The sequence below is a fragment of the Agrobacterium genomosp. 13 str. CFBP 6927 genome (assembly GCA_900012615.1).
Taxonomy (GTDB): domain Bacteria; phylum Pseudomonadota; class Alphaproteobacteria; order Rhizobiales; family Rhizobiaceae; genus Agrobacterium.
In genome coordinates, this window is sequence record LT009757.1 from 1272508 (window position 1) to 1386594 (window position 114087).

The following is a 114087-nucleotide window of genomic DNA, read 5'->3' on the forward strand; positions in this document are numbered from 1 at the left end:
ACTTTCTCGGTCAGAAAAGATGTCTGGGTTTAGAGAGTCTGCACATAGCCGACGCCGGCCTCCAGCGCGTCCTTGAACGCCAGGCGTTGATGATAACTGGCTAGAAAACCCGCTTTTACGGCATTACCGCGCTCGTCCGGTGTGCCGTGATGCCCTGGATGGTCAACCGCGTGATCTCCCACGCTGAATTGTGCCAGGGCGATCGTCGCCGCAGGGAAATTTTCGTTATCTAGCTTGCGGCGGCCTGCGAAATATCCTGCGAGATAGTCCGCATGCAGCTCTATTCTTTTGACCGTCGGTTGTCCGCCCAGCCGGTCATCTATCCCATATTTATATTGTGCTATATGGCCGAATTCATGGGCGCAAACCGCGGCGATATAGGCGGCCGGATAGGCTGGCTGGTTCAGAAACTCCTGGAGAAAACGCAGGCCGAAAAGAACCGTGCCGTCCGAGCGACCCATATAGTTGGCCGGGCTGGCATAGGCATTCTTTCCCTTCGCATCATCGAGATAGGTGAAGCCGGGGAGGACATCAAACAGGTTACTCAGATAGTTCAACGTCTGGGCCAGTGCATAGTCGAAGTCCTTGTCCCCGGAAGTGGAGACCGGGGACTGGCCATCAACATATGAGAATTCCATCGTCTGGTTATTCGTTTCGGATGCAATCTCTGCGGCCGTCAGCGTGCAGCCGCTATAGGTTTGACACCAGCATCTACCAGGTAATGCGAGGCTGGCGCCACATCCGACAAGAAGGCCGCGTCTTGTAATCATGGCGTTCACCTCAGGGGCAAAGTTCGGGAAATTTTTGGCATGCCTGGTTGTCTGGGGGTGGCTTGGGGACCGGATTGGGATTTGGGTTTGGATTTGGGTTTGGGTTTGGGTTTGGGGTAGGGGGAGTGGGGTTCGCGATTCCGCCAGGCACCGAATTAAACTGAAAATTCTCAAACCGCTGCGTCATTTGAGAAAATGCGAGTTGCCAATCCGCATATCCATTCTGGTGAACGGTCCTGCAAGTCAAAAAACTACCCAGCGGCAGTACATTTTCCCCGCCGATCATAACGTTATGAACAGGTCCAAGTTGAACCAGCGGAGGATAACGACCTGTTCCACCTGTCTGTTGAAAAATAGCAAATAATGCCTGCTGTCCAAAAGCGGACTGTAGTTGCGGGCCCCCCATTTGAAGCAGGGTGGCAATGGTTGCGCAGGCATTCATGGCGGCCTGTGACCCCATTTGCTGCTGCGCAGCTGCCGGATCTGCAACCAAGGTGAAAAGTGCAAGTATATTTATGAGTTTCGGGGCTTTGATACGCAATTAAAATCCCCCTCTAGATAAGGTCTCATGAAGAGGAGCACGGTTGTATTTCTTTTACAAGTACTAGTTGGATCTTTGGCGGGCGCTTCGCTTAGAATCTCTGCTTTTCCGCTTCCCACCCCCGCCATTCCACCCAGCGTCCATGGAAATCGGCACGGCCGATTTCCTGTTTCTCGCCGGTCGGCCAGATTTGCAGGGTAATAGCGGCGCTTCCCGGTGTCGCATCCGCTTCCATCTGCAGGCGGGCAAGCGGCGCATCCGGCGTTGCGCGGGCGCCGGCTTCGACAATCAGTGCCTCGCCGGCCTGTTTCAAAATCTCCGGGAAATATTGCCAGGCAACCGAATGATAGACGACATGGGTAGCGCCCGGATGGTCCGTGGCAAGGCGGCGTTTCAGCCAGTCGATTGCGTCGGCTTTTTCGACGTGCAGGCCGTTCTCCTCTGCAATGCGAAGGGCCGCTGCCGTCCGCTCCAGCCTGTCGGTCTGGTCGGCCCAGAGATAGGATATCAGCCGCGAGCGATCCTCGGCGGACGAAGGATCGAGGGGGTTGAGATCGCAGCCGGCCCGCTCGATGATATCGATCTGCGCATCGGGTGGGGTATTTCCGCGCCATTCGGGTGACATGAAAACTGCGGATTGCCGACCCCAGGCGAGATCACCAAGGCGATACTGGTAACGGTCGAATTGCAGGTTGAGCCCGGCGCTTGCGCCGACCTCGGAAAGGGCCAGCGGCTTGCCGGTAAGTCCTGCTATGGAAAGGAAAGCTGGCAGCAGCACGGCGGAACGACGGACTTCGTTGGTCTGCGGCGGTGATTTCAGTCTTTCGAGGATGAAGGCCGAATGGAAACGCAGCGCATCTGCACAAGCCCGCCAGAGGGCATCCTCGTTTTCGGGTGCGATATCGACAAGCGGTCCGATCTTATCCTCAAGAACAAGTGCATGCAGGGCACCTGCCAGCCGCAGGGGTACGGAATCGCCCGAGGGGCCGACATCGCCGGGCCAGGATAAAATCTTCTCGCCGACTTCCGTCTGGCGGTCCAGTCGCGCCGCCACCGCGCGGCAAAGCCGTGCGGTAAAGGGCGAACCAAGGTTGTCGCAGGCCCTTGCCTGCACGAGAAACGCATTCCTTACGGCTTCGTCATGCATGGGGCCGTCTCCTTTGCGCAATCTGGCGTTAACTGGCTCGATCAGCCTTACCATTGGCGATGGCTTGATCATCGAAACCAAAATTTCGCATCAGTGCGTGATGCTCGTCCGATCCAATATAACGACGCAGCGCCGCATCGACCGCGCTCTGGAGCTTCCGGTCTGATTGGCGGAAAGCAAATGCGCCTGAGGCCGCCGGTCGTTCCTCTGGTGATACGGCGACAATTTCGAGATCCAGCTGGGGATTTTGCTGTAGAAAGCCGAGATGCGCCATGGCCACGCTCGCATAGGCGTCGGCGCGCCCATCGACGACGGCCTGAGCGGCGTCGTCGTAGGTCTCGCAGATGAGGATGCGGTCATCGGGCATGCCCGCTTCCATCATTACGCGATGCTGGATCTGATCACGGATCGCGACCAGCGTACATTCCGGATCTCTCGTTGCCGAGGCGTATCCGTCCAGATTTCTAGGGTTGCCCTTCATCACCAGGAGGCCGTCGGGCAATGCCCAGATCGGATGGCTGAATGCAACGATCCTTCTGCGTTCAGCCGTATTGAAGAGGCCCGTGGTCATGTCCCAGAGGTTTTCGTTCAGGCCAGGCAATAATTGCGAGAATTCGGCTTCGATGAATTCAATGTCGTGAATGCCGATCATGGCCAGAATGACGCGCGCCAATTCCACATCGCAACCGGTGACATCACCGGTTTCGTTCCTGTAGTTGAACGGAGGTTCTATCAAATAGGCGAATCTCACAGACACTCCGATCTCCCCATCAGACGTCCTGTGGCCTGTCCTCGGGGTTGAACTGGGTGATGGTGGTCCAGCGGGCGGTGAGCGCCGGTTTCTGCTCGTTTTCGATCTCCACCGTCACATCATAGGTCGTCACCAGCATGGCGGCGCCACGAAACCGCGCCTCGGCCAAGATGAAACGTCCGCGCACGCGCGCGCCGCTTTTGACCGGCGCGACGAAGCGGACGGCGTCAAAGCCGTAATTGATGCCCATGGTCGTTTCGCGAATGCGGGGCAGGGCATCGTAATTCAGCGCCGAAAGCAGCGAGAGCGTCAGGAACCCATGCGCGATGGTGCCGCCGAAAGGGCTTTCCGCCTTGGCGCGTTCGGGGTCGGTATGGATGAACTGCTCGTCCAGCGTTGCTTTTGCGAAGGCGTTTATCATCGACTGGTCGACGGTGATCCAGTCGGAAACGCCCATTTCCGTACCGACGAAATTTTTCATTTCCGCCAGCGCTATGTCCTTTGCCATGTTACCTCTTCTGGGTTGTCTCGCGGCACTTATAAAGGTGCCGGGGCCAGGCGATCAACCGCGTCGATAAAACACCACAGAGCGGGCGGGAAGGAAGGCGGGATTGCCGAAATCCGTACCGATCGCCCGCCAGCCATCGCCGGGCAGGGTGAAGGGAACGATCTTGCGGCCGCGGTTGATGAGAACGGCAAGCTCGGCGTCGTCCCCGGTTTCATGATCCGGGGTGGAGAGCACCATGGTGAATGCCGGCCCGTCCGGTCTTTCCCATTCTTCCACCGTCATCGGTTTGCCGCCCGGCGCAAGCCATTCCACGTCGCCATTGCCGGAGAAAAAGCCGGTTTGCGAAAAAACGCCGAACCTTTTGCGAAGTGTGGAAAGGAACGCCGTGTGATCGATCAGTTCGGGTGAGAGCGACGACCAGTCGACCCAAGTGATGTCGTTATCCTGGCAATAGGCATTGTTGTTGCCATGCTGGCTGCGGCCGCCCTCATCGCCGGCGGTCAGCATCAATGTGCCGCGACTGACGAAAAGCGTGGAAAGCAGCGCTTTCACATCGGCAATGCGCGCGGCGACAATGGCAGGATCATCGGTCAGACCCTCGATACCATTGTTCCAGGAGTGATTTTCATTGTGGCCATCGCGATTGTTCTCGCCGTTTTTCTCATTGTGCTTGTGTTCGTGGCTGACAAGATCGAACAGGGTAAAACCGTCATGGGCGGCAAGGAAATTGACGCTGCGGGTGCTGGAGCGGCCATGGCGGGAAAAGATCGGCGAAGAGCCGGAGAGCGCATTGGCCAGGGCGCCGGTCGTTCCCGCATCACCGCGCCAGAACCGGCGCATATCGTCACGGGCGCGGTCGTTCCATTCCAGAAAGCTTTCGGGAAAATTGCCGAGCTGATAACCGCCGGGTCCGATATCCCATGGTTCGGCAATCAGCACACGGTCATAAAGCACGGGGTCCGAATGCATGGCCGCCAGCGTTTCGCTTGCCATGTCAAAGCCGCTCGCGGTTCTTCCGAGAATGGGGGCGAGATCGAAACGGAAGCCGTCTATGCCCGCATTTAAAACGAAATGCCGAAGTGAATCGATGATGAGCTGGCGAATATAGGGATGATCGCAGGCAACCGTATTACCGGTGCCGGTATCGTTGACCAGCACGCCGGGCTTATCCTGCGGGTGGCGAAAGGCAGTGAGATTGTCCAGCCCACGCAATGACAGGATGGAGCCGGCGCTGTCGCTTTCACCGGTATGGTTGAAGACCAGATCGAGAATGACGCCGATGCCTTGCGCATGCAGTGCGGTGACCGTGTCGCGCAACTCGCGCACACCGCCGGGGCAGAGGCGCGGATCGAGCGCCATGAAGCCGACCGGATTGTAGCCCCATGCATTGGAAAGGCCGAGCGGCGGCAGGTGGCGCTCATCGATCCAGGCGGTGATCGGCATCAGCTCCACCGCATCGACGCCGATTTTTTTCAGGTGTGCAATAATGGCGGGGTGGGCCAGCGCCGCCACGGTGCCTCTCAACTCTTCCGGCACTTGCGGGTGTAATTTGGTGAAGGATTTGACTGAAAGTTCGTAAATCAGCCCGCCCTCGGTAAAAAGCGGCGGCTGGCGCTTGAGCGGTTCGTATTCTGAAAGGATTGCCTTTGGCATGACCGCGCCTGTTTCCTCGCCAAAGGCATAAAGCGCCGGATCATGCCGGAACGGCCGGTCTATCTGTGTCGCGTAGGGGTCGAGCAGCAGTTTGGCAGGATCGAACCACAGACCATGTTCGGAAGCGTAAATTCCGTGGGCACGGAAGCCGTATCGCGTGCCGGGTGTGGCCTCCGTGACCGTCAATCGGTGAATGTCGTCCTCACCGCGCTTCATCGGCAAGCGGGCTATCTCTTTTTCGCCCGTTGCATCGAAAAGGCAAAGGTCGATTGCAGAGGCGTGCCGGGAATAGACCGTGAATTCCGTGCCGTTTTCCGTCTGGATCGCACCTTTGGGGAAAACGGATGGTGTCTGCATGGTCTATGTCTCCGGGGGATGGTTTTTCTCCTCCGCAAAGGGAGAAGGCGGTCCGCGGGCGTCACGAGATGGCCTTCCGGCCATCTCAGAGTTTTAGAGGTGTTAGAACCTCTCTTCCGTCATCCTCGGGCTTGACTCGAGGATCCATAACCCGCTGAAATCGTGGATCCTCGGGTCAAGCCCGAGGATGACGTTCAGTGTGGTGAGAGGTTCACTACCCCTCCAAGTGGCCTTTTGGCCACCTCTCGCTTTTTGTATGCCGCGCCACGTCCAGGGGCCAGAAACGCGGCGCCAAGCCTTCAGGTAATCACGCTCGGTTCGTTGCGGCCGGTATGGGCCTTGATGCCGGCGATCGTATCGGCAACGGAAATCAGGTCGGCGAGCGCCTCCTGGGTTTCGATGCCGTGACGGGCCGCATCCGCTTCGTAGCGTTCGACGTAAAGCCTGAGTGTGGCCCCTGCCGTTCCGGTGCCGGAAAGGCGCAATACGATACGCGAACCGCCCTCGAACAGGATGCGGATGCCCTGATTTTTGCTCACGGACTGATCGACCGGATCGTTATAGGCAAAATCATCCGCAGCCGCGACCTTCAGATTGCCGTAACTGGTGCCGGGAAGCGTGGCGAGTTTTTCGCGCAGCGTGGCGACCAGCGTATTGGCGGCGTCCGAATCCACTTCCTCATAGTCGTGGCGGGAATAATAGTTGCGGCCATATTCGGCCCAGTGTCTGGTGACGATGTCTTTTACGCTTTCCTTGCGGGCAGCGACGATGTTCAGCCAGAACAGAACAGCCCACAGGCCATCCTTCTCACGCACATGGTTGGAGCCGGTGCCGAAGCTTTCTTCACCACAGATCGTCACCTTGCCGGCATCCATGAGGTTACCGAAGAATTTCCAGCCGGTCGGTGTCTCATACATGCCAAGGCCAAGCTTTTCGGCAACGCGGTCCGCTGCTGCACTGGTCGGCATGGAGCGGGCGATACCCGAAATGCCGTCCGCATAACCGGGTGCGAGTTTCGCATTGGCGGCGATGATCGCCAGACTGTCGGACGGCGTCACGAACATGCCCTTGCCGACGACCATGTTGCGGTCGCCGTCGCCATCCGACGCCGCGCCGAAATCTGGACCTTCCGCGCTCATGACATCGTCATAAAGCTCCTTGGCATGCACCAGGTTCGGGTCAGGGTGGTGGCCGCCGAAATCCGGCAGCGGCGTGGCGTTGCGGACCGAGCCCTTCGGTGCGCCAAGACGCTTTTCGATGATCTCCACGGCATAGGGTCCGGTGACGGCGCTCATGGAATCGACCACTACCTTGAAGCCGCCGGCGATCAGCGCGCGAATGGCGGCGAAATCGAAGAGTTCCTCCATCAAAACGGCGTAATCGGCGACCGGGTCGATAACCTCGACCGTCAACTCATCCACCTTGAAGCTGCCCACCTTGTCGAGATCGATATCGGCGGCATCGGAAATCTTGTAGCTGTCGATGACCTTTGAGCGGGCATAGATCGCGTCGGTAATCTTTTCAGGGGCCGGGCCGCCATTGCCGATATTGTATTTGATGCCGAAATCTTCATTCGGGCCGCCGGGATTGTGGCTTGCGGAAAGCACGATGCCGCCAAAGGCCTTGTATTTGCGGATGATGTTGGAGGCGGCAGGCGTGGAGAGAATGCCGCCCTGACCGACGAGCACCTTGCCGAAACCGGCAGCGGCGGCCATCTTGATCGCCTTCTGGATAACTTCGCGGTTGTAATAACGGCCGTCGCCGCCGATCACCAGCGTCTGACCCTGAAAACCCTCAAGCGCGTCGAAGATCGACTGGATGAAGTTCTCGGCGTAATTTTCCTGGGCGAAGACTGGCACCTTCTTGCGCAGGCCGGATGTACCCGGCTTCTGGTCCTGATAGGGCTTCGTCTGAACAGTCTTGATCATTGTTTCAATGGCCTTTCGAAATAAGCTGGCTGTAAAGCGCGGCGTAGAGACCGGCGCTTTTTTCCCAGGAAACATCGGATTTCATTCCGAGCTTCTGCATTTGTGTCCATAGTTTCGGGTCGTGATAATAACGGACGGTCCGGCGGATCGCCTGTTTGAGACCGTCCAGCGTGACAGGGGAAAACTGCACGCCGGTCGCCGCCTTGCTGGCGACGGCGGCATGGTTGGCGTCGATTACGGTATCGTTGAGGCCGCCGGTACGGGCGACGACCGGAATGCAGCCGTAACGCAGCGCGTAAAGCTGGGTAAGCCCGCAGGGCTCGAAGCGCGAGGGAATGATGATCGCATCGCAGCCCGCCTGCATGAGATGCGACAGGGGTTCGTTGTAACCCACAGCCACGCCGACGCGGCCATGGTGGCGGGATGCCGCCGCCAGAAGCGCGCCCTCCAGCGCCACATCGCCGGCCCCCAGAACCACGAGGCGCCCACCGAGGGAAACGATCTCGCCCACGGCTTCCGCCATGAGGTCGATGCCTTTTTGCCAGGTCAGGCGGGAGATGACGCAGAAAAGAGGGCTGTCATCCTCATCGATACGGAAATGCTCGGCGACCGCCTTCTTGTTCAATGCGCGATTCTTCAGGTTGGCGGCGGAATAATTGTCATGGATCAGATGGTCGGTGGCCGGGTTCCAGACATCGGCGTCGATGCCGTTGACGATGCCGTGCAGCACATGGGAACGACTGCCGATCACCCCTTCCAGCCCCATGCCGAATTCCGGGGTCAGGATTTCCTCCGCATAAGAGGGGCTGACGGTGCTGAGCGCCGTCGCCGTCTGCAGGCCGCCTTTGAGGAAACTCACATCGTTGTAATATTCGATGCCTTCCATGCCGAAAGCATGGGCGGGCAATTCGAGCTTGCTGAAGATATTGGCGCCGAACTGGCCCTGAAAGGCGATATTGTGGATGGTGAGAAGGCTCGGAATTTCCGGTGTCTCGGCATAACGCATATAGACCGGCGTCATCGCTGCCTGCCAGTCATGGGCATGCACCATATCCGGCCGCCAGCCGGGGAGAGCACCGGCGCCGATGCGCGCCGCCGCCAGCGACAGCGCCGCAAAACGCTTCCAGTTATCAGGATAGTCCTTGCCCGTCTGGCCGAGATACGGGCCGCCGGAACGCTCGTAATAGGCGGGCGCATCGAGAATGAGGAGGTCGAGCCCCTCATGCCGCACTTCGAGCACGTCGGCCTTTTCGCCGAGCAGATCGGAAAATTCCAGACATTTGACGGGGTCCGTCACGGCGGCTTTCACCGCCGGATAGCCGGGTATCAAGGTCCGCGTTTTGACGCCATGGGCTTCGAGCGCGATGGGGAGCGCGCCGGCAACGTCGGCGAGCCCTCCGGTCTTGATCAGGGGATAAATTTCGGATGAAACCGAAAGGACATTCATGGGCTCTACAGGTCCAGCTTGTCGATCATCGATTGGGTGATAAGGCAAATGCCGTTTTCAGTGCGGCGGAAACGTTTGGCATCCAGTTCTGGGTCTTCTCCTACAATCAGTCCTTCCGGAATGACCACGCCATGATCGATGACGACGTTGCTCAGCTGGGCATGACGTCCGATCTTCACACTCGGCAGTACTACGGCATTCTCAAGGCGGGAGTATGAATTGGCGCGCACGCCCGTGAACAGAAGGCTGCGGTTGAGAGCGGCACCGGAAATGATGCAGTCGCCGGAGACGACCGAAGACACGGCCGAACCGCGCCGGTTCTCATCGTCATGCACGAATTTCGCCGGCGGGGTGATTTCCGCATAGGTCCAGATTGGCCAGGACTTGTCGTAGATGTCGAGGTCCGGCACCACATCGGTCAGGTCGATATTGGCCTGCCAATAGGCATCGATGGTGCCGACATCGCGCCAGTAGGGTCCGTGTTCGAAATCCGAACGCACGCAGGAATCCGCGAAGCGGTGGGCGACGGCTTTGCCGTGCTTGACGATATAGGGAATGATGTCCTTGCCGAAATCGCGGCTGGAGGTCGGGTCGGCGGCGTCGCGGCGCAGGGCTTCCATCAGGAATTTCGTATGGAAGACGTAGATGCCCATCGAGGCGAGCGCGAAGCCCTCATTGCCGGGAATGCCCGGCGGATCGGCCGGCTTCTCGATGAAATCGATGATCTCGTCTTTTTCGTTCACATGCATCACGCCGAAACCGGTCGCTTCCATGCGTGGCACTTCCAGGCAGCCGATTGTCACGTCAGCGCCGGAATCCACATGCTGCTGCAGCATGTATTCGTAGTCCATCTTGTAGATATGGTCGCCGGCCAGAATGACCATATATTCCGGCGCATAGGGCTCGATGATGTCGATGTTCTGGTAGACGGCGTCGGCTGTGCCTTCATACCATTGCGTTTCGGAAACGCGCTGGGAGGCCGGCAGAATATCGAAGCTTTCGTTACGCTCGGGACGGAAGAAGTCCCAGCCGCGCTGCAGGTGACGGATAAGCGAGTGCGCCTTGTATTGCGTGGCGACGCCGATGCGGCGAATGCCGGAATTGAGGGCATTGGAGAGCGCAAAATCGATGATGCGCGCCTTGCCGCCGAAATAGACGGCGGGTTTGGCCCGGCGGTCCGTCAATTCCTTCAGGCGGCTTCCTCTGCCGCCCGCGAGGACATAGGCCATTGCATCACGCGCCAGTGGCTGAACTCTTTTTTCCGACATGGTGTCCTCCCTCTCTGTCTGTCAGTTTTCCGGTTCGAGCATGATCGTCGCCAAAGGCGGCAGGACCAGCATTGCCCCGATGTCTCCGCCGGCATCGACCGCCTGAACGCGTCCGCCATTTCCCTTGCCGCTGCCGCCGTAGATTTCGGCATCGGTGTTGAGAATCTCCCGCCACCGCCCCGCCTGAGGCAGCGGCACATAATAGTTTTCCCGGTAAACCGGCGTGAGATTGCAGATGACCGCCACCGGTTTTTCGCCCGGCGCCATGCGCAGCCAGGCGAAGACGGAATTGTCGTGGTCATCGACCACCAGCCAGCGGAAACCTTCCGGCTCGCAGTCGCGGGCATGCAGGGCGGCTTTCGAACGGTAGGTGAGGTTGAGATCGCGCACGAGGCGGCGCATGCCCTCATGCATCGGATATTGGCGCAGGTTCCAGTCGAGCGATCCCTTTTCGCTCCACTCGCTCCATTGCGCGAATTCCTGCCCCATGAACAGCAGCTTCTTGCCGGGATAACCCCACATGAAAGCGTAATAGGATCGCAGATTGGCGAATTTCTGCCAGTCGTCGCCGGACATCTTGGCGATCAGCGATCCCTTGCCGTGCACCACCTCGTCATGGGAAAGCGGCAGCACGAAATTTTCTGTGAAAGCGTAAAGCAGGCCGAAGGTCAGTTCCTGATGGTGGAACTTGCGGTGCACCGGCTCGCGTGAGAAATAACTCAGCGTGTCGTGCATGAAGCCCATGTTCCACTTGAATCCGAAACCAAGACCGCCCTCGTGGACGGGCTGGGACACTTTCGGCCAGGAGGTGGATTCCTCGGCGATCGTCATGACGCCTGGATGGGTGCCATAAACGAGCGAATTCATTTTTTGCAGGAAACGGACGGATTCCAGGTTCTCGCGACCGCCATATTCGTTGGGGATCCACTCGCCTTCCTTGCGGGAATAATCGAGATAGAGCATCGAGGCGACCGCATCGACGCGCAGGCCGTCGAGATGGAATTTCTCGGCCCAATAAAGCGCATTGTTGATGAGGTAGGACATGACCTCGACGCGGCCGAAATTATAGATGGCCGTGTTCCAGTCCGGATGAAAACCCTGGCGCGGATCGGCGTGTTCGTAAAGTGCGGTGCCGTCAAACCAGCGCAGGCCGTGCTCGTCGGTCGGAAAATGTGCCGGAACCCAGTCGAGAATCACGCCGATACCGACCTTGTGCGCGCCGTTGACGAAACGCGCGAAACCTTCCGGATCGCCGAAACGCGCAGTCGGAGCATAAAGGCCGGTCGTCTGGTATCCCCAGGACGGGTCGTAGGGATGTTCGGTGATCGGAAGGAACTCGATATGGGTGAAGCCCATGTCGGTGCAATAGGGGATGAGCTGCGCGGCCAGCTCGTCCCAGCTGAGGAAGGTGCCGTCCTCGCGTCGCTGCCAGGAGCCGGCATGAACCTCGTAGATGCTGATCGGCTGACGGCGCTGGTCCACCTGCGCCCAATGTTCGCGGTGAGCCTGGTCTTCCCATTTCTGCGTCAGTTCCGGCGCGGTGACGGAGGCGTTTTTCGGCCGCAATTCGCCACGCCGCGCATAGGGGTCGGCCTTCAGCGGCAGAAGCTCGCCACTCGCGCCAAGGATTTCAAACTTGTAGGCACAGCCGGCATAGACGTCAGGCGCGAAGATTTCCCAGATGCCGGTATCCTTGCGGAAGCGCATCACATGCCGGCGCCCATCCCAATTGTTGAAGTCGCCGACGACGGAAACGCGCCGGGCATTGGGCGCCCAGACGGCGAAGTGAAAACCTTCCACACCCTCGAGCTTGAGGGGATGCGCGCCCATTTTGTCGAAGAGCCTCAGATGTGAGCCCTCGCGGACGAAATAATCATCCATCGGCCCGAGAACCGGACCGAAGCTGTAAGGGTCCGTCACCGCCCATTCCGCATCGTCACGGCCGGCCCGATAACGCACGGGCTGGCGGGACGTGAGATCGACCGAGCCTTCGAAAAAGCCTTCCGGATCGAGCTGTTTCAGCTCGCCGATGAAATTGCCGTCGAGCGTGAGGACGGACACTTCTTCGGCGCCGGGGATGAAACAGCGCGCGGAAAACCCTTCCGGCGTTTCGTGAACACCGAGAAGGGCAAAGGGATTGGAATGCAAACCGCTCTTGATCGCCTCGATTTCAGCCTTTGTGACAGCGCCAGTCTTTTTCTCTTCGGCCGAATTGAGCGGTTTTTTCATCAGGCTCTCCAGATGTCGGCGGCATATTGCCGGATCGTCCTGTCGGACGAGAACCAGCCCATGCGTGCCGTGTTGCGGACTGTTTTGGCATACCAGCTATCCGGATTGCTCCAGATGGCGTCCACCTCGCGCTGTGCATTGGCATAGGCGTCGAAGTCGCCGGCGACCATGAACCAGTCGCTATTGTAAATACCGTCGATCAGAGCGGAAAAGCGCGAGCGGTCATCGGGAGAGAACACGCCAGACGCGATGGATGACAGCGCCTGCGACAGTTCCGCCGATTGTTCGATGATCGCGCGGGGATTGTGTCCTTCGGCGCGTGCCTTGGCCACTTCTTCCGCCGTCATGCCGAAGATGACGATATTATCGTCACCCACATGTTCGAGCATTTCAACATTGGCTCCATCGAGCGTGCCGATGGTGAGAGCGCCGTTCAGGGCGAACTTCATGTTGCCGGTGCCCGAGGCTTCCATGCCCGCCGTCGAGATCTGTTCGGAAAGATCGGCCGCCGGAACCATGATTTCCGCAAGCGAGACGTTATAGTTCGGAATAAACACCACTTTCAGGAGCCCGCGCACGGCCGGATCGTTGTTGATGACCCGGGCAATATCGTTGGCAAGCTTTATGATCAGCTTCGCGTTGTGATAACTCGGCGCCGCCTTGCCTGCGAAGAACTTAACGCGCGGCACCCAATCCAGTTCCGGGTGGGAACGGATCTGGTCGTAAAGGGCCACCGTTTCCACAAGGTTCAGAAGCTGGCGTTTATATTCGTGAATACGCTTGATCTGGATATCGAACATGGCCGAAGGATCGACACGGATGCCCATGCGCTGCGCCACCGTATTGGCAAGCCGCACCTTGTTCAGACGCTTCACTTCGGCGAATTTCGCACGGAAACCGGCATCGTCGGCGAAACGGTCGAGCGCTGTCAGCTTTTCCGCATCGTCGAGAAAATCGTCACCGATCGCTTCCCTGATCAACCCCGTCAGGCCGGGATTGCACTGCATCAGCCAGCGGCGTGGCGTGATGCCGTTGGTCTTGTTGTTGATGCGGTCGGGATAGAGGCTGTGCAGGTCGGCGAACACCGTTTCCTTCATCAGCTCTGTATGAAGCGCTGAAACACCGTTGATGGAATGCGAACCGATGAAAGCCAGATTGCCCATGCGCACGCGGCGCTCACCACCCTCGTCGATCAGCGAGATGGAGCGGATCTGCTGATCCGGCATCTTCTTTTCCTTGCGGGCATAGACCAGGGTGTTGGCGTTGATCGCATAGACGATCTGCATGTGCCGCGGCAGCAGCCGTTCCAGCAGAGGCACCGGCCAGCTTTCCAGAGCCTCCGGCAGAAGCGTGTGGTTGGTATAGGAGAAGGTCCCCCGGGTGATCGTCCAGGCCTCGTCGAATTCCAGACCATGCACATCGCACAGAAGACGCATCATTTCGGCAATGGAAATGGCCGGGTGCGTATCATTGAGCTGGATCGAAACCTTCTCGGGCAGCGATGTGAAATCAGGATATTGCTGCAGGTGGCGGCGCAGAATGTCCTGCAATGAGGCGGAGGAGAAGAAAAACTCCTGCCGCAGGCGCAGTTCCTGGCCTGCCGGCGTCGCGTCCGCAGGATAAAGAACCCGCGTCAGGCTTTCCGCCTTGTTGCTCTCACGCAATGCGCCGATATGGTCGCCGGCGTTGAAGGCGGCAAGCAGAATGGGGTCGATAGGCTGGGCCGACCACAGGCGCAATGTGTTGACACGCGTGCCGCGCCAGCCGACGACCGGCGTGTCATATGCCATGGCGATCACGCGCTCGGCCGGTTTCCAGACGAAACGCTGCGGATCTTCATAGCCGCCGATGGTTTCCACCGATCCGCCGAAGCCGATTTCATAGGAGCTTTCCCGGCGTTCGAATTCCCAGGGATTGCCATGCGCCAGCCAGGTCTCGGGCAGTTCCACCTGCCATCCATCCGCCATCTGCTGGCGGAAAAGGCCGTGCACGTAACGGATACCATAACCGTAGGCGGGGATATCGACGGTTGCCATCGATTCCATGAAGCAGGCCGCGAGACGGCCAAGACCGCCATTTCCGAGTGCGGCATCCGGCTCCAGCCCGGCGATGACATCCAGATCGACGCCGAGCGAGGAAAGCGCATCCCGGATTTCGTGCATCAGCCCGATATTGGAGATGGCGTCGCGCATGAGACGGCCGATCAGGAATTCGAGCGACAGGTAATAAACGCGCTTGGAATTGTTCTGATAGGCCTTGCGGGTGGATTCCATCCATTTGTCGATGATGCGGTCGCGGACGACGAGAATGGTTGCAGTCAGCCAGTCATGCGGCTTGGCAACCTTGACGTCCTTGCCGATGCGGTAGGTCAGTCGCTCGATGATTTCCGCCGCCATGATTTCCGGATTGGAACTGCGCGGGGCGGGGCGGGGAAGATCGGCGGCGTTGAGATTATTGATCATTGGTCGGTCAGCACCTTGGTGGGAGGAGAGGGTCTGATGAGGTCGATCCGGTTTGCCTTTGCTGATGCCAGTTTATGCATCGATATGGAGGCGTGGCAACAGCAATTTTTCCGGAAAGTTGAACAGCTTAATGTAATGAAAAATAAGACTTTTCCCTCAGCGCCCATAGGGTCACCGAAGGCATTGCGCGCTCTTTTTGCGCCGTTCATGAACGGGTTTGCGTGGTCGTTGCGATGCCGGGCATCGTTCAAGAAAGGGAGAGAAGCTGCAACACTATCGAAATGGTTCACCGGTCCTGAAATCTGTTTCGGTCTATCGGATCACACACTAGCCTTCGCGGCTGAGAAAATTCAATGAAAATAAACGAGGCGGTGCCGCCGCGGCACAGGCCGGCGGCGGCTACGGTCTCAAAACCGGCCCTGATCAGGGGGAAATACGAGATTTATGCGGGAAAAAATGGTTCGGTCTTCATCTCGCTGGCGCAGATCGTCACCCTTGTATTTGGCGGAACGGCGCACCATGGGGTGCAATCGAAGGAAAAGGGCTCCGAACTTAGCGCGATACCCTCATCGAGACCACGCCAGTAAAGTGTCGGCGGCTTGTCATCGCTGGACCAGCGGAAGGCATGCAGGCAATCGCCATCCATCAGCACGGCGCTGAATCTCAGCGCGGAAGATACGCCAGCGGCGATCATCTTTTCCTGGCAGAGGCGCAGTGCGGTGGAGATGGCCCGGACCGGGTCTCTATCAAGCCCGTGGCCGGCGGCGATCAGGAAAATGGCTTCGCTGTCGCCGGTGCCGCGCCGGGAGGCGTAGATATCGTCGGGAATGAGGGAATCGATGTCGCGCCTGATCTGCTCGTAACCGCCGATCTGGCCGTTATGCATGAACAGGTATCGCCCATGCGCGAAGGGATGGCAGTTGGCGCGCGATACCTCGCCAGATGTGGCGGAGCGAACATGGGCCATGAACATGCCCGAGCGAAGCTGATGGCAAAGGGCGGCCAGATTGGCGTCGGACCAGGCGGGTCTGGTGTCGCGAAAAACGCCGGGGGTTCCGCGTTCGCCATACCATCCAAGACCGCAACCATCGCCATTAACGACGGTCTTTGCTTCCCGCGCGGCCATGGACTGGCTGACCAGCGATGCTTCCGGCTCGATCAGAAGACTGTCGAGCCAGACAGGTTTACCGGAATAGGCAAAGAGGCGACACATTCATGCGGCCCTGTTCAGGGCCTTGTTTCCGAGTGCGAAACCGACGGCGGCCTTTGCGTGAATGGCGGTCGAATCGTAACCCGGCAGCGGCAGCGCATCGGGATCGATCAGCAGCGAAATCTCGGTGCAGCCGAGAATGACGGAATCGACGCCGAGTGCGCGGGCTTTCTCGATGACTGCGAGATAGCGCTCGCGCGAGCACGACTTGATCTCGCCCTGGCAAAGTTCACCGAAGATGATGTCGTGGATCGCAGCCCGGTCTTCCGCGTCCGGAACGACCACCTCGACGCCGTGGCGGCGCATGCGGTCGGTGTAGAAACCATGTTCCATCGTGTAGCGGGTGGCGAGCAGCAGCGGCTTGCGGCGTCCGTCCGCCTTCAGGGCTGCGGCGGTTTCATCGATGATATCGATCAACGCCACGCCTGACATCTTCTCAACCGTGTCAGCAACAAGATGCATGGTGTTGGTGCAGATGAGCACACAATCGGCACCCGCATTGGCAAGGCGTGCGCCGGCAGCGCCCAGAAGCGCGCCAGCCTCATCCCAGCGGTCAGCCTTCTGAAGGGCGACGACTTCGGAAAAATCGAGCGAATGCATGACGATGTCTGCCGAGACCAGTCCGCCGCGGCTGTCGCGCACGGCCTCATTGATCATCCGGTAATAGGTTGCGGTCGATTCCCAGCTCATGCCGCCGATCAGGCCGATCCGTTTCATAAGAGTTCCCTTATCAAGTTTGATTGAAAACAAGAATGCCATCGCCGGGACGAAAACGGCATGCGTTTTTGTAGGGATTTCGCGACGGAAATGCAAAGCTAACGCGCTCTTTGTGTTAAAGTCGCAAATTTCTTGCGTCATTGCGTTAACCTGTGCATTCTTTGTCGATGATTGATGACCGCGACCGCCGAATCCTTGCGATTCTCCAGGAAAATGCTGAAACGCCGCTCGCCGACATTGCGGAGGAAGTGTCGCTGTCGCTATCCGCCTGTTCGCGCCGCATCACGCGCCTGCGGGCGGAAGGTTATGTGACGGGCACGATGGCGCTGCTCGACCGGCGCAAGATCAATCTGCCGACCACGGTTTTCCTGCTGGTGAGGACGGGCCTGCATGCGGAGGACTGGCTGGACCGGTTCCATGCCGCCGTCAGCACCATACCGGAAATTGTCGAGGTTCATCGGCTGACCGGGAATTTCGATTATATTCTGAAGCTGGTTCTGCCGAATGTCGAATATTACGACACGATCTACAAACAGATCCTGCGCCGCGTCGAGCTTTACGACATGTCCGCCTATATCTCCATGGAGACGGTGAAGCTGTCATCGTCGCTGCCAACGACACATATATGATAAGGCCACTGGCTTTTTTCAGCGTGCGGTTTCGAAGCGAAAACCGAAGCGGAAATTTCGTGTCTCGCCGGGTTGAAGGGTGATCGCAGCGGCAAGTTCCGGCTGGTTGAAAGCGTTGGTGGGTGTCTCAACGGGTTCGAGCGCGATGGAAGTTCGCCTGTCGCGGGCAAGCGTGTCGCCGGTGAAGACATGCATATGGCCACGCTCCTGCCAGATGGTCAGACTTGATCCGTTCCGCCGGTTCTCCAGCCGTGTCTCGTACAGTCCATTTTCGGATGCGATCAGATCGGTAAAGCAGACATCGAGCACATGGCCGGCAAGCGGCGCGGCGGCAAGAAACGTCGCATCGTCCCGCCGCTTGAGAAATCCGTTTTTCCTGTCGAGCAGCGGTATCAAATGCTCATCCGTTTCGATCGCCGTTCGCGAGGGGAGCCTTAGATGGAGATCGTTGATGGACGCCATTCCGGGCAGACGGAAATAGGGGTGCCAGCCGGCGGCAAAGGGCAGCGGCCGGTCGTCACCATTGATGCCGCGTATGTCTATGGTGACGTCATGGCCGGAGAACTGATACTCCACCTCGATGGCGAGATGATAGGGATAACCCTTGAAGTCGCCGGGCGATATCTCCGTGCGGAAAACGAGCACATGGACGCCATCCTCTTCGAAAGACCGGGTGAGGGCAAATGGCAGGGCTCTGGCGAAACCGTGGAAAACGAGGCTTTCGCTGGCAAGCACCGGCTCTATTTGATGCGTCTCTCCGCCAAAACTGAACCGGCCGTCCGGGATGCGATTGGTAAAGGGGGCGAGAATGCCGTTTCTCACGCCGCCCTGGGATTGCAATTCCGCAGGGGTCAAATAGCCGTCGACAAGGTTTTCACATTTGCCGCCTTCGGCAAGGTGCGGCTGCCAGCTCAGAAGGGTCGCGCCCTCATAAGCGATCTCGGCGCTGAAACCATTTCCGGAAATGGCAATACCAGCAATCCCCGTGCCTGTCACAGAGGTGGTCATCGGGAAATTGTCCTTTGCATGCATGCGTCTGCGGTCACCCGGTCTGTTGCCTCGCCGATTCGTCAGATCATCTTCGTTGCGGGGACATTTCGCAATGGCCGAGCAGCAAAGATGCATGACCTGCGCATCCAGTTCGGCACTTCCGATTTGGTCGCCTCGCCCGTGGCGAATGTCAGTCCGGAAAGGTTCGTTTCGCGCCGCTGAAAAATTCCATGAGCGCGGCCTGGTCTTCGCCGCCCAGTCCCGCCGCGGTCAGCATACGGTGCACCTCGGCGCAAAGCGCCGTCAGGGGCATGGCGGTGTTGGTGCGTCGCGCAAGATCCTGCGCGCCGTTCAAGTCTTTCACCATATTGTCGATGCGGCCGGTGCGGCGGTAGTCCTTCGCCACGTAACGCGGCATATATTCCTGCAGGATGGCGCTGTCGGCGCGGCCGCCCTTCAGCGCCTGGGGAATTTTGGCGGCATCGACGCCCGCATCCAGCGCAAGCTGTGTTGCTTCCGCGACGGCGAGGAAATTCAGGCCGCAAAGAACCTGATTGATGAGTTTTGTCGTCTGGCCGGCGCCGCTTGGCCCCATATGGGTATAGTTGCTGGCGACATGCTGCAGCACGCGCTGGGCGTCGGCCACATCCTTTTCGGTGCCGCCGGCCATCAGCGTCAATTGCCCGATGAGCGCCTTGGGCGCACCGCCCGAAAGGGGGCTGTCCACCCAGCGCAGGCCCTTTTCGGCGGCATCGGCCGCCAGTTCCTTGGTCGCTTCCGGGTCGATGGAGGACATGTCGATGATCAGCGTGCCAGGCTTCGCTCCCGCCGCGACGCCATCCTTGCCGAAGACGGCGATGCGAACAATTTTCGGCGAATTGAGGCTGAGGATGACCACATCGGAAACCGAAGCCGCTTCCGCCGCCGTGCCCGCGCTCTGTGCGCCGAGGCTTGTCAGCGCCGCGACCTTTTCCGTATCCAGATCGAAAACCGTCAGGTGATTGCCGGTTTCGATCAGCCGCGTGCCGATCGCCCCACCCATGGCGCCTGCGCCGATGAGGGCGACTTTATTCTTGTCGGTCATGGTGCTCACTGTCTCCTCCCAAAGCGTCGTGGTATTGTCGGCCCGATCCGGCTGGCGGGTTCAGCGCGCCAGCCGGACGAGAGATTTTAAAGCGAGGCGGTGATGCCGCCGTCGACGTAGAGAATATGCCCGTTCACGAAAGACGAGGCATCGGACGACAGGAAAATGCAGGCGCCGACAAGCTCTTCGACCTTGCCCCAGCGGCCGGCGGGGGTGCGCTTTTCAAGCCATGCCGAAAAGGTCTCGTCCGCCACCAGGGCGGCGTTGAGCGGCGTGTCGAAATAGCCCGGCGCAATGGCGTTGCATTGCAGGCCGTATTTGGCCCAATCCGTCGCCATGCCCTTCGTCAGATTGCCGACGGCACCCTTGGTGGCGGTGTAAGGCGCGATCCCCGGGCGGGCAAGAGCGGTCTGCACGCTGGCAATGTTGATAATCTTGCCGCGTCCACGGCTGATCATATGGCGCGCGGCAGCCTGTCCGGCATGGAAAACCGAGGCGATGTTGGTCTGCAACAGGCGCTCGAAGGCGTCCGCCGGAAAATCCTCGAGCGGCGTGCGGTGCTGCATGCCGGCATTGTTGACCAGAATATCGATGGGGCCGACATCCGCCTCGAAACCGTCTATGGCCTTGCGCACCGCTGCATGATCGGTGGCGTCGAAGGCGAGCGTCTTGGCGCCCTTGATGCCGGCGGCAGCCGCTTTCAGCTTCGCCTCGTCGCGGCCGTTCAGAACCACTTCCGCCCCCGCTTCCGCCAGCCCTTGCGCCAGCGCGAAGCCGATGCCCTGGGACGAACCCGTGATCAGGGCGCGGCGGCCGGAAAGATCGAACAAATTAAGGCCCACTGTTTCCTCCAGTCTCTCGACATTGCATTCGTGCAGGTTTATGTTATCGATAACATTCATCCCTTTCAGACATGGATGTCAAGGCATAAACGCCCTGTTTCGGTACGGATCGGGCGCGGGAGGAGGTTGCAAGGGGCTATTGCGCGCCTTGCAGCGGGATCGGGATGCGGAAAATTTTGCGCGCCAGAGTGGCGTGCGGTTGAACGGGAGTTGTTTATGAGAGCGATTGTCGCCCATGGGGCAAAGGATGTGCGCATCGAGGAGCGGCCGGAGGAAGCGCCGGGGCCGCAGGAAGTGCGGCTCCGTCTGGTTCGGGGCGGCATCTGCGGCAGCGATCTTCATTATTACAACCATGGCGGTTTCGGCGCGGTGCGGCTTCGCGAACCCATGGTGCTGGGACACGAGGTCTCTGCCGTCATCGAGGAACTCGGCGAAGGCGTCGAGGGGTTGAAGGTCGGCGGCCTTGTTGCGGTTTCGCCATCCCGCCCGTGCAGAACCTGCCGTTTTTGCCAGGAAGGCCTGCACAATCAGTGCCTCAACATGCGCTTTTATGGCAGCGCCATGCCTTTCCCGCATATTCAGGGCGCTTTCCGGGAGGTTCTTGTCGCGGATGCGCTGCAATGCGTTCCGGCCGATGGCCTGAGCGCTGGCGAAGCGGCCATGGCGGAACCGCTGGCGGTTACACTGCACGCCACCCGCCGCGCCGGTGATTTGCTGGGAAAACGTGTGCTCGTCACCGGTTGCGGCCCCATCGGCATCCTCTCCATTCTTGCCGCCCGCCGCGCGGGCGCGGCTGAAATCGTCGCGACCGATCTTTCGGATTTCACGCTGGCCAAGGCGCGGGAAGCCGGTGCGGACCGAGTCATCAACAGCAAGGATGAGCCCGATGCGCTTGCCGCCTACGGCGCTAACAAAGGAACATTCGATGTTCTCTATGAATGCTCGGGTGCCGCCGTCGCCCTTGCGGGCGGAATTGCGGCGCTTCGGCCGCGCGGCATCATCGTCCAGCTCGGCCTTGGTGGTGATATGAGCCTGCCGATGATGGCGATCACGGCCAAGGAACTCGATCTGCGCGGTTCTTTCCGTTTCCATGAGGAATTCGCCACCGGCGTCGAATTGATGCGCAAGGGCCTGATCGACGTCAAGCCTTTCATCACCCAGACGGTGGATCTCGCCGATGCTATCTCCGCCTTCGAATTCGCCTCCGACCGCAGTCGCGCCATGAAGGTTCAGATCGCTTTTTCGTAAGGGCGTGTCCCTCGAGGCATGTGTATCGATGTTTTGATCGGCGGCGGATTATTTCCGCCGCCGATTTTTGTGGGCGCTTTTCGCGCGCAACAATATACTGATTATGTTATCGATATCATGGCCAGCTCATGGGCCATACAGGACAACTTCGTCTTGCCGGACTGACCCCGTTTCAGCCGATTTGCACATTTTGACGCAGGTCAAAAAGGTGATTTGCCGCTCGCCATTTTTTGCGTTATCGAAATTTCAGAAATTACTGAAAATACAGGAAACGAAGAAATGCCGGCTAATCTTTCCCCGCTTGTTCAGTCCTTCGTGCTGCATTTCGGCGAAATGGGCAGCCGCTGGGGCATCAATCGCACGGTCGGGCAAGTCTATGCATTGCTTTACATTTCGCCGCAGCCGCTCTGTGCGGACGACATTGTCGAGGCGCTCGGCATTTCGCGTTCCAACGTGTCGATGAGCCTCAAGGAACTTCAGGCGTGGAACCTTGCAATTCTCAAACATTTCCCCGGTGACCGGCGCGATTTCTTCACCACGCCGGAGGATGTCTGGCAAATTCTGCGCACCCTTGCCGAGGAGCGCAAGAAGCGTGAGATCGACCCAACCCTCAGCGTGCTGCGTGAAATCCTTATGGAAACACCGGAGAATGCAGATGAGCGGCATGCGCAGAAGCGCATCGACGAGATGAAAACGCTGATCGAGCAGCTCACCGGCTGGTATGACGATGTGAAGAGGCTGGAGACGGAGAGGCTGGCTTCGCTTCTGGCGCTCGGTTCGAAGGTCACGAAGCTGCTGGAGGCCAAGGACAAGATCGTCTCGCTTGCAAGGCCCCGTGGTGCGAAAAAGGACGGGTGAGGAGATCGGCCTTGAGCATATCGGCACAAATCCACCAACCCGCTGATGGCAAGGGAGCAGACTGTCCCGCGCCTGGAGTAGCCCCGCCCGATGCAGCGCGGCGGCACTCTTTGGACGCTGCCACCGGGAAACACGCCCGTGGCACGGGCTCCAGCACGGCAGAAATGGCGAAGGCCCCGGCGGTGGGAAGATTCGTGGCCCTGCTTCATGTGCTGCCGGCTTTGCTATGGCTGCCGCAGGCGGGCCTGCTTGCCTTTTCGGTTGGAAAGATCGCCGATGGCGAACCGGTGATGGCAATCCTGCCAGCGGCTGTGGCTGTCCTCATCCTTGGCCTGATCAAGGCCTTTCTGGAAAAAATCGCGGCGAGGCAATCGTTTCGCGCGGCGCGCACCGCACTTTCGCAGCGACGGCTGGAAGCACTCAATGCCGTGGCGCAGGTGTCGCCACTCGATCTGTCGCGTACGGCATCCGGGGAGGTTGCTGGCGTCGTTGCCGAGACGGCGGAAGCGCTGGTGCCCTATCTTTCCCGCTTCCAGCCGGCGCGGATGAAAGCCACCATCGTCCCCTTGGTGTTTGTACTGGCAATCCTGCCCTTCACCTGGATTGCGGCCCTCGTGCTGCTCCTCTCCATGCCGACCATCCCGCTTTTCATGGCGCTGATCGGCTGGCAGGCGAAGGCTGCCAGTGAAAAGCAGCTGGCCGAGACCGGCAACATGAATGCCTTCCTGCTCGATCGCCTGCGTGGGCTGGAAACGATCCGGGCGCTTGAAGCGGTCGATCTGACCGCTGGACGCCTGAGCAGGGACGCGGAAAACCTCAAGAAGCGGACAATGGCGGTGCTGCGGATCGCGTTTCTCTCCTCGGCCGTGCTGGAACTTTTCGCCGCCCTCGGTGTTGCGATGACCGCCGTTTATATCGGTTTTCATCTGCTCGGTTTTCTCGATTTCGGCGCATGGGGCGAGAAGCTGACGCTTGCTGAGGGGCTCTTCATTCTGCTTCTGGCCCCCGCCTTCTTCGAACCATTGCGGGAATTATCCGCCGTGTGGCATGACCGTGCAGCCGGCGAAGCAGCACTTGGCGCGCTTGGCACATTGACGGAAGGCGGCACCACCATCGTGGGCGAGGGCACCGAGGCCGTGTTAACCCCACGCCTGATGCCGGGTTTGGTGGAACTGGATAATCTCTCCTTCGCCTATCCGAATTCTCCACCCGTCATTCAAAATCTCAACCTTACGGTTCAGCAGGGCGAGAGAGTTGCGATTCTCGGGCCTTCCGGTTGTGGCAAATCCACTGTACTCTCCTTGATTGCCGGGTTGGCCGAGGCTGGCAGCGGCGCAATAAGGATCGGCGGCGTGACGCTCGATCATGCGAGTGCCGACGGGCTGCGCAAGACGATCGGCTGGGTCAGCCAGAAGCCGTTCTTTTTTGCCGGTTCCCTGAAGGCGAATATTCGCTTTGGCCGTGCCGGTGTTGGCGAGGGCATGGTGGAAGAGGTGCTGCGCCGCACCGGGCTGGATACATTGTGGCATGCGCGCCGGCATCTGCCGATCGGAGATGGCGGATATGGCATTTCAGGCGGGGAAGCCGTGCGGCTCGCCATTGCGCGCGCCTTTGCCGATCCCGCAACGCAGCTGGTTCTGGTGGATGAGCCAACGGCGCATCTCGACCGGGAGACGGCGGCTCTGGTGACGGAAAACCTGCTGCAGCTTGCAAAAGGCAGGACATTGATTGTCGCAACACATGATCCGGTGCTCGCGGCACGCATGGACAGGATCGTGGACATAACGGCGATCCATTCGGGGGAACGGTCATGATTGCGCGTTTTGCCATATTGAAACCCGTCATCGCCCTGTTCTGGTCGGCGCGGCGCGGTATGCTGCTTGCCGGTGCCGTTCTGGCGGCAACCACGGTGCTGGCGGGCATCGGCCTGCTCGGCGTTTCCGGCTGGTTCATCACGGCCACCGCAATTGCCGGTCTTCTGCCGGCCACGGCCTACGCATTTGACGTCTTTGCGCCGTCGGCAGCGATCCGTCTGCTGGCGCTGTCGCGCACCGCCGCGCGTTATGGCGAACGTATGACCACCCATGAAGCAACGCTGTCCGTGCTTGCAGCTCTTCGGGAAAAGCTGTTTCGCGGCTTTGCCGCGCCGCAGGCGGCAAAAACTCTGGAGGCAAGGCCCGCCCGTCTGCTGAACCGTCTGACCGCGGATATCGATGCGCTGGATTCGCTTTATCTACGCGTGCTGGTTCCCGCGGCCGTTGCGGTTCTTGCCGCCATCGCGACAGGTATCGGGCTTGCCTTCCTCAGCCCGCTTGCAGGTGCTCTGGCGGCGATCTTCCTTGTCGCGGCGGGGCTCGGCATTTCGGTGCGGTCGGCATTGCGGGCGGAAAAATTCTCACGCCGTCGGGCAATCGGGCTTGAAGCGCTCCGCGCCCGCACGGCTGATCTCGTCAACGGACAGGCGGAATTGCTGACGACATCCCGTCTTTCCGCGCAGGTTGCCGCGGTAAAACGGGCGGACGACTATCTGTCTGCCTGCGACGACCGCCTGAACCGGATCGAAACGAATGCCGGTTTTTCCTTCGGCATGTCAGCGGCGGTTCTTTTGAGTGCGGCTCTCCTCGGCATGGCCTGGCTTGCGGAACAGGGAGCGGTGACTGCGCCGGCTGCGGCCCTCGGTCTGCTCGTCTGTTTCGCTGCGCTGGAGCCCTTCACGGCGCTGCGACGTGGTGCAATGGAACTCGGGCGCACGCTCTTTTCGGCAAGACGCATCGCGCCGCGTCTTTCCGCCGAGGCAGCCGCCAACTGTCCGCGCGTGCCTGCCACGGGCATGGCGGCCGAGTTTGATGGCGTGCGGCTGGAGCGGGAGGGGAACGAAAACCCCGTTCTGACAAATATCAACCTTGCGATTGCCGCCGGAGAAACGGTTGCGATTATCGGGCCGAGCGGTGCCGGCAAGACCAGCCTCATCCAGCTTCTGGCAGGCGAATTGCAGCCGGTGGCGGGCAAGGTCAGCGCTTTGCCGTGCTCTCTCATGACGCAGCGCAGCCAGCTTTTCCGCGACAGCATCGCCGATAATCTGAGACTGGCAAAACCCGCCGCGACGGAAGACGAGCTGTGGGATGCCCTGCAATCGGCAGGCCTTGGTGAGCACGTCAAAACCCTGGCCGCCGGGCTGGATACGAAGCTTGGCGAGGCGGGGCAGGGCCTCTCCGGCGGCCAGTCGCGGCGGCTTGCACTTGCCCGCTTCCTGCTGCGCGACAAACCGCTCTGGCTCCTCGACGAGGTGACGGAAGGGCTGGACGGCGAGACCGCCCGCGACGTGCTGGGCCGGCTGTTTGCCAGGGCACAGGGAAAGACTGTCGTGATGATCACCCATAATCGCCGTGAGGCGGAATTTGCCGATCGCATCATCGTGCTGAAAGAGGGTCGCCAACTTGATCAATGTCAAAGCGGCACCCCGGAATACGACGTAATGCTGCAAACATTGCGTCCGGACTGAGTGATTTTTTCAGGGCCGGCGCCGTCTCGTAACAGAAGGCCGGCCTTTCCTGAAAGGTGGGGTAAAAACATGGAACTCGACATCGTGGCGCTATCGCGCCTGCAATTCGCGGTTACCGCTTTATATCACTTTCTATTCGTTCCCCTGACGATCGGACTATCGGTGGTGATCGCCATCATGGAAACGGTCTATGTCATGACCGGCCGCGTGATCTGGCGGCAGATGACGAAATTCTGGGGCACATTGTTCGGCATCAATTTCGTGCTTGGTGTTTCCACCGGCATCGTCATGGAATTCCAGTTCGGCATGAACTGGAGCTATTACAGCCACTATGTCGGCGATATTTTCGGCGCGCCGCTGGCGATCGAAGGAATGATGGCCTTCTTTCTGGAAGCCACCTTTGTCGGTCTGTTCTTTTTCGGCTGGGACAAGCTGTCGAAACTCGGCCATCTCATCGCAACATGGTGCGTGGCGATTGGCTCGAACTTCTCGGCGCTATGGATATTGATCGCCAATGGCTGGATGCAGAACCCGGCGGGATCGGCTTTCAACCCCCAGACCATGCGCATGGAAGTGACTGACTTCTTCGAGGTCCTGTTCAACCCGGTGGCGCAGGCAAAGTTCGTCCATACCGTTTCTGCGGGCTATGTGACGGCCTCCATCTTCGTGCTCGGCGTTTCGGCCTGGTATGTTCTCAAGGGACGTCACGTCGATCTCGCCAAGCGGTCGATGACGGTCGCCGCTTCCTTCGGTCTGGCAGCGGCGCTGTCGGTTGTCGTGCTCGGTGACGAAAGCGGATATCTTTCGACCGAACACCAGAAGATGAAGCTCGCCTCCATCGAGGCCATGTGGGAAACGGAACCGGCGCCGGCACCTTTCACCGTCATCGGTTTTCCCGATCAGGAAGCGCGTGAGACGCATTTCGCCGTCAAAATCCCGTGGGTCATGGGTCTTATCGGCACCCGCTCGCTCGACACGGAAATCCCCGGCATCAACGATCTGGTGGAGCTGGCAAAGAACCGCATCCGCGATGGCATCAAGGCCTATGATGCGCTGATGCAGATACGCGCCACCGGCAAGGGTGCGGAACTGCCCGAAGAGGTGCGTGGCACCTTTGCGGAACTTGGCCACGAACTTGGGTACGCCCTGCTGCTGAAACGTTATGTCGACGATCCGCGTCAGGCGACCGAGGAGCAGATCGCCAAGGCAGCCGCAGACACTATCCCGCATGTGCCGACGCTGTTCTGGGCCTTCCGCATCATGGTCGGTCTTGGCATGTTCTTCATTCTGTTGACGGCGACCTTCTTCTATCTCTCGGCCCGCCGCCGGCTGGATCGCTATCCGCTGTTGCTGAAGGTGGCCGTCTTCGCCATCCCGCTGCCGTGGATCGCGGCTGAAATGGGCTGGATAGTTGCGGAATTCGGTCGCCAGCCATGGATCATCGAGGGCGTGCTGCCGACGGCCGCCGCCGTCTCCAGCCTCAGCGCCTCGACGGTTCTGATTACGCTTCTGTGTTTCATCGCCATCTACACGGTGCTGTTCATCGTCGAAATGGGGCTGATGCTGAAGGCGATCCGCAAGGGGCCTGATCCGGATCACGAGCCGGAAGCGCCGCTCGTTCCTGAAAAACTCGTCGCTGCGGAGTAAACGATCATGATATTGCACCAACTCATCGACTACGAAATCCTCCGCGTCATCTGGTGGCTGCTGCTCGGCGTGGTGCTGATCGGTTTTGCCGTCACCGGCGGTTTCGATCTGGGCACCGGCGCGCTTTTGCCCTTCGTCGCGAAAACGGATCTCGAGCGGCGCGTCGTCATCAATTCCATCGGCCCGGTCTGGGAAGGCAATCAGGTCTGGCTCATCCTTGGCGGCGGCGCCATCTTTGCCGCCTGGCCGCCGCTTTATGCGGTGTCGTTTTCCGGGTTTTACCTGGCAATGTTTGCCACCCTGTTTGCGCTGATCCTGCGACCGGTCGGTTTCAAATACCGCTCCAAGCGTGAGAGCACGACATGGCGCAGTACCTGGGATTGGGCGCTGTTTATCGGCGGCTTTGTTCCTGCGCTGATCTTCGGTGTGGCGGTCGGCAATGTGCTGCAGGGCGTCCCCTTCCGCTTCAATGACGACTTGAGGATTTTCTACGACGGCACGACGCTTTTCGAGCTTCTCAACCCTTACGCCATCCTCTGCGGCCTCGTTTCCGTTGCCATGCTGGTGATGCATGGTGCTGCCTGGCTGGTGCTGAAGACCGAAGGCCCGGTTGCAGCCCGCGCCCGCAGTTTCGGCAGCATTGCCGCACTCGCCACATCAGTTCTTTTCGCACTCGGCGGCGTTCTGCTGTGGCTCGGTATTGACGGGTATCGCTTCACCTCGGAAGTCGTGACCGACGGTCCTTCCAATCCGCTGTCAAAGACGGTCGAGGTCGCAAGCGGAGTCTGGTTTTCCAATTATGCGGCCCATCCCTGGATGATGCTGGCGCCGGCGCTCGGTCTTGCCTTCCCGCTCGTCGCCTTCCTGTTGTTCAGGGTCGGGCGTGAGGTGCTGGCGCTGCTTTCCAGTTCGCTTGCCATTTTCGGCATCATCTCGACGGTCGGGCTGACGATGTTTCCCTTCATCCTGCCGTCGTCGATCGATCCGAAATCGAGCCTGACGGTCTGGGATGCATCGTCCAGCCATATGACGCTGTTCATCATGCTGGTCGTCGCCCTCATCTTCATCCCCATCATCGTTGCTTATACCTCATGGGTCTATCGCGTGCTGTGGGGCAAGGTTGATGAAAAGGCGATCCGCGACGACAGCGGCCACGCCTATTGATATCAAACAGAAGGAGATCGACCATGTGGTATTTCGCCTGGCTGCTTGGCCTGCCTCTCGCCGCCATCTTCGCCGTCATGAACGCGATGTGGTATGAGCTGATGGAAGAAAACGCCAGAAAGGCCGAGGCCAAGCCGGAAAAATAGTGTTTCGGGGCACGAGGTAAAAAAGGGCGGCATCCGTTGTGAATGCCGCCCTTCCTGTAAAAATCGCCGCGCTTGACGTGCGGCTTCAGTGGATTGCGATGCCGCGCTTGTCCGCTTCTTCCTTGATGATGTCTTCGACCAGCGCTCTCTTGAGATTTGGGTTTCCCAGAAGATAGTCGTCGGCAATCTCGAAAATCGATTTCGGGTTCTCGGTCCTGTGCAGGGTGTCGAGGTCCTGGCCGATCTGCTCTCGCAAGCTAGAATAGTCGTCCATCGCGGCTCTCCCGTTCGCTGGTTCAGTCCAGAAGGTCGGCAGGAACCTTGCCGCCGTTCTCTGACAGTTTCTTGATAACGGCCTTATGCAGCCAGATGTTCATGGTGGCGGAATCCGAGGTGTCGCCGGTATAGCCGAGTTCACCGGCCAGTTCCTTTCTGGCGGTGAGGCTGCTGTCCAGATTGAGCGCCTTCAGAAGGTCAACGATTGAACGTTTCCAGTCGAGTTTCTGTCCGTTCTGCTTGACGGCCGCATCCAGAATGGAGGCGACGTCGACGTTGCCCGTGCTTGCCGAAGGTGTGGCTGCTGGAGCAGGTGCTGCTGGCTGGGCCGGTGCGGCCGGGCTTGCGGTTGTTGCAGTTGGAGCCGAAGCTTGTGGAGCGGCTTCGGCCTTGCCGAAAATCGCGTTCTTGATCTTGTCGAAAAAGCTCATTGTGTCCTCCCTTTATCGGCGAAATGCGCGCCCGACGGCGATGAGAATGCAGGCGCCGATGAAACCCGCGATGAGATATCCAATCCAGCCTCCGAGCGAAATGCCCACAAGCCCCAGAAGGAAATTGGCGACGATGGCGCCAACGATGCCGAGGATGATGTTCATGAAAACACCCATGTTGCTTTTCATGAACTGTTCAGCGAGCCAGCCGGCCACGCCGCCAATGATGATTGCTGCAATCCAGCCGATTTGTGCGTCTTCCATAACAGGCCTTTCCTTTGTGAGAGAGGTCCACCGGCATATGGACAGGCTTTTGCGCGCACTGATCCCCCCGCCTTGAATCGACCCCAGGCGAGGCAATAACGAAAATGCTGGCGGTTGGTTCCGTGCGGTGGGCTGTATCGCGGCCCTTTCGTTCAGCTCCGGCTTTGGAAGTCCAGCCCGATATCCAGAACCGGCGCACTATGGGTCAACCAGCCGACGGAGATGAGATCGACGCCGGTTGCGGCAATAATGGCGGCCGTTTCCGGGTTGATCCGGCCGGAGGCCTCGGTGATCGCACGACCGGTGACGATTTCCACCGCTTCGCGCAGCTGTTCCGGCGTCATATTGTCCAGGAGAACGGCATCGACGCCTTCCTCCATCGCCTCGCGCAATTGTGCGAGCGTATCGACCTCCACCTCGATCTTGACGAGATGCCCAACACCCTGCCGGGCGCTGCGGATAGCCTGACGCACGCCCCCGGCCACGGCGATGTGGTTGTCCTTGATGAGGACGGCGTCATAAAGGGCGAAACGGTGGTTCATGCCGCCGCCGGCGCGCACGGCATATTTTTCCAGCGCCCGGAGGCCCGGCGTCGTCTTGCGGGTGCAGGCGACGGAAGCCCTGGTGCCTGAAATGGCGGCGGCGATTTTCCCGGTTACCGATGCTATGCCAGACAGATGGCCGAGAAAATTGAGGGCGGTCCGTTCCCCGGTCAAAAGGCCGCGCGAGGGACCTTCGACTGTCGCGATGATATCACCGGGTACGACGGTCGCCCCATCCTGCACGTGCCGCTTCATCACGATTGCCGGGTCGACGAGCTGGAAAGCGAGCTCTGCGGCATCGAGACCGGCGATGACGCCCGGTTCCCGTGCGGCCATGACAACGACGGAACGATGATCGGCGGGAATGACAGCGGCGGAGGTTATGTCGCCGGCGAGCCCGAGATCTTCCAGAAGGGCGTTGCGGACGAGCGGTTCCACGATGAGGCGTGGCAGGGGGGAAAGGGTCATGTCAGGCGCTCCGCGCAATGCTGGGGGAGGAAAGGCTGCTGGAGGAAAGCTCGCGGGCAATGGCGATGATGTCGGTCAGGCAAAGCCTGCGCCTTGTGGCGATCACGTCCTTTTCCGGGAAATCGTTACGGAAATGGCCGCCGCGCGATTCCGTGCGCAGGGCCGCGAAGACGGCGATGGCGAGCCCGACAATGGCGGGATCGGAGGCCGGACCATTCTGTTCGGCGAGCGGCAGAAGATCGCGGATCGCGCCGGTCAAACCGGTCTCATGTCTTGCGATGCCGAGATGGCGGGAGACGATTGGCCTGACGATAGACGGGTCTGCGGCCGGAAGAACAGGCGTCGTGAATGGTGTGACGGCCGCCACCGGTTTCGATGCCGACTGGCCGGCAATATCTTGCGCCGCGCGCATGCCCATGGCGGCCGCTTCCAGCAGGGAGTTGCTGGCAAGCCGATTGGCCCCGTGAAGGCCCGTACAAGCGGTTTCGCCCGCGACCCAGAGGCCTGGCACGGAACTGCGGCCATTCCCGTCAGTGGCGACGCCGCCCATGTGATAATGTACGGCGGGACGGACCGGAACCAGCTCGCAAGCGGGGTCTATTCCCGCCTCGCGGCAGAGCAGGTCTATCGAGGGAAAGCGCGAAGCAAAACCGTTGCCGAGCGCTTTGCGGGCATCGAGAAAGACCCTGCCACCCCGCAGGATTTCCCGGTCGATGGCGCGGGCGACAATATCGCGGGAAGCAAGCTCGGCGCCCGGGACGGCCGCCATGAAACGTTCGCCGTTTTCATTGAGAAGCAGCGCGCCTTCGCCCCGCACCGCCTCGCTGACCAGCGCCAGCGGCCGCCGGGGGGAGGAAAGCGCCGTCGGGTGGAACTGGACGAATTCCATATCGGCAAGGACGGCGCCAGCGCGCGCGGCAAGCATGATGCCCTGTCCATAATTACCGGACGGATTGGTCGTCGCCTCATAAAGTCCGCCGAGTCCGCCCGTTGCAAGAATGACCTTCGTGGCCTGCAGAATAAAACTGCCCTTTTGTCCGGCGCAGACGAGACCGGTCAAGGCCCCGTCTTCCGTCAGCAGCCGGCGCACCTCCGTGCCTTCCAGAACTGCAATGGACGGCGTGTTGAGAGCGGCGGCCGCAAGAGCCCTGACAATGGCCGCGCCCGAGCCGTCACCTTCTGCATGGAGGATGCGGCGACGGCTATGGGCGGCTTCCAGTCCAAAGACGAGTTTGCCCTGCGCATCGCGGTCAAAACGGACGCCGGCGCTCTCCAGTGCGTCAATGACGGCAGGGGCGGCGGAGACGATGTCCGCGGCCATATTCGTGTCGCAGAGGCCGTCGCCGGCGGCAAGCGTATCGGCGAGATGGAGCGCTGCGCTGTCATCCGCGCCAAGGCTGGCCGCGATGCCGCCCTGCGCCCAGGCGCTGGATGTCTCTCCGCCGAGGGCGCTCCGCGTCAGAAGCAGCACAGGCTGTGGCGCAAGCGTCAGCGCCGCCATCAGGCCCGCTATGCCGCTGCCGACGATGACCGTCCTGCCCGCATATTGCGACAGCGCTTCGCTCATACCGCCAGCATCCTTTCCACCGCGCGGCGGGCCGCGACCGCGATCGCCGGATCGACGGTCACTTCGTGGCGGTTTTCCTCAAGTGCCGTGCGGATATTGCCGAGCGTGATGCGCTTCATGTGGGGGCAGAGATTGCAGGGGCGGATGAATTCAACATCCGGATGATGCACGGCGACATTGTCGCTCATCGAGCATTCCGTCAAAAGCACCACGCGGGCCGGCCGCTCGCGGCCGACATAATCCGACATGACGGCGGTGGAACCGGAAAAATCCGCAGCTTCGACGACATCGGGCGGACATTCCGGATGCGCCAGCACGGTGACACCCGGATGGCTTTCGCGCAATTCCCTGATGTCATCGGCGGTGAACAGCTCGTGCACCTCGCAATGGCCGTGCCAGGCGATCAGCTCAACACTGGTTTCCCGCGCCACATTCTTCGCCAGATATTCATCCGGCAGCATCAAAACGCGCGGCACGCCGAGCGATTCCACCACCTGGCGGGCGTTTCCGGAGGTGCAGCAGATGTCGGAAGCCGCTTTCACTGCCGCCGAGGTATTCACGTAAGTGACAACCGGAACGCCGGGATAGGCCTTGCGCAGAAGCGCTATGTCTTCGGGCGTGATGGAATCGGCGAGCGAACAGCCGGCGGCCATATCCGGAATGAGCACGGTTTTTTCGGGATTGAGCAGCTTTGCCGTCTCGGCCATGAAATGCACGCCGGCGAGAACGATCACATCCGCCTCCACCTCCATCGCCTTGCGGGCGAGGGCCAAGCTGTCGCCGACGATATCGGCGACGCCGTGGAAGATTTCCGGTGTCTGGTAATTATGGGCGAGGATGACGGCGTTGCGCTTGCGTTTCAGCTCAAGGATCGCCTCCACGTCGTCCTGAAAACCAATCCATTCAGCCTTGGGAATGACGCGGCTGACGCGGTCATAAAGGCTTGCGGCAGAAATCTGTTCGTTCACGGCGCTCTCCCATTTATACTCGTTTTGAGCATATCTATGGCAAAGAGATATTCTCATTATGAGCATATGTCAATTGCGGGAGAGTGGCAGTTTCGTTCCGGAAAGGGCGCGTTCATCGAGAACGGTCTGGCGGAAGCGGAAAAGCTTTGCCGGGCGGCCGCCGGTTTCGGTCGCCATGTCGCCGGTTTCTTCCACCAGTTGTTGCTGTTCGATCAACCGGCGGAAATTCTGCTTGTGCAGCGTCAGTCCCGCCAGTGCCTCGATGGCGCGCTGTAATTGCAGCAAGGTGAAGGCATCGGCCATCAGCTCGAAAACCACAGGCCGGTATTTGATCTTGGCCCTCAGCCGGGCGATGCCGGTGGCGAGGATGCGGCGGTGATCGGCAAACATGGGTGTGCCGAAATTGATCCGGGGTTCGCCCTGGGCTTCCTCGACCAATCCCGCCTCATAGAGCAATTCGTAGCGCTGCAGGGTGAGTTCCTCGTTCCAGCCGCCACCGTCGAGGCCGAAGGTGAAATCGGCGCGCAAATGGCGCTGGCTTTTGCAGGCTGGATCGGAGTCCGCCCAGGCGCGCAGCCTGTCGATGATGGTGTCCAGAACTGCCGGCCGGCCCTGACGGTGGTCCTCCCACGGAAAATATTCGTACCAGCCATGCCACAGCGGGCGTCCATTGCCGGACGATTCCTGCTCCCGAACCAGCCCGAGATAACCGATCGAAATGGTTCTGCCGCCCGGAATGTCGTTGTTCCGGTCGCGGTCGGCGAAGGTGTAGAGTTGCTCGAGATAACCGACGGGGTGATGCGTCTGTTCGTGGATCCATTCCCGCAGCCCGCTCTGAAGCGTTCTGTGCCCGAATTCGAACGGCCCTGAAGGAAGGGCAGCGCCCGCCCGCACGGTCATTACCCGCGGCTCATCTCCGGTAATGGCGGTGACGACGGCAATGAGTTCGGCATGGGCAAGCCCGATGGTCACGGCGACTCCTGTTGCAGGTTGCGATTTCAACCTTCTTTGGCACAGGAAGAGCGGTTCGCCAACAAGCGGACCAAAAGTGCTGCCGGTATTCGCGTAAATCCTAAAATAATGTCCTGTTAGACGAAAGGACGAATTCCTGTGGTTAGTCGCGTATATTTTGTTATGTTATAAAAATGTTATAAGCATTCTAATAGTGTAGAAAGCCGATGTTGGAAGACATATCTCTAGAAGAGACGCTTATTGGCTATTATACGTGGAATATCGGACAGAATCTGGTTTATCTGGATGCTGTGGCCGCTCGTGTGCGGGATTTTTCCTTCGATGAGGCGTCCGGCGGCATTCCGGTGGAAGCGTTCATTGCCCAGGTCGAGATTAACGCTCGGGCGAGGGTGGCAAGGGCGGTCCATAATTCGCTGACGCGCGGTGAGTTTTATGACCAGGAGTACCGGATCGGGCTGAGGTCCGGCGGCTTTCGCTGGTTGCGGACGACAGGCAGGGTGATCCATGACTGCGACGGCGTTCCGATGATGGCAATGGGCACGGTGCGCGAGGTTGCCGCCCGCAAGGTCTTGTTGATGTAATCCCCGCCCCCGGCGGCGAATTCATATTTTATTGTTTTGATGTTTCGGTGACATGATCCGGCAGGTCGCAGCTTTGCTTTTTCAGATCACGCTGGTCGTGAGCCTCGGTGTCGCGGGCATCCGTATCGCCTCGCTCGTGAACGGCGAGGCCGGATATGCGACGGCAGGCCTTGCCGCCAACACGGAAATGCTGTGGACGACCTCACCGGTGCGGGTCGATCCTCGTCGCCAAAACTATGAACGCATCCCGACGCCGCCCGATCTCTATCCCCTCAAAATGCATGCGGATCAGCGCCTGCGCGTGGTTGCCAGCAACCGCTTCACTTTCAAGGGGCAGGAATTCCGGCTGGCGGGCGTGGAGGAAGTCGATCGCAACCGGGTCTGCACGGGTTCCGATGGCCGCCGTTATGCCTGCGGCCTGAACGCTTTCAAGGCACTGGAGAACCGGTTGCGCGGGAGATATCTCGAATGCCGCGTGGTGGAGGAGGGTGCCGCTGCCCGTTCTGTCGAATGCCGGATCAACGGACAGGATGTGCGGGCGTTATTGCAATAGGCGATCGAGAGGGGTTGCCACAAGGTGGGTGAAAGTGATTGCCTGAAAACGAGATTTGCAGGTTCTGGGAAATTTGGTGGAGCTAAGCGGGATCGAACCGCTGACCTCTTGCATGCCATGCAAGCGCTCTCCCAGCTGAGCTATAGCCCCATAAGGGTTCCGGCATTTCTTCCGGTTCCGGGAACCGAAGCGGCTGTTGTTCCGTTCGGTGGCGGCTTACTACTTCGGCTAATCGAAGAGTGCAAGCACAAAAACAGCCCGGCTTCATTTTTTTGTCGCCGGGCTGATTTATTCAATAGGATCAAGCTTCTTCGTCGTCGCCCGTTACGCCTATGATGCCGGACATGTCGTCATCATCATCGTCTTCGTCGGCTTCGAGGAAGGTGTCGTCATCGTCGTCGATTTCCACGTCGTCGTCGTCGCCCATATCCGGGATCTCGTCGCCGCTGTTGTCTCCGTCGGCGTCTTCCAGCGATACGAGTTCGACTTCCGTGTTTTCGGTATCGACTTCCGCCACTTCCTCTTCTTCAGCCTGCTCCATCTTGGCCTGGGCGGTGCTTTCCTCAAAGAAGGAGAGCGGCCAGGACTTGCCGGTATAGGGAGAAACGACCGGGTCGCGGTTCAGATCGTAGAACTTCTTGCCGGTATCGGGGTCGGTGCGCTTGGTACCAAGTTCCGCTTTTGCCACTGTCTAAGCCTCAAATTGTCGAATGAGTTTCGGTGTGTACGCCGTAAAACCGGCATAGACGGTAAAATTTCTAGCCGGTCCCCTTAATCGTTGCGGTCTTTCGTGTCAAAGACAAACTTCGGATGTCGTCTTCCCTTGCCGCAAGCTGTATGCGGGGATGCTCATAAATATCGGGAAACATCCCGTACTCCATATTGTATCAATGACCAATGCACAGGCAGAAAGCTTCATGACCTTCACGATCGCCATAGACGGGCCGGCTGCGGCGGGCAAAGGCACTTTGTCACGCAAGATTGCGCAGACCTATGGCTTCCATCATCTCGATACCGGGCTGACCTACAGGGCGACGGCCAAGGCGCTTCTTGATGCCGGCCTGCCGCTCGATGATGAGGCCATCGCTGAAAAAGTGGCGCTGGAACTCGACCTTGCCGGCCTCGACCGCTCTGTCCTTTCCCGGCACGATATCGGCGAGGCGGCTTCGAAGATTGCGGTCATGACGCCGGTAAGGCGGGCGCTGGTCAAGGCGCAGCAGCGTTTTGCATTAAAGGAGCCGGGCACGGTTCTGGATGGCCGTGACATCGGGACGGTGGTGTGCCCGGATGCGCCGGTGAAGCTTTACGTCACGGCTTCGCCCGACGTCAGGGCGCGGCGGCGTTATGATGAAATCCTCGCCAATGGCAGCGTTGCGGATTATCATGCCATTTTCGCTGAAGTGAAAAAACGCGATGAGCGCGACATGGGCCGCGCCGACAGCCCGTTGAAGCCGGCTGAAGACGCGCACTTGCTAGATACGTCGGAAATGAGTATAGAGGCGGCGTTTCAGGCCGCGCGGACGATCATCGACGCCGCCCTGGAGAGATAGGTTTCTCGCGGAACGGCTTCCTGCCGTCTGCGTTTAGTCCGGAATTGCCCGAAGACATGTCCTTGCGCCGGAAAGCCTTTTAAAAGGCGGGCATGGGGTCGGGTATCAACAACACTAGCCCACCGGCGCTTTTGTATTCGCCATTGCGCGGATGCAATCAGGAGATTTCATGTCAGTATCTACCCCCACGCGCGAAGATTTCGCAGCGCTTCTCGAAGAATCCTTTGCCTCCAACGATCTTGCCGAAGGCTATGTTGCCAAGGGTATCGTAACGGCAATCGAGAAGGACGTTGCCATCGTCGACGTCGGCCTCAAGGTTGAAGGCCGCGTACCGTTGAAGGAATTCGGCGCGAAGTCCAAGGACGGCACGCTGAAGGTCGGCGACGAAGTCGAAGTTTACGTCGAGCGCATCGAAAACGCTCTCGGCGAAGCCGTTCTGTCGCGCGAGAAGGCTCGCCGCGAAGAAAGCTGGGTCAAGCTCGAAGCCAAGTTCGAAGCTGGCGAGCGCGTCGAAGGCGTTATCTTCAACCAGGTCAAGGGTGGTTTCACCGTCGATCTGGACGGCGCTGTTGCCTTCCTTCCGCGTTCGCAGGTCGACATCCGTCCGATCCGCGACGTTACCCCGCTGATGCACAACCCGCAGCCCTTCGAAATCCTCAAGATGGACAAGCGTCGCGGCAACATCGTTGTTTCGCGCCGTACGGTTCTCGAAGAGTCGCGTGCCGAGCAGCGTTCTGAAATCGTTCAGAACCTCGAAGAAGGCCAGGTTGTTGACGGCGTCGTCAAGAACATCACCGATTACGGTGCGTTCGTTGACCTCGGCGGCATCGACGGCCTGCTGCACGTTACCGACATGGCATGGCGCCGCGTCAACCATCCTTCGGAAATCCTCAACATTGGCCAGCAGGTCAAGGTTCAGATCATCCGCATCAACCAGGAAACCCACCGTATCTCGCTCGGCATGAAGCAGCTCGAGTCCGATCCGTGGGATGGCATCTCCGCCAAGTACCCGGTTGGCAAGAAGATCTCCGGTACGGTCACGAACATCACCGACTACGGTGCATTCGTCGAGCTGGAGCCGGGCATCGAAGGCCTGATCCACATTTCCGAAATGTCCTGGACCAAGAAGAACGTACATCCCGGCAAGATCCTGTCCACGAGCCAGGAAGTCGACGTTGTCGTTCTCGAAGTCGATCCGTCCAAGCGCCGTATCTCGCTCGGCCTCAAGCAGACGCTGGAAAACCCGTGGCAGGCATTTGCCTACAGCCATCCGGCCGGCACTGAAGTTGAGGGCGAAGTCAAGAACAAGACTGAATTCGGTCTGTTCATCGGTCTCGAAGGCGATGTCGACGGCATGGTCCACCTGTCGGATCTCGACTGGAACCGTCCGGGCGAGCAGGTCATCGAAGAGTACAACAAGGGTGACGTCGTCAAGGCTGTCGTTCTTGACGTTGACGTCGAGAAGGAACGCATCTCGCTCGGCATCAAGCAGCTCGGCAAGGATTCCGTCGGCGAAGCCGCGACCTCCGGCGATCTGCGCAAGAACGCCGTTGTTTCGTGCGAAGTCATCGCCGTCAACGACGGTGGCGTGGAAGTGAAGCTCGTCAACCACGAGGACATCACCTCCTTCATCCGCCGCAACGATCTCGCACGCGATCGCGACGATCAGCGTCCGGAGCGTTTCTCGGTCGGTCAGGTTTTCGACGCCCGCGTCGTCAACTTCTCCAAGAAGGACCGCAAGGTCATGCTTTCGATCAAGGCGCTGGAAATCGCTGAAGAGAAGGAAGCCGTCGCACAGTTCGGTTCGTCCGACTCGGGCGCTTCGCTCGGCGACATCCTCGGCGCGGCTCTGAAGAACCGCGGCGAATAATCGCTTCGATCCTTTGAAAATGAAGAACCCGCCGGAATTTCCGGCGGGTTTTTTATTGGGTTTATCGTCCGCGTCAGGAATGGAAGAGCGACGCGGTGCTCAGAGCATGCCGCTCATCCGCAGATAATAGTTTTCAGCGCTGTCATCGGAAGCTGCTTCCGGCTCGTCGGTCTCGTCATTGGCGGCGACACGTTCTTCGGCTTCATCCTGAGCGCCAGGATTTTCACCCTCCGGTTCGCCTTCCGCCTCCTCCTCGGAAAACGGCCCGCTTCCGCGATGCGGACTTTCCGATTCATGATCGTCTTCCGCCGGGGGATAGGCGACAAGTGGTAGCGGCGTGCCTTCTTTCGCAAGGGCTGCCGCGATCAGCGATTGCGACGCCGATTGCTCGAGCATCGCCATTCTGGCTTCCGGATCAATGGCGGCGCGGGGAAGGGGCTGGGCTTCGGGCCTATTGGCGATTGTTTCCGTTTCCTCGCCGGACGGGCGGGCGGCGGCTGTTGCCGAAGCGGTTTTTTCGGCAGGCTGTTCTTCCGGCTGCTGTGGCGGAATGCCCGGTGGAGTGGCGGCGGGCTGGGTCGTGGCTGTTGCCCTGGCAGGAAGTTTGCCGGTCAGGGCGGCGAGCAGCAGGTTTTCCATATCTCGGGCATCGCCTGCAGGTTGGCCGGATGGCTGGAGCAGGGCCGCCCGCGCGTCCTTCTGTTCGGCCTTCACCACGTCCCGAAGCGGCAGGGCAGGTCGCGTTTCGGCATTTTCTGCCCGTGGGGATTTTGCCGAATGGGTCTCCGCCGGTGCGGTCCCTTCCTTTGCCGCGTTTCCCGTTTGCAGTTGAGGCGGACGTGCCGCGCTTTCGGCCTTTCCGTCCGTTCTTGCCGCTTCAGGTGAAGAATCGGGCAGGTCGGTGGGCGAGGCAGGAAGATTGGTCCGCAGGTCCGGCAATGCGGTGGCCATCGCTTTTACTGCTGCGGCACCAAGGGCAGGCAGGCCGATGAATTGGGACAGGAGCCTGCCGGTTGTCTGTGCATTTGACAGTTGCGCAGCCGCAGCCGCATTCGGGCGGCTTTCCGCGTTCTGGCCTTGGGGTGTCTGGGCCTTCGGTTGTGGTGGCTGTGCTGGCGTTGGATTGGCCGAATTATTCTGCTGATAGGAGGAGACGACGGCCTTTGCGGCAAGATCCATTCCCTTGTAGCGGGAAAGCTCGATCAGAAGTGCAAGGCGTGCGGCATCCGGTCCCGTTGGCTGTTTCAGGATTTCGGCCAGCATTGAAAGGCTCAATCCCTGCAGGACCTTTGCGACCTGTTGTTCCAGTGCCAGACGCTGCGGGGCGGGCAGGGCGCGAATGGCGTCCGTCAGACGCACCACGTAGGCCTGAATGGCTTCGCCGTCCTGTCTTGGCAGGTTCATCAGCTTGCCGAGCGTTTCCGCCAGAATGGCGGTGCTGCGGGAAAGCTGAAATTCGCTGGCGAGGGAGGCGATCGCGGCTCTGGCAAAAAGACTGCTGCCATTGCCGGGTGCGGCATTGCTTGCCTGTGGCTGCGCGACCTCTTTCTGCTGCCCGCGCGGTGTCGGTGTGGCTGAGGCTCCATAGGCGGCATCGGCGGCCGGAATTTTCGGTACAGGCGGTAACATGCTGCGCTCCGTTCCTATCGATTACCGCCGCTGGCTGCGAAAGGGCCCTCCTGGCTCTCTGATCCGCATTTGGCTGTATGTTGAAAGATTGCCGCGCCGGTGATGTACAGGTGTCATCTCGCCCGCTCATGCGGGAGCGCCGTGCGCGCCACCGGCCCGAATACCAGCTCTTGTCGGAGCACACAGAATCATTAAGCCGAAGCTTGACCTGCAGATATTAAGATTTGGCTAACCACGGGCAGTGCCGTTCACTGGTGCCTTCAGGGAGAAACGCCGATGAACATGCGGTAAAGCCCATTATCGTCGGAATTGACCGATGAAATGTGATCCGGGTCGCTGACCGTCTGATCCAGAGCCTCCGGCGGCATCGCATCGAGCCAGCTCGCCTTTGGAAAGCTTCTCTCCGGACGGATATCTTCAGGGGCGATGAGGTTATCTTCCTCGACCGGCGCGACAAAAACAACGTCATCCGGGACAAGCGACGGGGCAGCCATGGAGAGCAGCGTCTGTGCCGCATTCTGTTCGGCATCGTGACTGGCGGTGCCGGATATGCCTGAAATATCGGACATGTCTGAACTCACATCATGTTTCGCTCAAGTGACTATGGGAAGCAGCAATCATGCCGCCTTTTTCTTCAGCAGTTCATAAAGGCCATTGTCGTCGATCGAGATCGGCAGAATGGTGTCTCGGGCATCCTCGATAACGGCCTGCGCATCGAGCAGTTTTTCGGCGTCGTCTTCCGCTTCAGCTGGCGACGCGGGTGCATCCTTGCCGGCAGCTTCGTTATCGTTTTCAGGAGGAGCAGGTTCAGCGGCCGGCGTTGCGGCAAGTACGGAAATCAGGGCCATTTCCGAAGAAATATCGACTGGACCCTGCTCGCCTGCCGCGTCCGTTTTTTCATCGGCGGAGGCGTCCAGATGTTCTTTGACGACATCCTGCAATTCCTGCACATCTTCAAGCTTGCCCTGCGCATCGCGGGTCTGGATATCCTCTTCCCGCTCGGCCGCAACTTCCGCATCGTTGATCTCGCCGATGCGATTTTTCCCGCGCTCAGCCTGCAATTCTTCCTTGCTCTTCGGGTCTGCGACATCTTCAAGGCGCTGGATGACCTTCAGCGTCTCCCGTGTCATGAAGCGCGTACCCTGCGCCTGCTCGTTCAGCGCATCCTTGACGGCGCGCGCGGCATCGCCATAAGGGTTGGCGATGGCGGCGATCATCTGTTGCGCGGAAACGCCGAGTTCCTTGAGACCCGTGGATTCTTCCAGATCCTCGACAGTCCGGGGCAGGGTGGCACGCGCCGCCATGATGGCCTTCGACAGCTGCTCGCCGAAATCCTCTTCCTTGCCCGACAGGCCGGCGCCTGCCGCGATGCGTGCAGCAAGGGCGGCCATGGGGTCTGTCTTGGCGCCGACGCCGTTGTTCAGAACGTTCAGGACCTGCGCTTCCGAGACACCGAAGGATGTCAGGGAAATCTTCGTGGCTTTTCCCTGTGCATCGGTTTTTTCGAAATTTTCAGTCAGGGTCAGCGCGTCCTGAAGCCTCTGCGCGAAAGAGGTGTTCGATTCATTGGCTTCCTGGGTGATGCCGAGGGCGGAGGAGAAGCGGGAAACAAGCGAGGCGAAGGGATCCGCGTCCGGCTTCATGATGCCGAACAGATAGGCGCTTATCTTTTCATTGGCGACACGCTGGCTTTCGTCCGGCTGCGGCTGCGTTTTGACCGCGTCATCCTTTTGGGTGCCGTTTGCCTTTTCCTGCTCTTCGCGCTGGCGTTCCTCGATGGTCTCGACCATCGACCGCATGATGTCGCTGACTGCAATGCCTGCCGTCTGCTGTAGCGGAGTAATCATCTGGAAAGTCCCCGGCCGCCCAAAGTTGCGGCCGAGAATAGGCAGTTCTGGTAAATCAGTGCTTAAACAATCTGCGGGAACGCTCAGCTATGGGCGAAAATATCCGTTTCTTCCCAGCCGAGAAGGTCGAGCTTCGCGCGGGTCGGCAGAAAGGCGAAACAGGCATCGGCGTGATCGAGGCGGCCGTCGCGGATAAGGCGGGCTGTCAGCTTGTCGCGCAGCGCATGCAGGTAAAGCACGTCGGAGGCAGCATATTCAAGCTGCGCGGGCGACAGGGTTTCCGCTGCCCAGTCCGATGATTGCTGCGCCTTGGAAATATCGATTTCCAGCATTTCCTTCAGATTGTCCTTCAGCCCATGCCGGTCCGTATAGGTGCGGGTCAGGCGCGAGGCGATCTTGGTGCAGAAAACCGGCGTGGTCGTCACGCCGAAGGTGTGGAACAGAACGGCAATGTCAAAACGGCCATAATGAAAGATCTTCTGGCGGGCGGGATCGGCAAGCATCCGGACAAGGTTCGGGGCCTCCTTCTGGCCGGCGGCGATGCGGATGACGTCTGCCGTGCCGTCGCCCGGCGAAAGCTGGACGACGCAGAGACGATCACGGCGCGGCACCAGTCCCAGCGTTTCCGTGTCGATGGCGATGGCGCCGGTATAACGTGCGGCATCTTCGGCGGAAATATCGCCTTCGTGGTAACGGATGGGTGCGGCCATGTCTTGCTCCAGGAATTTCCAGTTCGTTGCTCCGGCTATAACGGAAAGAGCAGCCGGACGATACCGTTTTATAGGTCCGTCCAAGGTCCTTCGCGGGCCTCTTGGCACTTGCCTTTGCGAAAGTCCCCGGGTTAGGTTCGGGAAATCCTTTTCTTCCAGATTGCATGAAATTCCCGATGACAAAGAAAATCTATCTCGCCGGACCGGAAGTTTTCCTCCCGAACGCGCGTGAAATGCTTGATCTCAAGGCCGCGCTTGCGCGGGAAGCCGGTTTTGTGCCGCTATCGCCGGGTGATCTGCAAATCCCTCCGGCGGATACGAAGATCGGCCACGGTTGCAACATCAATGCCATCGATGAGCAGATGATGCTGGAAGCGGATGCGGTGATCGCCAATCTAACGCCGTTCCGCGGTATCGCCGCCGATACGGGAACGAGCTACGAACTTGGGTTCATGTGCGCGCTGGGCAAGCCGGTTTTCGCCTATACCAATGTCGCGGCCAATCATTTCACCCGCATCAAGGCGCATTACGGCGGTATTGCCGCAATTGACGAAACCGGCCGGTATCGCGGGCCGGAAGGGCTGTCGATCGAGAATTTCGACATGGTCGACAATCTCATGCTGCATGGCGGGATCGTGCGGCGCGGCGGCGTCATCATCGTCGGAAACGCGTCCGGGGAGGCGCTGTATACGGATCTGGACGCCTACAGGCGCTGCCTCGCTGTGGCCGCCGCAAAATTATTGACAGAGACTGACCCTGACAGAAGAAATCTAGCGGAGACATCATCATGAGCGGTACCATCCTCATCACCGGCGCTACATCCGGTTTCGGACAGGCCACGGCGCAGCGCTTCATCAAGGAAGGCTGGAAAGTCATCGGCACCGGCCGGCGGGCCGAACGGCTGGAAGCATCGGCGAAGGAACTCGGCTCCGCCTTTCATGGTGTCGCTTTCGACATCACAGATGAAGATGCGACACAAAAGGCGCTTGCGGCACTGCCGGAGGGTTTCCGGGACATCGACATCCTCGTCAACAATGCCGGCCTGGCGCTCGGTACGGCGCCTGCGCCGCAGGTGCCGCTGAAAGACTGGCAGACCATGGTGAACACCAACATCACCGGCCTCCTGAACATCACCCATCAGCTTTTGCCGACCCTGATCGACCGCAGGGGCATTGTCGTCAATCTTTCATCGGTGGCTGCGCATTGGCCCTATGCCGGCGGCAATGTCTATGCCGGCACAAAGGCCTTCCTGCGCCAATTCTCACTCGGTCTTCGCTCAGACCTGCATGGCAAGGGCGTACGGGTTACCTCCATCGAACCCGGCATGTGCGAAACCGAATTCACGCTGGTGCGAACCGGCGGCAACCAGGATGCCTCGGACAATCTCTATAAGGGCGTCAACCCGATCACGGCCGAAGATATCGCCAATACGATCTATTGGGTCGCCTCGCAGCCCAAGCATATCAACATCAACAGCCTCGAACTCATGCCGGTCAACCAGTCCTTTGCCGGTTTTCAGGTCTATCGGGAAAGCTGATTTCTCAGTGTATTCCGGGGAGTGCTGAAAAACAGAGCAGGATTTTTCGAGCTATGCAGAAATGCAATGCTGCATTGCGAGACTCGCTCTGTTAAAAAGCGCGGAAGTCGCTATATTCAAATCATCGAAGCGACGCACTCCTCCTCCCAGCGTCGCTCGATGTGGATCGGTGGCACTCCTCCTCCCAGTCGCCGATCAAGTTTGAAGCCTGCCGCACCTCCTCCCGCGGCAGGCTTTTTCCTTTTCTGGGCCTCATTTCCGAAGAGTCTCATGCGCGAGTTTCCGCGCACCGGCTATGTGCCGACGGTGCTTTTGCATCTTCCCCCATGGATTTCCGGGGGATTTCGGATTTCTCCGTCAAGGCGACGAGTGCGGAAATCGGACGCGTGTCGATCACGATTTCGTTATGTCTAGATGAATATGCACAGTTTTGTGGCGGTGGGCGGTGCTGGCCCATTGCTTAGCCTCCGGCCTGTGTTTAAGCATGGGCAAAAGAACGCTTGGGAGGTTGCCGGCACGCTTGTGTCTGTGCGCCCGAAAGCGGCGGGGAGAGAATGGCAGACTTTCAAGAGGCGCTGAAGCGGTTTCAGCCGATCGCGGTTTCATCGATCGCTGAAGACGAACTAAGGTTGCGACTACGCGGCCTGCAAGCGCGAATGATCCAGCAGAACATCAAGGCGGTCTGGCTCGATGCATCATCGTCGCTGACCTATTATACCGGCCTGTCGCTTGGTCTTTCCGAACGAATTCACGGCGTCCTGGTGCCGGCCGAAGGCGCCCCGGTCTATGTCAGCCCGACCTTCGAGGAGCCGAAGCTTCAGACCCTGATCCGTATTCCGGGTGAGGTCGTCGTTTGGGAAGAGGATGAAAATCCCTTTGACCTGATGACGACGCGTATCGACGCGCTTTCCTGTTCCGGCCATCTTGTCGCTATCGATCCAGCCACACCTTTTGTTTTTGCTTCGGCTTTGATGCAGCGTCTGGAAGGACGGATCATTTCCGCCCAGCCGCTGATCGTCGCCCAGCGACAGGTCAAGTCCGCCGCCGAAATCGCCCTTATCCAGACCGCCATGGATGCAAGCTATGGCGTGCAGAAGGCTGTGTTCGAGGGGCTGCGTCCGGGCGTTTCCACCACCGAAGTAGCTGATTTCGTTAACGCCGCCCATATTGCGCTTGGCCTGAAGCCGCTTTTCGTGGCGGTGCAGTTCGGCGAGGCGACGGCCTATCCGCATGGCGTGCCCTATGCGCAGACGCTGAATGAAGGCGACATGGTGCTGGTCGATCTCGGCGCCATTCTTCACGGCTACCGTTCGGATATCACCCGCACCTATGTTTTCGGCCAGCCGACGGATCGGCAGCGCTTTCTCTGGAACGCCGAACGCGATGCACAGGCTGCGGCCTTTAACGCGGCTAAGGTCGGCGCTGCCTGTTCGGATGTGGACAAGGCCGCGCGCGACAGTCTGAAAGCGGCCGGTTTCGGCCCGGATTATCAGCTTCCCGGACTGCCGCACCGCACCGGCCACGGGCTTGGGCTGGATATTCACGAAGAACCCTATATCGTTGCAGGAAATGCCACGGCGCTTGAGCCGGGCATGTGTTTTTCCATCGAGCCGATGCTTTGCGTTTATGGGGAATGCGGCGTCCGTCTCGAGGACATTGTTTATATGACGGAGGCTGGACCGCGCTGGTTCTGCCCTCCGGAGAAGAACCTCGACCGGCTGTTTCAGCCGGTCGCCGGGTAATTGGTCGGGAGGCAAAGGACCGAACAGCGACACGGGGGTTCCCGCGTCGCTGCTGACCAGAAGAGGTAGGCCCCCGGACGGGGCCGCAGGAACTCAGAAAAAGAGGGAAAGGACCACCAGATGAAAACGCTGACCCGCAGTTTGCTTATCGCCTCTGCGCTTGCGATTACTTCCGCCGTGCCTGCCATGGCGAAGACCTTCGTTTATTGCTCCGAGGCGTCGCCGGAAGGCTTCGATCCGTCGCCCTACACCGCCGGCGGCACCTTCGATGCCTCCGCGCATCCGGTCTACAACCGTCTGACCGAGTTCAAGAAGGGCACGACCGAAGTTGAGCCGGGCCTTGCTGAAAAATGGGATGTTTCGAGCGATGGCCTCGAATACACCTTCCACCTGCGCAAGGGTGTGAAGTTCCACTCCAACGACAAGTTCACGCCGAGCCGCGATTTCAACGCCGATGACGTGATCTTCAGCTACAACCGCCAGGGCGACGCGAAGAACCCGTGGAACCAGTATATCGCAGGTATCACCTACGAATATTACAACTCCATGGAAATGCCGTCGCTGATCAAGGAAATCGTCAAGGTTGACGATTACACGGTCAAGTTCGTGCTGACGCGCCCGGAAGCGCCGTTCCTCGCCAACATCGCCATGCCTTTCGCTTCGATCGTGTCGAAGGAATATGCCGATGCGCTCGACAAGGCCGGCACCAAGGAAGACTTCAACAACCTGCCGATCGGCACCGGTCCGTTCAAGTTCGTCGCCTATCAGAAGGACGCGGTCATCCGCTACCAGAAGAATGCCGACTACTGGGGTGACGCGCCGAAGATCGACGATCTGATCTTCGCAATCACGCCGGATGCCGCCGTTCGCCTGCAGAAGCTGAAGGCCGGCGAATGCCACCTGATGCCTTATCCGGCACCGGCTGACCTTGCCGCCATCCGCGCCGACAAGAACCTCAAGCTCGATGAACAGCCGGGCCTGAACGTTGCCTACTTCGCCTACAACACCACTGTTGCACCTTTCGACAAGCCGGAAGTGCGCAAGGCGCTGAACATGGCGATGAACAAGCAGGCGATCATTGACGCCGTGTTCCAGGGCGCAGGCCAGGTTGCCAAGAACCCGATCCCGCCGACCATGTGGTCCTACAACGACAGCATCAAGGACGATGCCTACGATCCGGAAGCTGCCAAGAAGGCTCTCGAAGCCGCTGGCGTCAAGGATCTGTCGATGAAGATCTGGGCAATGCCGGTGCAGCGCCCCTACATGCCGAACGCCCGCCGCACGGCCGAACTGATCCAGTCGGATTTCGCGAAGGTCGGTGTCAAGGCCGAGATCGTCTCCTTCGAATGGGGTGAATACCTCAAGAAGTCGACCGAAGTGAACCGTGACGGTTCCGTCATCCTCGGCTGGACCGGCGACAACGGTGACCCGGACAACTTCATGGGCGTTCTGCTCTCCTGCGCCGCAACCGGCGAAGGCGGTGCGAACCGTGCTCAGTGGTGCAACAAGGAGTTCTCCGAGCTGCTGTCCAAGGCAAAGCAGACCACTGACGTTGCCGAGCGCACCAAGCTTTATGAGCAGGCGCAGGTGATCTTCAAGGAACAGGCTCCGTGGGCGACGCTTGCGCACTCCACGCAGTTCGTTCCGATGTCTGCCAAGGTTTCCGGCTTCACCATGAGCCCGCTTGGCGACTTCACCTTCGAATCCGTCGACATCGCGGAGTAATCCCAAGTAACAGGACGCGCGGAAGAACTCGGTTCTTCCGCGCGTCTTTTCAGGAAAAAACCATGATCCGGTTCATTTTCGGCAAACTTCTCTATCTCGTTCCGACTTTTCTCGGGATTACCATTGTCGCCTTTGCCTTCGTTCGCGTCCTGCCGGGAGATCCCGTGCTGTTGATGGCGGGTGAGCGCGGCATTTCACCCGAACGGCATGCGCAGCTTGCCGAGCAGCTCGGCTTCAGCCAGCCAATCTGGCAGCAATATCTCCATTTTCTCGGGCGGCTGCTTCAGGGTGATCTCGGCAATTCGCTGGTCACCAAGAAACCCGTTCTGACCGAGTTCCTGTCGCTCTTCCCCGCGACGGTCGAGCTTGGCCTCGTCGCCATCATCATCGCAACGCTGATCGGTGTGCCGGTGGGCGTCATCGCCGCCATCCGCCGTGGCTCCTGGTTCGACCAGATTTCCATGACGACCGCGCTGGTGGGCTTCTCCATGCCGATCTTCTGGTGGGGACTGCTGCTCATCATCATGTTCTCCGGCATCCTGCAATGGACGCCGGTGTCGGGCCGCATCTCGCTGATGTATTTCTTCCCCTCCGTCACCGGTTTCATGCTGATCGACAGCCTGATTTCGGGGCAAAAGGGCGCCTTCGCCTCGGCCTTGTCGCATCTCATCCTGCCCTCGGTGGTGCTTGCCACCATTCCGCTTGCGGTCATTGCGCGCCAGACGCGCTCGGCAATGCTGGAGGTCCTGAGTGAGGATTACGTGCGCACCGCGCGTGCCAAGGGCATGTCGCCCTCCCGCGTCGTCGGTATCCATGCGCTGCGTAACGCCATGATCCCGGTCATCACCACCATCGGCCTGCAGATTGGCGTGCTGATGGCGGGCGCGATCCTGACCGAAACCATCTTTTCCTGGCCGGGTATCGGCAAGTGGATGATCGATTCCATCTCGCGCCGCGACTATCCCGTCGTGCAGAGCGGCCTGCTTCTGATTGCGGGTCTGGTAATGGTCGTCAACCTGCTCGTCGATCTGACCTATGGCCTCATCAATCCGAGGATCCGTCACAAATGAGCGATGTGACCACCACCCCCGGCGTCCGTCTTTCGGACGCCGCCATCCGCCGCCGGATGATCGCCGATTTCTGGTTCTACTTCCGCCAGAACCGTGGCGCCGTCATCGGTCTCGCCGTCTTCCTTCTTCTGGTGCTGGTGGCGGTTTTTGCGCCGCTCATCGCGCCGCATGATCCGACGCAGCAATATCGCGACGCTCTGCTCGTTCCGCCCGTATGGCAGGATGGCGGCCGCGCCGGCTTCTTCTTCGGCACCGATGCGGTCGGTCGCGACATGCTGTCCCGGCTGATCTACGGTGCGCAATATTCGCTGTTCATCGGCGTCGTCGTCGTCTCCATCGCCCTTGTCGGCGGTATCGTCATCGGTCTCGTCGCCGGTTTCTTTGGCGGCTGGGTCGATACCGTCATCATGCGCGTGATGGACGTCATCCTGGCGTTTCCGTCGCTGCTTCTGGCGCTGGTGCTGGTCGCGATCCTGGGGCCTGGTCTCACCAATGCCATGATCGCCATCGCCATCGTCTACCAGCCGCATTTCGCGCGTCTGACGCGTGCGGCTGTCATGAGCGAGTTGCGCCGTGAATATGTCACGGCCGCCCGTGTGGCGGGTGCCGGCAATTTCCGGCTGATGTTCAAGACCATCCTGCCAAACTGCCTTGCGCCATTGATCGTGCAGGCGACGCTTTCCTTCTCGTCCGCCGTTCTTGATGCGGCGGCTCTCGGCTTCCTCGGCATGGGCGCGCAGCCGCCCGCCTCCGAATGGGGCACGATGCTGGCCGAGGCCCGCGAGTTCATCCTGCGCGCCTGGTGGGTCGTTACCCTTCCGGGTCTCACGATCCTCGTATCGGTGCTCGCCATCAACCTGATGGGCGACGGGCTGCGCGATGCGCTCGATCCCAAACTGAAGCGGAGCTGACCGATGAGCCTGCTGAAAATCAAGAACCTCACCGTCAAGTTCGCCACGGCCACCGGCGCGTTCACGGCCGTCAACGGCATCGACGTGTCCGTGGACAAGCACGAAGTGCTCGCCATCGTCGGCGAGTCCGGTTCGGGCAAGTCGGTATCGATGCTCGCCGTGATGGGGCTTCTGCCCGATACGGCGACGATTACCGCCGACGAGATGACCTTCGACGGCACGAACCTGCTGGCGATGACGCCGCAGGAGCGTCGCAAGCTGATCGGCCGCGAGATCACCATGATCTTCCAGGAGCCGGTCGCTTCGCTCAACCCGTCGTTCACAGTCGGTTTCCAGATCGAGGAGGTGCTGCGCCTCAATCTCGGCATGGGCCGCTCCGCCGCGCGGGCGCGGGCGCTCGAACTGTTCCGGGCCGTCGGTATTCCCGATCCGGAAACCAAGCTTAATGCCTATCCGCACCAGATGTCCGGTGGGCAGTGCCAGCGTGTGATGATCGCGATCGCAATCGCCTCCAAACCGCGTCTGCTGATCGCCGACGAGCCGACGACCGCGCTCGACGTGACGATCCAGAAACAGATACTCGATCTGTTGATGAACCTGCAGGAAGAATATGGCATGGCGCTGATCCTCATCACCCATGACATGGGTGTTGTGGCGGAAACCGCAGACCGCGTCGTGGTGCAATATAAGGGCCGCAAGATGGAGGAGGCGGATGTCTTAAGCCTCTTCGAAGCCCCGCAGCATCCCTATACCAAGGCATTGCTTTCGGCCCTGCCGGAAAATGCGACCGGTGACCGCCTGCCCACGGTTTCCGATTTCTTCGGCAAGGAGGGCGTTCAATGAGCATCGTTGTCGAAGGCAAGGGCATTACCCGCCATTATCACGTTCCGGGCGGCCTGTTTGGCGGCGCCAAGACGGTTCAGGCGCTGAAGGGCATCGATTTCGCTGTCGAGCGTGGCAAGACGCTCGCCATCGTCGGGGAATCCGGTTCGGGCAAGTCGACGCTTGCGCGTATCATAGCGCTGATCGATCCGGCATCCGGCGGCGAGCTGAAGATTGATGGCCAGCCGGTCGATATCGCCAAGCGTCGTCCCGGTACCGACATGCGCTCCAAGGTGCAGATGGTGTTCCAGAACCCCTATGGCAGCCTCAATCCGCGCCAGAAGGTGGGCGACGTGCTGATGGAACCGCTCGTCATCAATACAAAGATGCCGGCTTCCGAGCGTCGCGAGCGGGCTGAAGCCATGCTGGTGAAGGTGGGCCTTGGGCCGGAACACTTCAACCGCTATCCGCACATGTTCTCTGGCGGCCAGCGCCAGCGCATCGCCATTGCACGGGCGTTGATGCTCAATCCGGCACTTCTGGTGCTGGACGAACCAGTCTCGGCGCTCGATCTGTCGGTACAGGCGCAGGTGCTGAACCTGCTCAGGGATCTGCAGGAAGAGTTCGAACTCACCTACGTCTTCGTCAGCCACGATCTTTCCGTGGTCCGTTATATCGCCGATGACGTGATGGTCATCTCGAAGGGCGAGGCCGTGGAGCAGGGAACGCGCGAGGAACTGTTCGCCGATCCCAAACACGCCTATACACGCCAGCTTTTTGCAGCCACGCCGATCACGGATGTCGACGCCATCCGCGCCCGCGTGGAACGCCGCAAGGCGGCACGGCAGGCCGCGACGGCTTGAGTGATTTTTACCGGTGAGTAAAGTTGGGCAGGCCGGATTTCCGGCCTGTTCTTTTTTCAGGACTTTAAAAACTTGCCGATGGCCCCCAGCGCGCCATTTTCCCGAATATTGCGATAAGCGGCCTTCAGGGTTGAGACGAAGGTCTCGTTTTCAGGAAGGTCCTCGCCAAATGTGCGCCCGAAGGTGAGAAAACGGTCGACGACGGAATCGGGCGGCATTGTCAGTTGGTCCGGGGCATCCCATTCCTTGAAAGCAGGATCGAGAATGGTGATCGGCTGAGCCTTTTCATCCCTGTCCGCGCAGGACCGGATCCACAGGGCGACCGCGAAAATGACGGCCCTGCTTTCGGCCTTCTCTTCCAGCAATTCGCGTAAGGGGGCGAGAATGCGCAGCGGCACTTTCTGCGAAGCGTCGGAGGCGATCTGCATCGTCCTGTGTTGCAGGGAAGGGTTGGCGAAACGCTCCCGCAGGCCAGCCACGAATTCCGCGCCGTCGACGGCGGGATCGAGTGTCCGGTCGATCTCGCGCCAATAGGCATCGATGAAATCGCGCACAAGCGTTTCGGCCCAGGCATCGGCCACCGTCGCAAGGCCCGCGATCTGGCCGATGGCCGCGATGGCGCTGTGGGAACCGTTGAGCATTCTGAGCTTCATATGCTCATATGGTTCGACATTGCCGACAAATTCCACGCCCGATTTTTCGAGCGCCGGCCTTCCATGCGGAAAATTGTCCTCGATGACGAAGCGGAAATAGGGCTCGGCCACCACGGGCCAGGCATCGCGCGCACCAAGTGCCGTTGATACCGCATCCCGATCCTTATCGGTGGTTGCGGGAACGATCCGGTCCACCATCGAGCAGGGGAAGGCAATATTGGTTTCGATGAATGTTGCCAGCTCCTTGTCCGCAAGGCTCGCAAATTCCAGCAGCAGCTTTCGCAGCACATGTCCGTTGGCCGGCAGGTTGTCGCAGGGCAGAAGCGTCAGCGGCAGGGAGCCCTCAGCGCGCCTGCGCCTTGTGGCGGCAAGAATGAAACCGAAGATGGAACGCGGCCGGTCCGGATTTTGAAGATCATGGAGAATATCGGGGTGATCGCGCAGCAGGCTTCGGGATGCGAGATTGGTCAGATAACCCTTCTCCGTCACCGTCAGCGTCACGATAAGGACGCGCGGATCGGAGAGCCGTTCCACCAGCCGTTCGGGGTCCTCAGGTGCGACGATGGTTTCGAGGATGGAGCCGATGACGCGCAGGCGCTCGCTTTCTCCGTCACGCAGGCAGAAGGTGTAGAGATTATCCTGCGGCTCTATGGCGTCGCGGGTGTCCGGGCTTCTGAGCGATGCGGCGACAATGCCCCATTGCGTCTCGCCGCGGTTGAGGCAATCGTCGATGAAAACCGCCTGATGCGCGCGGTGAAAGGCGCCGACGCCAAGATGCACGATGCCCGGTGTCGCGGTCTGGCGGTCATAGGCGGGTGTTGCGACGGATTGCGGCAGGCGAGGCAGGGCGGCAGCGGAAAGCCTGTCTGTCATCGATGCGACTTTCCCGTTCCGAATGAGAAATCCGTGGCATGGGCCACTGGAATTGCGGCGTCCGGGTTTTCGCCCATGATGTCAGTTCCTCCCGTTTTATCTGAATGGCGGTATTTTGAATGGATCAGGCGCGAGCCTCTTTGAGTATGCGTACCTGGCGCAGCGTATTCTGCCGGCTGCGCTCGAGATGCCGCCACAGGGCGTCGATGATTTGGGCCTTGCTTCCGGCGGCAATGGCATCGGCAATATTCTGGTGCTCCTCGACCGAGCGGGCATAGTCGCCGAGGATCGACACGAAAACCGTATGGGTCTGGTCGAGAATGCGCTCATGCGAACCGGAAATGACCGGAATGCGTGCGGCCGAAACCAGATCGGTGTGAAAGCGGCGGTCGTAAAAAAGCGCCTTCGACAATTCGTCGAGGGTCGTGCCTTTGGCAAATTCGCGATGTTTTACGAGGCTTTGCAGAAGCTGCGCATGCAGCGCTTCATCCAGTTGCCCGGCGTCGAAGGCCACTTCCACGGCACCTTTTTCCAGCAGCATTCTGGCGGCGTAGAGTTCCTCCACGTCCTCCACCGTAAAATCACGCACCACCATGCCGCGCCGGGAGGAATTGACCACCAGCCCGTCCGCCTCGAGTTTAAGGCAGGCTTCCTTGACCGGCGTCGGGCTGATGCCGAGATCGGCGGCAAGCTCATTGGGCAGCAGGCGCTCGCCGCCGCGCAATCTGCCGCTGACGATGCGTGCCCGCAGTTCCTGATGCGCCTGTTCGGCGAGTGTGACTTTGACCAGCGTGTTCATGGAAACATCATCGCTCAGCTTTACGAGGCAGGCAATGGTCAAATATTAAAAATAAAAATTTTTATTTTACAATGGTCGTTTTTCCGTTAGCTCTATCGGTCATCGGAAGCTGGCTGCTGGAGGAGGGCGGTCTGGCGTTCCCCTGAAGGGCGCTCTTGCGGTCAATGACTGCGGGGTGAGGATTTTCCGGCGGCCAACCGTCGGGCTTCGATCAGGAAGGGGCATCCGTTTATTCCTCCTCAAAGGCCGCTCAAGCGTCGAGGAACTGACCGATCATGAAAATAACCGCTGTCGAACCTTTCATCCTGCATTTGCCGCTGACCTCGGAGTCGATTTCCGATTCCACCCACAGCATCACTCACTGGGGCGTCGTCGGCGCAAAAATCACCACTAGTGACGGTCTCGAGGGCTATGGGTTCACCGGCACCCATGCACATTTGCCATCGGACAGGCTGATCACATCCTGCATCAGCGATTGTTATGCGCCCCTGCTGGTGGGGGAGGACGCCTCCGACCATTCGCGGCTCTGGATGAAACTTGCCCGTTACCCGGCATTGCAATGGGTTGGCCGTGCAGGCATCACGCATCTGGCGCTGGCCGCGGTCGATGTGGCGCTCTGGGATCTGAAGGCGAAAAAGGCGGGCGTGCCGCTCTGGCATTACCTGGGCGGCGCGCGCACTGCCGGGGTGGAAGCCTATAATACCGATATCGGCTGGCTTTCCTTCACGCTGGAGAAGCTGCTGGCGGGCAGCGCCAAGGCGGTGGAGGAAGATGGCTTCACCCGCCTGAAGCTCAAGGTCGGGCATGACGATCCGAATATCGACATTGCGCGGCTTGCAGCCGTCCGCAAACGCGTCGGCTCTTCCGTCAGGATTGCGATTGACGGCAATGGCAAGTGGGACCTGCCGACCTGCCAGCGCTTCTGCGTGGCGGCGAAAGATCTGGATATCTACTGGTTCGAGGAGCCGCTTTGGTATGACGATGTCACGAGCCATGCGCGGCTGGCGCGGAATACGTCCATTCCCATCGCGCTCGGGGAGCAGCTCTATACGGTGGATGCGTTCCGCTCATTCATCGATGCGGGTGCGGTTGCCTATGTCCAGCCGGATGTGACCCGGCTCGGCGGCATCACCGAATATATCCAGGTCGCCGACCTTGCACTCGCCCGTCGCCTGCCCGTCGTGCCGCATGCCGGCGAGATGAGCCAGGTGCATGTACATCTGAGTTACTGGCATCCGGCCTCGACCATTCTCGAATATATTCCGTGGATCAAGGATCATTTCGAAGAACCGATCCATGTTCGCGACGGCGTTTACAAGCGGCCCGAGCTTCCGGGCGCCAGCACTACGCCTCTGGCCGAAAGCATTGCCCGCTATGGCAAATCGGTGAAATGAGCAGCCGGGCATAGCCCATATTGCAGGGAAGGCAAAACGCGTCCTCCGTCATACCGGCCTTGAGCCGGTATCCAGCCACGGCGCGTCTGCGCCGTGAAAAGAGTCTTTCGCGATCAAGGACTTGATCGCGCTGGACCCTGGATCAAGCCCGGGGTGACGGAGTGCGGATGATGTAATTTTCCAAATTTAGCGCCAGCCAAGTGCGGGCGCCACTTGCTTGAGGATCGCCTCGATCACATGGGCGTTGTATTCGACGCCTAGCTGGTTCGGCACGGTGAGAAGCAGCGTGTCGGCCTCGGCGATGGCCTCGTCGGCTTTCAGCTGTTCGATCAGTTTTTCGGGCTCGGCGGCATAGCTGCGCCCGAAGATCGCGCGCGTCTTGTCGTCGATATAACCGATCTTGTCGTCACCCTCGTTGCCATAACCGAAATAGGACCGGTCGCGATCATTGACGAGCGCAAAGATGCTGCGGCTGACCGACACACGCGGCTCGCGGCTGTGACCTGCTTCCTTCCAGGCTTCCCGGAAGGTGCGGATCTGCTGCGCCTGCTGGATATGGAAGGGCTCGCCCGTTTCGTCCGTCTTCAGGGTGGAACTTTGCAGATTCATGCCAAGCTTTGCCGCCCACACTGCCGTGGCGTTGGAACTGGAACCCCACCAGATGCGCTCGCGCAGCCCTTCGGAATGCGGCTCCAGCCGCAGAAGGCCGGGCGGATTCGGGAACATCGGTCGCGGGTTCGGCTCAGCGAAACCTTCGCCCTTCAAGAGTTCGAGGAAGACCTCGGTATGCTGCCGCGCCATATCCTCTTCGCTCTGGCCTTCAGCGGGGCGGTAACCGAAATAACGCCAGCCGTCGATCACCTGTTCCGGCGAACCGCGGCTGATACCGAGTTGCAGGCGGCCGCCGGCGATGAGATCGGCAGAACCTGCGTCTTCAGCCATGTAGAACGGGTTTTCATAACGCATGTCGATGACGCCGGTGCCGATCTCGATGCTTTTCGTTCTGGCGCCCACCGCGGCCAGAAGCGGGAAGGGGGAAGCCAGCTGACGGGCGAAATGGTGCACGCGGAAATAGGCGCCGTCGGCTCCCAGCTCTTCCGCCGCGACAGCGAGATCGATCGATTGCAGCAGGGTATCGGCAGCCGAGCGGGTCTGCGACTGGGGCGAGGGCGTCCAGTGGCCGAAGGATAAAAATCCGATCTTTTTCATGATGACCTTCCAGATGTCGGAGGATGCCGGCTTTCACAAACCGGCTTCGTTGTTGTCAGTCATATAGGCAATGGCGCGCATCCTCCAATCCGCCGCCCGTAAACACGGTGTCGCCGAAATGTGAACGATGGCTGCTTCAGGCAATCGTCTTGCGGTCGAGGATGAAGAGATTTTCGTGGGCGCGCGCGGTGGTGAGAATGAAGTCCATCAGCGAGCGGACGCGCGGCACGTTGGCAAAGTCCTGATGGCTCGTCAGCCAGTAGCCCCGTCGCAGTTCCACTTCCCCGGCAAGCACCATTTGCAAATCGGGAAAGCGCGCGGCGATGAAATTCGGCAATATGCAAAGGCCGCGGCCGCTGAGAGTAGCGGTCAGCTGGGCAAAAATGCTCGATGACTGGAAGTTGGGCCTGAGGCCGGGCAGCACATCGCGCATATAGTCTAGACCCGGCGAAAAGATCAGGTCCTGTACGTAACCGATGAAGAAATGATCGAGCAGGTCCTCGCGCTTGGTGATTTTCGGTCGCCCGGCCAGATAGGAACGCGAGGCATAGATATGCAGTGTGTAATCGATGATCTGTTCGTTGATATAGGGACCGGCTTTCGGTGGGTCGAGCGTGACCGCGACATCGGCCTCCTTTCTCGATAGCGCCATGATCTGCTGGATCGTCACCATCTCCACCATGATGTGGGGATGCGTGATGGCGAAGTCCTTCAGCCTTTCAACGAAGAAAAAATTGGAAAAACCTTCCGGTGCGCTGAGCCGCACCACGCCGCGCAGCAGGCTGCCGCTTTCGGAAATATCCGATTGCAGTCTTTCCGCTTCCGCCTCGATACGCTCGACCGTATCCACCAGCCGCCGGCCGACGGTCGTGAGTTCATAACCGCGCGGGTTTCGCTCGAACAGCTTGGTTTTAAGCGAGAATTCCAGCCGGTCGATATGGCGGGAGACGGTGGCGTGGCTGGTGCGCAGGCTTCGGGCTGCCGATGAGAGCTGCCCGGTGCGGGCCACGGCCAGAAAATATTGCAGGTCGTCCCAGGTAAAAGGGGTGGCCATTTTCGTCTCCCATCAAGAGTTCTGTTCAAAAATGAACAGTTCCTGTTCGCAATTTGATGATGCCCCGCTCTTGTGTCAACGGCCGAATTCGAGAAGTCTAGGCTCAGGATGCATCGCTTTGAGGAGGGCGGTGTGACCATTCGGGTGCAATGGCATGGAAGCCCGCAGGCGGTTTCGTTCACCGTTGCACAGACCCATCTGAGGCTCGCAATCATCTCTGGGAGGAGAAGTCATGCGCAAGAGTATCCTTTTATCCACGGCCATGGCACTAGCCGCGGGCACCGCCGCTTATGCCGCCGAGATTTCCGACGGCAAGGTCAAGATCGGCATCCTGAACGACCAGTCGGGCGTCTATGCCAACTTCGGCGGCAAATATTCTTACGAGGCCGCGAAGATGGCGGTCGAGGATTTCGGCGGCAAGGTGCTCAATGCGCCGGTGGAAGTGGTGACCGCCGACCACCAGAACAAGGCGGATGTCGCCTCCAATATCGCCCGCCAATGGTACGACACCGAACAGGTCGATTCGATCATGGAATTGACGTCGTCGTCGGTGGGCCTCGCCGTACAGGCGCTTTCCAAGGACAAGAAGAAGATCACCGTCAATACGGGTGCGGCAACGACCGAGCTGACGGGCAAACAATGCAGCCCCTATGGTTTCCACTGGGCCTATGACACCTATTCGCTGGCGGTCGGCACCGGCGGCGCGCTCGTCAAGCAGGGCGGTGACAGCTGGTTCTTCCTGACCGCCGACTATGCTTTCGGTTATTCGCTGGAAGAAAACACCGGCAATTTCGTCAAGGCCAATGGCGGCAAGGTGCTGGGTTCCGTGCGCCATCCGCTGGCCACGACGGATTATTCCTCCTTCCTGCTGCAGGCGCAGTCTTCGGGCGCGAAGGTCATCGGCCTTGCCAATGCCGGTCTCGATACCTCCAACGCCATCAAGCAGGCGGCCGAATTCGGTATCGTGGCGGGCGGCCAGCGGCTTGCGGCGCTTCTCTTCACGCTTGCCGAAGTCCACGGCCTCGGTCTCGAAGCGGCTCAGGGGTTGACGCTGACGGAAGGTTTTTATTGGGACCGCGATGATGAATCGCGCAAGTTCGGCGAGCGTTTCAAGGAACGCACCGGCGCCATGCCAAACATGGTTCATGCCGGCACCTACTCCGCCGTGCTGCACTACCTGAAGGCCATCGAAAAGGCCGGTACGGATGATGCCGATGCCGTCGCCAAGGCCATGAAGGAAATGCCTGTCAACGACGTCTTCTCGAAGGACGGCCATGTGGCCGCCAATGGCCGCATGATCCACGACATGTATCTCATGGAAGTGAAGAAGCCGGAGGAAAGCAAGCAGCCGTGGGATTATTACAAGGTACTTGCCACCATCCCCGGCAAGGAAGCCTTCATGGACCCCGCAAAGAGCGGTTGCCCGCTGGTAACGCAGTAAAAAAGAATAAAAAGGGGAAAGCTTGATGACGATCGCTCCCGCCCTTGCCGGGCAGGCCGAACCTCGCGTCGTTCTTTCGGCGCGCGGTCTCTCCAAGACCTTCGGCGCATTCGCGGCCGTGAAAAACGTCGATCTCGACGTCCACCATGCCCGCGTGCATGCGCTTATCGGTCCGAACGGTGCCGGCAAAACCACGGTCTTCAACCTGTTGACCAAGTTTCTCCAGCCGACAGGCGGGGCGATCACCTTCATGGGAACGGACATAACAAGGACGCCGCCGGACAAGGTGGCGCGTCTCGGCCTCGTCAGGTCTTTCCAGATATCGGCGGTGTTTCCGCATCTGACGGTTCTGGAAAATGTGCGGGTGGCGTTGCAGCGGCCCAACAGCCTTGCAACGCAGTTCTGGCTGCCGCTCTCCTCGCTCGACAGGCTGAACGCCCGCGCCGAGGAGCTGATCGCCATGGTCGGCCTGACACGGGAAAAACATGCGCTTGCGGCCGATCTTTCTTACGGCCGCAAGCGGGTCCTCGAAATCGCCACCACGCTGGCGCTCGATCCGAAGGTTCTGCTGCTCGATGAACCGATGGCCGGCATGGGCGGCGAGGATGTCGCCCACGTCGCCGAACTCATCCGTGAGGTGGCAAAGACACGCGCGGTGCTGATGGTCGAACATAATCTGAAAGTCGTGGCCGATATTTGCCACCACGTCACGGTCTTGCAACGCGGTGAAATTCTGGCGGAGGGCGATTATGCCGCCGTTTCCGCCGATCCGCGTGTGCGCACGGCCTATATGGGCACGGAGGAGGCTTGATATGGCGGCAATGCTCGAAGTCTCCAACCTGAAGTCCTGGTATGGTGAAAGCCAGGCCCTGCACGGCGTCGATCTCACCGTCGGCGAGGGTGAAACCATCACCATTCTCGGCCGCAACGGTGTCGGTAAAACCACGACGCTGCGCACCATCATGGGCATCATCCGCAACCGCAAGGGTTCCATCAAGCTCGGCGGCAAGGATATGATGCCGGTGCCGCTGCATCGCACGGCGAAATATGGCCTCGGTTTCGTGCCGGAAGAGCGCGGCATCTTCGCGACGCTGAGTGTCGAGGAAAATCTGAAGCTGCCGCCCGTCGTTGCATCTGGCGGCATGACGCTCGATGAAATCTACGAGCTGTTTCCCAATCTTTATGAACGTCGGGCGAGCCCCGGCACGAAACTCTCCGGTGGCGAGCAGCAGATGCTGGCCATGGCGCGAATCCTGCGCACCGGGGTCAAGGTGCTGCTGCTTGATGAGCCGACCGAGGGACTTGCCCCTGTTATCGTCCAGCGCATCGGCGAGGTGCTGAAGACACTGAAGAGCCGCGGCATGACCGTGGTTCTGGTCGAGCAGAATTTCCGTTTCGCCAGCCGCATCGCCGACCGCTTCTACCTGATGGATCATGGCCAGATGGTCGGCAATTTTCCGGTGGGCGAGCTTTCCGGCCGCATGGGCGAACTCAACAAAGTGCTGGGGGTTTAACGATGACGATGATCTTCGGCGTTCCAATTCAGGCGCTCCTCGGGCAATTGCTGATCGGCCTCATCAACGGTTCGTTTTATGCCCTGCTGTCGCTCGGTCTCGCCGTCATTTTCGGCCTGTTGCGCGTCATCAATTTTGCGCATGGCGCGCAATATATGCTCGGCGCTTTTGTGGCCTTCCTCGGCCTGCAATATTTCGGCATCAATTTCTGGGTGGCGCTGGTGGTGACGCCGCTTGTCGTGGCGCTTCTCGGTGCGATCGTCGAACGTCTCATGCTGTCGCGGCTTTACGATCTCGATCCGCTTTACGGGCTGCTCTTCACCTTCGGCCTGGCGCTGGTGGTGGAAGGCACGTTCCGCTGGCTTTATGGCGCTGCTGGCCAGCCCTATTCGGTTCCGCCGCAGCTTGCCGGTGGCACCAATCTCGGCTTCATGTTCCTGCCGAACTACCGCGCTTTCGTCGTCGTCATTTCGCTGGTCGCCTGCATTGCGACATGGGCGCTGATCGAAAAAACGAGACTTGGCTCCTATCTGCGGGCCGCGACGGAAAACCCGACGCTGGTGCAGGCTTTTGGCATCAACGTGCCGGTACTGCTGACGCTGACCTACGCATTGGGTGCCGGCCTTGCAGGCTTCACCGGCGTGCTGGCGGCGCCGATCTATCAGGTCTCGCCCTTGATGGGCACCAACCTCATCATCGTCGTTTTTGCCGTGGTCGTGGTTGGCGGCATGGGGTCGATCATGGGTGCCATTGTCACCGGTTACATGCTCGGCATTGCGGAGGGCCTTACCAAGGTGTTCTACCCGGAAGCCTCCAACATCGTCATTTTCGTCATCATGGCCTTTGTGCTGCTCATCCGCCCCGCCGGACTTTTCGGAAAGGACGCCTGATATGTCCAAAGCCACCCATAGCCCCACCGCCGGAGCAATGCCGCAGACGGAGGTTTCGACGACTGCCGGCACCATCAAGACCGTGCTTATTCTCGCAGGGCTTGCCGTGCTCATCGCCGCGCCGATGTTCGTTTATCCGATCTTTCTGATGAAGCTCCTGTGCTTTGCGCTGTTTGCCTGCGCCTTCAATCTGCTGATTGGGTACACGGGCCTTCTGTCCTTCGGCCATGCGGCGTTTTTCGGCGGTGCCGCCTATTTCACCGCCTATTCGGTGAAGGAATGGGGCGTGACGCCCGAGATCGGCCTTGTCATCGGCATGGCGGGTGCGGCGCTGCTCGGTCTCGTCATCGGCTTCTTCGCCATCCGCCGCCAGGGCATCTATTTCGCCATGATCACGCTGGCGCTGTCGCAGATGTTTTATTTCTTCTGCCTTCAGGCGCCCTTCACCCATGGCGAGGACGGCTTGCAGGGCGTGCCGCGCGGCCATCTCTTCGGCCTTCTCGATCTCAATGCGCCGCTCAACATCTATTACACCGTGCTGGCCGCCTTTGTTCTCGCGCTTCTGGTTATCTGGCGTTTCGTCAACTCACCCTTCGGCATGATCCTGAAATCGATCCGCGAAAACGAGCAGCGCGCCATTTCGCTGGGCTACAGCGTGCAGCGCTACAAGCTCGGTGCTTTCGTGATGTCGGCGACGCTGGCCGGTCTTGCGGGCGGTCTGAAGGCGCTGGTCTTCCAGTTCGCGACGCTGACGGATGTGACCTGGCAGATGTCCGGCGAAGTGATCCTGATGACGCTGCTCGGCGGCATCGGCACCATGATCGGCCCGATTTTTGGCGCGGGTCTCGTCGTCACCCTGCAGAACTATCTCGCGACGTCCGATTTCCCGGTCACCATCATTACCGGCCTCGTTTTCATGGCCTGCGTTCTGGTGTTCCGGCGCGGTCTGATCGGCGAATTTTACGCGTCGCGGCTTGGGAGAAAACTCGGCTTCCAGCACCGCGGCTAAACATTTTTTGAAAACACTGGAAAGGCCTCCCCCGCGTCCGGGACGACGCGGCAAGGGCGGCGTATGGAGAAGAGTATGGGCGAATATGACTATATCGTCATCGGAGCGGGGAGTGCCGGATGCGTTCTCGCCAACCGCCTTTCGAAAGATCCGAACAACCGCGTGCTGCTGCTGGAAGCGGGCGGCAACGATAATTACCACTGGATCCACATTCCGGTCGGTTATCTCTATTGCATTAACAATCCGCGCACTGACTGGTGTTTCAAGACGGCGGAAGAGCCGGGGCTCAACGGTCGCTCGCTGATATATCCGCGCGGCAAGGTACTTGGCGGCTGCTCCTCCATCAACGGCATGATCTATATGCGCGGCCAGGCGCGCGATTATGATATGTGGCGGCAGCTTGGCTGCGAGGGTTGGGGATGGAACGATATCCTGCCCTATTTCCTGAAGTCGGAAGACTTTTATCGCGGCAAGAATGATCTGCATTCCGCCGGCGGCGAATGGCGGGTGGAGAAGGCGCGCGTGCGCTGGGATGTGCTGGATGCCTTCCAGAAGGCGGCGGGCGAGGCGGGTATTCCCGCGACCGATGATTTCAACCGCGGCGACAATGAAGGCGCCGGTTATTTCGACGTCAACCAGCGGGCTGGCTGGCGCTGGAACACGGCGAAAGCCTTTCTGAAACCGGCGCTTGGCCGCAAGAACCTGACGGTTCTGACCAAGGCCCATGTCAAGCGCCTGATCATCGAAGAAGGCCGTGTCACCGGCGTCGAGTTTCACCATGACGGCGTCCTGAAAAAGATGCGGGCGCGGCGCGAGACGGTGCTGTCCGCCGGCGCGATCGGCTCGCCGCATATTCTGGAGCTTTCCGGCGTCGGCCGTGGCGATGTGTTGCAGGCGGCCGGTATCGACACGGTGGCGGAGGTTCAGGGTGTGGGTGAAAACCTGCAGGATCATCTGCAGCTGCGCATGGTTTACAAGGTCTCCGGCGTTCTGACGCTGAATGAAAGGGCCTCCACCCTGTTCGGCAAGGCGCGGATCGGCCTCGAATATGCGCTGACGCGCTCCGGGCCGATGTCGATGGCGCCGAGCCAGCTCGGTGTCTTCACCCGTTCCTCGCCGGAAAAGGAAACCGCCGATCTGGAATATCATGTCCAGCCGGTTTCGCTCGACAAGTTCGGTGATCCGGTTCACACTTTCCCGGCCATTACCGCAAGTGTCTGCAATTTGCGGCCGGAAAGCCGGGGTTCAGTGCATGTGAAAGGACCGGATTTCGCCATGCAGCCGGAAATCCGCCCGAACTATCTTTCCACCGAAGGCGACCGCCAGGTGGCCATCGACGCCATGCGGCTGACACGCCGCATCGTCGCCCAGCCGGCCTTCGCGCGCTTCAAGCCGCAGGAATACAAGCCGGGTCCCTCCTTTGAGAACGACAATGATCTTGCAAAGGCGGCGGGCGATATCGGCACCACCATCTTCCACCCTGTCGGCACGCTGCGCATGGGGTCGGATATGGAAAGCGTGGTCGATGCGCGGCTGAAATTCCGCCGGCTCGCCGGGCTGCGCGTCGCCGATGCATCGGTGATGCCACGCATCACATCTGGAAATACCAATTCCCCGACGATCATGATTGCCGAAAAGGCCGCCGACATGATCCTTGCGGATAATCGCTGAAAGGAGCGCTCCGATGAAGACCGTCGCTTTTATCGGGCTGGGACATATGGGCCTGCCCATGGCCGCCAATCTCGTCAAGGCCGGATATGCCGTCAGGGGTCACGATCTTTCCGAAGCCTGCCGCGCGGCGGCGAGAGAGGCGGGCATTCCCGTTGCTGCGGATTCTGCCGAGGCTATCGAAGCGGCTGACGTGATCATCACCATGCTGCCGAAGGGCGAACATGTGGTTTCCGTCTATGGCGATCTGGTTAAAAAGATTTCTGCTGGCACGCTGCTTATCGACTGCTCGACGGTGGATATGGAAAGCGCGCTGAAGGCGCATGAACTGGCCGCTTCCGCCGGTTGCCCCTCGGTCGATGCGCCCGTTTCCGGCGGAACGGGCGGGGCTGCGGCGGGCACCCTGACCTTCATGTGCGGCGGCGAGGCTGCGGCCTTCTCTGCGGCAAAGCCGGTGCTGGAGGCGATGGGCAAGAAGATCGTGCATTGCGGCAAGGGTGGCAACGGCCAGGCGGCCAAAATCTGCAACAACATGATCCTCGGCATTTCCATGATCGCCGTTTCGGAAGCTTTTGTTCTGGGCGAAAAACTCGGGCTTTCGCATCAGGCGCTTTTCGATGTCGCCTCCACCTCTTCCGGGCAATGCTGGTCGCTCACCACCTATTGCCCGGTGCCGGGACCGGTGCCGACATCGCCCGCAAACAAGGATTACCAGCCCGGATTTGCCGCGGCCCTAATGCTGAAGGATCTGAAGCTTTCGCAGGAGGCCGCGAATGGAGCGGGGGCTTCCACCCCGCTCGGTGCGGCGGCGGCGGCGCTTTACGAGAACTTCGTCGGCGAAGGAAGCGGCGGGCGCGATTTTTCCGCCATCGTCGAAATGCTGCGCGGGAGCGAAGCATGACGGACGCCGCGCCATCCGACATCTTATGGGTGCCGCCGGAGAAGAGGCTGGAGCGCTCGGCGCTTTTCACCTTCGCGACGAAAACGGCAAAGCTGCACGGGCAGGCCGCCGATAACTATGCCGGCCTGCTGGGCTGGTCCATCGACGCGCCGGATGAATTTTACGATGCGCTGTGGGACGAACTCGGCATTATCGGCACGCGCGGCGACGTGGCGTTCGAACCGGGCGCGACGATCCGGGAGGCCGAGTTCTATCCGGGCGCAAGGCTCAATTATGCCGAAAACCTGCTGCGCGATGCCGATGAGCGGCTGGCTATCATCGCCCATCGCGACGATGGCACAAGGCGCGAGATTACCCGCAGAGAGCTTTACGACGAAGTGTCCCGCATGGTGCAGGCGCTTGCCCATGCCGGTGTGAGGCAAGGCGACCGCGTCGGGGCCATCGTCACCCATGATATCGAGGCGATCGTCAGCTATCTGGCTGTCAGCGCCATTGGGGCGATCTGGTCCTCCTGCTCGCCGGATTTCGGGCCGGCGGGAGCCTCCGACCGTCTGTCGCAGATCGGCCCGAAAATCCTCATCGCCGTGCCGGAATATGGTTATGCCGGCAAACGCATCGATGTCGGCCCGACCATTCGGGCGGTGGCGGAAAGTGCGGCTCCTGAAAGGATCGTGCTGATCGGCGATGCCGTTCCCGAAAGCCTTGCCGATCTCGGCTGCGTGACGCTTAAGGATTTCGTCGCGCCTTATGCGGCGGGTGAGATTGCCTTTAACCGTCTGCCCGTCAAGTCGCCGCTGGCGATCCTTTATTCCTCGGGCACCACCGGCAAGCCGAAATGCATCACCCATTCCGGCGGCGGTTTGCTTCTTCAGCACATGAAGGAGCTGAAACTGCAATGCGATATTCAGGAAGGGGAGCGCTTTTTCTATTTCACCACCTGCGGCTGGATGATGTGGAACTGGCAGGTCTCCGGTCTGGCGCTTGGCGCTACTCTGGTAACCTATGACGGCAATCCAGGTTATCCGACATCCGCACGGCTGATCGATCTCATCGACGCCGAGCGGATCGCCACTTTCGGCACGTCGGCGAAGTTTATCGACGCCTGCCTGAAGGCCGGGCTGAAGCCGCGCGAAAGCCGCGATCTTTCATCGCTACGGACAATTCTCTCCACCGGCTCGCCGCTCATCCCGCAATCCTTCGATTATATCTATCGCGACTGGAAGGCCGACGTGCACCTCGCCTCCATTTCCGGCGGCACGGATATCTGCGCCTGTTTTCTCGGCGGTAACCCTTTGCAGCCGGTGCATCGCGGCGAATTGCAGGGTGCGATGCTCGGCATGGATATCGATACACTGGATGATGAGGGGCGTTCCGTTCGCGGCGTTGCCGGTGAACTGGTCTGCCGCAATGCCCATTTGTCCATGCCGGTCAAATTCTGGGGCGATGAGGATGGTTCTCGCTATCAGGCTGCCTATTTCGACCGGTTCCCCGGAATATGGGCGCATGGTGATTTTGCCGAAATGCGCCCCTCCGGCGGTTATGTCATCCATGGACGTTCGGATACGACGCTCAATCCCGGCGGGGTTCGCATCGGCACGGCCGAAATCTACCGGCAGGTGGAGACCGTGCCTGAAGTCGAGGAGGCGATTGCCGTGGGGCAGGATATCGACGGTGATCAGCGGGTCATCCTCTTCCTGCGCATGAAGGGCAGTGCGGCCCTGACGGAAGAGCTGGAAAAGACCATCCGCAGCCGCATCCGTTCGGGTGCCACACCGCGGCATGTGCCGGCAAGGATCATTGCGGTCAGCGCCATTCCCCGCACGCGCTCCGGCAAGATTTCCGAAATCGCGGTGCGTGACACCATCCATGGCCGGCCGGTGAAGAATGCCGATGCGCTTGCCAATCCCGAAGCGCTCGAACTTTTCCGCAACCTGCCGCAGCTGAAGGACTAGGCCGATGGAGGACCAACCGAAAACCGTGCTCGTCACGGGTTCCACCAGCGGCATCGGGCTCGCCATCGCCAAACGTTTCGCCGAGGCGGGGTATCTGGTCGCGGTGCATGGCATAGAGACGGCCGAGGAGGCGACGCAGGCGCTGGAGGCGGTCGCGAAGGTGGCGCGGCACAGGCCGGTCTATTTTGCCGCCAACCTCGCCAATTATGATGAAAGCGCCCATCTGCCGGAAACCGTCATCGCCGAATTCGGTCATATTGACGTCCTCGTCAACAATGCCGGCATCCAGAAAGTCGCGCCGATCGATGAGTTCGATTTTGCCGATTTCTCCCATATTGTTGCTATCTCGCTCGACAGTGCCTTTCACACCATCCGTGCGGCCTTGCCGGGCATGAAGGAAAGGGGTTGGGGCCGCATCGTCAACATTGCTTCCGCACACGGCCTGCGTGCTTCGCCCTTCAAGGGCCCTTATGTGGCGACCAAACATGCGGTGGTGGGCCTGACGAAAAGCGTGGCGCTGGAAGTCGCCGAACTCGGCATCACCTGCAACGCCATCTGCCCCGGTTATGTCTGGACGCCGCTTGTCGCGGCCCAGGTTGCCGATCAGGCGCGCGTGCATGGCATGAGCGAGGAGGATGTGGTGAAAAAGGTGATGCTTGCGCCGCAGCCGACCAGGCGGTTTGTGCAACCGGAAGAAGTGGCGGAAATGGCGCTTTATCTCTCCGGCGATATGGCGCGCTCCATCACCGGCACCACCATCTCCATCGATGGCGGCTGGACCGCGAAATAATTTTCGCGCACGCGCTTGAAGCGAACCGTCTCATCGGCTTCCGGCATTGTTGAGCGGTTTCAATCCTGTATAGTTTTCGTGGACGGCGGGGTCAGCGCCGTGTTCACGGAAAAGCGTCATGATGAACACAGGGTCTTTTGAAGCGCCGCTGGCGCGCTCCCGCTTCGATACGCGCCAGGTGCCGAAACGCGACGCCATGGGGCTTTGGCGGGATTCGATCAATGTGCTGTTCGATGCCCGCCTGCGTCGCCCGCAGGATGACGGTTTCTTCGCCAGCGTCGATGCGGCTTTCATCGGCAATGTCGCGCTCGGCCGCACCCAGTCTTCGGCGCAGGATTTCGACCGTTCGCGTCACAAGCTTGCCCGCGACGGCATGGACGGTTTTCTCCTGCAATTCTACGCCAGCGGACAAAGCATGTCGCGACGTGGATCGGGCGAGACCGCAGGCCCCGGCGACCTCTATCTCATCGACATGGCGCAACCGCTGGCCACTGCGACGACAGACCACGACCATCTCAGCCTTGTTGTGCCGCGCCGGCTGCTGGAAGGCAGGCTTGTCGGTTCCGGCAATCATCATGAACGTGTGCTGCCGGCCGGTCTGCCGCTGGTATCGCTGCTGCGCGAAACGATGACGAGCATCTATCGCCATTTCGACGTGATGAGCGCCAGTGAGGGCGCAGCCACGGTCTCGCCGCTTCTGGACCTTGCCGCAGCCGCCATCAACAATCATGTCGGGCACGACAATGCGCAGGGCGTGCAGCGGGCGCTCAGGGCATCCATCCGGCGCTATATCGACAATCACCTGCTCGATCCGGCCCTGTCGGTGGAAAAGGTGATGGGCGAATTCGGCGTATCGCGACGCACCGTCTATCGGCTTTTCGAGCCGCTGGGCGGGTTTTCGGCCTGCATCACCCATCGGCGTCTTGAACGTGCAATGGATTTCCTGCGGGCACCGCAATCGGCACATATGACGATTGCCGAGGTGGCGGCGTCCTATGGTTTCACCAATCCGGAAAATTTCAGCCGCGTCTTCAAGAAGACCTTCGGTCTTTCGCCGCGCCAGATGCGCCATTTCGCATCGGAAAGCCGTGACGTCACGTCGGATATTCTGAAGCCTGATAGTGCGGAATGGACACGCTGGATCGTGCAGCTCGGCCGCTGATCACGCTTTGCCGGGCTTTATCTGACACTTTATGACGGTTTGTTGGCACAATTCGACCATTCGCTGCGGTTGCGTCGCAACGGGGATGTGCAGCTCGTCCAGACGTGCCAAATAAGGGGAAGTTATTTTATCGATATATTGCCTGACAATCATGATGTTGAGAATTCCTGCTTTTCTGGACCTTTGGCGTGGATGGCGCCATGCGGTTAAAAGATACCTTTCCTTTTCCGGCACCCGCTTTCATGCGGGAACATTGCCCCCGCCGTCGGCGAATTCCGACAACCCGCCAGACGATATCTGGGAAACGGATGGCGGTGGAACACGCCTGCCGGTCTCCTGGCTCGGCCTCGGGCAAAGCTTCAGCGCGGTGGATGTGGCAGAGGATGAGCGCGCGGAGAGGCCCCGTTTGCCGGCCGAGTGCGGTTAAAGTCGTTCTCCGGCGATCTGGAACAAAACCCTGACCCCGGGGATTAAATTTGCAGGGTTACAGGGAGTGAAAGACATGGCCAGAGAAAATGCCCGCTATCTCGACGGTCGGGATTCCCCGAAAAGCGTGACGGCAACACGGGCACGGCAAGGGTCCCAGGGACGGCCGGTGCTTGTCATTTTGATTGTCAGTGTACTTCTTGCGCTGGTGGTTTGGGCCGTCGTCGAATATTCGGTTTTCGAGCCTGATGAGAACCGGCCGCAAAATTCCCAAACGGAGACCTCACCTGCCCCGCAGGGCTCAACCGGAGCGTCGCAAAATCCATGACCACCATGCCGTGAAATTTTTCACGACAAATGAATGGTTTGTATGGAACCAGATCGCACCCGATTTCATTTCACGCAAAGTGACAGGAATCGGGGGTTTCATTCATGGCAGTCACCGTCACTGCGGTTATTCTCTCGCTGATCGGCCTTGCGCTGTTCGGTTTCGGCTCTCAGCTCGTCATGCTGGGCGGGAGTTTTTATTATGTCCTTTCCGGGCTGGCCTTCCTGTTGACGGCCATCCTGCTCTTCAAGCGCAATCGTGCAGCGCTGCACGTCTATGCCGTCTTCATCGTCGCGACCCTTGCCTGGGCCGTTTGGGAAGTCGGCTTCGACTGGTGGCAGCTCGGTCCGCGTGGCGGCATCATTATTCTCATCGGCCTCTGGCTTCTGGTGCCCTGGGTCAGAAAACCACTTGGTTTTGCGAGCCCGACAGGCTTGCGTTACGGCCCCAATGCATGGCCGCTTGGACTATCGGTTCTCGCCTCCATAGCGGTGGCCGGATATTCCATGGCGCAGGATCCGCATGACAATCCGGGTTCCCTGCCACAGGAGACCGCGTCTGCGGCGCCCGTCTATGGCGGCAATGTGCCTGACGGTGACTGGCATCAATATGGTCGCACCCCCTATGGCCAGCGTTATTCGCCGCTGACCCAGGTCAATGTCGACAACGTCTCGCAGCTCAAGGAAGCCTGGCGTTACCAGACGGGCGACGTGAAGCTACCCGATGACGTGGGTGAGACGACCTATCAGGTCACGCCGCTCAAGGTTGGCAACACGCTTTACATCTGCACGCCGCATAATTGGGCGATTGCCATCGATGCCGCCACCGGCAAGGAAAAGTGGAAATACGACCCGAATGTCGGCCTCAATCCGGACCGCCAGCACCAGACCTGCCGCGGCGTTTCCTATTATGCCGAGCCCAACGCCGCGCAGGGAACGGCCTGCGCCGAGCGCGTCTATCTGCCGACCTCCGATGCGCGGCTGATCGCACTCGATGCCGCAACCGGTCAGGTCTGCACGTCCTTTGCCGATCAGGGTGTCCTGCATCTTGAGCAGGGCATGAAATACAATCCCGCCGGTTATTATTATTCGACCTCGCCGCCGGTCATCGCCGCTGGCAAGATCATCATCGGCGGCGCGGTGAACGACAACTATTCCACGCAGGAACAGTCCGGCGTCATCCGTGCTTTCGATGTGAACAGCGGCGCCTTGATCTGGAACTGGGATTCCGGCAATCCGGAAAAGACCGAGCCGATTGCGGCAGGCGAGACCTATACGACCAACTCGCCGAACAGCTGGTCCGTTTTAAGTTATGACGAAGGTCTTGGCCTTGTCTACGTACCGCTCGGCAACCAGGTGCCGGATCAGCTCGGCATGGGCCGCAGCGAGAATGTGGAGAAATATTCCTCCTCCATCGTCGCGCTCGATATCAATACCGGCAAGGATCGCTGGGTGCGGCAGACAGTTCACCACGACCTGTGGGACATGGATGTTCCGGCCCAGCCGGTGCTTCTTGACATCACCAAGGACGGCCAGAGCGTTCCGGCGCTCGTCGGTCCCACCAAGCAGGGCGATATCTACGTTCTCGACCGGCGTACCGGCGAACCGCTTCTGCCGATCACGGAAGAACCGGCGCCGGGCGGTGCTATTCCTGAAGACTTCACGTCGCCGACGCAGCCGACGACGGCGCTGTCATTCAAGCCGGAGCCGCTGAAGGAAAAGGACATGTGGGGTGTCTCCATGTTCGACCAGCTCGCCTGCCGTATCCGCTTCCATCAATTGAACTATAAGGGCCGTTACACGCCGCCGTCGCTGACGGGTTCGATCATCTATCCCGGCAATTTCGGCACGTTCAACTGGGGCAGCGTGGCGGTCGATCCTGAACGTCAGGTCATGTTCGGCATGCCGACCTATCTCGCCTTCACCTCGAAGCTGGTTCCGCGTGACCAGATTCCGCCGAAGGGTCAGGACGAGAAGGGCAGCGAGCAGGGCTTGAACCGTAATGATGGCGCGCCCTATGGCGTCTTCATGGGGCCGTTTCTCGGTCCGTTGAAAATCCCCTGCCAGGCGCCGCCATGGGGATATGTTGCAGGTGCTGACCTTCGCACCGGCGATATCGCTTACAAGCACAAGAACGGCACGGTCTACGACATGACACCGCTGCCACTGCCCTTCAAGGTCGGTGTGCCGGGCATTGGCGGGCCGATGATCACCAAGGGTGGCGTGGCCTTCCTCGGTGCGGCGGTCGATGACTATCTGCGGGCCTACGACCTCACCACCGGCAAGCAGCTCTGGGAAGCGCGTCTGCCGGCCGGTGGCCAGGCAACGCCGATGACCTATGCTCTGGAGGGCGGCAAGCAATATGTCGTGATGGTTGCGGGGGGGCACGGCTCGGTGGGAACCAAACCGGGCGACTATGTGATTGCCTATACCCTGCCGTAGAACGGGCAGCCCTTAAGCACATAAAAAACCGGAATGGATGACCATTCCGGTTTTTTAATTGTGCGGCTGAAACCTGTCATGCCGCTTTCTTCTGGGCCGCCGCATTGATCGAGGTCTTGGCAAGCGATGTCAGCGCATCGTCTGTTTTCGTTTCTTCCTTGAGCGTGGCGTCCAGCAGGGAAACGACATTGGCGTGTCCCAGCTTTTCAGCCCACGCCTTCAGGGTGCCGTAACGCGCGATCTCATAATGTTCGACCGCCTGGGCCGACGAAATGAGACCGGCATCGAGAGCTGCCGTGCCCTTGAAGTCTTCCATAATCTCTTCGCCCTCGGCGATGATGCCCTGGATAGCTTCGCAGGTCTTGCCCTGCGCCCGCTTGCCGATCATTTCGAACACTTCCTGCAGGCGTTCGATCTGTCCCTGCGTTTCTTCCCTGTGCTTTTCAAAGGCCTGTTTCAGCTTGGTATCGGTTGCTGCCCGCGCCATCTTCGGCAGGGCTTTGAGAATCTGCCTTTCGGCGTAATAGATATCCTTCAACGTGTCGTAAAACAGGTCGTCGAGTTTCTTCTCGGCCATTGGTCCTTCTCCCATGTGTGAAAGTGCGTGGCGTGCGCCCGCACGGGAGACAAACCCTTCGCAGCTCCCATGGTTCCGGCTCCGTTGCGCGCAACATTTATATTGCTGCAGGGAACCAACAGGCTTTCCCTAACTTACTGTGCTGAAATTTCGGGAGGAGACACGACTGTGCCCCAAAGCCTTGCAGAAGAATTTTCCATGAATATCTCCATTCCCTTCGAGGTGCTGGTGGTGCGCGTTTTTGGTGCGGTCATCCTGTGCGGCCTGATCGGTCTGGAGCGCGAATTTCACAAGAATACTGCCGGTCTTCGCACCAATATGCTGATCGGTCTTGCAGCGGTCACTTTCTGCGTCATCACCATCCATATGATGGAGACGATGGCGGAGGGTCATGAGGCCGCGCGGCTCGATCCCATCCGGTTGGTGGAGGCCGTGACGGCGGGCATCGCCTTTCTGGCGGCAGGTGTGGTCGTCTATACCAGGGGCGATGTCAAAGGTCTGACGACGGGGGCAAGCATGTGGCTCTCCGCGGCGATCGGCCTTGCCGCCGGTCTCGGCATGTGGCCGCTGGCCATTGTTGCCGCCGGCATCGGCATCGTCGTCTTGTGGACGCTGCGCCGCATACAGGTGGTGGCGGGCATCAAGGACGAATGAACGGCGATCAATCGAACCGGAAGAGATCGGCGTCAGGATCCTTGCCGCCATTGACGGCGGCAGCGATTATCTCGGCGGCGATCTGGCTGAAGGTGATGCCGTTACCCCCGAAGCCCATGACGGCGTAGACGTTCCTCATGCCGGGAACCGCGCCGATCAGCGGCAGGCCGGTGGTGGTGGTACCGAAGGCCGCCGCCCAGCGATATTCCGGCTCTCCGATGTCGATACCAAGGAGACTTTCTATCTTACGCCGGATTGCATCCTGTTTGGCAAAGAGCTTTCCTTCAGAAAGGTACGATGTCGGGCTTTCCTCATCCTCGCCCCCTGCGATCAGGCGTCCGTCACGGTCGGTACGCAGGTAGAGATAGGGATCGGAAGCCTCCCAGACGATATGGCTTTTCAGCCAGTCCGGCAGATCGATGCCCTTCCTGCTCGCCAGCGCCCAGGTGGAGATGATCTGATGTTTCGGGCTTTCCAGCGACTTCAGGAATTCGTATCCGGTGCAGAAAACGACATTGCGGGCGGAAAGGATCTTGCCCTGTGCGGTGGCGACGACCACCTCGTCACCGAGGTTTCTGAGATCGGTGATTTCCAGATGGGACACGATTTCCGCACCGGCGCCCGACGTGTGGCGCAAAAGGCCGGCCGTCAGCTGTGCGGGATTGGCGGAGGCCGAAATATCGCTAAGGATAGCCCCAGTCCGATCGATGGCGTAGTCGCTCCTCAATTCGGCGGGGCCAAGGAAGCGCGCCGCAATCCCTGCTTCTTCCCGGGCTGCCGCTTCAGCCTTCAGCGCGCGCGACCCCATTTCGTCGCCGGCGAGATAAAGCGCCTGCTTGCGCGCCATGCTGCAGGATATGCCGAGCGAGGAAACGATTTCCTCAAGACGCAGGACGGCCCGCGCCGAGCGTTGCCACGCCCGATCCGCAGCGTCCCTACCGATCATCTTTCTGAGTTCAGTCAGAGGTGTGTCGATCTCGTGTTGAATCATCGCGGTGCTGGCGACGCTGCTGCCCATTACCGGGTCACGCCGGTCGACGATCAGCATCGACTGGCCCGGCCTGTGCAACGCATGGGCCACAAGCGCGCCGCTGATGCCGGCACCCACCACGATCGTGTCATAATGGTTGGCTTCCGGGGTCTTTCCGCTGCGAATGCCGATGCGGGGCGTATCGGCCCACAGGGGTTTTGATTCCCTGAGGTCCCGTTCCTTCGTCAGTTCCGATGTGGGCATGAAAGTGTCCTGAAAGGTCTCACGGCTCGGTATAGCCGGCGACGTTGATGATGAGTGTTCCGTTTTGGGGATTGTTTCGGAAGAAGAGCGTGCCGGTGTCGCGGGATTCCGAGGCGACATAATCGAATGTCACGTCGGCGCTTTCCAGCGTGGCGGCATTTTGCTGCAGGTCGCCGCGCACATGCACCTGCGCCGCCGTCGTCATGGAGAGGTTGCGAATGTCGAAACTCACCCGGTACTGTCCCGCCTGTGCCTCGACGTCCGTGACGGCAAACTCGAAACGGGCCTTGTCCGGCTTGTAGCGATAGATGTCATAGCCGATCCAGCCGAGCATCGCGACGACAAGAAGCGTACAGACGGCGCCCGTCAGCCACTCCACCCAATGCGGCTTGGGGCTTTCAACATGTTTGCGGCCCTTCGATATGGTCATTTTTTCCTCACAGGATCAGCCGGGCAGAGGCTGCGCCGATCGAAGCGGGAACACCGAGAATGACGGCGGCATTCATGATCTGCGACAGCGAGGTATGGTCGAGACGTTCGAAGGTCCAGAGCGTGTAGATACTGATGGCAATGGCGATGACATAACCGGGCAGGGTGAAGCGCAGGAAGGACTGCCACCATTCCTGCCCCTCGTGCACTTGGTGCGACCCCTTGAAATGAAGCGCATAAACGAAGCCGTGCATGATCGCGATCGAGACCAGGCAAAGCGCCAGAATGTGATAGGGAGTTACTTTGTAGGCAATCAGGATCATTTCTTCCGTCGGGGCGACATTGAGGCTGAGAAAAAGCGCGCCGACCATCATCATGAAGAGTTCGTGCAGATAACCCGTCTCGCCGGAATATTCGCCATCGTCCTCATCCTCGGTGTCGGAATGTTCGCCGAGCTGGCTGCGGCCAAGCAGCGCCCCGATGCTGGCGGGCACGGATTGCAGGGCGATTTTGGCGATGAGATTTGAGGTGGTGAGCTGATCGTTCAAAATGCCGAACAGCAAAAGCACGGCGGCGCTGACGGCAATGCCCAGCCCATAGGCCGTTATCGCGTCGCGTAGCGCCTGTGTCCGGGAATGAATATTTTCAAAGCCGATGCGGCGGGCGAGCAGGAAAAGCAGCGGCAGGTTGAGGATGCAAAGCAGCAGAAGCCGCCAGGAATTGATGTAAAGGCCTAGAAACCACATTTCCATGGTCATCAGCATGGGCAGGGCAAACAGCAGTGCGCCTGCCGTTCCACGTGCCAGACCGATCAGAAATTGCCTGACTTCATCACTATCCGCATCTTTTCGTGTGATTGCCGCCATTCGTCCCCCTGCATGAAGAGATAACGCAGTGGCGTTTTTCCGGTTCCGTTGGTTATTTTGCGGGATCGATGAGTGCTATGCCGAATTCGCGGCGGTAACTGCGCCGCAACTCCGCCGGTGTCTCGCGAATGACGACTTCGAGCGTCGGGCGCACCACCCCCTTCAGGAAATGGCCGCCTTTCGTAGAACCGTCGGCAAAGCCCAGCACAACGTGCAGGTGCGGATTTGGCGTGTCGTTTTCGTCAAGCGTAATATCGCCAAGCAGGCTCAGAACCTCGCTCTGCTCCGTCACGGGAATTTCCTTATATTCGCGCGTCGAAAGGTCGAAAAAAGCGAGCGTCGCAGTTGAAAAGGCACCTATCGCTGTTACCGACGCAGCGTTGATGTTTTCCGATTTTGCGAAGCGGCGGATCGCCTCGAATGCCTCTTCCTCCGGGTCGATGACAAGAATGAAGGTACGTTCGGCACCCGTGGCCAGCAATCTACTTTTCATGGATGTCTCCCAATAAAAGTGCCGCCGGCAAGCGGCGGCACAGGAATGTCGTGGGCCTCAGGCGGCACCGCGTTCGTGGCGGCCTTCCTCTACCTCCTCGACGATTTTCGCAACGAAGGCATCGAGGTCTTCCGGGCTGCGGGACGTGATGATGCCCTTGTCCGTCACCACCTTTTCGTCTTTCCAGTTGGCGCCGGCGTTTTTCAGGTCGGTCTTGATCGACCAGTAGGAAGTGGCGTTACGGCCGCGCAGGGCATCCGCTTCAACGAGAAGCCAGGGGGCGTGGCAAATCGCAGCCACGACCTTGCCGGACTTGACGAAATCGCGAACGACGCGCATCGCATCCTCGTCGTGGCGCAGGACGTCCGGATTGATCTGGCCGCCTGGAAGAACCAGCGCATCGAAGTCATCCGATTTGACACTTCCGGCGGAAAGATCAACGGCAATGCTGTCGCCCCAGTCCTTTTTATCCCAGCTCCTGATCTCGCCTTCCTTGATTGAGGCGATCTTGACGTCCGCACCCTTTGCCTTCAACTGGTCATAGGGCACGCGCAGTTCGGAGCGCTCATAGCCGTCCGTTGCGAGAATGAGGATCTTTGCAGCGTTGATGGCAGTCATATCTGTCTCCTGATGGGTTCAATCATCCTTGTCGGAATTCACGGAAGGGAGGAAAAATTCCACGTCCTTCAGGCGTTCCTCGTCGAGATTTTCGATGTTGGTCTGCCAAAATCTCTCCGCTTCCGCCGGTTCGTCTTTCCATTGGCGCACGAAGGTCTTGGTGTCGTCGATCATGACCTGGCGGGTTCCGCCGAGCCGCAGATATTCTTCCGCAAGTTTACGCGTTTCGGTCTTTTCCATGTCGCGGCTCCTTATGCGTGGAAAGCGGGGGACGGAGGGACGCCGGATGGGTAAGAAGCTCGGCTGCCGTTTCGTTGGCCACCGGGAGAAAACGGAAAAATCCCGATGTTCTTCAGCGCCATCGCGTCCGTTTGACACGGCGGCCCTCCTGCCAGAACAACGTGGGCTTTCCTATATGGTTCCCATGTTTTGAAGGGGTGTCATTGCCGGGGCCAAATACATCGCGCGCAATTTTTCCCGGAACAAACGGGCCAGTCCCGCTGTTTTACTCCCGATGCAGGGGAGGCAGCATGGCAGCCGGACAGAGCGAAGACGAATACCGCGGCAATAACGAAAACAAGGGTTTCTGGTCGATCGACTTCGGCAATTCGCCCGTCATCGGCACGGCCATTCATGACGGTCACCGCATCCGTCCCGATATAGTCGGTCTTATGGCGCTTTCCCCGGACAAGCGGCTGCGGGAAGAAGATCCTTTTACCGGCGCGATGATCGCAGGGATGACGAACCGTATCGTCGTTCACCATTCGCGTTTTGAAATCGATCTCAACCGCGCTGCCGATCAGGCGATCTATTTAAAGCCGGAGCAATCCTGGGGCTTGGAGGTCTGGAACGGGCAGCCGCCCGAAGACGCGCTTCGCCAATCGCTCGATTTTCATGCCGACTATTATACGATGCTTGAAGCGGTGCTTTCTACGGTTGAGCGCCGGCATGGCGCTTTCGTGGTGCTGGACGTGCATAGCTATAATCATCGCCGGCAGGGCGCTGCCGCGCCGCCAACGGCGCAGGCGGAAGCGCCCGATATCAATATTGGCACCTATTCCATGGATCGCAGCCGCTGGAACGACATCGTCAGTGCGGTGGGCCGTCATTTTGCATCCGCGACCATTGGTGGGCGCCGCCTCGATGTGCGCGAGAATGTGGCCTTTCAGGGCAAAGGAGAGCAGACCCGCTTCATTCATGAGCGCTTTGCGGAGAATGGCTGCGCCATCGCGATCGAATTCAAGAAATTCTTCATGGATGAGTGGACGGGGGAGGCGGATGCGCGCGCGGTGGCGGATATTCGCGACACGATTGCAGCACTTCAGCCGGTTATTGAAGAATGTCTGAGATCGCGGCGATGAATATATCCTCCGCCCGCAATGCGCCGTCCCCCATCACCGATCTGGTCGATGATGTCGTGTCGTGCCTCGAGGCCGGCAAGGCCGTCCGCCGCGATGTCGGAAAAGATGGCCGTCTGCATATCGACCGGCCGCTGCCGTTCCTCTGCCTGCATCTGACGGGCGGCACGAAAGACCTCGCCGCGCGCGATATCGCCGCTGCCCATGCATCCTATCTCATCGCCTCCACCATTCAGGAGGCTGCGCCTCTGATCGAGGCCGTGGGCGCCGCCATGCGGCAGCGTTTCGGCGCTTTCATGGTGATTGATATCGGCGAGCTGGAGCATGATATTCTTCTGGCCGACGATTCCCCCTTCCTGCCGCATTATGAAGTTTCCGTCTCCGCCACGGCTGAGCCGGAAACGCAAAAGGCGCGCCGCGTCTTCATCAAGGCGGTTTGTGATGCCGAGGTGCGGTTTCGCACGCCGCGCATTACCCGGCCGGAACCGGATGCCGATCCGATCCTCAGGTTTCAGAATGCCGGGCTGGATTTTCCCTGCATCAGCGTGCGTTTTGCGCCGATCTATCGTCAACCGGAATCCGGAGCGGATTATCCTGGTCTGCGCGAAACGATGATCGCCGATCTTTTCGATGCCGGTTTGCAGGCTTTCTCGTCATTTGCTTCCGGCATGGACGCCCTCAAGGTCACCAGCCACCGGGCGCTCGGCCGCAAGGCCTTCGTCGATGCGGTCAGACGTGCGGATCGTTCGATCGACGACATTGTCTCTTCCTTCGATTTTCTTCTGTCCGTCACGCCGATCAATGCTCGCCGGGCCTTCGAGGAGTTCCGCGATGGCAGCTTTCAATATGCGCCGCGCCTGCTCTACCGGCCGCTCGGCGTCGATGTCGAGGAGCAGAAACGCAAGCTCTATTCGGTCGTTTTCGATCATCTGGAAGACCCGGTGCTTTATCACCTCTACCGGGAAAAACAGCGGGAGATCGATCTGCAGCTGACGATGCTTGCAAGCCTGCACCATCGTACCTTCACCGATTTTTCACGCGCCCTGTATGGCGCCGTGGAACCCGCACTTCTGACGCTGGCGCTTGGTGTGCTCAAGGATTGTCCGCGAAAGGAAGAAGACGGCGAAATCGCCATGGTCGATTGTTACGCGGTCGCCAAAAAATCGCGGGAGATGGTCGAGACCTATCTGGCGGAGGATACGGAATTCAAGGCGCGCGTCGAAATCCGTGACGACCTGCCGCCGGGCCTGATGGTGACGGGCGAGAAACTTCTGATTTCCCGCCACACCGTCATGGAACAGCGCCGTGTCGAGGCGTTGCTGTCGCATGAGATCGGCGTGCATCTTCTCACCTATTTCAACGGCTCGTTTCAGGGGTTGCGGCTCTTTCGCACCGGCCTTTCCGGTTATGAGGGCGTGCAGGAGGGGCTGGCGGTGCTGGCGGAACATCTGGCCGGCGGCATGACGCGTGAGCGCCTGCGGCTGATCGCCGGCCGCGTTATTGGCTGCGCCGCCATGCTGGATGGGGCAAGCTTCGTCGAGACCTTCCGCATCATGACCCGCGATCACGGTTTCGATGAGGCCGGGGCCTTCAACATGGTGCTGCGTATCTATCGCGGCGGCGGTCTTTCCAAGGATGCGATCTATCTGCGCGGGCTGGTGGAGGTGCTGGAGCATCTGCGCAGGGGCGGGGCGCTCGATCCGTTCTGGATGGGCAAGATCGCCGCCGCCCATTTTCCGGTGATGCAGGAGCTGGCCCTGCGCGGCCTGCTTCGTCCGCCGGCTGTCAGGCCCGCATTTCTGCTGCCCGCCCGGGCCAATGAGCGGCTGGAAAAAATACGGGCGGGATTATCCATTGCCGAACTGGCGACATTATAGGAGGGGCTTCATGCGTATCGCATTTTTCGTCAATTCCATCGAAACCGAGGGACCGAACTACGCGACCGGCCTGCTTGCCATGGCGGCGCTCAATCGCGGCCACGAGGTGGTCTATCTGACGCCCGGCGATTTCACCTTGCGCTCGGACGACAGCCTGACCATCCATGCCACCGTGCTGCCGAAGGCGAAATACAAGAAATCGGATGCGTTTCATGCTGCCCTGCAGGACAAGGCGCTGGAACGGCGGACCATGGATGTCGAGGAAATCGATGCGTTGATGCTGCGCAACGACCCCTCTCTCGACCAGACCACACGGCCATGGGCGGTGCATGCCGGCATCCTGTTCGGGCGGCTTGCCGAACAGCGTGGCGTCGTGGTTCTGAACGATCCCGAAGGTCTGGCGCTGGCGCAGAACAAGCTTTATTTCCAGAGCTTTCCTGAAATCGTCCGCCCGACCACGATCATTTCGCGCAATGTCGAGGAAATCCGCGCCTTTGCCGACGCGCACCCCAAGGGCGTCATCGTCAAGCCGCTGCAGGGCTCCGGCGGCAAGAATGTCTTCAAGATCGGCTCCAGCAAGGAGGCCAATCTCAACCAGATTTTCGAGGCGGTGAGCCTCGAAGGTTATCTGATCGCGCAGGCCTATCTGCCGGCCGCCAAGGATGGTGACATCCGCTTCTTCATGATGAATGGCCGCCCGCTGATGCGCGACGGTCAATATGCCGCCCTGCGCCGCGTGCCGGCGAAAGGCGATCTGCGCTCCAACATTCACGCCAAGGGCACCGCCGAGGCGGTGAAAGTGACGGACGAAATCGTGGCGCTTGCCGATATGATGCGGCCGAAGCTGGTGGAAGACGGCATGTTCCTTGTCGGGCTGGATATCGTTGGCGACAAGATACTGGAAGTGAACGTGTTTTCCCCGGGTGGCCTTTCCAATATCCGCGATCTCACGGAGATGGATTTCAGCGACACGATCATTGAGGCCGTCGAAACCAAGATCACCATGCAGAGCGCTTCCGGCGGCACCATCTCCAACCGCCTGCTGGCGACGCTGTGAGGTTATTCCCGTAATTCGGCCGGGTGCATCTCGCGATACCAGGCGACGAGGGCCTTGATGCCCTCCTCGACCGGGGTTTGCGGCACGTAGCCGGTCAATGCCCTCAGAAGATCGGGCGAGGCGAAGGTACGGGGAACATCACCCTGCTGCATCGGCAGCATGTTGCGGATCGCGGGTTTCCCGACCGCCTTTTCGACCGTCTCGACGAAATGCATCAGCTCCACCGGCTGGCCGCCGCCGATATTGACCACGCGGAAGGGCGCGTGGTGCGACAACGTGTCGGTGACGCCTTCCTGCGTGACGCGGTTTTCCTCGGATGGGATGACCGTGCTCAGCCGGATGATGCCCTCCACCAGATCGTCTATATAGGTGAAATCGCGGCTCATATTGCCTTGCCCGTAAATATCGATCGGCCGGCCGTTGGAAACGGCATCGACGAATTTGATGGGCGCCATGTCCGGCCGTCCCCACGGGCCGTAGACCGTGAAGAAGCGGAAGGCGGTGGTGGGCAGCTTGTGCAGATGGGCATAGCTATGCGCCATCAGCTCCATCGATTTTTTGGTGGCGGCGTAAAGCGTCATCGGCTCGTCGGCCTTGTCGCTTTCCGCGAAGGGGATTTTCTCGTTGGCGCCGTAGATGGAAGAAGTAGACGCCAGCATCAGGTGTTTGACCTCAAGGCTTCTCGCGAGCTCCAGCATGTTGAACGAGCCGATGAGATTGGAATCGACATAGGCGCGCGGGTTTTCAAGGCTGTAACGGACGCCTGCCTGTGCGGCGAGGTGGATGATGATCTCAGGTTCGGCGGCTTCTGCCGCGCGCTTTAGCGCATCCGTATCTTCCAGCATGCCGATTTCGGCCCGGAAGCCGTTGGAGCGGGAAAGAATGGCGTGGCGTTTTTCCTTGAGGCTGACATCGTAATATTTCGTCATGCCGTCGAAACCGGTCACGAAATGGCCGGCGTCCAACAGTCGCTTCGCAACATAAAAGCCGATGAAGCCAGCCGTGCCGGTAACCAGATAACGCATGATGATTATATCCCGAATCCGTTGGTGCGTTTGCGGTCTGACCGAAGCGCAGAAAACCTTTTAATGAAATGGCGAAAACGAAACCTCTATGCGCCCTTGTCGGAACCGCCTTCATGCGGACGGCCGACTGCGGCATAGATGAAACCATGCGCGGCGACCTCATCCGTGCGGTAGATATTGCGCAGGTCCACCAGCACCGGATGTTTCATGATCGCTTTCAGGCGCGGCAGGTCGAGCGCGCGGAACTGGTTCCATTCCGTCACGATCACCACGGCGTCGGCATCTTCCGCCGCCTCGTAAGGGCCGGCCGCGTATTCGATGTCTTCCATCAGATGGCGGGCATTCGCCATGCCTTCCGGATCGTAACCGACCACTTTCGCACCGCCGTCCTGCAGGGTCTGGATGATGGCGATTGCCGGGCTGTCGCGCATGTCGTCGGTATTCGGCTTGAAGGTGAGGCCGAGCACGGCGATCTTCTTGCCGCGCACATCGCCGCCCATCGCATTGATGACCTTGCGGCCCATGGCGCGCTTGCGGTTGTCGTTGATGGCGATGGTGGTTTCGATCAGCCGCACCGGCGCATCATAGTCCTGCGCGGTCTTGGCGAGCGCCAGCGTGTCCTTCGGGAAACAGGAGCCGCCATAACCGGGGCCTGCATGCAGGAATTTCGAACCGATACGGCCATCGAGACCGATGCCGCGCGAGACGTCCTGCACATTGGCGCCGACCTTTTCGCAGAGGTCAGCCATTTCGTTGATGAAGGTAATCTTCATCGCCAGAAAGGCGTTGGCGGCATATTTGATCAGTTCGGAAGCGCGTCTTGTGGTGAAGAGCAGCGGCGACTGGTTGAGATAGAGCGGGCGGTAAACCTCGGTCATGACGGGGCGGGCGCGCTCGTCCGAAAGGCCGACGACGATGCGGTCCGGCCGCTTGAAATCCTCGATGGCGGCCCCTTCGCGCAGGAATTCCGGATTGGAGACAACCGCAAAATCGGCCGAGGGGTTTTCCTCGTGGATGATACGCTCCACCTCGTCGCCAGTGCCGACGGGAACCGTGGATTTGGTGACGATGACCGTGAAGCCATCAAGTGAATGGGCGATCTCTTTTGCCGCTGCATAGACATAACCAAGATCGGCATGGCCATCGCCGCGCCGCGAGGGCGTGCCGACCGCGATGAAGACGACATCGGCATTGGCAACGGCTGCGGAAAGATCGGTGGTGAAGCTCAACCGGCCAGCCTTGGCATTGTTGGCGACGATGGTCTCCAGACCCGGTTCGAAGATCGGAATATGGCCGTTTTTCAGGGCCTCTATCTTCTCCGGCATCTTGTCGACGCAGACCACGTCATGGCCGAAATCGGCAAAACACGCGCCGGACACAAGGCCGACATAACCCGAACCGATCATCACAATCCGCATTCTTTTTCCTTTCGGTTAGCGAGGCCATGGTAACGCAGCAATATCAGCCGGGGAAATCGGCGGATGAAAATCGCACGATAATATTTAGCCGCCTTCACGCCCGCCGCCAAGCGCCACGATCAACACCGGCTAACCTCTTTCCATGACGGTGATGTGATGGCCATGGCGGGACAAATTTGCCGCACCTTGCAGCCATTTTCATCGGTTGGGTTCAATCGGGCAATTTTGCCGTTTTTCCGGCTTGCACTCATAGGTAGCCGGGTCTAGCCATAGGGTGAGGATCAAATCTGCCAGACTGTCTGTCCCTTGAAGGGGCGTCCGGGTCGCGTTCCACGCGGCCGGGGGATGCTTTGCATTGCGGTCGGTGTTTGGGGACGTTCAAATGCAAAAGGGTTTTCTGCTCGGTCTGTTCGCTTATGCGACCTTTTCCATGGGCGATGCCACCATCAAGTCGCTTGGATCGCAGATCAGCGTTTTCGAAATCGGCTTCTTCAGCATTCTATTTTCCGGCATTTTCATTTTCTTCAGCAAGCCGCGCGAGGAAAGGTGGCGTGAATTCTGGCGCATGAGCCGGCCCTTCGCCGTGCACGGGCGCGCCATCTCCGGCCTTTTCGCGGGTATTTTCGGCATCTATGCCTTCACCACCATTCCACTGGCGGAAGCCTATGCGCTGATCTTCCTGTCGCCGCTCTTCGTGACCGTACTTTCCGCCGTCGTGCTGAAGGAGAATATCGGCCCATGGCGCTGGGCGGCGGTTCTGGCGGGTATCGTCGGCGTGATCCTTGTCGTGCGGCCGGGCTTCAAGACGCTGGAGCTCGGGCATTTTGCCGCGATCGGCGTCGCCTTCCTGGCGGCAATGACCATCGTTTTGCTGCGCTCGCTTGCGGGCAAGGAAAAGCGCACCTCGATCATGGGCGTGCTGCTGATCTACGGCCTCACCTTCAACGGCATTGCCTCCATCCCCGAATTCGTGATGCCCAATCTGCACCAGCTATTGGCCTTCGCCTTCATCGGCCTTTGCACGGCAACGGGGCAGATCACCCTTCTGGTCGCAACCCGCATTGCGCCGGCAAGCCAGATCGCGCCGTCGCATTATTCGCAAATCCTCTGGGCCGTGGCGATCGGCATGGCTTTCTTCCATGAATATCCGGATGCGGTCGCCGTGCTTGGTCTGGCCGTTATCGCCGCATCGGGGCTGCTGACGATGATCCGCGAAAAGGTGAGGCTCGGCACCGTGCGCTGGAACCCGTTTTTCCGCAATCGGCTTTGAACTCACCCTTGATCGGAAACAGTGCGTCAACCGAAGCGCGGCTTGTGAAGCGGCGGCAACCCGGCCCATAAGGCTTTCATCTTTAGATGAACGGGGAGCCGCAAATGCTCGTGGATGGAAAATGGACCGCCGAATGGCATCCGGTGCAGGCAACCGACAAGAAAGGCGGCTTCGTTCGCCAGACCTCCGGTTTCCGCAACTGGGTAACGCCTGATGGTTCGGCAGGGCCAACGGGCGAGGGCGGTTTTGCGGCCGAAAGCGGCCGTTATCATCTTTACGTCGCGCTGATCTGCCCCTGGGCATCGCGCACGCTGATCGGCCGAAAGCTGAAGAAGCTGGAAGAGGTGATTTCTGTTTCCGTTGTCGAGCCCGCCCTTTCCGACGAGGGCTGGAAATTCGGCGACTATCCGGGCGCGGATAGTGATACGCTCAACGGCTTCACCTATATGCATGAGGTCTATACCAGCGCGGATCCGCACTATACCGGCCGCGCCACCGTGCCCGTGCTTTGGGACAAAAAGACGAAAACCATCGTCAATAACGAATCCGCCGATATTCTGCGCATGCTGAATTCCGGTTTCGGCGCTCTGGCCGATAATGGCGTGGACCTCTATCCGGAAGCTTTGCGCGATGAGATCGACGCTCTCAATGACCACATCTATCCGCGCCTCAACAACGGCGTTTACCGGACCGGTTTCGCCACCACGCAGGTCGCTTATGAAGAGGCCTTCGCCGATGTGTTTGCGACGCTTCAGGAGCTCGAAAGCCGCCTCGTCTCAGGCGGACCTTTCCTTTTCGGCGATCACCTGACCGAAACGGATGTCCGGCTCTTCGTGACGCTGGTGCGTTTCGATGCCGCCTATTATGGCCTGTTCAAATGCAATCTTCGCCGTATCGCCGATTACCCCGCCCTTCAGGCCTATATGATGCGGGTGCTAACCATTCCGGGCGTGCGCGACACGGTAAATATCGACCATATCAAGCGCGGTTATTATTCCATCAAGGCGCTCAACCCGACCCGAATCGTGCCCGTCGGTCCCGATCTTCCTGGGCTGTATGACGTTTCTCTCCGCCCATCGAACTGATCGGATGACGGATTACACCGGCTTGCCGACCTGATCGAGCAGCCAGGCCTGAAAGGCGCGGGCCAGCGCATTGTCCTGCCGTCCTTCGGGCAGGGCCACGTAATAGCTCTTGTCAGTCTGCAGGGGAATGTCGAAGACGATTTCGAGGCGGCCGGAGGCAAGTTCCGCCTCGATGAGATATTTCGGCAGAAGGGCAAAACCGATGCCGCTTGCGGCGGCCTCGATGATCATCGAGAACTGGTCGAAACGGCTTCCCTGATAAGCATTCTCGGCGGTCACCCCGTTCATCTCCAGCCATTCCGTCCATAATTTCGGCCGCGTCGTCACATGCAGGAGCGGCTGCCCGGTCAGATCCTGCGGCTGGTTCACGCCAGCGCGGCGCAGCAGGGCGGGGCTTGCGACCGGCACGATCACCTCGTTGCACAAAAATGTGCAGGTACCATGCGCCCAGACCGGTTGGCCGTAGTGAATGGCGAGGTCGAACCCTTCCTCGTCGAAGTCGAAGGGATGCGAGCGCGAGCCGATGGTTATCGTTATTTCCGGATTGACGTCGATGAAGCGGTGGAGGCGCGGCATCAGCCAGCGGCTGCCGAATGTCGGCAATGTCGCGACGGAAAGCGATGCGTGCGATGTTCCGGCTGAAACCGCGCGCACCATCAGCTGCTCGGATTGCTGCAACAGGCGCCGCACATCCGGCAGGAATTTACGCCCCGCCTCCGAAAGCACGACCCGCCTGCGGATGCGCTCGAAAAGCTGCATTCCGGTCTGCGCTTCCAGTTCGCCGATCTGCCGGCTCACCGCGCTCTGCGTGAGGTTGAGTTCTTCCGCCGCACGCGTAAAATTGCCGTGCCGTGCCGCGCATTCGAACGCCTGCAGGGTAACGATGTCAGGGACCAGTCTTCTGCGCGGATCCATTCCATTCTCGCATCAACTTACCCGCTTTCCTCATTGGAAAAGGGTCATTATGGCCATATATGATTACGGGAAAGAATGGAACGGTGCAAAACGCCAGTTTCACATAACGAATGGCAAATTCGGGGAAAGAAGAGTGACGGGAGTTGAAAGCGCCGTATCGAAATGGCCTTTCCTCCCCTTTTAAGCCAAAAGGACGATGGACATGGATGCGACCACGAAGCTCGACGTGAAACAGGAAGCCGCGGCTCTGCTCGACAGGATGGGCGTTGCCCGCGATCTCTATAGCGGCGGCGATATGGCCTCCTTCAGCCCGGTGACGGGTGAACAGGTCGCGAGCCTGAAGACCGTTTCGGTCGAGGGTGTCGCAGCCGTGATCGACCGGGCCGATGCCGCCTTCAAGGTATGGCGCAATGTGCCGGCGCCCCGTCGCGGTGAACTGATCCGGCTGCTCGGCGAAGAACTGCGCGCCTTCAAGGCCGATCTCGGCCGTCTCGTCTCGCTGGAAGCGGGCAAGGTGCCCTCCGAGGGCCTCGGCGAAGTGCAGGAAATGATCGATATCTGCGATTTCGCGGTCGGCCTTTCCCGCCAGCTTTATGGTCTCACCATCGCCACCGAACGCCCCGGCCATCGCATGATGGAAACCTGGCATCCGCTCGGCGTCGTCGGCGTCATCTCCGCCTTCAACTTCCCGGTCGCGGTGTGGTCGTGGAATGCGGCGCTTGCCATCGTCTGCGGTAATTCGGTGGTCTGGAAGCCTTCTGAAAAGACGCCGCTCACGGCGCTTGCCGTGCAGGGCATCTTCGAGCGCGCCGCCGCCCGTTTCGGCGATGCGCCGGAAGGCCTTTCGCAGCTTCTGATCGGCGACCGCGCCGTGGGTGAAGCTCTGGTAGACAATCCCAAAGTGCCGCTCGTTTCGGCCACCGGCTCCACCCGCATGGGCCGCGATGTCGGCCCGCGTCTGGCGAAACGCTTCGCCCGCGCCATTCTGGAACTCGGCGGCAACAATGCCGGCATCGTCTGCCCTTCGGCTGATCTCGACATGGCGCTGCGCGCCATCGCCTTCGGCGCCATGGGCACGGCCGGCCAGCGCTGCACCACGCTGCGCCGTCTCTTCGTGCATGACAGCGTTTATGACCAGCTCGTGCCGCGCCTGAAAAAGGCCTATGCCTCCGTTTCCGTCGGCAACCCGCTGGAAACCTCCGCACTCGTCGGCCCGCTGGTCGACAAGGCGGCTTTCGACGGCATGCAGAAGGCCCTCGAAGCGGCGAAAGCCCATGATGGCGTGGTGAATGGCGGCGGCCGCGTGGATACGGGTGCGCCGGATGCCTATTACGTCAAGCCGGCGCTTGTCGAAATGCCGAAGCAGGCGGGGCCTGTGCTGGAAGAAACCTTCGCGCCGATCCTCTACGTGATGAAATACAGCGATCTCGATCAGGCGATAGACGACCATAACGCTGTCGCTGCTGGTCTTTCCTCATCGATCTTCACCCGCGACATGCAGGAATCCGAACGGTTCCTGTCATCGGAAGGCTCCGATTGCGGCATTGCCAACGTCAACATCGGCACCTCGGGTGCGGAAATCGGTGGTGCCTTTGGCGGTGAGAAGGAAACCGGCGGCGGCCGTGAATCCGGTTCGGATGCGTGGAAGGCCTATATGCGCCGCGCCACCAACACCATCAACTACTCCAAGGCGCTGCCGCTGGCGCAGGGCGTTTCGTTCGATATCGAATAATCGCGTCCTCGATAGAGAAATTGATCCATCATGCCGGCGCGGCTCCATCTGCGCCGGCATTTCTATTCGATAGGTCGGACGAGGGTGTCCGCGACGATTTGCGGAAAAGAGGCTTTTGCGCGAAATTTTATTCCCGCAATATTGCTGATATTGAATTATCGTCTCTCTATCGTTTTAATCGAAAACCCTAGCATTGCTCCATATCGCAACCCGGCAAGAGCGCCGGTGATAAGGAGATGAAATGCCAGCCGTCACCCGCCGCGCCCTTTCCGCCAGCATTCTTGTTGCCGCTGCTTTATCCGTTCTGCCTTTTCAGGCCCAGGCGGCGGAAGAGCTGAAGATCGGTTATCAGAAAACCGGCCTGCCGGTGATAGCCCGCCAGCAGGGCGTCATCGAAAAGGCGCTTGGGGCCAAGGGCGTGAAGGTTTCCTGGGTCGAATTCACCGCTGGTCCGCCGCTGGTGGAAGCCCTGAATGTAGGCTCCATCAATGTCGGCTGGACGGGGGATGCGCCGCCGATCTTCGGGCAGGCGGCAGGTTCAGCCATCGTTTATGTCGCGGCCCTTCCTTCGAACGGCAAGGGTGAGGCGATCTTCACCAAGCCTGAAAGCGGCATCAAGTCGGTTGCCGATCTCAAGGGCAAGAAGGTCGGCGTCGGCAAGGGCACCAGCGCGCATAATCTGCTGGTGGCGGCAATTGAGAAGAATGGCCTGAAATTCAGCGATATCGAGGTGGTCTATCTCAGCCCTGCCGATGCCGCGGCAGCTTTCGCCAGCGACAAGATCGACGCCTGGGCCGTCTGGGATCCGTTCTATGCGATTGCCGAAACCCGCTACAAGCCGGTCACTCTGGCCCGCACCAGCGATGTGCTTGCCGTCAGCACCTATTTCCTCGCCAATCGCGATTACGCCAAATCCAATGCGGATACGATCAACATCACCATCGATGCTCTGGGCGAGGCGGCGAAATGGTCCGCCGCCAACCGCGACAAGGTCGCCGCAGCTTTGCATGAAGTGACGGGCGTGCCGCTGGAGGCGCAGACGCTGGCCGCGAACCGCTCTGAATTCGGCGTTACCAAGATCGACGACAAGATCGTCGCCAGCCAGCAGGAAACCGCCGACCGCTTTTATCGCCTCGGCCTGATCCCGAAACAGATCAGCATCAAGGATGCCGTCTGGTCTGGCGCGACGAACTGAGCAAGAGCCGGAGGCTTCGCCATGAGCATCAGAAGGCGCATTGAGGTTGGAAGCATCACGGGCTGGCTGCTTCCCGCCATCATTCTTGCAGGCTGGGAAGCGGCCTCCCGCATAGGGCTTATTTCAGGAAATGTCCTTCCAGCCCCTTCCGCCGTTGCGGAAGCCTTCTGGCGGCTTCTGCTTTCGGGGGAACTCATTGCCAATATCGGCGTGAGTTCTGCCCGTGCGCTTGTGGGATTCGCCATTGGCGGCTCTATCGGCTTCATCTTCGGCCTGGCCAATGGCCTCTCCAAATTTTCCCGCAGCTTCACCGATACGACGCTGCAGATGATCCGCAACATTCCGCATCTGGCGCTCATTCCGCTGGTCATCCTGTGGTTCGGCATCGATGAGGAGGCGAAGCTTTTCCTCGTCGCGCTCGGCGTGTTTTTCCCGATCTACATCAACACGCTGCTCGGCATTCAGGGTGTCGATCCGCAACTGGTTGAGATGGGCCGCACCTATGGCATGTCGCCCTTCACGCTGTTCCGGCGGGTCATTCTGCCCGGCGCGCTGCCCGCCATTTTCACCGGCCTGCGTTATGCGCTCGGCATCATGTGGCTGACGCTGATCGTCGCCGAAACCATCTCTTCCTCGTCCGGTCTCGGCTATATGGCCATGCAGGCGCGCGAGTTCCTGCTGATCGACGTCGTGGTTCTGTCGATCCTTATCTATGCGCTTCTCGGCAAGCTGGCCGACAGTTTCGCCCGCTTCCTCGAAAGCATCTTCCTGCAATGGCATCCAGCCTTCAAGAAAGTCTGAGGTAACCCATGTCGACCGGCAATGTGACGACGCTGAGACGCTCGGATGCCCCGCCATCCCTCCCGTCCCAAGGGAAAATCGAACAACGCGAGAAGACGACAGAAGGCAAGGTCGCCTTCAGCTTCCGCAATGTGGCGAAGAGCTTCGGTGACAAACCGGTGCTGCGCGGCATTGATCTCGACGTGCGGGAAGGCGAGTTTCTGGCCATCATCGGCAAGAGCGGCTGCGGCAAGAGCACGCTCCTGCGTATTCTGGCCGGCCTCGACACGCCGACCACCGGAACCGTCTCGAAGGATGCATCGAGCCGCACCCGCATGATGTTTCAGGAGCCGCGTCTTCTGCCTTGGGAGAGAATAGCGAATAATGTCTCCGTGGGCCTGACGGGTATTGCCAAAGGTGAGGCGGCACAGGAGCAGGCGCTTACCATTCTCGATGAGGTCGGTCTGAAAGACCGGGCTGGCGAATGGCCCTATGTGCTTTCCGGCGGCCAGAAGCAGCGCGTTGCCCTGGCGCGCGCGCTGGTGGCCCATCCGCAAATCCTGGCGCTGGACGAACCGCTTGGCGCGCTCGATGCGCTCACCCGCATTGAAATGCAGCTTCTGCTGGAGCGCATCTGGCGCAAGCAGAAATTCACCGCCGTTCTGGTTACCCATGATGTTTCGGAAGCTGTCGCCCTTGCCGACCGTATTGTCGTCATCGACGAAGGACGTATCGCGCTTGATCTGGATGTGAAGCTGCCGCGCCCGCGCCGCCACGGCACTGCCGAATTCGCGCGGCTGGAGGAGCAGGTCCTGAACCAGCTTTTCGGGCGTGGCGAGATTAGCGGATAAGAATTGACCGGCAGGGCCAAGACCCTGCCGGACCATATTTATCAGCCGATGCTCATCAGGCTGGCATTGCCGCCGGCGGCTGTGGTGTTGACGCTGACCGAGACTTCTTCCACCAGCCAGTCGAGCGTATAGGGCTGGCTTTCCCCGGAAAGCGCTTCCGTTGTCGCAGCCTGAACCAGAACCAGCGGGCCGGGCAGGGCGGCGATCTTCTTGTTGATCGTCACGACACGCTCCGCATCACCTTCGATCAGCGCGCCGGCGAAGGGTGCGGATTTTTCCCAGTTGTCAGCCCAGACGATGCGCGAGGTGACGGTTGCCGGCAATCCATAGATCGCTTTTTCCAGTCCCGACGCATTGTCGATGACGACCGAGTTGCCAGTGGCAAGTGCTGCCGCCAGCTGGCGATACAGCCCCTGTTCCGTAGCGGGGATCAGCAGAACCTTGCCACGCGGATGCAGCGCATAGACATTGCGCTCCCCGACCGGGCCTGCCAGTTCGGTTTCAAAGCCGAGGCCGGAAAGGGCCGCAGCCTGCCTTGCGGCCTCAGCTGCGATGGTCTGGCCGTTTTCATCCAGCCAGCGGGCAAGATCGACAGCCGCCTGGTCCTGCTGGCTGGCGACGCGATCAATCTTTGGCGCGGTCTGTGTCACGCGGCCAAGATAGAGCGGCCCGCCGGCCTTGGGGCCGGTGCCGGAAAGGCCACGCCCGCCGAAGGGCTGAACGCCGACGACCGCGCCGATGATGTTGCGGTTCACATAAAGATTGCCGGCGGCGATGCGCGACAGCACGTGCTGGATCGTATCGTCGAGGCGCGTATGCAGGCCGAAGGTCAGGCCGTAACCGGTGGCGTTGATTTCATCGATCAGCCGGTCGAGATTGTCGCGCTTGAAGCGGATGACGTGCAGCACCGGGCCGAAGACTTCGCGTTTCAGATCGGCGAGCGATTTCATCTCGATGATCGTCGGCGGCACGAAGGTGCCCTTGCCGGTTTCGCCGGCAAGCGTGATCTGTTCGATGCGATGGCCGAGCCCGCGCATGCCCTCGATGTGCTTTTCGATGATGCCCTTCGCCTCGGCGGTAATGACGGGGCCGACATCGACGGAGAGCTTGTCGGTGCGGCCGATGCGCAATTCATGCAGCGCGCCTTTCAGCATGGTCAGCGTGCGGTCCGCCACATCCTCCTGCAGGCAGAGGATGCGCAGCGCCGAGCAGCGCTGGCCGGCGCTGTCGAAAGCGGATGCGATGACATCGGCGACCACCTGCTCGGCAAGTGCGGAAGAATCGACGATCATGGCGTTCTGGCCGCCGGTTTCGGCGATCAGCGGCACCGGCTGGCCATTGGCCAGAACCCGTCCGGCAAGCTGGCCCTGAATGAGCCGCGCCACTTCCGTGGAGCCGGTGAACATCACACCGGCCGTCAATGGTGAACCAACAAGGGCCGCCCCCGTCTTGCCGTCGCCCGGCAGAAGCTGCACGGCGTCCTGTGGAACGCCTGCCTCATGCAGCAGGCGCACGCCCTGCGCCGCAATCAGCGGCGTTTCTTCGGCGGGCTTCGCCAGCACCGGATTGCCGGCAACCAGCGCCGCCGTCACCTGACCGATGAAAATGGCGAGCGGGAAGTTCCACGGGCTGATGCAGACGACCGGGCCGAGCGGTGTTTCGCCGGATTTGAAGTTCCTGCGGGCTTCCGCTGCGTAATAACGCAGGAAGTCGATGGCCTCGCGCACCTCGGCAATCGCGTTGGGCATGGATTTTCCCGCTTCGCGCATGATGAGGCCGAGCAGGGCGGGCATTTCGGCCTGCATGGCGTCGGCGGCCCGCTCGAGGCAGGCGGCGCGTTCTTCCACCGGGGTGGACGGCCAATTCGAGGCCGCCGCCCGCTGCATGGCGGCTTCGACATCGCCTTCAGTCGGCTCCGTTACATGGCCGACGATATCATTGTGGTCGCCGGGGTTGAGAACCCGGCGCGTGTTGCCACCTGCCTGCGGCGCTGTGGCTTTCCATTCTGTCGCAGCACCTGCCTTCAGGATTTTGTCCAGTGCGGCAAGCGTCGTTTCGCTGGAGAGGTCGAGGCCGGCGGAGTTTTTGCGTTCCGGGCCGAACAGGCCTTCAGGGGCGGCGATGCGGTCGTGACGCGCGCCGGGAACGGCATAGGCCTTGACCACCGCGACCGGGTCTTCCAGCAGGGAATCCACCGGCACGGCTGGGTCGGCAATGCGGTTGACGAAGGAAGAATTCGCACCGTTCTCCAGCAGGCGGCGGACGAGATAGGCCAGCAGCGTCTCATGGGTGCCGACGGGGGCATAGAAACGGCAGGGCCGGTCGAGTTTCTTCTTGCCGACGACTTCGCTGTAAAGCGGTTCACCCATGCCATGCAGGCACTGGAACTCATAGTCGCCGAGTTTGAAGCCGGGGCCGGCGAGATGGTAGATCGTCGCCATGGACTGCGCATTGTGGGTCGCAAATTGCGGGAAGACCAGATCGCGTGCGGCGAGCAGCTTTCGGGCGCAGGCAATGTAGGAGACGTCGGTGTGGACCTTGCGGGTGAAGACCGGGAAGTCTTCCAGCCCTTCCACCTGCGCGCGCTTGATTTCCGCGTCCCAATAGGCGCCCTTGACGAGACGCACCATGATGCGGCGGCCCGAGCGACGGGCGAGATCGATGATGTAGTCGAGAACGAAGGGGCAGCGGCGGCCATAGGCCTGCACGACGAAACCGAGGCCGTTCCAGCCGGCGAGGTCCCTGTCGAGCGCCAGTTCCTCCAGAAGATCGAGCGACAGTTCCAGCCGGTCGGCTTCCTCGGCATCGATATTGAGGCCGATATCGTATTTCTTGCTGAGCAGCATCAGCGATTTGACGCGCGGCAGCAGTTCCGCCATCACGCGCTCGGCCTGGGCGCGGGCGTAACGCGGATGCAGCGCCGAAAGCTTGATGGAAATGCCGGGACCGCCATAGATGCCGCGGCTGGCAGACGCCTTGCCGATGGCGTGGATGGCGTTTTCGTAGTCCTTGTAATAACGCTCCGCATCCTTGGCGGTGGTCGCGGCTTCGCCCAGCATGTCGTAGGAATATTGGAAGCCCTGTTCTTCCAGCGGCTTCGAACGCTTGATCGCTTCACCGATGGTTTCGCCGGTGACGAATTGCTCGCCCATCATGCGCATGGCCATATCGACGCCGCGACGGATGACGGGTTCGCCCGCCCGGGCGATCAGCTTGGTCAGCGCCGCCGAAAGGCCGCTATCATTGACCGTCGAGGTCAGCTTGCCGGTGATGACGAGACCCCAGGTGGCGGCGTTGACGAAAAGCGAACGCCCGCCGCCAATATGGGACTTCCAGTCACCGCGCGCGATCTTGTCGCGGATCAGCGCGTCGCGGGTGGCGGTGTCGGGAATGCGCAGCAGCGCTTCGGCGAGACACATCAGCGCCACGCCCTCATGGCTGGAGAGCGAATATTCCTGCACCAGCCCTTCGACGCCGGTGCCCTTGGTCTTGGCGCGCAATGCCTCGATCAGTTTGCGGGCCGTGTCGCGAATGGCTTTCGTCTCTTCAGCCGTCACCGTTGCGGCCTCGATCAGCGGCGCCAGGCATTCTTCCTCCGGGCGGCGATAGGCGGCGGTGATCGCCTTGCGCAGCAGGCTCTGCTCGCGCACCGGCTGCGCGAAATTCTGGAAAATGCCGTCCACCGCTTGCTGCGTGTTGACGTCGGCGTTGTTTACACTGGCGTTGATTGCACCATCGGCCATTCTGAAAACCCTGAAAAAGCTGTTGAAGACAGACCGTCGGCGGCAGCGTGTCCTCCACCCGCCGCTTTTCATCCTGGCGAGTACAATACCATCGCTGCAAAAATTGCTATGGCCCTATTTTCAGTATAAAATAGGCAATACGAACTTTTATTATTCACATTTGGCGTTAAATCACATGGCAAATAGTCAAAAAACAGACGATCTGGATCACTTCGATCTCAAGATTCTCGAGGCGCTCAGCGAAGACGGGCGCATGTCGGTCCTGCAACTGTCGAAACGCGTCGGCCTTTCCAAGACGCCTTGCCAGACGCGGCTCAAGCGGCTGGTCGACGAAGGTTATATTCTCGGCTTCCGCGCCATGCTCAATCCACAGAAACTCGGCGTCGATCACATCGCCTTTGCCGAGGTCAAGCTTTCCGATACGCGTGAAAAGGCGCTGGAGGAATTCAACGCGGCGGTGCGCAAGATCAAGGAAGTCGAGGAATGTCACATGATCGCCGGCGCCTTCGATTATCTGCTGAAGGTCCGTACCAGCGATATCCGCAAATATCGAAGAGTGCTCGGTGAAAAAATCTCAAGCCTGCCATCGGTTTCCAACACCTCGACATTCGTGGTGATGCAATCGGTCAAGGAAACCGGCATCTAAGGAAGCGGGCAAAGAAAAACGGGCAGACGCAGGCCTGCCCGTTTATTGCCGTCTGCGTTCAGTTCTCTCAGCGCGCCGTGGCAGCGGCAGTGACCGCGCTCATCTGCGCGTCGGGACCGAACTCGTTTTCGTTTTCAATGCCGAGAAGCTCCTGCAGGCGCAGCCTTGCACGGCTGACCCGGCTCTTGATCGTGCCGACCGGGCAGCCGCAGATTTCGGCGGCTTCCTCGTAGGCAAAACCCGAAGCCCCGATCAGCAGGATCGCTTCGCGCTGATCGTCCGGCAATTTCGCAAGGGCGGCGCGGAAATCCTGCAGGTCGACCGATCCGTGCTGTTCAGGGGGTACCGACAGACGCGAGGTATAGACCCCGTCCGTATCCTGCACTTCGCGCCCGGACTTGCGGATCTGGCTGTAGAACTCGTTGCGCAGGATCGTCACCAGCCATGCCCGCATGTTGGTGCCAGGCTGATAGCTGTCCTGTTTGGCCCAGGCCTTCATGATCGTGTCCTGCACGAGATCGTCTGCACGGTCCCTTGAGCGGATAAGCGAAATCGCGAAGGCACGCAGGTTCGGCAGCGCCGCCAGCATTTCCCTTTTGAAGTTGTATTCTGTCTGCTCCGGCTCTTTCGCCATCATTCCTCCGAAGCCTTGATTTTGGCTTTGCTTTCGGCTTCATCGAGTTTTTCGAGAAGGTCGAGGAATTTATCAGGGATGCCTTCATCCTGAACGGCATCGTAAAGCTCCCTGAGCTTGCGGGAAATCACCGCCCGCCCGGAGTGCGGAACCTGGGGGGCGGCCGAATTGTCCGGCTGATCTTGGTCCGATTGAAATATGTTCATAACGTCCGGTATTCCTTTTGTGTCGAGCAAAGAATGCGTGATGAAAAAAATAGTTCCGACGCTTCGGAACTTTTTTTGCGATGCGCACGTTGCTATCTTGGGTTTGCGTTGCAGGCCGCATGAAAGGGGAGAATTCCATGTCAGTTTCTACACGCATCGCACCGCACCTGCCATATCTGCGCAGGTTCGCGCGTGCCGTTTGCGGCTCACAATCCACGGGCGATGCCTATGTTGCGGCAACACTCGAAGCTCTGATTGCCGATATCAGCATCTTCCCGCAGACAAGCAGCGATCGGGCTTCGCTCTATCAATTGTTTGTATCAATCTTTAGTTCCGTCACGATCAATATTAAGGCCGACGAAAACCTGTCGGGATGGGAAAAACGCGCCTCTGCGAACCTCTCCGCCGTGCCGCCTCTCGCCCGTCAGGCTTTCCTTCTGACCACGGTCGAGGAGTTCACGCCTTCGGAAGCAGCAGAGGTTCTGAAAGTGTCCGAAGATCGCGTCGGCCAGTTGATCGACGAGGCGGCCTCGGAAATCGCGCGTCAGGTGGCGACCGATATCATGATTATCGAGGATGAACCTCTGATCGCCATGGATATTGAGCAGATGGTCACCGATCTCGGCCACCGCGTCACGGGCATTGCCCGCACGCATACCGAGGCACTCGACCTCTTCCATCGCACCCAGCCGAAGATGATCCTTGCCGACATCCAGCTTGCCGATGGCAGTTCCGGCCTCGATGCAATGAAGGACATCCTCCAGATGACGTCCCTGCCGGTGATTTTCATTACGGCTTTTCCGGAGCGACTTTTGACGGGTGAACGTCCTGAACCGACTTTCCTTGTTACCAAGCCGTTTAACCCGGATATGGTGAAAGCGCTTATCAGCCAGGCTCTGTTTTTCAACGAAAGCTCTCGCGTCGCGGCGTGAAGTTTGCCGAAACCGCGGATGAACTGGGAACCAGTGGGGTTCCCGGGCGTTGGCGGTTACGGTCGTGGGACTTTCCCACGGCTTTCTGCAAGGAGACGAATTTGCATCGGCTGGCATGGCATAACGCGGAAAGGAACGAGAGTGAGCTTCACGATTCGCTCGTCCTTGCGTTGCTCGATTCGGGTGAAACAGTCATGCTGCAGGACTGGAACCGCGATTACATATTCGTGGCCAACCTGCCGGATGTCTGGCGTTTGCCGGCAGATTCCCATCCAACTGATGAGAATCTGTTCGGCGACGATCTCTCCGCGCGGCTTGCCGAACTTAAAAAGGATATGAATGCCGCGGGCAGCCGGGGCATGCTGGAAGTGAATGCCGGAAACGACCGGGTCTTCCAGTTTCAGGTCTATTCCACCTTCAACCAGTCGAACCAGACGGTGCTGAAAACCACCATAAGGGAGGTAACGGCGGAAAGGCGGCGCGAGCAGCTTTTGCGCTCGCTGCTGCGTGAAGTCAGCCACCGTTCCAAGAATCTCCTGGCGATCATCCAGAGTCTTGCGGGCCAGACGGCCCGTTTCAGCCTCACCAAGGATGATTTTCTGCGCAAATTCCGGGGACGGTTGCATGCCCTTGCCCAAAGTCAGGATCTCATCACGGATTCCGACTGGAGGGGCGCGCGCATATTCGAGCTTCTTCGTCAGCAGTTTGACCTTTATGTGCCGGAATATCCGAACCTCATCCACATGGAGGGGGAAAACCTGCTGCTCAATCCGAATGGCGCGCTCTATATCGGGCTCGCCTTCCACGAGCTGGTGGTCAATACGGTCAGCCATAGCGGCAATCTCGCCTATCATCCGCCAATATCCTTGCAGTGTCGCCAGGAAGGTGATTCCTACATTGTGGAATGGATAGAGCCGATCAAGCCGTCGAAAGAACCGGCCGAGGTACGGCGCGGCAGCTTCGGCAGTGTTGTTCTTGAAAAAGTGGTTCCATCCGCATTGGGTGGAAGCGCCGAATATCAGCTGACACCCGAGCGCATCGTCTATCGGTTGAAATTTCCCTCCGGTGCTGGCGCGGATTCTTGAGATAAGTACCGGATATGAGGGGTTTGCCAGGAGGGAGCGACCGGCTTCGATCTTGCGGAAAGCGCAATAAAAAAGCACGGCTCGTATGAGAGCCGTGCTATTTTTATAACAGGTTTTCAGGGGCGAAACCTGTTTATTTTCAGCCAAGCTTCAGGCGGGGACGGGGGAATTGCTTGGCCTGCAGTAAGAATGCCTGTGGCTGGATTCGGTTCCCCTCAAATCTATTTTTTTTGACAGAGGCCAAATTCACCTGCCGTTTACACCGGCACATGGGTCCTGAGACCCTTAGTGCGCCGGTTCGGACCGCCTCGGAATGAAGTAGCGCATTGGTGCTTCGAGCGACCATTCGAAACCGGTTTCGCGATATTCCGTTGTCACCTGTCCGCCAAACGCGCCTTCGGCGTGCCGTTTGATGACGGTGGTGCCAAAACCCTTGCGGGTCGGCTCCGTTGCCGGCGGGCCACCCGTCTCGGTCCAGATGAGATGGATCATCTGCCTTCCGTCTTTTTCAAGCGTCTTCCAGCTCAGGGTGATCTTTCCCAAGGGAACCGACAGCGATCCATATTTGATGGAGTTCGTCGTCAGCTCATGCACCACAAGGCCAAAATTCTGTGCCGCTTCGGGAGAAAGCATGAAATCTTCTCCCGAAAGCGCGAAACGCTCGGAAACCGTACCGAAAACGTCGAGATGGGTCTCTATCAGCTTGCGGATAGGCAGGCCCTGCCACTGAACTTCCGCCAAGGCCCGGATCGACATTCCCAGACCGCGCAGACGGTGATCCACCTCTTTCTGGAATTCCGGGATGCTTTTATTCTCCCGTCCCAGCTGCCGGATCATCGCCTGAACCAGCGTCAGAATGTTCTTGGAGCGGTGAACGAGTTCGTGCAGCAGCAATTGCAGCCGCTCCTCCGACTGGCTTCTGTCGAAGGAGGCGTTGGAGAGCGCAATGGCAACCTGGTTGGCCTCCTTGATCTTGGTATCGACGGGGGCCACGATCTCGCCTTCACCGATGCGCTCGGCCATATGGGTCAGGTCGCGAATGGACATGCGCAATTGCCGGCCAACCAGATAGGCGCCGCCGATGGCGATCAATACGAGCATCAGGCTGCCGATCATCATCTGCCGCCAGGTATCCACCAGCGCCGCCTGGCTTGCGGCAAGCGGTCCCCACATCACGATCTTCCATTGCCAGCCCGGTAATTGCGCATAGGCGTAAAGATTGCCCTTGCCGTCGAAAAAATTGCCGCTGAAGGCCTGCATTTCCGAAAGGACGGCGGGGGTGACGAATGGCTTGCCCACCTCTGCCTCCCCCTGTGAACTGGAAACGACAACGCGATTTGTACCGTCGATGATGGCGACCGCCCAGTTGCGCGGCAGGTTTTCGGTGGGAATGAGCCGGCTGAGGTCACTGGCGTTCTGCGTCAGGATCAGGGCGTCTCCGGCCGAACCCAGATCCGGGTTGAGCGGCATCGTAACGTTGAATACCCATTCCTTGCTGGTTGCGCCGAAAAACATGTCCGAGACGGTGATGCGGCGGGATTCGATCGCCTTTTCGAGATTGGCCTCGGCCGGCACCTTGCCCAGTGGCTGGCCATAGGGCACGCGCGTATTGAGGCGCTGCTGGCCGTCCTTGGTGGCGAGAATGGCGAAAAGTCCTTCCCGTTTCAGACTTTCGGCAACACGTCCCTGAAAGGCGGAAAGATTGCCGCTTTCAAGCTCGGGGAATTGCGACAGCAGGTTGAGGGAGGTGGCGATTTCCTGCAGGCGGCGATCGATATTGCGGCTGACGACCCGCGCATCCTCAATGGTCTCGCGCTGCAGGTCATCGCGTTTTTCGGCTTCGAGGCGCAGCATCAGATAGCCGCCGAAAAGAATGAGCGGCAGTGTAATGACGGTTGCCATCACCACCAAATAGGTGCCGATGGAGGCGGTCGGGAAAAAATTCGCGCTGCGCCGACGCAAAGCCGAGATCATGTCTTTCAGTTCTTTGCCGGATTGAGGCATACAAAAACTCCGGCAGTTACGTCCTTGTTACGTCAGGGATAATACCGTGCCAGTCCCCTTTAGCAATGCCTGATTTTTACCCTCGGTTGTCGCGACACGCCCCAATTGCGTCGGTGTGATTGAAAAAATCGGAACTATTTCAACGATCAACCCGTTTGCAAAACGAACCGGCCAAGCGGCGGAAGCAAAACTCGTTACCGCCGGGCCAGTTGAGAACGATGAAAGGAAGGTACGAAAATGGCAAAGAAACTGAACATACTCGTCACCGCCGCCCTGATGGGCACGACGGCTTTCGCGCCGCTTGCCATCGCTCAGGGCACCACCCAGCCTGCACCGGCAAGTCCGAGTGCGCAGACCGAGCCGGCAACGCCGCCTGCTACCCCCATGGCGCCTACGGCTCCTGCGGCCAATGACAGTGCGGCATCAACGACGGGCGGCGCCTACATCACCGAGCAGGGTGAAACGCAGATCAGCGCCAATGATTATATCGGCAAATCGGTCTACACCGCCGCCGATGAAAGCATCGGTAATGTCACCAACCTCATCATGGAACAGGATGGCGGCCTCGTTGCAGCCGTGATTGGCGTCGGCGGCTTCCTCGGCATCGGTGCCAAGGATGTGGCCGTTCCCATGGACAAGGTGACCATGACGCGTAACGCGCAGGATGGCACAATCCGTCTGACAACGACGGAGACGGCGGAAACGCTGAAGGCGGCACCAGAATTCAAGACGCTGGAACAGAAGGCCAGCGAAAAGAATGCGGCAACGCCGGCTGCACCTGACAGCACGACCACTTCAGCTACAAAGCCTTAATCCCATACCTGGGAGGCAGGAGCGGGACTGGCTGACAGCAGCCGTCTCGCGAGAGGCACCGGCCAGAAGGCCGGTGTCTTTTTGTGCCGTTTACGCCCGCAGGTGCTCAGTCCCCGGCGTTGCGCGACGAATGCCAGGCCCAGGCGGATTTGATGATGTCGGCCAGCGAATAACGCGGTTCCCAGCCGAGAACAGCCTTTGCCTTGTCATTATTGGCCACAAGGGTGGTGGAATCGCCATCGCGGCGGTCTGTATATTCAACCGGGAAGGGGCGGCCGGACACTTCAGAAATCGCCGCCAGCAATTCCTTCACCGTCGTACCGGTGCCGGTGCCGAGGTTCAGTTCGACGGTTTCACCGCCGGCCAGCAGATAATCCACCGCTCGCACATGGGCGTCGGCCAGATCGAGAATGTGGATATAGTCGCGCACGCAGGTGCCGTCACGGGTGTCGTAATCCGTGCCGAATACCTTGAAGCCCTGACGCCGGCCGAGTGCCGCCTCGATGGCAAGCGGAATCGCATGGGTTTCCGGCTTGTGCCATTCGCCGATGCGGCCTTCGAAATCGGCGCCCGCGGCATTGAAATAGCGCAGCATCACCGAGCGCAGCCCCTTATAGGTGCTGTAATCCTTCAGAGCCTGCTCGACCACCCATTTGGTGCGGCCATAGGGGTTGATCGGCGCCTGCCGGTGCGTCTCGTCGATCGGCACCTGTTCCGGTAATCCATAGGTGGCGCAGGTGGAGGAGAAAACGAAGGCCGTGACGCCGGCATCGATGGCGGCCGAGAGAAGGTTCAGCGAGCCGATGACGTTGTTGTCGTAGAAGGCAACCGGCTGTTTCACCGATTCGCCGACTTCGATCAGTGCTGCAAAATGCAGGACGGCTTCCGGCTGGTGTTTGGCAAAGACTTCGTCCAATCGCGCCCGATCGCGAATATCGCCCTGTTCAAAGGGTCCCCACCGGACAAATTCCTCATGCCCATTGGACAGATTGTCGAAAACGACCGGTTCATATCCTCTTTCGGATAAAAGAAGGCAGGTATGCGAACCAATATAGCCGGCACCGCCGACGACAAGGACTTTCTTCTTCATCAATCGCCTTTCAGAAAAACACGCGGACGCGCCGAGACTGTATGTCACTTTGTTCAAATAAGGGCGGCCTGGCAGCAAGCGCCAACAACCAATCTATCCATCGCGGGTAACATAAAAAAAACTGCGCATCCATGGTTAGGATGCGCAGCAACTAATGAGAGCTTGACGAAGAGCCGAAACACGCCCGAAGGTGTCTATTTCTTTTTTCGCGTATTCGCCCTCGTCGCCAGAAAACCGGCGGCCATGGCGACGGCAAGCGTCGCATAGGGCCGCGCCTGGATCGCCAGCGTCAGCAGCGATTGCAAGGCCAGGGGTGCTGCGGTTAGGGGCGCAGCCGTCAAAGGCGCGACGGGCCGCGCCGCGTAGGCTCTGGGACGTTTGACGATTGCCAATGCCACCAGCATGATGACACCGAGCAGGAAGGCTGTGCCGGCGACGACGAGCGCGGCAGGACCGGCACCGACATGCCGGGCAAGGTAGATCGACCCCGCAACCACGGCGGCGACAAAGGCGATCAGAAAGAAGACACCGGTCAGCACCCAAAGGATGATGGTGGCGCGCAGACGCCGGGTGACGACGCGTCCTTCGCGCTGGGTGTCTCCCAGATAGACCAGCAATGCCTCAAGCATGATGCGGCCTTATCGACGTGTAAGGAGGGCGAGCAGGAAGCCCACGCCCACGGCAATACCGAGGGACTGGAGCGGGTTTTTCTGGACCTGATCCGTCAGATTGTCGTTCAGCGAAGAAATTTCGTTGCGAACGCTATCCGCCATCTCGCCGGATGCAGTCAGGGCATCGTCGGCAACGCGGGCGGCCTGTGCCTTCAGTTCATGCGAGGCGCCGACGCCAAGCGCCTTAACGCTCTTGGCAAGATTTGCCAGATCTTCGCGAAGCTGGGCAAGCTGTGCCGCCACTTCGGCTGCATCACCGTTTTCGAGGGATTGCTGGATCTTGTCATTGACGCTGCTACGCACGCTTGCCATAGGTGAAGTCCTTCCTGGAACATCGTTGATGGAAATTGCGACAGGCCAAACCGACTGCCGCAGCAGGTGAATTCCGTCGCTCAATAACCTGGGTTTGCGCAACCGAAACACCTGCCTGTCCGCCATTCAAACGCGCCGATGCTTGCTTGGTTCCGCGCCTGGCATGTTTTCTTCATGGGCATTTAAGGGCCGGGGGCAATTTTCCGGGAATTCGGTGCCGGACATTTGTTTTCCTGTCACAAGCATCATATAAGGCCCATCATCGAGACGTACCTTGACTTCAATCAATATGTGAAACGACATGCTTCAGACGCCTTATTACCTCATCGACAAGACAAAACTTCTTCGCAACATGGAGAAGATTGCCTATGTGCGGGAAAAATCCGGCGCCAAGGCGTTGCTGGCGCTGAAATGCTTCGCCACATGGTCGGTGTTCGATTTCATGTCGCAATATATGGACGGCACCACCTCGTCCTCGCTTTATGAAGTCCGCCTTGGCCGCGAGAAATTTGGCGGTGAAACGCACGCCTATTCCGTCGCCTATGCCGATTACGAAATCGACGAGGTGATCTCGAATGCGGACAAGATCATCTTCAACTCCATCGGCCAGCTGGAGCGTTTCGCGGAGAAGGCGTCGGGCATCACCCGGGGTCTGCGCCTCAATCCGCAGGTCAGCTCCTCGAGCTTCGATCTTGCCGATCCCGCGCGTCCCTTCAGCCGTCTTGGCGAATGGGATGTCGCCAAGGTCGACAAGGTCATGGACCGTATTTCAGGTTTCATGATCCACAATAATTGCGAGAACGGCGATTTTTCGCTGTTCGACCGCATGCTGACGCAGATTGAAGAAAAATTCGGATCGCTGCTATCGCGTGCTGAATGGGTGAGCCTCGGTGGCGGCATTCACTTCACGGGCGACAATTATCCGCTCGACCAGTTCTGCGACCGTCTGCGCGCCTTTTCGGAAAAATATGGTGTGCAGGTCTATCTGGAGCCGGGCGAAGCCTCGATCACCAAGAGCACGACGCTGGAAGTGACGGTTCTCGACACGCTGTTCAACGGCAAGAACCTCGCCATCGTCGACAGCTCCATCGAAGCGCACATGCTCGATCTGCTGATCTACCGCGAAACCGCCAAGGTTTCGCCGAACGAGGGTGAGCATCCCTACATGGTCTGCGGCAAGTCCTGCCTTGCGGGCGATATTTTCGGCGATTTCCGCTTCGACAAGGAGCTGAAGGTCGGTGACCGCATCTCCTTCCAGGATGCGGCCGGCTACACCATGGTCAAGAAGAACTGGTTCAACGGTGTGAAAATGCCGACCATCGCCATCAAGGAACTGGACGGCACCGTTCGCGCCGTTCGTGAATTTGACTTTGCCGATTTCGAGCAAAGCCTGTCTTAAACCCTGTTTTTAACATGAAACGAAGCTCATCCCTGCGGGGAAAAGGAGGCATCACCTGAAATGAAGAAGAACGTTCTGATCATCGGCGCCGGTGGCGTAGCACAGGTCGTGGCGCATAAATGCGCCCAGAACAGCGATGTATTGGGAGACATTCATATTGCGTCACGGACTTTGGGAAAGTGCCGCAAGATTGTCGAGTCCGTACGCGAAAAGAAGAGCCTCAAGACAGATGTGAAACTTGAGGCCCATGCGCTTGACGCTATGGATATCGAGGCGACGAAAGCCTTGATTAAACAGACCGGTGTTGAAATCGTCATCAACGTCGGTTCGTCTTTCGTCAACATGTCCGTTCTTCGGGCCTGCATGGACACAGGTGTTGCCTATATGGACACGGCGATCCACGAGGATCCCACCAAGATTTGCGAGGCGCCGCCGTGGTACGGAAACTACGAGTGGAAGCGTGCGGAAGAATGCCAGGAAAAGGGTGTTACCGCCATTCTCGGCGTCGGTTTCGATCCGGGCGTGGTGAACGCCTATGCGCGTCTCGCCAAGGATGACTATTTCGACAAGGTCACTTCGGTCGATATCGTTGATATCAATGCCGGCAGCCATGGCCGCTGGTTCTCGACGAATTTTGACCCGGAAATCAACTTCCGCGAATTCACCGGCGTTGTCTATTCCTGGCAGAAGGGTGAATGGCAGACGAACCAGATGTTCGAAGTCGGTCAGGAATTCGACCTGCCTGTCGTCGGCAAGCAGAAGGCCTATATGACCGGCCATGACGAAGTGCATTCGCTGTCCAAAAACATGGATGGTGCCGATGTGCGCTTCTGGATGGGTTTCGGCGATCATTATATCAACGTCTTCACCGTGCTGAAGAACCTCGGCCTCCTGTCCGAAAAGCCGGTCAAGACGGCTGAAGGTCTTGAGGTCGTACCGCTGAAGGTCGTCAAGGCCGTGCTGCCCGATCCGTCTTCGCTGGCGCCCGACTATGTCGGCAAGACCTGCATCGGCGATATCGTCAAGGGCATCAAGGACGGCAAGGAACGCGAAGTCTTCATCTACAATGTGGCTGACCACAAGGAAGCCTATGAAGAAGTCGGCTCGCAGGGCATCTCCTACACCGCCGGCGTTCCCCCGGTCGCCGCCGCCATGCTCATCGCCACCGGCGAATGGGACGTGAAGCAGATGGCCAATGTGGAAGAACTGCCGCCGAAGCCGTTCCTGAACATTTTGAACAAGATTGGTTTGCCGAACCGCATCAAGGATGAAAACGGCGACCGGGCGCTGGAATTCTAAGCGCAGCATTCTTGACGGATAGAAACAGAAAAGCCCCGCGAAAGCGGGGCTTTTTTCTTGGCTATACAGCTTATCTTTCCCGCGCGAGACGCAAAACGGGCGTAGCGCCAATCGCTGGAAAGATTAAGTCTTACCAGCTACGCGGCGTCATCCTCGGCCCTGTGCCGAGGATCCAATCACGTTGAATGGAATTAACAGGTCGCAGATCCTCGGGACAAGCCCGAGGATGACGTCGATAGCAGGTACGTCTGCCGTCGTCAGTCACAGAGTGGCCCTCAGCCCTTTGTCGGCTTCGGTCCGCGCTTTTCGAACGGCTTGTCCTTCTTGCCCTCGTATTTCGGCTTGTCGCCGAAGGGCTTTTTCTTTTTCCAGGGCTTGTCGTCGCCCTTGCGGTCGTCGCGAGGGGCGCCGGCATTGTCGGATTTGCTGAATTTCCGCTGCGCCTTGGCAGGCCTTGTGTCTTCGCGGACATTGCCGGTCATTTCCGGTTTGCCTTCCAGCGCCTTCAGACGAATGCCCTTCTCCAGCATCATGTCCTTGCCGATGGCGGAGGTGAAGCGGTCGACGGCGTCTGCCGCCAGTTCCACAAAGGTTTCCGTCTGCTGCATGCGGATCGCGCCGATATCCTGACGGGTGATCTTGCCGAAACGGCAGAGCATGGGGATGAGCCAGCGTGGCTCGGCGCTCTGCTTGCGGCCGACCGAAAGCGAAAACCATGCGCTGTCGGCGAAATCGGAGCGTTCGCGGCGCGGTGCGTTGTTTTCGACCGTCTCAAAGCTGTCGCGGCGCGGCTTGCGGGTGTTGTCCAGCGCGACTTCGAAGATGTCTTCCGGTGCCGAGCGTCCGGCGTGATAAAGACGCACGAAAGCGGCGGCGACTTTTTCCGCGCCATGCTGTTCGAGCAGCTTAGTCACGAAATCGCGTTCGTCCTCAGCCACGGCTTCGCTGAGTGTCGGATCGGCCAGAAGCCTTGCGCCGTCGCGCTCGACGATCTCTTCGACGGAGGGCGGGCGAACCCATGCGGGGCTGACCTTGGCGCCTTCGAGAAGACGTTCGGCCTTGCGGCGCTGGCTCACCGGCACGATGATGGCGCTGACGCCCTTCTGCCCGGCACGGCCGGTACGGCCTGAGCGGTGCAGAAGCGTTTCGGAATTGGTCGGCAGGTCGGCATGGATAACGAGTTCCAGCCCCGGCAGGTCGATGCCGCGGGCGGCAACGTCGGTCGCCACGCAAACACGGGCGCGGCCGTCACGCATGGCCTGCAGCGCGTGCGTGCGCTCGTTCTGCGTCAGTTCGCCGGAGAGGGCCACGACCGAGAAGCCGCGATTGTTCAACCGGGCCGTCAGATGGTTGACGGCGGCGCGGGTGGAGCAGAAGACGATGGCGTTGCGGGCTTCGTAAAAGCGCAGCGCGTTGATGATGGCGTTCTCGCGATCGGACGGCGACACCAGAAGCGCGCGATATTCGATATCCACATGCTGCTTCTGTTCGGAAGCGGTGGCGATGCGAACGGCGTTCTTCTGGTAGCTTTCGGCCAGCTTGGCAATGCTGCGCGGCACGGTGGCCGAGAACATCAGTGTGCGGCGATCGTCGGGCGATTCTTCCAGAATGAATTCCAGATCCTCGCGGAAACCGAGATCGAGCATCTCGTCTGCCTCATCCAGCACCACGGCGCGGATGGACGAAAGGTCTAGTGCGCCACGCTTGATATGGTCGCACAGACGGCCGGGTGTGCCGACGACGATATGGGCGCCGCGCTCCAGCGCCCGGCGCTCATTGCGGATATCCATGCCGCCGACGCAGGATGCGATCGACACGCCGGCGAATTCATAAAGCCATTCCAGCTCGCGCTTGACCTGCATGGCCAGTTCGCGGGTCGGCGCAATGGCAAGTGCCAGCGGTGCGGAAGCCTGACCGAAGCGGGTGTTTTCTGAAAGCAGCGTGGTCGCCAGCGCGATGCCGAAGGCGACGGTCTTGCCGGAGCCGGTCTGCGCGGAAACCAGCGCGTCCTTGTCGGCAAGTTCCGGTGACAGCATCGCCTGCTGCACGGGGGTCAAGTCTTTGTAGCCGCGTTTTTCCAACGCCTGCGCGATCGCCGGGGCGATACCCTGGGTGTCTGTCATCTACCGTCTTTCGGATATGAAGCTGCCCGCATCCGCCCGAAACCAATAGGTCCTAAAGTCTCCGGGGCAGCCGATACAGGCCATTTCGGCCATCTGGCCGGTTGCATTGCCGCGCTCATACTGCGAATGCGCCGGTTTGTACAGTGCAGTGCGGTACGCTCTTTCATCCTCTTATGGATGGCAACCCGTTCCATCCGGCCATCTTCTTTTGCCGGCTGCGCTAAAAAAGGCGTACCGCATGGTTCATAAACGGCATTGCGTGCCCCCCGCCTTTTCGCTAAGAGACCCGCAACTTGAGGCTCTTTGTCAGGAAGAGCCGACTGGGTTTGTTCTTGTCCGTCCGCTCTTCGAAGGAGCCGGCGGGAAAATGGGATGGTACTGGTCAAGGCTATGGCTCGCATTGTCATGAAATTCGGCGGCACGTCCGTCGCGAACCTCGAACGCATTCACAATGTCGCACGGCATGTGAAACGCGAAGTGGATGCCGGCCATGAAGTGGCCGTGGTCGTTTCCGCCATGTCCGGCAAAACCAACGAATTGGTGGACTGGGTGCAGAATGCTGCGAAAGTGGCCGGCGCCAACGCCGCCTCCTTCTACGATGCGCGCGAATATGACGCGGTCGTCGCATCCGGCGAACAGGTGACATCGGGTCTTCTGGCGATCACGCTGCAATCCATGGGCATCAATGCGCGCTCCTGGCAGGGCTGGCAGATCCCGATCCGCACCGACAATGCGCATGGCGCCGCCCGCATTCTCGAGATCGATGGGTCGGATATCATCCATCGCATGGGCGAGGGCCAGGTGGCCGTCGTTGCCGGTTTTCAGGGCATTGGTCCGGACAATCGCATTGCGACGCTGGGCCGCGGCGGCTCGGACACGTCCGCCGTTGCGATTGCCGCAGCCGTCAAGGCGGATCGTTGCGACATCTATACGGATGTCGATGGCGTCTACACGACCGATCCCCGCATCGAGCCCAAGGCTCGCCGCATGAAGAAGATCGCTTTCGAGGAAATGCTCGAAATGGCGTCTCTCGGCGCGAAGGTTCTGCAGGTTCGCTCGGTCGAGCTTGCGATGGTACACAAGGTGCGCACCTTCGTTCGCTCCAGTTTCGAGGATCCCGATGCGCCGGGCATGGGCGACCTCATCAACCCGCCCGGTACTTTGATTTGTGACGAGGATGAAATCGTGGAACAGGAAGTCGTAACCGGCATCGCCTATGCCAAGGATGAAGCACAGATCTCGCTGCGCCGCGTGGCCGACCGTCCGGGCGTCTCCGCTGCGATCTTCGGGCCGCTCGCTGAAGCGCATATCAACGTCGACATGATCGTGCAGAACATCTCCGAAGACGGTTCGCGCACCGACATGACCTTCACCGTTCCCTCGGGTGACGTTGTCAAGGCTCTGAAGGTTCTGGACGAGAACAAGGCCCAGATCGGCTTCGACGTCGCGCAGAACGAGACGGGTCTTGCCAAGGTTTCCGTCATCGGTATCGGCATGCGCAGCCACGCCGGCGTTGCCGCCAGCGCTTTCAAGGCACTTGCCGAGAAGAACATCAACATCAAGGCGATCACCACCTCCGAGATCAAGATTTCGATCCTGATCGATGGCGCCTATGCCGAACTTGCGGTTCGCACTTTGCATTCCGCCTACGGTCTCGATAAGGCTTGAACCCGAGACATCGGTTTCCGATGCCCCGATTCTTCGGGGTTGCGTTCTTCCGATGTGGCGTTTCATGAAAGCGTGTCCCTTGCGGGACGCGCTTCTCTCGCTATAAATTTTTAAATGACGTTTTGATTCCCGAATATTATGACATTCGGATCGGAAGCGTCGGGGAGCAAACGCGATGAGAGACCTTTCCGCAGGTCCGCGCGTCCTGCTCAAGCGGCTGCGCGAAATGATGGCGGAGCACCTTGAACCGCAGGACCGCCTGGACCAGATCGTTCGCCAGATAGCCAGCAACATGGTGGCGGAGGTTTGCTCGGTCTACGTGCTGCGCTCCGACAGCGTGCTGGAGCTTTACGCGACAGAAGGTCTCAACAAGGATGCCGTGCATCTTGCCCAGCTGAAAATGGGGCAGGGTCTTGTCGGCACCATCGCCGCTTCCGCCCAGCCGCTTAATCTTTCTGATGCGCAGGCGCATCCCGCTTTCCGTTATCTTCCTGAAACCGGTGAGGAAATTTATCATTCCTTCCTCGGTGTGCCGATTTTGCGTTCCGGTCGTACTCTTGGCGTTCTTGTGGTCCAGAACAAGGCCAGCCGAACGTACCGGGAGGATGAAGTTGAAGCGCTCGAGACAACCGCGATGCTTATCGCTGAAATAGTGGCGAGCGGCGAGTTGAAAAAGATTACCCGCCCCGGTGTGGAGCTGGACCTGACGCGCGCCGTGTCCATCGATGGCGACGCCTATGGCGAAGGCATCGGTCTTGGTCATGTCGTCTTGCACGACCCCCGCATCGTCGTCACCAATCTCTTGAACGAAGATGCGGATACGGAAATCCGTCGTCTTGCCGATGCCATCGGGTCACTTCGCCTGTCGATCGATGACATGTTGCAGCGCCGAGACGTGCCGACGGAAGGCGAGCACCGCGAGGTTCTGGAAACCTACCGCATGTTCGCCCACGACCAGGGTTGGGTGCGGCGCATGGAAGAGGCGATCCGCAACGGCCTGACGGCGGAAGCGGCGGTTGAGAAGGTGCAGAGCGACACCAAGGCGCGCATGATGCGCCTGACGGACCCTTATCTTCGCGAGCGCATGCATGATTTCGACGATCTCGCCAACCGGCTGCTGCGCCAGCTGATCGGTTTTGGCGGGCGCGGACCGGAGCAGGATTTCCCGCTTGACGCCATCGTTCTGGCCCGCGCCATGGGCGCTGCCGAATTGCTGGATTATCCGCGGGAAAAACTGCGTGGTCTCGTGCTCGAGGATGGTGCCGTGACGAGCCATGTCGTCATCGTGGCGCGCGCCATGGGCATTCCGATCATCGGGCAGGCCACGGGCATCGTCGCGCTTGCCGAAAACAACGATCCCATCATCATCGATGGCGACGATGGTCAGGTGCATCTGCGCCCCATGTCGGACCTGCAGCGCGCCTATGAGGAAAAGGTTCGCCTGCGCGCCCGGCGGCAGGAGCAGTTCCGCGCGCTGCGCAATGTCGAGCCGATCACCAAGGATGGCCAGAAGGTCAATCTCAAGATGAATGCGGGCCTTTTGGTGGATCTGCCGCAGCTCGACGAATCCGGCGCTGACGGCATTGGCCTGTTCCGCACCGAGCTGCAATTCATGATCGCCTCCAACATGCCGAAGGGCGAGGAGCAGGAGGCGTTCTACCGCTCCGTTCTGCGGCAGGCAAAGGGCAAGAGCGTCACCTTCCGCACGCTCGATATCGGCGGCGACAAGGTCGTTTCTTATATGCGCGGCCAGGAAGAGGAAAACCCGGCACTGGGCTGGCGGGCGATCCGCCTGTCGCTCGACCGTCCAGGCCTGATGCGCACGCAGATGCGCGCGCTGCTGCGTGCCGCTTCGGGTGCTGAACTGCGCATGATGCTGCCGATGGTGACGGAGGTTTCCGAAATCCGCGCCGCGCGCGATCTTCTCCAGAAGGAAGTGCAGCATCTCTCGAAGTTCAGCCATGCGCTGCCGAAAAAACTGCAATTCGGCGCGATGCTGGAAGTGCCGTCTTTGATGTGGCAGCTCGACGAGTTGATGCAGGAGGTGGATTTCGTGTCCGTCGGTTCCAACGACCTGTTCCAGTTTTCCATGGCGGTTGACCGCGGCAATGCAAGGGTTTCGGATCGTTTCGACAATCTCGGCAAGCCGTTCCTGCGCATCCTGCGCGATATCGTGCGTGCGGGTGAAAGGCACCATACCTCCGTCACGCTTTGCGGTGAAATGGCAAGCAAACCGCTTTCGGCCATGGCCCTCATCGGCCTCGGTTTCCGTTCTGTTTCCATGTCGCCGACGGCGATCGGTCCGGTCAAGGCCATGCTGCTCGGGCTTGATGCCGCGCGCCTTGCCGATGAGCTGAATGCCGCGCTGGACGATCACAATTCGCTGGAAAGCGCGCGCGAGGTGTTGTTACGCTTTGCCGCGACGCATTCCATTCCCATTTAGAGCATTTCCAGGAAAAGTGGACCCCGGTTTTCCGTCCGAAAACGCTCTAAAAGCCTTGTTTCATTATTGGAGTGACTGGTGGCGAAGCTTCCCGTCGAAAAAATGCGTGAGTTGGAAAGGCGTTTCGGCGAAATCGAAGCGCGTATGTCGGCCGGCCCTGCAGCGGATGTTTATGTGAAGCTGGCTTCGGAATATTCCGAACTCGAGCCGGTGGTGAAGAAAATCCGCGACTACGAGAAGGCGGTTTCCGAGGCCGCCGATCTGGAGGCGCTGCTTGCTGACAAGACGACCGACAAGGACATGCGCGATCTGGCGGAGATGGAGCTGCCGGAGGTCGAGACCCGCATCGGCGAGCTTGAGAAGGACATGCAGGTCCTGCTGCTTCCGAAAGATGCAGCCGACGAGAAAAGCGCAATCCTTGAAATCCGTGCCGGCACAGGCGGGTCCGAAGCCGCGCTTTTCGCCGGCGACCTTTTCCGCATGTATGAGCGCTTCGCATCGACCAAGGGCTGGAAAGTCGAGGTTCTTTCCGCCAGTGAAGGCGAAGCGGGCGGTTACAAGGAAATCATCGCCACCATCAGCGGGCGAGGGGTGTTCTCCAAGCTGAAATTCGAATCCGGTGTGCACCGGGTGCAGCGTGTGCCGGAAACGGAAGCGAGCGGCCGCATCCACACCTCCGCCGCCACCGTTGCCGTTCTGCCGGAAGCGGAAGATATCGACATTGAAATCCGCCCGGAAGACATCCGCATCGATACGATGCGTGCTTCCGGCGCGGGCGGCCAGCATGTCAACACCACCGACTCGGCGGTTCGCATCACCCATCTTCCGACGGGTCTGATCGTCACCAGCTCGGAAAAATCGCAACACCAGAACCGCGCCAAGGCCATGCAGGTTCTGCGTTCGCGGCTTTACGATATCGAACGTCAGAAGGTCGACAATGAACGCTCTGCCGACCGCAAGAGCCAGGTTGGTTCTGGCGATCGCTCCGAGCGCATCCGCACCTATAATTTTCCGCAGGGGCGCGTTACCGATCACCGCATCAATCTGACGCTCTACAAGCTCGACCGGATGATTGAAGGTGAGAT

102 protein-coding genes and 1 tRNA gene (1 of these 103 only partly in view) are annotated in these 114087 nt (G+C 59.7%); 52 read left to right on the forward strand and 51 right to left on the reverse strand.

Features of this window, described 5'->3' with window-relative positions:
* Window positions 1-29: 29 nt before the first annotated feature.
* From AGR13A_RS20170 to AGR13A_RS20220, 11 genes are all read right to left on the reverse strand, one after another.
* On the reverse strand, window positions 30-770 hold the full coding sequence (locus tag AGR13A_RS20170) for a metalloprotease (RefSeq protein ID WP_237681205.1): 741 nt from the start codon (window positions 768-770) through the stop codon (window positions 30-32).
* A gap of 10 nt (window positions 771-780) precedes the next feature.
* A complete protein-coding gene (locus AGR13A_RS25040) occupies window positions 781-1311 on the reverse strand; it encodes a hypothetical protein (protein ID WP_080838967.1) in 531 nt (176 codons plus the stop codon).
* Window positions 1312-1402: 91 nt separating this feature from the next.
* Complete coding sequence (locus tag AGR13A_RS20180; RefSeq protein WP_080838968.1) at window positions 1403-2458, reverse strand: DUF2332 domain-containing protein; 1056 nt, start codon at window positions 2456-2458, stop codon at window positions 1403-1405.
* Window positions 2459-2486: 28 nt separating this feature from the next.
* Window positions 2487-3215 carry a transporter substrate-binding domain-containing protein gene (locus AGR13A_RS20185; protein ID WP_308400306.1) on the reverse strand — a complete coding sequence of 243 codons (729 nt, stop codon included), beginning with the start codon at window positions 3213-3215 and terminating at the stop codon, window positions 2487-2489.
* A 13-nt stretch (window positions 3216-3228) separates the two neighbouring features.
* A complete protein-coding gene (locus AGR13A_RS20190; RefSeq protein ID WP_035223701.1) occupies window positions 3229-3717 on the reverse strand; it encodes a MaoC family dehydratase in 489 nt (162 codons plus the stop codon).
* Window positions 3718-3771: 54 nt separating this feature from the next.
* Window positions 3772-5727 (reverse strand): glycogen debranching protein GlgX, encoded by a 1956-nt coding sequence (gene glgX / locus AGR13A_RS20195; RefSeq protein WP_080838973.1) that lies wholly within the window; start codon window positions 5725-5727, stop codon window positions 3772-3774.
* 299 nt (window positions 5728-6026) lie between these two features.
* Complete coding sequence (locus tag AGR13A_RS20200) at window positions 6027-7655, reverse strand: alpha-D-glucose phosphate-specific phosphoglucomutase (protein ID WP_080838975.1); 1629 nt, start codon at window positions 7653-7655, stop codon at window positions 6027-6029.
* A gap of 4 nt (window positions 7656-7659) precedes the next feature.
* A complete protein-coding gene (glgA, locus tag AGR13A_RS20205; RefSeq protein WP_080838977.1) occupies window positions 7660-9102 on the reverse strand; it encodes a glycogen synthase GlgA in 1443 nt (480 codons plus the stop codon).
* Window positions 9103-9107: 5 nt separating this feature from the next.
* Window positions 9108-10370 carry a glucose-1-phosphate adenylyltransferase gene (gene glgC, locus AGR13A_RS20210; RefSeq protein ID WP_035223690.1) on the reverse strand — a complete coding sequence of 421 codons (1263 nt, stop codon included), beginning with the start codon at window positions 10368-10370 and terminating at the stop codon, window positions 9108-9110.
* 21 nt (window positions 10371-10391) lie between these two features.
* The gene (gene glgB / locus AGR13A_RS20215) at window positions 10392-12599 is read right to left on the reverse strand and encodes a 1,4-alpha-glucan branching protein GlgB (protein ID WP_080838980.1); all 2208 of its coding nucleotides are present in this window, start codon (window positions 12597-12599) and stop codon (window positions 10392-10394) included.
* Window positions 12599-15061 carry a glycogen/starch/alpha-glucan phosphorylase gene (locus AGR13A_RS20220; RefSeq protein WP_035223687.1) on the reverse strand — a complete coding sequence of 821 codons (2463 nt, stop codon included), beginning with the start codon at window positions 15059-15061 and terminating at the stop codon, window positions 12599-12601. The genes glgB and AGR13A_RS20220 overlap by 1 nt, the downstream gene beginning before the upstream one ends.
* Window positions 15062-15097: 36 nt before the next feature.
* On the opposite strand from AGR13A_RS20220, the gene AGR13A_RS20225 reads away from it, so the two are divergent.
* A complete protein-coding gene (locus tag AGR13A_RS20225) occupies window positions 15098-15418 on the forward strand; it encodes a hypothetical protein (protein ID WP_035223684.1) in 321 nt (106 codons plus the stop codon).
* Between the two features lie 85 nt (window positions 15419-15503).
* Here AGR13A_RS20225 and AGR13A_RS20230 read toward each other — a convergent pair whose 3' ends face one another.
* Complete coding sequence (locus AGR13A_RS20230; RefSeq protein ID WP_080838982.1) at window positions 15504-16274, reverse strand: class II glutamine amidotransferase; 771 nt, start codon at window positions 16272-16274, stop codon at window positions 15504-15506.
* Window positions 16275-16988 carry an aspartate/glutamate racemase family protein gene (locus AGR13A_RS20235; protein ID WP_035223929.1) on the reverse strand — a complete coding sequence of 238 codons (714 nt, stop codon included), beginning with the start codon at window positions 16986-16988 and terminating at the stop codon, window positions 16275-16277. It lies immediately after the preceding gene.
* A 167-nt stretch (window positions 16989-17155) separates the two neighbouring features.
* On the opposite strand from AGR13A_RS20235, the gene AGR13A_RS20240 reads away from it, so the two are divergent.
* Window positions 17156-17617, forward strand: coding sequence for an Lrp/AsnC family transcriptional regulator (locus AGR13A_RS20240; RefSeq protein ID WP_003522155.1), 462 nt, complete (start codon window positions 17156-17158; stop codon window positions 17615-17617).
* A gap of 18 nt (window positions 17618-17635) precedes the next feature.
* On the opposite strand, the gene AGR13A_RS20245 is transcribed toward AGR13A_RS20240, so the two are convergent.
* The 3 genes from AGR13A_RS20245 to AGR13A_RS20260 form a co-directional block, all read right to left on the reverse strand.
* Window positions 17636-18625, reverse strand: a complete 990-nt coding sequence (locus AGR13A_RS20245) for an aldose 1-epimerase (protein WP_035223926.1) — start codon at window positions 18623-18625, stop codon at window positions 17636-17638.
* A gap of 172 nt (window positions 18626-18797) precedes the next feature.
* Window positions 18798-19691: an NAD(P)-dependent oxidoreductase gene (locus AGR13A_RS20255; RefSeq protein ID WP_035223675.1), complete on the reverse strand. Its 894-nt coding sequence runs from the start codon at window positions 19689-19691 to the stop codon at window positions 18798-18800.
* 86 nt (window positions 19692-19777) lie between these two features.
* Entirely contained in the window at window positions 19778-20533 is a 756-nt protein-coding gene (locus tag AGR13A_RS20260; RefSeq protein WP_035223925.1) for an SDR family oxidoreductase, read from the reverse strand.
* Between the two features lie 216 nt (window positions 20534-20749).
* Between AGR13A_RS20260 and AGR13A_RS20265 the strand changes: the two genes are divergently transcribed.
* The 7 genes from AGR13A_RS20265 (at window position 20750) to cydX (ending at window position 29098) form a co-directional block, all read left to right on the forward strand.
* Window positions 20750-21781, forward strand: a complete 1032-nt coding sequence (locus tag AGR13A_RS20265; RefSeq protein WP_035223673.1) for an L-idonate 5-dehydrogenase — start codon at window positions 20750-20752, stop codon at window positions 21779-21781.
* A gap of 279 nt (window positions 21782-22060) precedes the next feature.
* Entirely contained in the window at window positions 22061-22639 is a 579-nt protein-coding gene (locus tag AGR13A_RS20270; RefSeq protein ID WP_080840366.1) for a GbsR/MarR family transcriptional regulator, read from the forward strand.
* A 164-nt stretch (window positions 22640-22803) separates the two neighbouring features.
* Window positions 22804-24453: a thiol reductant ABC exporter subunit CydD gene (gene cydD / locus AGR13A_RS20275; RefSeq protein ID WP_080838986.1), complete on the forward strand. Its 1650-nt coding sequence runs from the start codon at window positions 22804-22806 to the stop codon at window positions 24451-24453.
* Window positions 24450-26141 carry a thiol reductant ABC exporter subunit CydC gene (cydC, locus tag AGR13A_RS20280; RefSeq protein ID WP_080838988.1) on the forward strand — a complete coding sequence of 564 codons (1692 nt, stop codon included), beginning with the start codon at window positions 24450-24452 and terminating at the stop codon, window positions 26139-26141. The genes cydD and cydC overlap by 4 nt, the downstream gene beginning before the upstream one ends.
* 69 nt (window positions 26142-26210) lie before the next feature.
* Window positions 26211-27788: a cytochrome ubiquinol oxidase subunit I gene (locus tag AGR13A_RS20285; RefSeq protein ID WP_035223668.1), complete on the forward strand. Its 1578-nt coding sequence runs from the start codon at window positions 26211-26213 to the stop codon at window positions 27786-27788.
* A gap of 6 nt (window positions 27789-27794) precedes the next feature.
* Window positions 27795-28952 carry a cytochrome d ubiquinol oxidase subunit II gene (gene cydB, locus AGR13A_RS20290; RefSeq protein ID WP_080838994.1) on the forward strand — a complete coding sequence of 386 codons (1158 nt, stop codon included), beginning with the start codon at window positions 27795-27797 and terminating at the stop codon, window positions 28950-28952.
* A 23-nt stretch (window positions 28953-28975) separates the two neighbouring features.
* Complete coding sequence (gene cydX, locus AGR13A_RS20295) at window positions 28976-29098, forward strand: cytochrome bd-I oxidase subunit CydX (protein ID WP_003498405.1); 123 nt, start codon at window positions 28976-28978, stop codon at window positions 29096-29098.
* Between the two features lie 85 nt (window positions 29099-29183).
* Here cydX and AGR13A_RS20300 read toward each other — a convergent pair whose 3' ends face one another.
* The 7 genes from AGR13A_RS20300 to AGR13A_RS20330 all read right to left on the reverse strand — a co-directional run bounded on the left by AGR13A_RS20300 (window position 29184) and on the right by AGR13A_RS20330 (window position 34586).
* Entirely contained in the window at window positions 29184-29372 is a 189-nt protein-coding gene (locus AGR13A_RS20300) for a hypothetical protein (RefSeq protein WP_003498406.1), read from the reverse strand.
* A 22-nt stretch (window positions 29373-29394) separates the two neighbouring features.
* Entirely contained in the window at window positions 29395-29805 is a 411-nt protein-coding gene (locus AGR13A_RS20305; RefSeq protein ID WP_080838996.1) for a DUF3597 domain-containing protein, read from the reverse strand.
* A 12-nt stretch (window positions 29806-29817) separates the two neighbouring features.
* Window positions 29818-30069 (reverse strand): GlsB/YeaQ/YmgE family stress response membrane protein, encoded by a 252-nt coding sequence (locus AGR13A_RS20310; protein WP_035223656.1) that lies wholly within the window; start codon window positions 30067-30069, stop codon window positions 29818-29820.
* Between the two features lie 152 nt (window positions 30070-30221).
* Window positions 30222-31079: a carboxylating nicotinate-nucleotide diphosphorylase gene (nadC, locus tag AGR13A_RS20315; RefSeq protein ID WP_080838998.1), complete on the reverse strand. Its 858-nt coding sequence runs from the start codon at window positions 31077-31079 to the stop codon at window positions 30222-30224.
* A gap of 1 nt (window position 31080) precedes the next feature.
* Entirely contained in the window at window positions 31081-32646 is a 1566-nt protein-coding gene (locus AGR13A_RS20320; protein ID WP_080839000.1) for an L-aspartate oxidase, read from the reverse strand.
* A complete protein-coding gene (gene nadA, locus AGR13A_RS20325) occupies window positions 32643-33614 on the reverse strand; it encodes a quinolinate synthase NadA (protein ID WP_167377605.1) in 972 nt (323 codons plus the stop codon). Before nadA ends, AGR13A_RS20320 begins: the two co-directional genes overlap by 4 nt.
* Window positions 33615-33683: 69 nt before the next feature.
* On the reverse strand, window positions 33684-34586 hold the full coding sequence (locus AGR13A_RS20330) for an NUDIX hydrolase (RefSeq protein WP_080839003.1): 903 nt from the start codon (window positions 34584-34586) through the stop codon (window positions 33684-33686).
* A 206-nt stretch (window positions 34587-34792) separates the two neighbouring features.
* On the opposite strand from AGR13A_RS20330, the gene AGR13A_RS20335 reads away from it, so the two are divergent.
* A complete protein-coding gene (locus AGR13A_RS20335) occupies window positions 34793-35167 on the forward strand; it encodes a PAS domain-containing protein (protein WP_035223642.1) in 375 nt (124 codons plus the stop codon).
* Window positions 35168-35219: 52 nt separating this feature from the next.
* Entirely contained in the window at window positions 35220-35720 is a 501-nt protein-coding gene (locus AGR13A_RS20340; RefSeq protein ID WP_080839005.1) for a hypothetical protein, read from the forward strand.
* A gap of 74 nt (window positions 35721-35794) precedes the next feature.
* Here the strand turns inward: AGR13A_RS20340 and AGR13A_RS20345 are convergent.
* Window positions 35795-35870 (reverse strand) — tRNA-Ala (locus AGR13A_RS20345).
* 151 nt (window positions 35871-36021) lie between these two features.
* Complete coding sequence (locus tag AGR13A_RS20350) at window positions 36022-36408, reverse strand: TIGR02300 family protein (RefSeq protein WP_035223640.1); 387 nt, start codon at window positions 36406-36408, stop codon at window positions 36022-36024.
* Window positions 36409-36610: 202 nt separating this feature from the next.
* Here AGR13A_RS20350 and cmk point away from each other — a divergent pair, with 202 nt between their 5' ends.
* Together cmk and rpsA are read left to right on the forward strand one after the other, a co-directional pair.
* Window positions 36611-37270 carry a (d)CMP kinase gene (gene cmk, locus AGR13A_RS20355; protein WP_167377606.1) on the forward strand — a complete coding sequence of 220 codons (660 nt, stop codon included), beginning with the start codon at window positions 36611-36613 and terminating at the stop codon, window positions 37268-37270.
* Between the two features lie 169 nt (window positions 37271-37439).
* Window positions 37440-39140, forward strand: a complete 1701-nt coding sequence (gene rpsA / locus AGR13A_RS20360) for a 30S ribosomal protein S1 (protein ID WP_035223636.1) — start codon at window positions 37440-37442, stop codon at window positions 39138-39140.
* Between the two features lie 99 nt (window positions 39141-39239).
* Here the strand turns inward: rpsA and AGR13A_RS20365 are convergent, their stop codons facing one another.
* The 4 genes from AGR13A_RS20365 to AGR13A_RS20380 form a co-directional block, all read right to left on the reverse strand.
* Complete coding sequence (locus tag AGR13A_RS20365; protein ID WP_080839006.1) at window positions 39240-40769, reverse strand: hypothetical protein; 1530 nt, start codon at window positions 40767-40769, stop codon at window positions 39240-39242.
* A 260-nt stretch (window positions 40770-41029) separates the two neighbouring features.
* The gene (locus AGR13A_RS20370) at window positions 41030-41338 is read right to left on the reverse strand and encodes a hypothetical protein (protein ID WP_035223631.1); all 309 of its coding nucleotides are present in this window, start codon (window positions 41336-41338) and stop codon (window positions 41030-41032) included.
* A 48-nt stretch (window positions 41339-41386) separates the two neighbouring features.
* Window positions 41387-42616: a hypothetical protein gene (locus AGR13A_RS20375; protein WP_080839008.1), complete on the reverse strand. Its 1230-nt coding sequence runs from the start codon at window positions 42614-42616 to the stop codon at window positions 41387-41389.
* 83 nt (window positions 42617-42699) lie between these two features.
* Window positions 42700-43326 carry a ribonuclease D gene (locus tag AGR13A_RS20380; RefSeq protein WP_035223625.1) on the reverse strand — a complete coding sequence of 209 codons (627 nt, stop codon included), beginning with the start codon at window positions 43324-43326 and terminating at the stop codon, window positions 42700-42702.
* Between the two features lie 176 nt (window positions 43327-43502).
* Here AGR13A_RS20380 and AGR13A_RS20385 point away from each other — a divergent pair, with 176 nt between their 5' ends.
* The 8 genes from AGR13A_RS20385 (at window position 43503) to AGR13A_RS20425 (ending at window position 51996) form a co-directional block, all read left to right on the forward strand.
* The gene (locus AGR13A_RS20385) at window positions 43503-44117 is read left to right on the forward strand and encodes a nucleoside 2-deoxyribosyltransferase (protein WP_080840370.1); all 615 of its coding nucleotides are present in this window, start codon (window positions 43503-43505) and stop codon (window positions 44115-44117) included.
* Entirely contained in the window at window positions 44114-44863 is a 750-nt protein-coding gene (locus AGR13A_RS20390) for an SDR family oxidoreductase (protein ID WP_035223623.1), read from the forward strand. Before AGR13A_RS20385 ends, AGR13A_RS20390 begins: the two co-directional genes overlap by 4 nt.
* Window positions 44864-45417: 554 nt before the next feature.
* Window positions 45418-46605, forward strand: coding sequence for a M24 family metallopeptidase (locus tag AGR13A_RS20400; protein WP_080839010.1), 1188 nt, complete (start codon window positions 45418-45420; stop codon window positions 46603-46605).
* 120 nt (window positions 46606-46725) lie between these two features.
* Window positions 46726-48330 (forward strand): ABC transporter substrate-binding protein, encoded by a 1605-nt coding sequence (locus AGR13A_RS20405; protein ID WP_080839012.1) that lies wholly within the window; start codon window positions 46726-46728, stop codon window positions 48328-48330.
* Between the two features lie 62 nt (window positions 48331-48392).
* Complete coding sequence (locus AGR13A_RS20410; RefSeq protein WP_035223617.1) at window positions 48393-49400, forward strand: ABC transporter permease subunit; 1008 nt, start codon at window positions 48393-48395, stop codon at window positions 49398-49400.
* Window positions 49397-50311 carry an ABC transporter permease subunit gene (locus AGR13A_RS20415; protein WP_035223614.1) on the forward strand — a complete coding sequence of 305 codons (915 nt, stop codon included), beginning with the start codon at window positions 49397-49399 and terminating at the stop codon, window positions 50309-50311. The genes AGR13A_RS20410 and AGR13A_RS20415 overlap by 4 nt, the downstream gene beginning before the upstream one ends.
* A gap of 3 nt (window positions 50312-50314) precedes the next feature.
* The gene (locus AGR13A_RS20420; RefSeq protein WP_003498444.1) at window positions 50315-51154 is read left to right on the forward strand and encodes an ABC transporter ATP-binding protein; all 840 of its coding nucleotides are present in this window, start codon (window positions 50315-50317) and stop codon (window positions 51152-51154) included.
* Window positions 51151-51996, forward strand: coding sequence for an ATP-binding cassette domain-containing protein (locus tag AGR13A_RS20425; RefSeq protein ID WP_003498445.1), 846 nt, complete (start codon window positions 51151-51153; stop codon window positions 51994-51996). Before AGR13A_RS20420 ends, AGR13A_RS20425 begins: the two co-directional genes overlap by 4 nt.
* A 56-nt stretch (window positions 51997-52052) precedes the next feature.
* Here the strand turns inward: AGR13A_RS20425 and AGR13A_RS20430 are convergent, their stop codons facing one another.
* Both AGR13A_RS20430 and AGR13A_RS20435 read right to left on the reverse strand, forming a co-directional pair.
* Window positions 52053-53522, reverse strand: a complete 1470-nt coding sequence (locus tag AGR13A_RS20430; RefSeq protein WP_080839014.1) for a mannitol dehydrogenase family protein — start codon at window positions 53520-53522, stop codon at window positions 52053-52055.
* 124 nt (window positions 53523-53646) lie between these two features.
* Complete coding sequence (locus AGR13A_RS20435) at window positions 53647-54321, reverse strand: GntR family transcriptional regulator (RefSeq protein WP_080840372.1); 675 nt, start codon at window positions 54319-54321, stop codon at window positions 53647-53649.
* 275 nt (window positions 54322-54596) lie between these two features.
* Between AGR13A_RS20435 and AGR13A_RS20440 the strand changes: the two genes are divergently transcribed.
* Window positions 54597-55715: a mandelate racemase/muconate lactonizing enzyme family protein gene (locus AGR13A_RS20440; protein WP_080839016.1), complete on the forward strand. Its 1119-nt coding sequence runs from the start codon at window positions 54597-54599 to the stop codon at window positions 55713-55715.
* A 186-nt stretch (window positions 55716-55901) separates the two neighbouring features.
* Here the strand turns inward: AGR13A_RS20440 and AGR13A_RS20445 are convergent, their stop codons facing one another.
* Both AGR13A_RS20445 and AGR13A_RS20450 read right to left on the reverse strand, forming a co-directional pair.
* Window positions 55902-56924, reverse strand: coding sequence for an LLM class flavin-dependent oxidoreductase (locus tag AGR13A_RS20445; protein WP_080839017.1), 1023 nt, complete (start codon window positions 56922-56924; stop codon window positions 55902-55904).
* A 136-nt stretch (window positions 56925-57060) separates the two neighbouring features.
* Window positions 57061-57978: a LysR family transcriptional regulator gene (locus tag AGR13A_RS20450; RefSeq protein ID WP_080839019.1), complete on the reverse strand. Its 918-nt coding sequence runs from the start codon at window positions 57976-57978 to the stop codon at window positions 57061-57063.
* 232 nt (window positions 57979-58210) lie between these two features.
* On the opposite strand from AGR13A_RS20450, the gene AGR13A_RS20455 reads away from it, so the two are divergent.
* The 11 genes from AGR13A_RS20455 (at window position 58211) to AGR13A_RS20510 (ending at window position 72500) form a co-directional block, all read left to right on the forward strand.
* A complete protein-coding gene (locus AGR13A_RS20455) occupies window positions 58211-59419 on the forward strand; it encodes an ABC transporter substrate-binding protein (protein ID WP_080839021.1) in 1209 nt (402 codons plus the stop codon).
* 25 nt (window positions 59420-59444) lie between these two features.
* Window positions 59445-60230 carry an ABC transporter ATP-binding protein gene (locus AGR13A_RS20460; RefSeq protein WP_035223598.1) on the forward strand — a complete coding sequence of 262 codons (786 nt, stop codon included), beginning with the start codon at window positions 59445-59447 and terminating at the stop codon, window positions 60228-60230.
* Between the two features lies 1 nt (window position 60231).
* Entirely contained in the window at window positions 60232-60933 is a 702-nt protein-coding gene (locus tag AGR13A_RS20465) for an ABC transporter ATP-binding protein (RefSeq protein ID WP_035223595.1), read from the forward strand.
* Between the two features lie 2 nt (window positions 60934-60935).
* Window positions 60936-61823: a branched-chain amino acid ABC transporter permease gene (locus AGR13A_RS20470; RefSeq protein WP_035223592.1), complete on the forward strand. Its 888-nt coding sequence runs from the start codon at window positions 60936-60938 to the stop codon at window positions 61821-61823.
* A 1-nt stretch (window position 61824) separates the two neighbouring features.
* A complete protein-coding gene (locus AGR13A_RS20475; protein WP_080839024.1) occupies window positions 61825-62832 on the forward strand; it encodes a branched-chain amino acid ABC transporter permease in 1008 nt (335 codons plus the stop codon).
* Between the two features lie 75 nt (window positions 62833-62907).
* The gene (locus tag AGR13A_RS20480) at window positions 62908-64503 is read left to right on the forward strand and encodes a GMC family oxidoreductase (RefSeq protein ID WP_080839026.1); all 1596 of its coding nucleotides are present in this window, start codon (window positions 62908-62910) and stop codon (window positions 64501-64503) included.
* 13 nt (window positions 64504-64516) lie between these two features.
* Window positions 64517-65401 carry a 3-hydroxyisobutyrate dehydrogenase gene (gene mmsB, locus AGR13A_RS20485; protein WP_080839028.1) on the forward strand — a complete coding sequence of 295 codons (885 nt, stop codon included), beginning with the start codon at window positions 64517-64519 and terminating at the stop codon, window positions 65399-65401.
* The gene (locus AGR13A_RS20490; RefSeq protein ID WP_080839030.1) at window positions 65398-67353 is read left to right on the forward strand and encodes an acetoacetate--CoA ligase; all 1956 of its coding nucleotides are present in this window, start codon (window positions 65398-65400) and stop codon (window positions 67351-67353) included. Before mmsB ends, AGR13A_RS20490 begins: the two co-directional genes overlap by 4 nt.
* A 4-nt stretch (window positions 67354-67357) precedes the next feature.
* Complete coding sequence (locus AGR13A_RS20495) at window positions 67358-68143, forward strand: 3-hydroxybutyrate dehydrogenase (RefSeq protein WP_080839034.1); 786 nt, start codon at window positions 67358-67360, stop codon at window positions 68141-68143.
* A 118-nt stretch (window positions 68144-68261) separates the two neighbouring features.
* Window positions 68262-69305 (forward strand): helix-turn-helix domain-containing protein, encoded by a 1044-nt coding sequence (locus tag AGR13A_RS20500; RefSeq protein ID WP_080839037.1) that lies wholly within the window; start codon window positions 68262-68264, stop codon window positions 69303-69305.
* 858 nt (window positions 69306-70163) lie between these two features.
* The gene (locus AGR13A_RS20510; protein WP_080839040.1) at window positions 70164-72500 is read left to right on the forward strand and encodes a glucose/quinate/shikimate family membrane-bound PQQ-dependent dehydrogenase; all 2337 of its coding nucleotides are present in this window, start codon (window positions 70164-70166) and stop codon (window positions 72498-72500) included.
* 76 nt (window positions 72501-72576) lie between these two features.
* Here the strand turns inward: AGR13A_RS20510 and AGR13A_RS20515 are convergent, their stop codons facing one another.
* Window positions 72577-73077: a YciE/YciF ferroxidase family protein gene (locus AGR13A_RS20515; protein ID WP_035223572.1), complete on the reverse strand. Its 501-nt coding sequence runs from the start codon at window positions 73075-73077 to the stop codon at window positions 72577-72579.
* A gap of 168 nt (window positions 73078-73245) precedes the next feature.
* Here AGR13A_RS20515 and AGR13A_RS20520 point away from each other — a divergent pair, with 168 nt between their 5' ends.
* Window positions 73246-73731, forward strand: coding sequence for an MgtC/SapB family protein (locus tag AGR13A_RS20520; RefSeq protein ID WP_003498468.1), 486 nt, complete (start codon window positions 73246-73248; stop codon window positions 73729-73731).
* A gap of 7 nt (window positions 73732-73738) precedes the next feature.
* On the opposite strand, the gene AGR13A_RS20525 is transcribed toward AGR13A_RS20520, so the two are convergent.
* The 6 genes from AGR13A_RS20525 to AGR13A_RS20550 are packed head-to-tail and all read right to left on the reverse strand — an operon-like array spanning window position 73739 to window position 77611.
* The gene (locus AGR13A_RS20525; RefSeq protein ID WP_080839042.1) at window positions 73739-74965 is read right to left on the reverse strand and encodes an NAD(P)/FAD-dependent oxidoreductase; all 1227 of its coding nucleotides are present in this window, start codon (window positions 74963-74965) and stop codon (window positions 73739-73741) included.
* A gap of 19 nt (window positions 74966-74984) precedes the next feature.
* Entirely contained in the window at window positions 74985-75395 is a 411-nt protein-coding gene (locus AGR13A_RS20530) for a TIGR02588 family protein (protein WP_080839044.1), read from the reverse strand.
* A gap of 7 nt (window positions 75396-75402) precedes the next feature.
* Complete coding sequence (locus tag AGR13A_RS20535; RefSeq protein ID WP_080839046.1) at window positions 75403-76260, reverse strand: TIGR02587 family membrane protein; 858 nt, start codon at window positions 76258-76260, stop codon at window positions 75403-75405.
* Window positions 76261-76312: 52 nt separating this feature from the next.
* The gene (locus AGR13A_RS20540; RefSeq protein ID WP_080839048.1) at window positions 76313-76753 is read right to left on the reverse strand and encodes a PPC domain-containing DNA-binding protein; all 441 of its coding nucleotides are present in this window, start codon (window positions 76751-76753) and stop codon (window positions 76313-76315) included.
* A gap of 57 nt (window positions 76754-76810) precedes the next feature.
* Window positions 76811-77371 (reverse strand): DJ-1/PfpI/YhbO family deglycase/protease, encoded by a 561-nt coding sequence (locus AGR13A_RS20545; RefSeq protein WP_080839050.1) that lies wholly within the window; start codon window positions 77369-77371, stop codon window positions 76811-76813.
* A gap of 18 nt (window positions 77372-77389) precedes the next feature.
* Entirely contained in the window at window positions 77390-77611 is a 222-nt protein-coding gene (locus tag AGR13A_RS20550; protein ID WP_080839052.1) for a hypothetical protein, read from the reverse strand.
* 290 nt (window positions 77612-77901) lie between these two features.
* Between AGR13A_RS20550 and AGR13A_RS20555 the strand changes: the two genes are divergently transcribed.
* From AGR13A_RS20555 to AGR13A_RS20565, 3 genes are read left to right on the forward strand one after another with little or no spacing between them, the layout of a single operon-like run.
* The gene (locus tag AGR13A_RS20555; protein ID WP_080839054.1) at window positions 77902-78732 is read left to right on the forward strand and encodes an N-formylglutamate amidohydrolase; all 831 of its coding nucleotides are present in this window, start codon (window positions 77902-77904) and stop codon (window positions 78730-78732) included.
* The gene (locus tag AGR13A_RS20560; protein ID WP_080839056.1) at window positions 78729-80606 is read left to right on the forward strand and encodes a flavohemoglobin expression-modulating QEGLA motif protein; all 1878 of its coding nucleotides are present in this window, start codon (window positions 78729-78731) and stop codon (window positions 80604-80606) included. The genes AGR13A_RS20555 and AGR13A_RS20560 overlap by 4 nt, the downstream gene beginning before the upstream one ends.
* A 10-nt stretch (window positions 80607-80616) precedes the next feature.
* Window positions 80617-81663 carry a glutathione synthase gene (locus AGR13A_RS20565; protein ID WP_080839059.1) on the forward strand — a complete coding sequence of 349 codons (1047 nt, stop codon included), beginning with the start codon at window positions 80617-80619 and terminating at the stop codon, window positions 81661-81663.
* A 2-nt stretch (window positions 81664-81665) separates the two neighbouring features.
* Here the strand turns inward: AGR13A_RS20565 and AGR13A_RS20570 are convergent, their stop codons facing one another.
* Both AGR13A_RS20570 and AGR13A_RS20575 read right to left on the reverse strand, forming a co-directional pair.
* Window positions 81666-82688 (reverse strand): NAD-dependent epimerase, encoded by a 1023-nt coding sequence (locus tag AGR13A_RS20570; protein ID WP_080839062.1) that lies wholly within the window; start codon window positions 82686-82688, stop codon window positions 81666-81668.
* 86 nt (window positions 82689-82774) lie between these two features.
* Complete coding sequence (locus AGR13A_RS20575) at window positions 82775-84106, reverse strand: UDP-glucose dehydrogenase family protein (RefSeq protein WP_035223552.1); 1332 nt, start codon at window positions 84104-84106, stop codon at window positions 82775-82777.
* Window positions 84107-84488: 382 nt separating this feature from the next.
* Between AGR13A_RS20575 and AGR13A_RS20580 the strand changes: the two genes are divergently transcribed.
* Both AGR13A_RS20580 and AGR13A_RS20585 read left to right on the forward strand, forming a co-directional pair.
* Window positions 84489-85376, forward strand: a complete 888-nt coding sequence (locus AGR13A_RS20580) for a DMT family transporter (protein WP_003522518.1) — start codon at window positions 84489-84491, stop codon at window positions 85374-85376.
* Between the two features lie 104 nt (window positions 85377-85480).
* Window positions 85481-86461 (forward strand): glutathione S-transferase family protein, encoded by a 981-nt coding sequence (locus tag AGR13A_RS20585; RefSeq protein ID WP_080839064.1) that lies wholly within the window; start codon window positions 85481-85483, stop codon window positions 86459-86461.
* Window positions 86462-86473: 12 nt separating this feature from the next.
* Here AGR13A_RS20585 and AGR13A_RS20590 read toward each other — a convergent pair whose 3' ends face one another.
* Window positions 86474-87376, reverse strand: coding sequence for a LysR family transcriptional regulator (locus AGR13A_RS20590; RefSeq protein WP_080839066.1), 903 nt, complete (start codon window positions 87374-87376; stop codon window positions 86474-86476).
* Between the two features lie 202 nt (window positions 87377-87578).
* Between AGR13A_RS20590 and amaB the strand changes: the two genes are divergently transcribed.
* The 4 genes from amaB (at window position 87579) to AGR13A_RS20610 (ending at window position 91934) form a co-directional block, all read left to right on the forward strand.
* Window positions 87579-89108, forward strand: a complete 1530-nt coding sequence (amaB, locus tag AGR13A_RS20595) for an L-piperidine-6-carboxylate dehydrogenase (protein ID WP_080840374.1) — start codon at window positions 87579-87581, stop codon at window positions 89106-89108.
* A gap of 241 nt (window positions 89109-89349) precedes the next feature.
* A complete protein-coding gene (locus AGR13A_RS20600) occupies window positions 89350-90303 on the forward strand; it encodes an aliphatic sulfonate ABC transporter substrate-binding protein (protein ID WP_080839068.1) in 954 nt (317 codons plus the stop codon).
* A 21-nt stretch (window positions 90304-90324) separates the two neighbouring features.
* Complete coding sequence (locus tag AGR13A_RS20605; RefSeq protein ID WP_080839070.1) at window positions 90325-91104, forward strand: ABC transporter permease subunit; 780 nt, start codon at window positions 90325-90327, stop codon at window positions 91102-91104.
* Window positions 91105-91112: 8 nt separating this feature from the next.
* Window positions 91113-91934 carry an ABC transporter ATP-binding protein gene (locus AGR13A_RS20610; protein ID WP_080839072.1) on the forward strand — a complete coding sequence of 274 codons (822 nt, stop codon included), beginning with the start codon at window positions 91113-91115 and terminating at the stop codon, window positions 91932-91934.
* 41 nt (window positions 91935-91975) lie between these two features.
* Here AGR13A_RS20610 and putA read toward each other — a convergent pair whose 3' ends face one another.
* A complete protein-coding gene (putA, locus tag AGR13A_RS20615) occupies window positions 91976-95677 on the reverse strand; it encodes a trifunctional transcriptional regulator/proline dehydrogenase/L-glutamate gamma-semialdehyde dehydrogenase (protein ID WP_080839074.1) in 3702 nt (1233 codons plus the stop codon).
* Between the two features lie 175 nt (window positions 95678-95852).
* Between putA and AGR13A_RS20620 the strand changes: the two genes are divergently transcribed.
* Window positions 95853-96323 carry an Lrp/AsnC ligand binding domain-containing protein gene (locus AGR13A_RS20620; RefSeq protein ID WP_035223539.1) on the forward strand — a complete coding sequence of 157 codons (471 nt, stop codon included), beginning with the start codon at window positions 95853-95855 and terminating at the stop codon, window positions 96321-96323.
* 67 nt (window positions 96324-96390) lie between these two features.
* On the opposite strand, the gene AGR13A_RS20625 is transcribed toward AGR13A_RS20620, so the two are convergent.
* The gene (locus tag AGR13A_RS20625; RefSeq protein ID WP_003508744.1) at window positions 96391-96957 is read right to left on the reverse strand and encodes an RNA polymerase sigma factor; all 567 of its coding nucleotides are present in this window, start codon (window positions 96955-96957) and stop codon (window positions 96391-96393) included.
* Window positions 96957-97163: a NepR family anti-sigma factor gene (locus AGR13A_RS20630; protein ID WP_035223536.1), complete on the reverse strand. Its 207-nt coding sequence runs from the start codon at window positions 97161-97163 to the stop codon at window positions 96957-96959. The genes AGR13A_RS20625 and AGR13A_RS20630 overlap by 1 nt, the downstream gene beginning before the upstream one ends.
* A 137-nt stretch (window positions 97164-97300) precedes the next feature.
* Here AGR13A_RS20630 and AGR13A_RS20635 point away from each other — a divergent pair, with 137 nt between their 5' ends.
* Complete coding sequence (locus AGR13A_RS20635; protein ID WP_035223533.1) at window positions 97301-98095, forward strand: response regulator; 795 nt, start codon at window positions 97301-97303, stop codon at window positions 98093-98095.
* Between the two features lie 101 nt (window positions 98096-98196).
* Window positions 98197-99180, forward strand: coding sequence for a sensor histidine kinase (locus tag AGR13A_RS20640; RefSeq protein WP_035223530.1), 984 nt, complete (start codon window positions 98197-98199; stop codon window positions 99178-99180).
* A 285-nt stretch (window positions 99181-99465) separates the two neighbouring features.
* Here AGR13A_RS20640 and AGR13A_RS20645 read toward each other — a convergent pair whose 3' ends face one another.
* Window positions 99466-101184 carry a sensor histidine kinase gene (locus tag AGR13A_RS20645; RefSeq protein ID WP_080839076.1) on the reverse strand — a complete coding sequence of 573 codons (1719 nt, stop codon included), beginning with the start codon at window positions 101182-101184 and terminating at the stop codon, window positions 99466-99468.
* Window positions 101185-101421: 237 nt separating this feature from the next.
* On the opposite strand from AGR13A_RS20645, the gene AGR13A_RS20650 reads away from it, so the two are divergent.
* Window positions 101422-101997, forward strand: coding sequence for a PRC-barrel domain-containing protein (locus AGR13A_RS20650; RefSeq protein WP_080839078.1), 576 nt, complete (start codon window positions 101422-101424; stop codon window positions 101995-101997).
* Between the two features lie 106 nt (window positions 101998-102103).
* Here the strand turns inward: AGR13A_RS20650 and galE are convergent, their stop codons facing one another.
* The 3 genes from galE to AGR13A_RS20665 all read right to left on the reverse strand — a co-directional run bounded on the left by galE (window position 102104) and on the right by AGR13A_RS20665 (window position 104070).
* Window positions 102104-103087: a UDP-glucose 4-epimerase GalE gene (gene galE / locus AGR13A_RS20655; RefSeq protein ID WP_003498526.1), complete on the reverse strand. Its 984-nt coding sequence runs from the start codon at window positions 103085-103087 to the stop codon at window positions 102104-102106.
* A 194-nt stretch (window positions 103088-103281) separates the two neighbouring features.
* Window positions 103282-103716 (reverse strand): hypothetical protein, encoded by a 435-nt coding sequence (locus tag AGR13A_RS20660; protein WP_003498528.1) that lies wholly within the window; start codon window positions 103714-103716, stop codon window positions 103282-103284.
* A 9-nt stretch (window positions 103717-103725) separates the two neighbouring features.
* A complete protein-coding gene (locus AGR13A_RS20665) occupies window positions 103726-104070 on the reverse strand; it encodes a DUF883 family protein (RefSeq protein WP_035223521.1) in 345 nt (114 codons plus the stop codon).
* A 301-nt stretch (window positions 104071-104371) separates the two neighbouring features.
* Between AGR13A_RS20665 and nspC the strand changes: the two genes are divergently transcribed.
* Window positions 104372-105469 (forward strand): carboxynorspermidine decarboxylase, encoded by a 1098-nt coding sequence (gene nspC, locus AGR13A_RS20670; RefSeq protein WP_035223517.1) that lies wholly within the window; start codon window positions 104372-104374, stop codon window positions 105467-105469.
* A 60-nt stretch (window positions 105470-105529) separates the two neighbouring features.
* Complete coding sequence (locus AGR13A_RS20675) at window positions 105530-106768, forward strand: saccharopine dehydrogenase family protein (RefSeq protein WP_080839080.1); 1239 nt, start codon at window positions 105530-105532, stop codon at window positions 106766-106768.
* Between the two features lie 275 nt (window positions 106769-107043).
* Here AGR13A_RS20675 and AGR13A_RS20680 read toward each other — a convergent pair whose 3' ends face one another.
* Window positions 107044-108891, reverse strand: a complete 1848-nt coding sequence (locus AGR13A_RS20680) for a DEAD/DEAH box helicase (protein ID WP_035223513.1) — start codon at window positions 108889-108891, stop codon at window positions 107044-107046.
* A gap of 390 nt (window positions 108892-109281) precedes the next feature.
* On the opposite strand from AGR13A_RS20680, the gene AGR13A_RS20690 reads away from it, so the two are divergent.
* The 3 genes from AGR13A_RS20690 to prfA all read left to right on the forward strand — a co-directional run.
* Window positions 109282-110559, forward strand: coding sequence for an aspartate kinase (locus AGR13A_RS20690; protein ID WP_080840376.1), 1278 nt, complete (start codon window positions 109282-109284; stop codon window positions 110557-110559).
* Between the two features lie 175 nt (window positions 110560-110734).
* On the forward strand, window positions 110735-113002 hold the full coding sequence (ptsP, locus tag AGR13A_RS20695) for a phosphoenolpyruvate--protein phosphotransferase (RefSeq protein WP_035223510.1): 2268 nt from the start codon (window positions 110735-110737) through the stop codon (window positions 113000-113002).
* Window positions 113003-113080: 78 nt separating this feature from the next.
* On the forward strand, window positions 113081-114087 hold the 5' portion of the coding sequence (gene prfA, locus AGR13A_RS20700) for a peptide chain release factor 1 (protein ID WP_080839082.1). Its footprint extends 76 nt past the window's final position; 1007 of the gene's 1083 nt are visible here — the first part of the coding sequence; its start codon is at window positions 113081-113083; the stop codon falls past the right edge of the window.

What these genes read in the sequence shown, in the direction of transcription:
- AGR13A_RS20435 (WP_080840372.1), bottom strand. Translation starts at nt 54,321, where the DNA reads ATGAACACGCTGGTCAAAGTCACACTCGCCGAACAGGCGCATCAGGAA.
- AGR13A_RS20545 (WP_080839050.1), bottom strand. Translation starts at nt 77,371, where the DNA reads ATGACTGCCATCAACGCTGCAAAGATCCTCATTCTCGCAACGGACGGC.
- AGR13A_RS20495 (WP_080839034.1), top strand. Translation starts at nt 67,358, where the DNA reads ATGGAGGACCAACCGAAAACCGTGCTCGTCACGGGTTCCACCAGCGGC.
- AGR13A_RS20650 (WP_080839078.1), top strand. Translation starts at nt 101,422, where the DNA reads ATGGCAAAGAAACTGAACATACTCGTCACCGCCGCCCTGATGGGCACG.
- AGR13A_RS20385 (WP_080840370.1), top strand. Translation starts at nt 43,503, where the DNA reads ATGACAAAGAAAATCTATCTCGCCGGACCGGAAGTTTTCCTCCCGAAC.
- AGR13A_RS20375 (WP_080839008.1), bottom strand. Translation starts at nt 42,616, where the DNA reads ATGATTACTCCGCTACAGCAGACGGCAGGCATTGCAGTCAGCGACATC.
- AGR13A_RS20450 (WP_080839019.1), bottom strand. Translation starts at nt 57,978, where the DNA reads ATGGCCACCCCTTTTACCTGGGACGACCTGCAATATTTTCTGGCCGTG.
- AGR13A_RS20625 (WP_003508744.1), bottom strand. Translation starts at nt 96,957, where the DNA reads ATGGCGAAAGAGCCGGAGCAGACAGAATACAACTTCAAAAGGGAAATG.
- AGR13A_RS20605 (WP_080839070.1), top strand. Translation starts at nt 90,325, where the DNA reads ATGAGCATCAGAAGGCGCATTGAGGTTGGAAGCATCACGGGCTGGCTG.
- AGR13A_RS20285 (WP_035223668.1), top strand. Translation starts at nt 26,211, where the DNA reads ATGGAACTCGACATCGTGGCGCTATCGCGCCTGCAATTCGCGGTTACC.
- AGR13A_RS20240 (WP_003522155.1), top strand. Translation starts at nt 17,156, where the DNA reads ATGATTGATGACCGCGACCGCCGAATCCTTGCGATTCTCCAGGAAAAT.
- AGR13A_RS20535 (WP_080839046.1), bottom strand. Translation starts at nt 76,260, where the DNA reads ATGGCGGCAATCACACGAAAAGATGCGGATAGTGATGAAGTCAGGCAA.
- AGR13A_RS20370 (WP_035223631.1), bottom strand. Translation starts at nt 41,338, where the DNA reads ATGTCCGATATTTCAGGCATATCCGGCACCGCCAGTCACGATGCCGAA.
- AGR13A_RS20235 (WP_035223929.1), bottom strand. Translation starts at nt 16,988, where the DNA reads ATGAAACGGATCGGCCTGATCGGCGGCATGAGCTGGGAATCGACCGCA.
- AGR13A_RS20455 (WP_080839021.1), top strand. Translation starts at nt 58,211, where the DNA reads ATGCGCAAGAGTATCCTTTTATCCACGGCCATGGCACTAGCCGCGGGC.
- galE (WP_003498526.1), bottom strand. Translation starts at nt 103,087, where the DNA reads ATGAAGAAGAAAGTCCTTGTCGTCGGCGGTGCCGGCTATATTGGTTCG.
- AGR13A_RS20510 (WP_080839040.1), top strand. Translation starts at nt 70,164, where the DNA reads ATGGCAGTCACCGTCACTGCGGTTATTCTCTCGCTGATCGGCCTTGCG.
- AGR13A_RS20255 (WP_035223675.1), bottom strand. Translation starts at nt 19,691, where the DNA reads ATGACCGACAAGAATAAAGTCGCCCTCATCGGCGCAGGCGCCATGGGT.
- AGR13A_RS20665 (WP_035223521.1), bottom strand. Translation starts at nt 104,070, where the DNA reads ATGGCAAGCGTGCGTAGCAGCGTCAATGACAAGATCCAGCAATCCCTC.
- AGR13A_RS20335 (WP_035223642.1), top strand. Translation starts at nt 34,793, where the DNA reads ATGTTGGAAGACATATCTCTAGAAGAGACGCTTATTGGCTATTATACG.
- rpsA (WP_035223636.1), top strand. Translation starts at nt 37,440, where the DNA reads ATGTCAGTATCTACCCCCACGCGCGAAGATTTCGCAGCGCTTCTCGAA.
- AGR13A_RS20340 (WP_080839005.1), top strand. Translation starts at nt 35,220, where the DNA reads ATGATCCGGCAGGTCGCAGCTTTGCTTTTTCAGATCACGCTGGTCGTG.
- AGR13A_RS20575 (WP_035223552.1), bottom strand. Translation starts at nt 84,106, where the DNA reads ATGCGGATTGTGATGATCGGTTCGGGTTATGTCGGCCTTGTGTCCGGC.
- AGR13A_RS20415 (WP_035223614.1), top strand. Translation starts at nt 49,397, where the DNA reads ATGAGCGATGTGACCACCACCCCCGGCGTCCGTCTTTCGGACGCCGCC.
- AGR13A_RS20365 (WP_080839006.1), bottom strand. Translation starts at nt 40,769, where the DNA reads ATGTTACCGCCTGTACCGAAAATTCCGGCCGCCGATGCCGCCTATGGA.
- AGR13A_RS20555 (WP_080839054.1), top strand. Translation starts at nt 77,902, where the DNA reads ATGGCAGCCGGACAGAGCGAAGACGAATACCGCGGCAATAACGAAAAC.
- putA (WP_080839074.1), bottom strand. Translation starts at nt 95,677, where the DNA reads ATGGCCGATGGTGCAATCAACGCCAGTGTAAACAACGCCGACGTCAAC.
- AGR13A_RS20630 (WP_035223536.1), bottom strand. Translation starts at nt 97,163, where the DNA reads ATGAACATATTTCAATCGGACCAAGATCAGCCGGACAATTCGGCCGCC.
- cmk (WP_167377606.1), top strand. Translation starts at nt 36,611, where the DNA reads ATGACCAATGCACAGGCAGAAAGCTTCATGACCTTCACGATCGCCATA.
- AGR13A_RS20305 (WP_080838996.1), bottom strand. Translation starts at nt 29,805, where the DNA reads ATGAGCTTTTTCGACAAGATCAAGAACGCGATTTTCGGCAAGGCCGAA.
- cydX (WP_003498405.1), top strand. Translation starts at nt 28,976, where the DNA reads ATGTGGTATTTCGCCTGGCTGCTTGGCCTGCCTCTCGCCGCCATCTTC.
- AGR13A_RS20445 (WP_080839017.1), bottom strand. Translation starts at nt 56,924, where the DNA reads ATGAAAAAGATCGGATTTTTATCCTTCGGCCACTGGACGCCCTCGCCC.
- AGR13A_RS20590 (WP_080839066.1), bottom strand. Translation starts at nt 87,376, where the DNA reads ATGGATCCGCGCAGAAGACTGGTCCCTGACATCGTTACCCTGCAGGCG.
- AGR13A_RS20300 (WP_003498406.1), bottom strand. Translation starts at nt 29,372, where the DNA reads ATGGACGACTATTCTAGCTTGCGAGAGCAGATCGGCCAGGACCTCGAC.
- AGR13A_RS20475 (WP_080839024.1), top strand. Translation starts at nt 61,825, where the DNA reads ATGTCCAAAGCCACCCATAGCCCCACCGCCGGAGCAATGCCGCAGACG.
- AGR13A_RS20570 (WP_080839062.1), bottom strand. Translation starts at nt 82,688, where the DNA reads ATGCGTTATCTGGTTACCGGCACGGCTGGCTTCATCGGCTTTTATGTT.
- glgC (WP_035223690.1), bottom strand. Translation starts at nt 10,370, where the DNA reads ATGTCGGAAAAAAGAGTTCAGCCACTGGCGCGTGATGCAATGGCCTAT.
- AGR13A_RS20220 (WP_035223687.1), bottom strand. Translation starts at nt 15,061, where the DNA reads ATGATCAATAATCTCAACGCCGCCGATCTTCCCCGCCCCGCCCCGCGC.
- AGR13A_RS20405 (WP_080839012.1), top strand. Translation starts at nt 46,726, where the DNA reads ATGAAAACGCTGACCCGCAGTTTGCTTATCGCCTCTGCGCTTGCGATT.
- mmsB (WP_080839028.1), top strand. Translation starts at nt 64,517, where the DNA reads ATGAAGACCGTCGCTTTTATCGGGCTGGGACATATGGGCCTGCCCATG.
- AGR13A_RS20490 (WP_080839030.1), top strand. Translation starts at nt 65,398, where the DNA reads ATGACGGACGCCGCGCCATCCGACATCTTATGGGTGCCGCCGGAGAAG.
- AGR13A_RS20410 (WP_035223617.1), top strand. Translation starts at nt 48,393, where the DNA reads ATGATCCGGTTCATTTTCGGCAAACTTCTCTATCTCGTTCCGACTTTT.
- AGR13A_RS20390 (WP_035223623.1), top strand. Translation starts at nt 44,114, where the DNA reads ATGAGCGGTACCATCCTCATCACCGGCGCTACATCCGGTTTCGGACAG.
- glgA (WP_080838977.1), bottom strand. Translation starts at nt 9,102, where the DNA reads ATGAATGTCCTTTCGGTTTCATCCGAAATTTATCCCCTGATCAAGACC.
- AGR13A_RS20190 (WP_035223701.1), bottom strand. Translation starts at nt 3,717, where the DNA reads ATGGCAAAGGACATAGCGCTGGCGGAAATGAAAAATTTCGTCGGTACG.
- AGR13A_RS20500 (WP_080839037.1), top strand. Translation starts at nt 68,262, where the DNA reads ATGATGAACACAGGGTCTTTTGAAGCGCCGCTGGCGCGCTCCCGCTTC.
- cydB (WP_080838994.1), top strand. Translation starts at nt 27,795, where the DNA reads ATGATATTGCACCAACTCATCGACTACGAAATCCTCCGCGTCATCTGG.
- AGR13A_RS20480 (WP_080839026.1), top strand. Translation starts at nt 62,908, where the DNA reads ATGGGCGAATATGACTATATCGTCATCGGAGCGGGGAGTGCCGGATGC.
- glgX (WP_080838973.1), bottom strand. Translation starts at nt 5,727, where the DNA reads ATGCAGACACCATCCGTTTTCCCCAAAGGTGCGATCCAGACGGAAAAC.
- AGR13A_RS20245 (WP_035223926.1), bottom strand. Translation starts at nt 18,625, where the DNA reads ATGACCACCTCTGTGACAGGCACGGGGATTGCTGGTATTGCCATTTCC.
- nadC (WP_080838998.1), bottom strand. Translation starts at nt 31,079, where the DNA reads ATGACCCTTTCCCCCCTGCCACGCCTCATCGTGGAACCGCTCGTCCGC.
- ptsP (WP_035223510.1), top strand. Translation starts at nt 110,735, where the DNA reads ATGAGAGACCTTTCCGCAGGTCCGCGCGTCCTGCTCAAGCGGCTGCGC.
- AGR13A_RS20690 (WP_080840376.1), top strand. Translation starts at nt 109,282, where the DNA reads ATGGCTCGCATTGTCATGAAATTCGGCGGCACGTCCGTCGCGAACCTC.
- AGR13A_RS20400 (WP_080839010.1), top strand. Translation starts at nt 45,418, where the DNA reads ATGGCAGACTTTCAAGAGGCGCTGAAGCGGTTTCAGCCGATCGCGGTT.
- AGR13A_RS20530 (WP_080839044.1), bottom strand. Translation starts at nt 75,395, where the DNA reads ATGACCATATCGAAGGGCCGCAAACATGTTGAAAGCCCCAAGCCGCAT.
- AGR13A_RS20675 (WP_080839080.1), top strand. Translation starts at nt 105,530, where the DNA reads ATGAAGAAGAACGTTCTGATCATCGGCGCCGGTGGCGTAGCACAGGTC.
- AGR13A_RS20380 (WP_035223625.1), bottom strand. Translation starts at nt 43,326, where the DNA reads ATGGCCGCACCCATCCGTTACCACGAAGGCGATATTTCCGCCGAAGAT.
- AGR13A_RS20600 (WP_080839068.1), top strand. Translation starts at nt 89,350, where the DNA reads ATGCCAGCCGTCACCCGCCGCGCCCTTTCCGCCAGCATTCTTGTTGCC.
- AGR13A_RS20200 (WP_080838975.1), bottom strand. Translation starts at nt 7,655, where the DNA reads ATGATCAAGACTGTTCAGACGAAGCCCTATCAGGACCAGAAGCCGGGT.
- AGR13A_RS20580 (WP_003522518.1), top strand. Translation starts at nt 84,489, where the DNA reads ATGCAAAAGGGTTTTCTGCTCGGTCTGTTCGCTTATGCGACCTTTTCC.
- AGR13A_RS20540 (WP_080839048.1), bottom strand. Translation starts at nt 76,753, where the DNA reads ATGAAAAGTAGATTGCTGGCCACGGGTGCCGAACGTACCTTCATTCTT.
- AGR13A_RS20620 (WP_035223539.1), top strand. Translation starts at nt 95,853, where the DNA reads ATGGCAAATAGTCAAAAAACAGACGATCTGGATCACTTCGATCTCAAG.
- amaB (WP_080840374.1), top strand. Translation starts at nt 87,579, where the DNA reads ATGGATGCGACCACGAAGCTCGACGTGAAACAGGAAGCCGCGGCTCTG.
- cydD (WP_080838986.1), top strand. Translation starts at nt 22,804, where the DNA reads ATGGCGAAGGCCCCGGCGGTGGGAAGATTCGTGGCCCTGCTTCATGTG.
- AGR13A_RS20310 (WP_035223656.1), bottom strand. Translation starts at nt 30,069, where the DNA reads ATGGAAGACGCACAAATCGGCTGGATTGCAGCAATCATCATTGGCGGC.
- AGR13A_RS20565 (WP_080839059.1), top strand. Translation starts at nt 80,617, where the DNA reads ATGCGTATCGCATTTTTCGTCAATTCCATCGAAACCGAGGGACCGAAC.
- glgB (WP_080838980.1), bottom strand. Translation starts at nt 12,599, where the DNA reads ATGAAAAAACCGCTCAATTCGGCCGAAGAGAAAAAGACTGGCGCTGTC.
- AGR13A_RS20225 (WP_035223684.1), top strand. Translation starts at nt 15,098, where the DNA reads ATGAGGTCGATCCGGTTTGCCTTTGCTGATGCCAGTTTATGCATCGAT.
- AGR13A_RS20320 (WP_080839000.1), bottom strand. Translation starts at nt 32,646, where the DNA reads ATGAGCGAAGCGCTGTCGCAATATGCGGGCAGGACGGTCATCGTCGGC.
- AGR13A_RS20550 (WP_080839052.1), bottom strand. Translation starts at nt 77,611, where the DNA reads ATGGAAAAGACCGAAACGCGTAAACTTGCGGAAGAATATCTGCGGCTC.
- AGR13A_RS20525 (WP_080839042.1), bottom strand. Translation starts at nt 74,965, where the DNA reads ATGCCCACATCGGAACTGACGAAGGAACGGGACCTCAGGGAATCAAAA.
- cydC (WP_080838988.1), top strand. Translation starts at nt 24,450, where the DNA reads ATGATTGCGCGTTTTGCCATATTGAAACCCGTCATCGCCCTGTTCTGG.
- AGR13A_RS20425 (WP_003498445.1), top strand. Translation starts at nt 51,151, where the DNA reads ATGAGCATCGTTGTCGAAGGCAAGGGCATTACCCGCCATTATCACGTT.
- AGR13A_RS20230 (WP_080838982.1), bottom strand. Translation starts at nt 16,274, where the DNA reads ATGTGTCGCCTCTTTGCCTATTCCGGTAAACCTGTCTGGCTCGACAGT.
- AGR13A_RS20270 (WP_080840366.1), top strand. Translation starts at nt 22,061, where the DNA reads ATGCCGGCTAATCTTTCCCCGCTTGTTCAGTCCTTCGTGCTGCATTTC.
- AGR13A_RS20635 (WP_035223533.1), top strand. Translation starts at nt 97,301, where the DNA reads ATGTCAGTTTCTACACGCATCGCACCGCACCTGCCATATCTGCGCAGG.
- AGR13A_RS20585 (WP_080839064.1), top strand. Translation starts at nt 85,481, where the DNA reads ATGCTCGTGGATGGAAAATGGACCGCCGAATGGCATCCGGTGCAGGCA.
- AGR13A_RS20265 (WP_035223673.1), top strand. Translation starts at nt 20,750, where the DNA reads ATGAGAGCGATTGTCGCCCATGGGGCAAAGGATGTGCGCATCGAGGAG.
- AGR13A_RS20465 (WP_035223595.1), top strand. Translation starts at nt 60,232, where the DNA reads ATGGCGGCAATGCTCGAAGTCTCCAACCTGAAGTCCTGGTATGGTGAA.
- AGR13A_RS20460 (WP_035223598.1), top strand. Translation starts at nt 59,445, where the DNA reads ATGACGATCGCTCCCGCCCTTGCCGGGCAGGCCGAACCTCGCGTCGTT.
- AGR13A_RS20420 (WP_003498444.1), top strand. Translation starts at nt 50,315, where the DNA reads ATGAGCCTGCTGAAAATCAAGAACCTCACCGTCAAGTTCGCCACGGCC.
- AGR13A_RS20560 (WP_080839056.1), top strand. Translation starts at nt 78,729, where the DNA reads ATGAATATATCCTCCGCCCGCAATGCGCCGTCCCCCATCACCGATCTG.
- nspC (WP_035223517.1), top strand. Translation starts at nt 104,372, where the DNA reads ATGCTTCAGACGCCTTATTACCTCATCGACAAGACAAAACTTCTTCGC.
- AGR13A_RS20440 (WP_080839016.1), top strand. Translation starts at nt 54,597, where the DNA reads ATGAAAATAACCGCTGTCGAACCTTTCATCCTGCATTTGCCGCTGACC.
- AGR13A_RS20610 (WP_080839072.1), top strand. Translation starts at nt 91,113, where the DNA reads ATGTCGACCGGCAATGTGACGACGCTGAGACGCTCGGATGCCCCGCCA.
- AGR13A_RS20680 (WP_035223513.1), bottom strand. Translation starts at nt 108,891, where the DNA reads ATGACAGACACCCAGGGTATCGCCCCGGCGATCGCGCAGGCGTTGGAA.
- AGR13A_RS20660 (WP_003498528.1), bottom strand. Translation starts at nt 103,716, where the DNA reads ATGCTTGAGGCATTGCTGGTCTATCTGGGAGACACCCAGCGCGAAGGA.
- AGR13A_RS20430 (WP_080839014.1), bottom strand. Translation starts at nt 53,522, where the DNA reads ATGACAGACAGGCTTTCCGCTGCCGCCCTGCCTCGCCTGCCGCAATCC.
- AGR13A_RS20170 (WP_237681205.1), bottom strand. Translation starts at nt 770, where the DNA reads ATGATTACAAGACGCGGCCTTCTTGTCGGATGTGGCGCCAGCCTCGCA.
- AGR13A_RS20180 (WP_080838968.1), bottom strand. Translation starts at nt 2,458, where the DNA reads ATGCATGACGAAGCCGTAAGGAATGCGTTTCTCGTGCAGGCAAGGGCC.
- AGR13A_RS20645 (WP_080839076.1), bottom strand. Translation starts at nt 101,184, where the DNA reads ATGCCTCAATCCGGCAAAGAACTGAAAGACATGATCTCGGCTTTGCGT.
- AGR13A_RS20515 (WP_035223572.1), bottom strand. Translation starts at nt 73,077, where the DNA reads ATGGCCGAGAAGAAACTCGACGACCTGTTTTACGACACGTTGAAGGAT.
- AGR13A_RS20470 (WP_035223592.1), top strand. Translation starts at nt 60,936, where the DNA reads ATGACGATGATCTTCGGCGTTCCAATTCAGGCGCTCCTCGGGCAATTG.